The following is a 115,343-nucleotide window of genomic DNA, read 5'->3' as shown; positions in this document are numbered from 1 at the left end:
CCGGTGCGCAAACATTGCGCCAGGGGCTGTTTGAACGTGCTCATCAGGGAACGTTATTGCTCGATGAAATCGGTGAAATGCCGCTCGTTCTCCAGGCCAAGCTGCTGCGTATTTTGCAGGAACGAGAGTTTGAGCGCATTGGCGGGCATCAGACCATTCAGGTCGATATCCGCATTATTGCCTCCACCAATCGCGATCTCCACGCGATGGTCAAAGAAGGCGCTTTCCGCGAAGATCTGTTTTATCGGTTGAATGTTATCCATCTGATGCTGCCTCCCTTAAAAGAACGCCGGGAAGATATCCCCTTACTCGCCAACCACTTTTTACAAAAATTTAGCTCAGAAAATCAACGCGATATTATAGAGATCGACCCTACAGCAATGTCGATACTCACCGCATGGCCGTGGCCTGGCAATATCCGTGAGTTATCGAATGTGATTGAACGTGCGGTTGTCATGAATACTGGCGCGGTTATTTTTGCTGAGGATTTACCCGCTCAGTTTCGTCTGCCGGTAAGCCCTGCCAGCGAAGTCAAAACGCCCCAACCGGGAGAGCGCAATCTGAAAGAAGAGATCAAGCGCGAAGAAAAACGCATTATCGTTGAGGTGCTTGAACAGCAACAGGGAAACCGTACGCGCACCGCCCTTATGCTGGGGATCAGCAGACGCGCCCTGATGTACAAACTGCAAGAGTATGGTATTGACCCGGCTGATAATTGATACCGGAATCTGCTATGCAGAATTTTGCACAGTGCGCAAAATTCTGCCTATTTCCCTTCGCCTCAAAGACCCACCATCGCAAAAATAAACCTGCATAATTAATACGTTAAATAATATTCCTGGTATTTCACGCTTCTGGCATTCCGCTTGCTATTCCCTATGCGTACCCAACATGGAGTATGCAAAAGGGAAACATAATGAAAACAAAACTGATTACCTTACAGGACACACCCGGGTTTTTTCGTGACGGCATGACCATCATGGTTGGCGGTTTTATCGGCGTTGGCACCCCGCCCCGTCTGATCGAAGCCCTCCTTGATTCCGGCGTCAGGGATCTCACGCTAATCGCCAACGATACCGCCTTTATCGATACCGGTATTGGCCCGCTTATCGTCAATGGCCGGGTGAGCAAAGTTATCGCCTCGCATATTGGCACCAACCCCGAAACCGGTCGGCGAATGATTGCCGAAGAGATGGAGGTACAACTGGTTCCCCAGGGAACCCTGATAGAACAAATCCGCTGTGGCGGCGCAGGTCTTGGCGGTTTTCTGACTCAGACCGGCGTCGGCACGGTGGTGGAAGACGGTAAACAGACCATGACGCTCGACGGAAAAAAGTGGCTGCTTGAGCGCCCGCTGCGTGCCGATCTGGCGCTAATTCGCGCCCACCGCGCCGATCACCTCGGCAACCTGACCTATCAACTCAGCGCCCGCAATTTTAACCCCCTGATTGCCCTCGCCGCCGATATCACGCTGGTGGAACCTGACGAACTGGTCGAAACAGGCTGTCTGTTGCCAGACCAGATTGTCACCCCGGGCGCGGTTATCGACCACATTGTTATTCCACAGGAGCGTTAATCATGGATGCTAAACAACGTATTGCGCGCCGTGTGGCGCAAGAACTTCGTGATGGAGACGTCGTTAACTTAGGGATTGGTCTGCCGACGCTGGTCGCCAATTATCTTCCCGCCGATATCCATATCACGCTGCAATCAGAGAACGGTTTTCTCGGGCTGGGCCCCGTCACCACTGCCCATCCTGATTTAGTGAATGCCGGCGGGCAACCGTGCGGCATTTTGCCCGGCGCCGCGATGTTTGATAGCGCAATGTCGTTTGCACTGATTCGCGGTGGGCATGTTGATGCCTGCGTTCTCGGCGGATTGCAGGTGGATGAACAGGCCAACCTCGCCAACTGGGTCGTTCCCGGCAAACTGGTGCCCGGTATGGGCGGCGCGATGGATCTGGTCACCGGCGCACGCAAAGTGATCATTGCCATGGAGCACTGCGCGAAAGACGGTTCAGCCAAAATTCTGCGTTACTGCACCATGCCGCTCACCGCCCAGCACGCGGTACATATGCTGGTCACTGAGCTCGCCGTATTCCGTTTTATCGACGGCAAAATGTGGCTTACCGAAATCGCAGAAGAATGTGATATCGCCACGCTTCGCGCGAAAACTGAAGCGCATTTTGACGTTGCAGCCAACCTGATAATCCAACGAGGTAATGCATGATTGGTCGTATCTCACGTTTTATGACGCGCTTTGTCAGTCGCTGGCTCCCCGATCCGCTGATCTTTGCCATGATGCTGACGCTGCTGACGTTTGGGATTGCGCTCTGGCTAACGCCACAAACCCCTATCAAAATGGTGAAGTTTTGGGGTGACGGTTTCTGGAATCTGCTGGCATTCGGGATGCAGATGGCGTTAATCATTGTCACGGGACATGCGCTGGCCAGTTCTGGGCCGGTTAAAAGCGTGCTGCGTAGCGCCGCGTCGATTGCCAAAACCCCGGCACAAGGGGTGATGCTGGTGACGTTCTTTGGCGCGGTCGCATCCGTCATCAACTGGGGCTTTGGCCTGGTGGTGGGGGCGATGTTTGCCCGCGAAGTCGCCCGCCGGGTACCCGGCTCCGACTATCCTCTGCTCATTGCCTGCGCCTATATCGGCTTTATCACCTGGGGCGGCGGCCTCTCCGGCTCAATGCCGCTGCTCGCCGCAACGCCAGGCAACCCGGTCGAACATATTGCTGGGTTAATTCCGGTCGGGGACACCATTTTCACCGGATTCAACATCTTCATTACGCTGAGTCTTATCGTGGTGATGCCGTTCATTACCCGTTTGATGGTGCCTAAACCGTGTGATGTCGTCTCCGTTGATCCCAAATTATTGCTGGACGACACTGATTTTCAGAAAACATTACCGGCTGATGCCCCGCCGTCTGAGAAACTGGAAGAGAGCCGCATTCTGACGCTAATCATCGGCGCGTTGGGTATTGCTTATCTGGCGTTCGACTTTGCAGAGAAAGGGTTCAATATCACGATTAACACCGTCAATCTGATGTTCCTGATTGCCGGATTGTTGCTCCACAAAACCCCCATGGCCTACATGCGCGCCGTCAGCGCGGCCGCCCGCAGTACCGCCGGTATTCTGGTTCAGTTCCCCTTCTACGCGGGGATTCAGTTGATGATGGAACACTCCGGCCTCGGCGGGCTTATCACCGAGTTCTTCATCAACGTCGCCAACAAAGACACCTTCCCCCTGATGACCTTCTTCAGCTCTGCGCTGATTAACTTTGCCGTCCCCTCCGGCGGTGGACACTGGGTCATCCAGGGCCCCTTCGTGCTTCCGGCCGCTGAGGCGCTGGGCGCCGATCTTGGCAAGTCGGTAATGGCGATTGCCTACGGCGAGCAGTGGATGAACATGGCGCAACCGTTCTGGGCGCTACCTGCGCTGGCCATCGCCGGGCTTGGGGTGCGCGACATCATGGGGTACTGCATCACGGCCCTGCTCTTTTCCGGGATCATATTCGTCATTGGCCTGAGCGTGTTCTGACGACAACCTTTCACAGTAAGGAACAGAAGATGAAAAACAGTGTCATCGTCAGTGCGGCACGTACCGCCATTGGCAACTTCAACGGCGCGCTGGCAGCCATCAGCGCCATCGAACTTGGGGTAACGGCGATCAAAGCTGCGCTGGAACGTGCGCAACTCGATCCTCAGCGGGTTGATGAAGTGATCATGGGCAATGTGCTTCAGGCGGGTCTTGGGCAAAACCCGGCACGCCAGGCGTTGTTAAAAAGCGGTCTTGCCGATACGGTTTGCGGTTTTACCGTCAACAAACTGTGCGGCTCTGGCCTGAAAAGCGTTGCGCTGGCCGCACAGGCCATTGCGACAGGGCAAGCGCAGGCCATTATCGCGGGCGGCATGGAAAACATGAGCCGGGCGCCCTATCTGCTGGATGCAAAAGCCCGTTGGGGTTATCGCCTCGGCGACGGACAATTGTCCGATTCTATTCTGCATGATGGTCTGCTCTGCGCCATCCACGGCTATCATATGGGGATCACCGCGGAAAACATCGCCCGGGAATACGGTATCAGCCGCGAAATGCAGGATGAACTGGCGCTCCACTCCCAGCGTAAAGCCGTAGCGGCGATGGAAAGCGGTGCGTTTCGCAAAGAGATCGTCCCCGTCACCCTCACATCACGCAAGAAAACCCTGGTTTTTGACCGTGATGAATTTCCGAAAGCCGAAACAACGGCAGAAGGTCTTGCCGCACTGCGTCCCGCGTTTGACAAAGAGGGTACAGTGACTGCCGGTAACGCATCGGGGATCAACGATGGCGCAGCAGCTCTGATGGTGATGGAAGAATCCGCGGCACTGGCGGCGGGGCTAAAGCCGCTTGCGCGAATTAAAGCCTGGGCCAGCGGCGGCGTCTCACCCGCATTGATGGGGATGGGGCCGGTTCCCGCTACCCAAAAAGCGCTGTTACAAAGTGGGTTACAGCTTTCTGATATCGATCTCATCGAAGCCAATGAGGCATTTGCCGCGCAGTTCCTGGCCGTGGGAAAAGTCCTTGGTTTCGACCATCAGAAAGTGAATATCAACGGCGGCGCTATCGCGCTTGGACATCCTATCGGCACCAGCGGCGCACGAATTCTGGTCACGCTGCTTCACAGCCTGGAGGCACACGATAAGACACTGGGGCTGGCGACGCTGTGTGTAGGTGGGGGTCAGGGGATCGCGATGATTGTTGAACGAATGAACTAAACCGCCTCTTTATTGATAAACAGAAACACCAGGATCGCCCATTCTGGTGTTTTTTTGTTTTCCCGCCATTACGCTAATAACTGAAGATGTATCGAAACATCAGCATCGTAGACAACACATTCGGTTATGTCATAATAAAGAAAATCGAGGGGCATCAATGAACATTATCGAACAACTTCAATTACTGGTTAAAACAGGCTCACCTGGCGAAAAATCAATTAGCCGTTACATTTTGGCTACACTATCAGGCGCTGAAAAATTAACGTCAACAGCGATTTCGAAAAAGACCAATACCAGCCAACCCTCTATTGTTCGCTTTGCTCAGGCTTTGGGTTATACCGGATTTACCTCGTTTAAATATGACCTCATTAAATGTATTCGCGATCAGCCAGAAACATTACTCCCGGCCAAACCCAATGAAAATAATTTCATTCTCAGCGAATTTATTAACAACAACAATCCCGCTGCGATAAATACTTTTTTTGAAATTATAAAATCAAGCAGAAATATTTATTTTTGCCATCCTCGCGAGCTGAGTCCATTGCTGAGTAATATCATTCAGGACTACAGTGATATAGGCAAGGTTTGCATTGCCGTTGAATACCAAAATGCGCAAGCGTTGCTTTCGAACTGTCTGACAGATTTTGATTCCGTGATCTTACTGCCAGGGCTTAAAGATGGACAAGATCACAAGTTGATTAGCTTGATTCGTGAACACGAAGCGGCATCACTGGCCGTATCCAGCCATCAAAGTGAGATTTCGCTTGCCGATGTCACATTGTACACACCACCGTCCAGCGTGAGTCATCTGAGTTTTGCTGCACTCAAAATATCGTTGCACACACTATTTTTCCATGCTTTGCAGTATTGCTATCTGAATTTAAATAAAGAAAAGACGTCTCATACGCGATGATTAATGGGCTGAATGCGCCAGGGGGGTGTTATCCATCCAGCCTTAATCGTAAAAATTAAATTCAATTGCAGTAAAAAATGCGTATGAGACGTAAAACTCAAGAGCCAGATTTAACTTTATATATTAACAACAGTACCTGTAGATAACGAGCGATGTACCGCCTCACAGATTAGCGTTGCCTGTAATCCGTCATCTGCCGTTGCCAGATAGGGCACATCGAATAAAACATGCTCAACAAAATCATGAATTGGTTGAATACCATAGCCACTGGCTTTGTTATTAACATAATTAATAAAATTATAATTTGGCGTCGCGCTACGTTGTGGTGTAAACATTTCATAACCACGCAACTGCGCATCAGCACGATAATAATTATTTTCAGTAATCACAAAGCTACGACCGTCATTCGCTTTTGGAAATGATGACGGTAAACACCAGCCCACCTCAACGGTCCACTGCGCACCATTGTCGAAGGTCACAAAGGACTGAATGGTATCCCACGAGTCAATGCCTTCAGACAATAACTTCTTCTTCTGCCCTATTGCATAAACGCTGACGGCATTGGCCCCATTCATATAATAGCGAATCAAATCAAAACAGTGGGTACCGAGAAAGTGTACGGGAGAGCTTTCATTCGACCACGATAACCATTTTTTCGGCACATCGATAATGTCATCCATGCTCATGTAACCACGAAGCACCTGACCGGTTTCTGGTTTTAACAGCTCATGATGAATATGCTGCGCCATGCCGTCCCAACGTTTGTGGTAGTCGACACCAATTTTTACGCCCTTCTCAGCCGCACAGCGAATAATTTCCCGACATTCTTCAGACGTCGTCGCCATCGGCTTTTCAATCAGCACATGCTTACCGGCATTGATTGACTCGATAGTCGCATCAAAATGGAAAGGGTCTGGCGTCGCGATTGATACAAGATCAACCTCAGTGGCAGCAAAAAGCTCAGCCAAAGAAGCGTAACCCGGAACCTGAAATTCAGCCTCAACCTGAGCGCGGATCTCAGGGTTTATTTCGCAAAATCCCACCAGATTAACCCACGGATTATAGTGATAAGCGTTGATATGGTGCTTACCGTAAATACCCGCGCCCACGACTGCCGCATTGATTTTTTTCATAAAAAGAGACCTTATTCAAACAAGCCGAAGGAAAAGAGATAGCCAATTGCAACCGCCAGCGGCGCGGTGATCATTCGTGATAACAGGAAAGCCGGAACACCAAGCCGAATAGTCTTCTCTTTCGCCTCCTGCATGGAGAGCCCAACAGGAATAAAGTCGGCACCCACCTGAACATTAATGGCGAACAACGCCGGCAACGCCATCAGTGGAGACACCACCCCAGTACCAATGAGCGTTCCCACCAGCACACCAACAACCTGTGCGATGGCCGCACCGGGTGCCAGAATAGGTGAGATAAAGGGCAGACCACAGATAATCGCAATCACGAATAAGCCCGTTATTGACCCTGCAAGCGGCGACAACGCATTCCCAGTCCACTGACCAATCGCCGTCTCCTGAACCAGCGCGATCAACACTGAAATAAAGGCCATAAACGGGATAACGTTTTTAATGCACAGCTCCACGGACTCACGCGCCGAGGCGTACAGGAGGCTTACAAAGTTGCCGATTCCTGTAGCAAAACTCGTCATCAACGCCAGTGCAGTATTGGTGACTGAACCGCCCTTTTGTTCAGTTGAACTCTCATCAACAACAGCCGAAACGCCAGCCGCGCTGACCGGCAAAGGCTCAACCGGTTCATCCGAACCTATCGGCTGATTGATGGTTTCCGTCAATGAAATCGATTCGCAACTGACATCTGAAATATAGATATCTTCGGTGATGTGCTTCGCCAGCGGCCCCATTGCCCCCGTGGGAAGTACGTTGATCGTTTTAATTCTTTTTTGTGGATAGATGCCGCAACGTAATGAGCCTCCGCAATTAATGACCACACAGAGGATTTTTTTGTCATCCGGCATTGCCTCAAAGCCATTAACGACCTGCATATCCAGCATTTTGCCTAATGTTTTAGCAACGGGATCAATTGTTTTTCCGGTAAGGGAAAGAATGACTTTGCTGGCATCATGATATAAATACATGTCATCGCCAATACCCGAATGACCTTTTTTAATCAGAACAGTTTTCATTGGTTTTCCTCATTATTATCAATGGGCCAATCAATTCATTAATGGATGGAGAACAATGACTATTTACGTGTAATGAACCATATGATATGGGTTTTTCTGCCCCATCAAACACCACAGTAACATGACCGAGTTCACATAAATTTTGCCATGCAGCATCACCCCAACAGGTTATATCCCATTGATTGCCATTAATAACCAGAATGTATTCTTCATGTTCTTGCAAAGGGAGCACATCGCAAACGATGTTATTAATGACCAGCACATAATCGAGGTAATCCTCTGGAGCCAGATCATTAAACGTAATCAACATGCCATTAAGCAGCCCTTCTTCTACATTTCTTCCAGCCTTTACTGCGTCAGCCGAAAATAACACTTTCATTTTATTCCCTTATTTCTGATTAAGTTCTCGCTTCTCCAGTCGGGTGAAGATGTACTCTGTTAAAAATCCACGAATGAAGCCAAGCAGAATACCCGCCGCGATATAACGTAATGCCAGGTCAGCTACCGGCAGATCAAGCCGGGTAACGCCTGCGGCAACGCCTAACCAGATAAAAAGCTCTGAGGGCACGATATGTGGGAATAGTGAAGTTAATGGGTGAACAGTAGTCCCTAAAGCATCCTGATAGGCAGGTTTACAGCGCTCAGGTAAAAATTTCCCCATCGTTAACGCACCAGGACTGCTCAAGAAAAACCAGGCAAAACTGGGTAAAATTCCATAGGTGAGTATTTTCGACTTGCCCATTAACGTGGCGACTTTTTCCATTCGCCGTTGACCAATTAACTTCATGGCGAAGTTAACTGTCAAAATTAACGTTATCAGCATCGGAATTGTGCTGACAAGCATTCCGGAAAATATCTTCCCGGCGCTTTGAAAAACATGGATAAAACCTTCAGCCATTTCAACTATCATAGTTAACTCCCGATATGTAAATATAAGTATTTTCATCCGTCAGAAAAACTGACAGATGAAGGCAGCCAACGCATTTATCTTTAAAGAATTAGTTTGTTTTTATTAAATAGTTTCCTAATCTCCTGTTTATATTCATCCCAAGCGACATGTTTTTTGACACGATCAAAGTTAGCGGTAAAACGATGACAAAACAGTGAACGCTCTCACATATAAATAATTATTCATTGAATAATGTATTACTATACATAGATAAATGAGATATGCCTGCCGCGCGCAGCATGATGGACTATGTAGCGTTATTCAATATTGGGAAGTTACACGCTGTTTTCACCGCGAGTAGCATTGACCAGGAAGGGTGTACCAATAACGTGTAAAGAAAGGGTCTGTCAGTTCTATTCGATTTAAATTCGCAGGTCAAACCTGTCGCAGATAAGGCCCGGAGGGTCTGGTTTTTTGTGCACAAAAAAAGGGGGGCAAAAGCCCCCCTTCAGTGCGTATTTAAGATACGGGATTACTCGTCGGCGTCTTCCGCAGAGTCATCGGCATCGTCAGCGACGTCATCATCGCTTTCCACTTCCGGGGCAATGTCTTCGTCCCCTTCTGCGGCGCTACCGTCGATAGAATCCAGTTCTTCATCATCGACAGGCTCAGCAACACGCTGCAGACCCACCACGTTTTCATCTTCCGCAGTACGGATGAGGATAACGCCCTGGGTGTTACGACCCACAATGCTGATTTCCGACACGCGAGTACGCACCAGCGTACCGGCATCGGTGATCATCATAATCTGATCTGCATCGTCGACCTGCACCGCACCGACAACAGAACCGTTACGTTCGGTGACTTTGATAGAGATAACCCCTTTCGTCGCACGCGACTTGGTTGGGTACTCTTCTACCGCCGTACGTTTACCGTAACCGTTTTGTGTTGCCGTCAGGATTGCGCCTTCACCACGTGGGATGATAAGCGAAACCACTTTGTCGCTCCCGCCTAAGCGGATACCGCGAACACCGGTGGTGTTGCAACCCATCGCACGAACAGAGGCTTCCTTAAAGCGAACCACTTTACCTTCGGCAGAGAACAGCATGACTTCATCATCACCGCTGGTCAGATCCACGCCAATCAGTTCATCGCCTTCGACCAGTTTGATCGCCACTTTACCGGCGGTACGCAGACGATTGAACTCGGTCAGAACGGTTTTCTTCACCGTACCGTTGGCGGTCGCCATGAAGACTTTCACGCCTTCTTCAAACTCAGTCACTGGCAGAATCGCGGTAATACGTTCATCCTGCTCAAGCGGCAGCAGGTTGACGATCGGACGACCACGCGCACCACGACTCGCTTCCGGCAGTTGATAGACTTTCATGGAGTAGACGCGGCCACGGCTGGAGAAGCACAGAATATGATCGTGCGTATTCGCCACCAGCAGTCGGTCAATAAAGTCTTCTTCTTTAATACGTGCGGCAGATTTACCTTTCCCACCACGACGCTGCGCTTCGTACTCAGAAAGCGGCTGATACTTCACATAACCCTGGTGAGACAGCGTCACAACCACATCTTCCTGGTTGATCAGATCTTCAAGGTTGATGTCCGCGCTGTTGGCGGTGATTTCAGTACGACGCTTATCGCCAAACTGCTCGCGAATCAATTCCATCTCTTCGCGAATCACTTCCATCAGACGGTCGGCGCTGCCCAGAATGTGCAACAGTTCCGCGATCTGCTCCAGCAGCTCTTTGTACTCATCGAGCAGTTTTTCGTGCTCAAGGCCGGTCAGTTTCTGCAAACGCAGATCCAGAATCGCCTGTGCCTGCTGTTCGGTCAGATAGTATTGACCGTCACGCACGCCGAACTCCGGCTCCAGCCATTCAGGACGCGCCGCATCGTCACCCGCACGTTCCAGCATGGCCGCAACGTTGCCCAGATCCCATGAGCGCGCGATCAACGCCGCTTTTGCTTCCGCAGGCGTTGGCGCACGACGGATAAGCTCGATTATCGGGTCAATGTTCGCCAGTGCAATCGCCAGTGCTTCGAGGATATGCGCGCGATCGCGGGCTTTACGCAGTTCAAAAATAGTACGGCGAGTCACCACTTCACGACGGTGGCGCACGAACGCAGAAATAATGTCTTTCAGGTTCATGATCTTCGGCTGACCATGGTGCAATGCAACCATGTTAATACCGAAGGAAACCTGCAACTGCGTCTGGGAGTAGAGGTTATTCAGCACCACTTCCCCGACCGCATCGCGTTTGATTTCAATCACGATGCGCATCCCGTCTTTGTCAGACTCGTCACGCAGCGCGCTGATGCCTTCAACGCGTTTTTCTTTCACCAGTTCAGCAATCTTTTCGATCAGGCGCGCTTTGTTCACCTGGTAAGGGATTTCATGAACGATGATGGTTTCGCGACCGGTTTTCGCGTCAGCTTCCACTTCCGCGCGTGCGCGGATGTACACTTTGCCGCGACCGGTACGATAGGCTTCTTCAATGCCGCGACGGCCATTGATGATCGCCGCTGTCGGGAAGTCCGGGCCAGGAATATGTTCCATCAGGCCTTCGACGGTGATGTCTTCGTCGTCGATATACGCCAGGCAACCGTTGATCACTTCCGTCAGGTTATGTGGCGGGATGTTGGTCGCCATACCCACGGCGATACCGGACGAACCGTTCACCAGCAGGTTAGGAATTTTGGTCGGCATAACATCTGGAATTCTTTCGGTGCCGTCGTAGTTATCGACGAAATCCACCGTCTCTTTTTCCAGGTCTGCCATTATCTCGTGGGCGATTTTCGACATACGGATTTCCGTATAACGCATCGCTGCGGCGGAATCGCCATCGACAGAACCGAAGTTACCCTGGCCGTCAACCAGCATGTAACGCAAGGAAAATGGCTGCGCCATACGAACAATAGTGTCGTAAACGGCAGTATCACCATGAGGGTGGTATTTACCGATTACGTCACCAACGACACGGGCAGATTTTTTGTAGGCTTTGTTCCAGTCATTGCCCAATACGTTCATGGCGTAAAGAACGCGACGGTGTACCGGTTTCAGGCCATCTCGGACATCAGGAAGCGCACGGCCAACAATGACCGACATCGCATAATCCAGATAGGAGCTCTTCAGCTCTTCCTCAATGTTGACCGGTGTAATTTCTCTCGCAAGGTCGCTCATCTAACCGCTATCCCTCTACTGTTTCCCGGATTCAAAGGTCGCAAATTATAACACAACCACACAAATACAGGTAAACGGATTGCTCCTCGAGAGGCTTTATTCGTCCCGTCAGGCTGATATACTCATTCGTCTTGCCAAATAAGGAGTAGAAGCACCCATGAATGCCGAAAAACCCCCGGTAATCCACAACGTTGACCATGAAGAAATTGCCAAGTTTGAAGCAGTCGCGTCGCGCTGGTGGGATCTTGAGGGAGAATTTAAGCCTCTGCATCGCATTAATCCTTTGCGACTGGGCTACATTGCCGAGCGCTCGGGCGGCCTGTTTGGTAAAAAGGTGCTCGATGTCGGTTGTGGCGGGGGCATTCTGGCAGAGAGTATGGCGCGTGAAGGCGCAACGGTCACCGGTCTCGATATGGGCTTTGAGCCGCTGCAGGTGGCAAAGTTGCATGCGCTGGAAAGCGGCATCCAGGTGGAATACGTGCAGGAAACCGTTGAGGAACACGCGGCAAAACATGCGCATCAGTACGATGTCGTGACCTGCATGGAAATGCTTGAGCATGTTCCTGATCCGCAATCGGTCGTCAGGGCATGTGCCCAGTTAGTGAAACCCGGTGGCGAAGTCTTTTTCTCTACGCTTAATCGCAACGGGAAATCCTGGTTAATGGCCGTTGTGGGCGCTGAGTATATTTTGCGCATGGTGCCCAAAGGTACGCACGATGTGAAAAAATTTATAAAACCTGCTGAACTGTTAAGCTGGGTGGATCAGACGGAACTCAAAGAACGTCACATGACCGGGCTGCATTTCAATCCGATCACCAATTCGTTCAAGTTAGGCCCGGGCGTTGATGTTAACTACATGTTGCATACAACGGCAAAAAACGACTAACGTCATCAACTATTCTTATAAAGATTGCGCTGTGTCATAAGGCGCAATCTTTTTCTTCGCCGAAGAAATCAGCACTCGATCAAATTTTCATTTTTTTTTGCGAATTCTTGACATGGCCTCCAGGCCTTATAAGACGCGCACTTAGCGTTTCTTACCCTTTTGCAACCTCAATTTAACCTCAAAATCAACTCTTGTACTGAAAAGAATCCCTACTAGAATACTCACCATATAGCGTTTCATTTAACACCCAACCCCTATATATAGTATTTATCCACAGAGTTAGTCACAAGTGGATAAGCCAGGGGATATTTTTTCTTTCACGGACAGGTAAAACATGAATCAGAGTCTGCTGGTGACAAAGCGTGATGGTAGTACAGAGCGCATCAATCTCGACAAAATCCACCGAGTTCTGGATTGGGCGGCAGAAGGACTGAATAACGTATCGATTTCTCAGGTTGAACTGCGCTCCCACATTCAATTTTACGACGGTATTAAGACCTCCGACATTCACGAAACGATCATCAAGGCTGCTGCGGATCTGATCTCGCGCGACGCCCCGGATTATCAGTATCTGGCTGCGCGTCTGGCGATTTTCCATCTGCGTAAGAAAGCGTATGGTGAGTTTGAACCGCCCAAACTGTTCGACCATGTCACGAAAATGGTTGAGATGGGTAAATACGACAATCATCTGCTGGAAGACTACACGGAAGAAGAGTTCAAGCAGATGGATTCGTTTATCGTGCATGACCGTGATATGACCTTCTCCTACGCCGCTGTAAAGCAGTTGGAAGGTAAATACCTGGTACAAAACCGTGTCACCGGTGAAATCTACGAAAGCGCGCAGTTCCTCTATATTCTGGTTGCAGCTTGCCTGTTCTCTAACTATCCGCGTGAAACCCGTCTCGAATACGTCAAACGTTTTTACGACGCGGTGTCTACGTTCAAAATTTCTCTGCCTACGCCGATCATGTCTGGCGTGCGTACCCCAACGCGTCAGTTCAGCTCCTGTGTGCTGATCGAGTGCGGCGACAGCCTGGACTCCATCAATGCCACCTCCAGCGCGATTGTGAAATACGTTTCCCAGCGTGCCGGTATCGGTATCAACGCCGGTCGCATCCGTGCGCTGGGTAGCCCGATTCGCGGCGGTGAAGCATTCCACACTGGCTGCATTCCGTTCTACAAACACTTCCAGACGGCGGTGAAGTCCTGCTCTCAGGGCGGCGTGCGCGGCGGTGCGGCAACGCTGTTCTACCCGATGTGGCATCTGGAAGTCGAAAGCCTGCTGGTGCTGAAAAACAACCGTGGCGTTGAAGGCAACCGCGTGCGTCACATGGACTACGGCGTACAGATCAACAAGCTGATGTATACCCGTCTGCTGAAAGGCGGCGACATCACGCTGTTCAGCCCGTCCGACGTTCCCGGCCTGTACGACGCGTTCTTTGCCGACCAGGACGAGTTCGAGCGTCTGTACGTGCAATACGAAAACGATGACAGCATCCGTAAGCAGCGTGTTAAAGCCGTTGAATTGTTCTCCCTGATGATGCAGGAGCGTGCTTCTACGGGCCGTATCTATATTCAGAACGTCGACCACTGCAACACCCACAGCCCGTTTGATCCTCAGGTTGCGCCGGTACGCCAGTCTAACCTGTGCCTGGAAATCGCACTGCCGACCAAGCCGCTGACTGACGTCAACGATGAGAACGGCGAAATTGCGCTGTGTACCCTTTCCGCATTCAATCTGGGCGCAATCAATAGTCTGGATGAACTGGAAGAGCTTGCCGTGCTGGCCGTTCGTGCGCTGGATGCGCTGCTGGACTATCAGGACTACCCGATCCCGGCGGCAAAACGCGGTGCGATGGGACGTCGTACTCTCGGTATTGGCGTTATCAACTACGCTTACTGGCTGGCGAAAAACGGGAAACGTTACTCTGACGGCAGCGCCAATAACCTGACTCACAAAACGTTTGAAGCCATTCAGTATTACCTGCTGAAAGCCTCTAACGAACTGGCGAAAGAGCAAGGCGCCTGCCCGTGGTTTAACGAAACCACCTACGCGCAAGGGATCCTGCCGATCGACACCTATAAGAAAGATCTCGATGCGGTGGTCAATGAACCGCTGCACCTTGACTGGGAAGCACTGCGCGAATCCGTCAAGACGCACGGTCTGCGTAACTCCACGCTTTCAGCGTTGATGCCGTCCGAGACTTCTTCGCAGATCTCCAATGCCACCAACGGCATTGAGCCGCCGCGCGGTCATGTCAGCATCAAGGCCTCGAAGGATGGCGTTCTGCGCCAGGTTGTACCTGATTATGAATCGCTGAAAGACGCCTATGAGCTGTTGTGGGAAATGCCGAATAACGACGGTTACCTGCAACTGGTTGGCATCATGCAGAAATTTATCGATCAGGCGATTTCTGCCAATACCAACTACGACCCGACGCGTTTCCCGTCAGGCAAAGTGCCGATGCAACAGTTGTTGAAAGACCTGCTTACCGCCTATAAATTTGGCGTGAAAACGCTGTACTATCACAACACGCGTGACGGTGCAGAAGATGCGCAGGACGATCTGGCGCCTTCTATTCAGGACGACGGCTGCGAAAGCGGCGCATGTAAGATTTAATTTTTGTCTTTTGCCGGATAACGCGTTTACGCCCTATCCGGCCTACAAAACATTTCGAGGCGTTGTAGGCCGGGTAAGCGAAGCGCTGCCCGGCATTACACTCCTACAGGACTCACTTCAATGGCATACACCACATTTTCACAGACGAAAAACGACCAGCTCAAAGAGCCGATGTTTTTCGGTCAGCCGGTCAACGTGGCACGCTACGATCAGCAAAAATATGACATCTTCGAAAAGTTGATCGAAAAGCAGCTCTCGTTTTTCTGGCGTCCGGAAGAAGTTGACGTGTCTCGCGATCGCATCGACTACCACTCCCTACCCGATCACGAAAAACATATTTTCATCAGCAACCTGAAGTATCAGACATTGCTGGATTCTATCCAGGGACGCAGCCCAAACGTGGCGCTCCTGCCGCTCATCTCCATTCCTGAGCTGGAAACCTGGGTAGAAACATGGGCTTTCTCCGAGACGATCCACTCTCGTTCGTACACCCATATTATTCGTAATATCGTTAACGAACCGGCCGTTGTTTTTGACGACATCGTCACCAACGAGCAGATTCAGAAACGTGCGGAAGGCATTTCGCATTACTACGATGAATTGATTGAAATGACCAGCTACTGGCATTTGCTGGGCGAAGGCACCCACAACGTCAACGGCAAAACCGTGACCGTCAATCTGCGGGCGCTGAAAAAACAGCTTTACCTGTGTCTGATGAGCGTTAACGCCCTGGAAGCCATTCGTTTCTATGTCAGCTTTGCCTGCTCTTTTGCCTTCGCAGAACGCAAATTGATGGAAGGTAACGCCAAAATCATTCGCCTGATCGCCCGCGATGAAGCGCTGCATCTGACCGGAACACAGCATATGCTTAATCTGCTACGTAGCGGTGTCGACGATCCGGAAATGGCGGAAATTGCCCAGGAGTGTCAGCAAGAGTGCTATGACCTGTTTGTGCTAGCCGCGCAGCAGGAGAAAGAGTGGGCTGATTATCTGTTCCGCGACGGCTCAATGATCGGTCTGAATAAAGATATTCTGTGCCAGTACGTCGAGTACATCACCAATATTCGTATGCAGGCGGTCGGGTTGGATCTGCCGTTTAAAACGCGCTCAAATCCGATCCCCTGGATCAACACCTGGCTGGTTTCTGATAACGTGCAGGTGGCGCCGCAGGAAGTCGAAGTCAGCTCTTACCTGGTCGGGCAGATCGATTCCGAAGTCGACACCGACGATCTGAGCAACTTCCAGCTCTGATGGGACGCGTTACTCTTCGCATCACTGGCACACAGTTGCTGTGCCAGGATGAACACCCTTCCCTGCTCACCGCGCTCGAATCGCATAACGTCAACGTTGAGTATCAGTGCCGGGAAGGTTATTGCGGTTCCTGCCGAATTCGCCTGGTCGCAGGACAGGTCGACTGGATTGCAGAGCCTCTGGCCTTTGTTCAACCAGGGGAAATCTTGCCCTGCTGTTGCAAGGCAAGAGGAGATATCGAACTTGAAATGTAGTGCGCGTTACAGCGTGTAGTAATGCGCTTTCACTTTCTCCCAATCCGCTTTCGGGATCGGATCAAGATACTTTTCCAGCTGTGAAAAATCGTGATTAGCCGCTTTATGGCGACGTAAACGACGGCGGCTTTTTTCAAGATCAAGGAAACCGGCTTCAACCGTACCGTCAGTTTTCACGTAGATATGACGAACGTAGCAGCACCCATGCTGGCGATTCACGCTGTGCATCTTTTTAAACGCGACAGCAACGGCTTTCAACATGGCTTCACGCACATCATCAGGAAACGGCGTCTCGGCATGTTGAAAATACCAGTCAGCGATACTGACAAAGCCCGCCATGTCTTCTGTGACCAGCAGCGCACGCCATTCACCCTCTACTTTTGTCGCTTCGCCGAAGATTATCTCAGGCACGATAACGCCCGCGCGCTTCAACTCTTTAATTACCGCGATTTCACGAACAATGGTCGGGCGGCCAAAAGGATAACGGACAGAGTGGAACAGGTGCTGGGTCATGCGTTTAACATAGACTTTTTTGCCATCACGCTCCACGCACTGCACACCGCTCATTCCATTACGACGGTAGTTAGGCTCTTCGACCCAATCGCCTTCCGTTGCCCACCAGCGCTCAAATTCGTTGTGTGTTGCTGACACTGCCATACCCTACCGCCCGTTATTCTGACCCGATAATATTTCAGGCGATAATATAAGTGTTTAAGTTAAGTAAATCTTAAGATATTCGTGCTGAATGGTGGATTTTTGCGTAAAACGCCAGCGCATCGCCACAGTTCATTTCATTCATAACATGAATGCATTTCAAATGATGATAACCTTCCGGTTAACTCAGAAAATTCATTAGCCACCTTTGAGTAAAAAAAACTGCACCTTACTCAGTGGATTTTCCACCTTTGGGGTGCAGTTTCGATGCGCTATCCGCGCGAGTCGTTATTTTTTATTCAAAAACATGACCGCTTTATCCGGGAAGTCGGTGAACAACCCGTCAACACCGGCCTGGTTATACAGAATGTCGTAAAGCTGGTTTACGTCAGTCGCATAGTCCGGTAGCAGGTCAGCACGAACGGTAAAAGGATGCACTACCATCTTATTCTGATGAGCGTCCTGTACCATGCCTGTCAGCCGGATATTCCCTTTCTTAGACTTTTCATCAACCAGCATATGGTAGTCCGGGCCGATGCCATCAGCATATTCCGCGATTTGCTTCATCGCACCAGGCTTAAACATCCAGTCGTAGTTGTAATTAACCCAACTGCCGTCCGCCTGTTTCTGCTGTGTTTCGTTCCAGTCAGTGTACGCAATCAGCTGAACCAGGTTGAGATCCATCCCCATTTTCGGTTCCAGCTCATGTTTGATGCGCTTCAATTCTGCCACATCAAAACACTGCAAATACACATTATCTTTTTTACCGGTGTAACCGTACTTTTTCAGCACTTCCAGCGTCTTCGCCGCGATGTCCTTCCCTTCCTGGTGATGGAACCACGGTGCTTTCATTTCCGGATAAATACCGATGTTCTTACCGGTTGAGTGATTCAGGCCCTGAACGAACTCGATCTCTTCTTCAAAGGTATGAACACGGAAATCAGATTTACCCATCGGGAAACGCCCTGGATACGTCTGCACTTTCTTACCGTTTTCAATGTCGAAGCCTTCGGTAAATTTCAGCGACTTAATTTCATCCAGCGTGAAGTCGATGGCGTAGTAACGACCGTCTTTACGCGCACGGTCTGGAAAACGTTCGGCAACATCGGTGACCCGGTCAAGATAATGGTCATGGAGGACGACTAAACGGTCGTCTTTGGTCATCACCAGATCTTGTTCCAGATAATCTGCGCCTTGCGCATACGCCATCGCTTTAGCTGGCAGCGTATGCTCAGGCAGATAGCCACTGGCGCCGCGATGCGCGATCACAATTTTGTCGCTGCTGTCGGCCGCAATAGCACTGCTTCCCATCACCATTCCGGCCATCATCAGCGCCATGCTCAGGTTCTTTAGCGTCGTTTTCATTTGATTAACTCCCGCTGCGTTTCAGCGTCAGCTCTTCGTGATGACGTTTTTCGCCAATCATCACCACCACGAGAAGAATAACCGCCAGCACGCTGCCGCCGATCATCACCATGAAGCCACCGTCCCAGCCGAAGAAGTCAACGGTGTAACCCACAATGGCGCTCGCCGCCACGGAGCCACCCAGATAACCGAACAGGCCGGTAAAGCCCGCCGCTGTACCTGCCGCTTTTTTCGGTGCCAGTTCCAGGGCGTGCAAACCAATCAGCATGACCGGGCCATAGATAAGGAAGCCGATTACGATCATACATGCCATATCCACACCTGGATTACCCGCCGGGTTCATCCAGTAGACGATAGTGGCGATAGTCACCAGCGTCATAAAGAATACGCCGGTTGCCCCACGGTTACCCCGGAAGACTTTATCCGACATCCAGCCACACAGCAGCGTGCCCGGAATACCGGCATATTCATAAAGGAAATAAGCCCAGGAAGATTTATCCAGCGCGAAATGTTTCACTTCTTTCAGATAGGTCGGCGACCAGTCGAGGATGCCGTAGCGCAGCAGATATACAAACACGTTAGCAATCGCGATGTACCACAACAGTTTGTTCGGCAACACGTACTGCATAAAGATTTGCTTCGCCGTCAGCTCTTCTTCTGCATTTTCGTTGTAATCGTCCGGGTAGTCGTTTTTGTACTCTTCGATAGGCGGTAAGCCACAGGATTGCGGGGTATCGCGCATCATGGCAAAGGCAAAGATGGCGATAACAATCGCACCGAACGCCGGCATGTAAAGCGCCGCTTTCCAGTCGTTAAACCAGGCCATCCCCAGCAGGAACAGCAGCGGTGGAATACCGCCGCCCACGTTATGCGCGCAGTTCCAGACGGAAACAATACCGCCACGCTCTTTCTGTGACCACCAGTGCACCATCGTGCGGCCACACGGCGGCCATCCCATCCCCTGGAACCAACCACAGAGGAATAACAGAACGAACATAATGGCGATACTGGACGTTGCCCACGGTACAAAGCCCATGAACAACATCACTGCCGCCGCCAGAATCAGGCCCGCAGGCAGGAACACGCGCGGATTCGAACGGTCAGAAACTGACCCCATGATGAACTTTGAAAAACCATAAGCGATAGAGATCCCGGACAACGCAAAACCAAGATCGCCACGGGAAAAGCCCTGCTCGACCAGATACGGCATCGCCAGAGCAAAGTTTTTACGTACCAGATAGTACGCAGCGTAGCCAAAGAAAATCCCCAAAAATATTTGCCAGCGCAATCGACGATACGTCGGGTCGATCTCCGCCGCTGGCAAACGCGCACTGTGCGACGCGGGTTTAAAAATACTTAACATATATAGCCTCCGTGGCCGTGTTTAGTTTGAGATAGACACCGCAGTTCGTTCAAACAGCCCCTCTGCTCCCAGTGTGGCCGCGATGTTAAGGAAAGATACATGGCGTTAATGTGAATTACAGCACATATTGTTACGGAATTATGACAAATGTTCAAAAAGGCGCACGGAATCACGTTTCATTTTCGAATAATGCGCGATTATGCGCGAAATCAAACAAACCATGATTTTTATGTGGCTAAATGATAAAAAAACGAACAATGAGGAAAAACAATGAAAACGCGCGACTCGCAATCAAGTGACGTGATTATCATTGGCGGAGGAGCCACAGGTGCAGGGATCGCCCGCGACTGTGCGCTGCGCGGATTGCGCGTTATTCTGGTAGAGCGCCATGACATCGCCACCGGTGCAACAGGCCGTAACCACGGATTGCTGCACAGCGGCGCGCGTTACGCGGTGACGGACGCCGAATCCGCACGCGAGTGTATTAGCGAAAATCAGATCCTGAAAAGGATTGCTCGCCATTGCGTAGAGCCAACTGACGGCCTTTTTATTACCCTGCCCGAAGATGAATTATCCTTTCAGGCCACCTTTATTCGCGCCTGTGAAGAGGCCGGTATCCGCGCTGAGGCGATCGATCCCCAACAGGCGCGAATCATTGAACCGGCGGTAAACCCTGCGCTGATCGGTGCCGTCAAAGTGCCGGATGGCACGGTTGATCCTTTCCGTTTAACCGCCGCCAACATGCTGGATGCGAAAGAGCATGGCGCAACCATTTTGACGGCACACGAAGTGACCGGGTTAATTCGCGAAGGGGCAACGGTATGTGGCGTCAACGTGCGCAACCATCTGACAGGCGAAACCCAGTCTCTGCACGCGCCGGTTGTGGTAAACGCCGCCGGCATTTGGGGTCAGCGCATCGCCGAGTATGCCGACCTCAGTATCCGCATGTTCCCGGCGAAAGGCTCACTGCTGATCATGGATCACCGTATTAACCAGCATGTGATCAACCGCTGCCGTAAACCGTCCGATGCCGATATTCTGGTTCCTGGCGATACCATTTCGCTTATTGGTACGACCTCGACGCATATCGATTACAACGAGATAGACAGCAACCGCGTGACCGCCGAAGAAGTTGATATCCTATTGCGCGAAGGTGAGAAGCTGGCGCCGATAATGGCGAAAACGCGCATTTTACGCGCATACTCCGGTGTGCGTCCGCTGGTCGCCAGTGATGATGATCCGAGCGGGCGTAACGTCAGCCGTGGCATCGTGCTGTTTGACCACGCCGAACGTGATGGACTGGATGGCTTTATCACCATTACCGGCGGGAAGCTGATGACCTACCGCCTGATGGCGGAGTGGGCAACCGACGCCGTTTGCCGCAAACTGGGCAACAGCCAGCCCTGCGTCACGGCGCAAACAGCGCTGCCTGGCTCGCAGGAACCCACTGAAAATACGCTACGCCGCATTATTTCCCTGCCCGCACCGTTGCGCGGTTCTGCCGTCTATCGCCACGGTGATCGTACGCCAGCATGGCTCAGCGAAGGCCGTCAGCATCGTAGTCTGGTCTGTGAATGCGAAGCGGTCACTGCCGGTGAGGTTCAGTACGCGGTTGAAAATTTAACCGTCAACAGTCTGCTGGATTTACGTCGCCGTACCCGCGTCGGGATGGGAACCTGTCAGGGGGAACTGTGCGCCTGTCGTGCCGCCGGTTTGCTACAACGTTTTAATGTCACCACCGCCGCGCAATCCATCACCCAGCTTTCTGAATTCCTCAATGAACGCTGGAAAGGGGTACAACCTATTGCCTGGGGTGATGCGCTGCGCGAAAGTGAATTTACCCGCTGGGTTTATCAGGGATTATGCGGCCTGGAGAAGGAGCAGCAGAATGAAATTTGATACGGTTATTATGGGCGGTGGTCTCGCCGGATTACTGTGCGGCCTGCAACTGCAAAAAAGCGGACTCCGCTGCGCTATCGTCACCCGTGGTCAAAGCGCGCTGCATTTTTCCTCCGGTTCGTTGGATCTCCTGAGCACGTTGCCGGACGGCCAGCCCGTCACCGATATCAAGACGGGTCTGGAATTATTGCAGGCGCAAGCGCCAGCTCACCCCTACTCCACCATCGGCTCGCAACATGTGCTGACTCTGGCACAACAAGCGCAGGATTTGCTGGAGGCGTGCGGCGCCCGTTTACACGGCGATGTTTCGCAAGCGCATCAGCGTGTCACACCGCTGGGCACCTTGCGCACAACCTGGCTCAGTTCACCAGAAGTGCCTGTATGGCCTCTTGCCGCCCAACGCATTCGTGTGGTGGGGGTAAGCGGCTTGCTGGATTTTCAGGCGCACCTTGCGGCAGCCTCTTTGCGCCAACTCGGTCTGGAGGTAGAAACCGCAGAAATTGAACTCCCCGAACTGGATGTCCTGCGCGATAACCCGACCGAATTTCGCGCGGTGAATATCGCCCGTTTGCTGGATAACAAAGAAAAGTGGCCGCTGTTGTATGAAGCGCTGCTGCCAGTCGCCAAATCCGGTGAGATGATCATTATGCCAGCCTGCTTCGGGCTGGTGGACGATTCGCTCTGGCGCTGGCTCAATGAACAGTTGCCTTGTTCGCTGATGCTCCTTCCCACCCTGCCGCCTTCCGTTCTGGGAATGCGTCTGCACAACCAACTGCAGCGTCAGTTCGTGCGCCAGGGCGGGATCTGGATGCCGGGTGATGAAGTGAAAAAAGTGACCTGTAAAAATGGCGTCGTGAGCGAAATCTGGACCCGCAACCATGCCGATATTCCACTGCGCCCTCGCTTTGCGGTACTCGCCAGCGGCAGTTTCTTTAGCAGTGGTCTGGTCGCCGGTCGCGATGGCATACGCGAACCTATTCTCGGGCTGGATGTTCAACAAACGGCAACCCGCGCCGAATGGTATCAACGCGATTTCTTTGACCCGCAGCCATGGCAACAATTTGGCGTGACCACCGATAGCGCGCTTCGGCCATCGCTTGCCGGTAAAACAGTAGAGAACCTGTTTGCCGTCGGCTCAGTGCTCAGTGGTTTCGATCCTATCGCCCAGGGTTGTGGCGGCGGCGTATGCGCGGTCAGTGCATTACATGCCGCTCATCAAATAGCAGAACGTGCAGGAGGCCAGCAATGAGCGACACGCGTTTTGAAAGTTGTATCAAATGCACAGTGTGCACTACCGCGTGCCCGGTGAGTCGGGTCAATCCCAGCTATCCTGGCCCCAAACAGGCCGGGCCGGACGGTGAGCGTCTGCGCCTGAAAGACGGTGCGCTGTATGACGACGCGCTGAAATACTGCATCAATTGCAAGCGTTGTGAAGTGGCCTGCCCGTCGGACGTCAAAATTGGCGATATCATCCAGCGCGCACGCGCGAAATATGACACCACACGTCCGTCGCTGCGTAACTTCATTCTGAGCCATACCGACCTGATGGGCAGCGTCTCCACGCCGTTCGCGCCAGTGGTGAATACCGCCACATCGCTGAAACCCGTGCGTCAGTTGCTCGATTATGCGCTGAAAATCGATCATCGCCGCACATTGCCGAAATACTCTTTTGGCACTTTCCGTCGCTGGTATCGCAGCGTGGCGGCGCAACAATCGCAATACAAAGATCAGGTCGCTTTCTTCCACGGCTGTTTTGTTAACTACAACCATCCACAGTTGGGTAAGGATTTGATTAAAGTGCTCAATGCGATGGGCACCGGCGTGCAGTTACTGAGTAAAGAGAAATGCTGTGGCGTACCGCTGATCGCCAATGGTTTTACCGACAAAGCACGCAAACAAGCAGTCACCAATGTCGAGTCGCTGCGCGAAGCCATCGGTGTGAAAGGCATTCCGGTAATTGCCACCTCTTCAACCTGTACTTTTGCCCTGCGCGATGAGTATCCCGAAGTGCTGGACGTGGATAACACAGGCTTGCGTGAGCATATTGAGCTGGCAACCCGCTGGCTGTGGCGCAAACTGGATGAAGGGAAAACCCTGCCGCTGAAAACGCTACCGCTGAAAGTGGTCTACCACACGCCATGCCATATGGAAAAAATGGGCTGGACGCTCTACACGCTGGAGTTGCTGCGCAAAATTCCGGGTCTGGAGTTAACCGTGCTGGACTCCCAATGTTGTGGGATTGCCGGGACATACGGTTTTAAAAAGGAAAACTACCCGACATCGCAGTCTATCGGCGCCCCGCTGTTTCAGCAGATTGAAGAGAGTGGCGCAGATATCGTGGTCACCGACTGCGAAACCTGTAAATGGCAAATCGAGATGTCCACCAGCAAACGCTGCGAACATCCGATCACGCTGTTAGCGCAAGCGCTGGGTTAATCGTGTTTTACCCGATGGCGCTACGCCATCGGGTATTGCAGCGCTATACCGTCAGCGACTCAACCACCTCAATCCAGCCATGTTCACTGGCGATGTCCATCCCGTTTAACCAGCGACGTAACATGTTCAACGCCATCATGGCGCAGACCTCCTGACGCACCTGCAAACTGTGCCGGTTCGCGTTGAAATGTACACGCAAGGCAAACGTGCCTTCCGGCGTCGCCAGTGCAAAATTGAGATGTTCGTTTTCGAGCCCGGAAACGGCTAATGCCAGTCCGGCGTAATGCTTGCTGCGTCGCTCCGTTGTCCAGTGTGCGGTCTGAGCCAACGTTTCTTCCTGAGAGGGCACCACTTCGCTGGCAAGCAACGGCGCGCCCGCTCGTGATAGCTGAAGCGCTAACAGGCCGCCGGTATATTGCTCACTCAGGGTCAGACTCAGTTGACGCTCTTGTAAGCAATGGGCAATTTGCGCAGGTAATCCTTCGGTGCCTTCAAAAATCATGCTTTGCCCGGCGACACGTTTGACCTGCGGCCATATCGCCTGCATCGCTTCTCGCTGCGTGTCAGGTCCGGTGAGTTTCAGCTCAATGATCGGCATCGACGATCGATATCCCATCGTGACCCCAGGCGGAAGCGTCAGCGCATCAAGACTCTGTGCGAGGTCGCTTTCCGAGCGCCCGAACGTGGTCAAGCGCAGACAAAGCGGAGGTTCCGACAGTGAAAAACGCTCACGCAAACGCGGCAGAATCTCATGTTCGACCATTACCTTAAATTCAGACGGGACGCCCGGCGTAAAAAACATCAGACAACGATTGAGCTTCAGGGCGAATCCGCACGCCGTCCCCACCGGGTTATTGATAAACTCGGCGCTGGCAGGCAGTTCAGCTTGCTTGCGGTTGGCGGGAGCCATGACTCGCCCGCGCTCGCGGAAGAAACGCTCCATTTCAACCAACCATGCCTCATGAAGCACCAGCCCTTCACCTTTTGCCGTCGCCGCTGCCAGCGCACTCAGGTCATCGCTGGTGGGCCCCAGACCGCCATTGACGATCAGCACATCGGCATGTTCGCTACGTTCACGTAATATCGCCACCAGATCGTCAAGATTGTCACCCACCGTATTTCGGCGTGATAACGGCACTCCCTGGTTAAAGAAAAAATCAGCCAGCCAGGCGGCGTTGGTGTCCACGATTTGTCCGTGCAACACTTCATCCCCGGTGGATAACATCTCCACGTTTAACATCGTGTTCTCCTGCAACTTGAAGTATGAGGAGTATATAACGCAAAGCGTACAGAGAGGGGGTAAGAAACAAAGAGGAGGGAAAGGGAGAACAGGATAAAGCAGGCGCGACGAAGGTCGCGCCATCAGGATCAGAAGCTGGCACTCACACCGACATACGGGCCATCAGCAATCGTGTTATCAGGCGCACCGTCTTTGCCTGTGAGGGTCAAATAACGGTATCCAGCCTCGATGCTCAGCGGACGCAGAATGTTTAAACGCGCCCCTGCATTTGCCTCTTCATAGCTCTCAATTCCGCTGGAGAGCGAGTCCGGAGAGTAGTAGTATTCGCCAAACAGGTTAAAGTTTTGGCCGATCTTCCACTGTAAACCACCGCCTACTGCAGCAGCATAACCTTCATCGTTATCTTGCGGGTTGGTCCAGAGACCTTTCCCGCCAACGGTTGCCATAAACGGTCCCAACGGGATGTTCACACCAAGGCCAAGGCCTGCCGTATCGCCGTCGTCGTCGCTGTGCATCCAGTTACCACTCAACGCCAGTCCGGAAGATTCAGTACCGATACCCACGGCGAGGTTAGTGTACTCTTCGCCAGCCTGGCCGCTAATACTGATTGCATTCGCCGACGCAGAAACAAACAGTATCCCAGCAAGACCGAATAAAACGCTTTTTTTCATTTTTTCCCTTTCCAGCAAGCAAATAAATTTAAGATCCCAAAACCGCAGGATTGTACTGCCAGTGCTTCAGGAATCAATGATCTAAAAAAGCGATCCGATGGCATATTGTAACCAAATACTACTTATAACGTTTCTAAATGGTTACAAATTTTAAATTAGCAGAAACAATAATCGTGTTGTGACTCGCTTGATGACCAAATAACCGCTTCCACCGATGCGCCGGGTCCCGTATTCTTTATCTGCCCTTCTCCCTCCTCTGCAAGGAATATATCGATGCGTCAAAGGACTATTGTTTGCCCGTTAATTCAGAATGATGGCTGTTACCTATTATGCAAAATGGCCGATGACCGTGGCGTATTTCCCGGTCAATGGGCGCTATCCGGCGGCGGCGTTGAGCCTGGTGAACGGATCGAAGAAGCGCTGCGCCGGGAAGTCAGGGAAGAACTGGGCGAGACGTTAATCCTGACCGATATTACCCCGTGGACGTTCAGCGATGATATTCGCACCAAAACGTATGCGGATGGTCGTCAGGAAGAAATCTATATGATTTATCTTATTTTTGACTGCATTTCAGCGAATCGTGATGTACAGATTAATGAAGAGTTCCAGGACTGGGCGTGGGTAAAACCGGAAGACCTTGCAGGCTACGACCTCAATGTCGCCACCCGTAAGACGTTATCGTTGAAAGGTCTGTTGTAATTAGACCTGACATATTCAAAGGTTATTATGACGATGTTTTCCACACTTCATAATAACCTTATTCGTTCCCCTTATCGGGAGACGAGTTCACCATCCAGGATCAACTTTCCATTCTCAGAATGCATCACCAGCGCATCCAGATAGTCAGGTTCAAATTTGACGCCACGTTTATCCTTCGCAATATAAGATAAACAATGATTGTGCGTAAATATCACCACATTTTTATTTTTTGACTTTTTCTGCAATGCTTCAATCGAACTATAAATACTGTACCCACATTGTTGCATATTTTTATCGACAGTGACCTTCTTGTTGGCGGAAAACCAGGTCGCTGACTGAATTGTACGTACGGCATCGCTGGAATAGAGATCGTAATCATTAATCTTCGCGCTAAACGTTTTGCCGACCTCTCTGGCATTATGCGCGCCGTTGACGGTGATACCGGTTTGATCCGACAGGCATTTATTGTCAGAGCGATCGCAGCGTTCAGCGTGGCGAAATAGCACGACGACAGGGTGCTGGCGGGCGATCGCCGCGAGCGTCTCGCTATCGATCCGTGGCAATCCATTACTACTCCAGGCTAACCGGGTGCTGAATCCTGCCGCAATAGCAAGCACCATCATCATGATAGTGATGATTTTTTTAGATTTTACTGAACGTACGGTTAATGCTAACACGATAATTTCCACTCATTAAAACTGATAAACCACGCTACCCAGCGTGGCTCAAAAATAAATCCAGGACTGTGTGCAAAATGCCTTAAAAAAATAACAAAGGCAAAAGATAAATAGATAAAAACAAAAATATTTTATTATTTCCCACTTATCTTAAGTTCTTAAGGTTAAATTAATATTCAATCTTTACTCTGCATGACCAAATGAAATAACTACCCTTTCGTTCTGCTATTTATCCTCTTTAAATATAAGGGGTGACAGCGATTTATGGCTAAAGGAAATATGATGTCTGACTTTTTGCCTTTTTCTCGCCCAGCGATGGGTGAGGAAGAACTTGCCGCTGTCCGGGAAGTTCTTGACTCTGGATGGATAACGACCGGCCCCAAAAACCAGGCGTTAGAAGACGCCTTCTGTACGCTAACCGGAAACCAGCATGCCATTGCTGTGAGTTCTGCCACCGCCGGAATGCACATCACGCTAATGGCGCTTGGTATCGGCGCAGGCGACGAGGTGATCACACCGTCAATGACCTGGGTTTCCACACTCAACATGATTGTGTTGCTGGGCGCGACGCCGGTGATGATCGATATTGACAGCGACACGTTGATGGTCACGCCGGAGCAAATCGAATCCGCGATCACGCCGCGCACTAAAGCGATTATCCCGGTACATTACGCAGGCGCACCGGCCGATATGGACGCTATTTACGCCATTGGCGAGCGTTATGGCATTCCGGTTATTGAAGACGCCGCCCATGCTGCGGGCACCCGGTATAAGGGGCATCATGTCGGCTGGCGCGGCACCGCTATTTTCTCCTTCCACGCCATCAAAAACGTCACCTGCGCGGAAGGCGGGTTAATTGTCACGGATAACGCCGCACTCGCTCAACAACTTCGTAGCCTTAAGTTTCACGGTCTTGGCGTTGATGCCTATGACCGACAAACCTTTGGCCGGGCGCCACAGGCTGAAGTCATCGCTCCCGGGTTTAAATACAATCTGACCGATATTAATGCGGCTATCGCCCTGGTGCAGTTGCGTAAGCTGGAGCAACTTAATGCCCGTCGAACGGAAATTGCCCTGCGCTATCAACAGGCGCTGGCGAATACCCCCTTTCAACCGCTGGCTCAACCGTCCTGGGCGCACGTTCATGCCTGGCATCTGTTTATTATCCGCGTAGATGAAACGCGTTGTGGCATAGGTCGGGATGTGTTAATGGAAGCGCTTAAGTCCCGCGGAATTGGTACAGGTTTACATTTCCGGGCCGCACACACGCAAAAATATTACCGTGAACATTTCAAAGACTTGCAACTTGTGAATACCGAATGGAACAGCGCCCGCATCTGCTCGCTGCCGTTATTCCCTGATATGACTTCCGATGATACTGACCGCGTCATTACGGCGCTTCAACAACTGGTGGGACAATAATCATGTTTGACGCTGCCCCCATTACGAAAGTGTCTGTTGTGATTCCTGTCTATAACGAACAGGAAAGCCTGCCTGAACTTATCAGACGAACCGACGCCGCATGCCGACTGCTCGGCAAAGAGTACGAAATTTTGCTGGTGGATGACGGCAGTAGCGACAACTCTGCTGAGCTACTGATCAACGCTTCTCAGGGTAAAGACAGCCACATCGTGGCGGTCTTATTGAATCGCAACTATGGCCAGCATTCCGCCATTATGGCCGGTTTCAGCCACGTCACAGGGGATTTGGTGATCACGCTGGACGCCGATTTACAAAATCCGCCGGAAGAGATCCCGCGTCTGGTGGCCACCGCAGAGGAAGGATTTGATGTCGTCGGAACGGTGCGTCAAAACCGACAGGACAGCCTGTTTCGCAAAACAGCCTCCCGGATGATTAATAATTTGATTCAACGTACTACGGGCAAAGCCATGGGAGACTATGGCTGCATGCTGCGTGCTTATCGTCGTCACATTGTCGACGCCATGCTGCATTGCCAGGAACGCAGTACGTTCATCCCGATTCTGGCCAATATTTTCGCTCGCCGGGCCACGGAAATTCCGGTGCATCACGCAGAGCGCGAATTTGGCGATTCCAAATACAGCTTCATGCGCCTGATCAATTTGATGTACGACCTGGTGACCTGCCTGACGACCACGCCGTTACGTATGTTAAGCCTGTTGGGCAGCGTGATCGCCGCTTCCGGCTTTACTCTGGCGGTACTTCTCGTCGTGCTTCGACTGACGCTCGGGCCTCAGTGGGCCGCTGAAGGGGTCTTTATGCTGTTTGCCGTCCTGTTTACGTTTATCGGCGCACAGTTCATCGGTATGGGGTTACTCGGTGAATATATTGGCCGCATCTATAACGATGTACGCGCCCGTCCCCGCTATTTTGTTCAGCACGTTATCCGTCCACAAAACCCGCAGTCAACTGAGGAAAGTCACGCATGAAAGCCGTCGTCTTCGCGTATCACGATATGGGATGTCAGGGAATTGGGGCATTACTGGACGCAGGTTATGAAATAACCGCCATTTTTACCCACGCTGATAATCCTGCGGAAAAAGCGTTTTTTGGCTCGGTTTCCCGCCTGGGCGCGGATGCTGGTATCCCGGTGTTTGCCCCGGATGACGTCAACCATCCTATCTGGACTGAGCGTATTCGCCAGCTCGCCCCTGACGTTATTTTCTCATTCTACTACCGCCATTTGCTCAGCGATGACATTTTGTCCCTCGCGCCGGCAGGTGCATTTAATCTTCACGGTTCACTGCTGCCCAAATACCGGGGGCGCGCGCCGCTGAACTGGGTGTTGGTCAATGGCGAAACCGAAACCGGCGTGACGCTTCACCGAATGGTGAAACGCGCTGATGCGGGGGCGATTGTCGCTCAGCAACGCGTGGCCATCGCACCGGAAGACATCGCGATAACCTTGCACCGAAAATTATGTCAGGCGGCCCGTCAGGTACTGGCAAACACGCTTCCCGCCATTAAAAACGGGCGTATTGAAGAGATGCCCCAGCGGGAATCCGACGCCAGTTGTTATGGCCGTCGCACGCCAGAAGACAGCCGCCTTGACTGGAATAAACCGGCAGCAGAATTACACAATATGGTGCGTGCGGTGTCCGATCCCTGGCCTGGCGCGTTTAGCCACGTCGGCACCCAAAAGTTCACGATATGGTCATCACGCGTACATCCTGAAGTGACAGATAAACATCCGGCGGGCACGGTGATTTCCATCGCGCCGTTGCTTATCGCCTGCGCGGATGGCGCACTGGAGATTGTCACCGGGCAAGCTGGCGACGGCATCTATATGCAGGGTTCGCAACTGGCGTTGTCGCTGGGTCTGGTGGCGGGTTCTCGCCTGAATACGCCGTCTGTTTCAACCGCTACACGGCCTACCCGCGTGCTGATCCTTGGTGTGAATGGTTTTATTGGTAACCATTTGACCGAACGATTGCTGCGTGAAGAGAACTACGAGGTGTATGGTCTGGACATTGGTAGCGATGCGATTGGCCGTTTTCTCGATCATCCCCGTTTTCATTTCGTGGAAGGCGACATCAGCATTCATTCCGAATGGATTGAATACCATGTCAAAAAATGCGATGTCGTGCTGCCACTGGTGGCGATCGCGACCCCGATTGAGTACACCCGTAACCCACTGCGCGTCTTTGAGCTGGATTTTGAAGAGAACCTGAGGATCATCCGGTACTGCGTGAAATACCGTAAACGGATTATTTTCCCGTCGACATCTGAAGTCTACGGCATGTGCACGGATAAAATGTTTGATGAGGATAGCTCGAATCTCATTGTTGGCCCGGTGAATAAACCGCGCTGGATTTACTCGGTTTCCAAACAATTGTTGGACCGCGTGATTTGGGCATACGGCGAGAAAGAAGGCTTACGGTTTACCCTCTTCCGGCCTTTCAACTGGATGGGGCCGCGTCTGGACAGCCTTGATGCCGCCCGTATCGGCAGTTCGCGCGCCATTACCCAGTTGATCCTGAACCTGGTCGAAGGCTCTCCTATTAAGCTCATTGAAGGCGGAAAACAAAAACGTTGCTTTACCGACATTCGCGACGGCATTGAGGCGTTATTCCGCATCATTGAAAATGATGGAGGCCGCTGCGAAGGTGAAATCATTAACATCGGTAACCCGGATAATGAGGCGAGCATTCAGGAACTGGCGGAAATGCTGCTCAGCAGCTTCGAGAAACACCCGCTGCGCCAGCATTTCCCGCCGTTTGCCGGTTTCCGGGTCGTCGAAAGCAGCACTTACTACGGTAAGGGTTACCAGGACGTCGAGCACCGCAAACCCAATATCCGCAATGCGAAACGTTGCCTGGATTGGGAACCGTCCATTGCCATGGATGAAACCATCGAAGAAACTCTGGACTTCTTCTTGCGCAGCGTGGATATAACGGAACACGCATCATGACAAAAGTGGGCTTGCGTATTGATGTCGATACCTTCAGGGGGACGCGTGAAGGCGTACCCCGCCTGCTGGCGACATTGAACCGATATCATATTCGGGCAAGTTTTTTCTTCAGCGTCGGGCCTGACAACATGGGGCGCCATCTCTGGCGTCTCGTGAAGCCCCAATTTTTGTGGAAAATGCTGCGCTCGAACGCAGCATCGCTTTACGGCTGGGATATTCTGCTGGCTGGCACCGCCTGGCCGGGTAAAGAGATTGGGCGTGCGAATGCGCAGATTATCCGCGATACCGCAGAGCGACACGAAACGGGGTTACACGCCTGGGATCATCATGCCTGGCAGACCCACAGCGGAAACTGGGATGATTTCACGCTCATTAATGATATCGCACGCGGCATCACCGCGCTTGAGGCGTTAACCGGGCAACCAGTCACCTGCTCCGCCGTCGCGGGATGGCGCGCCGACCAGCGCGTGGTTCATGCAAAAGAAACCTTCCCTTTGCGCTATAACAGCGACTGTCGGGGTTCATCACTATTTCGCCCCATTCTGGATTCAGGTCAAACCGGCACACCGCAGATCCCCGTCACGCTCCCCACCTGGGATGAAGTTGTAGGGCGAGAAGTGAAGGCAGAGGATTTCAATACCTGGCTCCTCTCCCGCATATCGATGAGCGAAGGAACACCGGTCTATACCATTCACGCCGAGGTTGAAGGTATTGCCCATCATCAGGAATTTGAAGACCTGCTCATTCGTGCGGCGGCGGCAGGTATTACTTTTTGCCCTCTTGGCGATTTACTTCCGGCCACGCCGGAAGCATTACCTGCGGGGAAAATTGTTCGTGGCAACATCGCTGGCCGGGAAGGCTGGCTGGGCTGTCAGCAACAGGTGAGTGACACTTGATGAAATCTCTACGTTATTATCTGGCATTCGCCGCGCTCTTTGCGCTTTACTATATTCTGCCCATCAACAGTCGCCTGCTCTGGCAGCCTGATGAATCACGCTACGCCGAAATCAGCCGTGAGATGTTAGTGTCCGGTGACTGGATAGTTCCGCATTTTATGGGACTACGCTATTTTGAAAAACCGATTGCGGGTTATTGGATTAATAGTCTCGGGCAGTGGTTATTTGGCGCCAACAACTTTGGCGTTCGTGCCGGCGTTATTTTTGCAACATTACTCACCGCAGTACTTGTGGGTTGGCTGGCGTTTCGACTCTGGCAAGATAAACGCACTGCCGCCTTCGCCAGCATTATCTATCTGACGATGTTAGCGGTGTACAGTATTGGCACCTATGCCGTACTCGACCCCATGATCGCCCTGTGGTTAATGGCCGGCATGTGCTGTATTTGGGAAGGGATGCAGGCTACGTCAACCAGGACAAAAATCATCGCGTTTCTCTTGTTGGGCGTGACGTGCGGCATGGGGGTGATGACCAAGGGCTTTCTTGCCCTGGCCGTTCCGGTCGTGAGCGTTTTACCGTGGGTCATGGTTCAAAAACGCTGGCGCGATCTGTTCATTTACGGCTGGCTGGCCGTCCTGAGCTGTATTGCTATTGTACTCCCGTGGGGGATTGCCATCGCCCAGCGCGAGCCGGATTTCTGGCACTATTTCTTCTGGGTCGAGCACATTCAACGTTTTGCGATGGACGACGCCCAGCATAAAGCCCCTTTCTGGTACTACCTGCCCGTGTTAATTGCAGGAAGCCTTCCGTGGCTGGGGCTGCTCCCCGGTTCACTGTGGGCGGGCTGGAAAAACCGCGATCCCGCACGTACCACCGGCTACTTGTTATGCTGGATTGTCATGCCGCTGCTCTTTTTCAGCATCGCTAAGGGTAAATTGCCAACCTATGTTCTTTCCTGTTTCGCGCCGTTAGCGATATTAATGGCGCATTACGGCCAACTGGCGGCACGCAAAGAGAGTCCTGCACTGCGTGCCAATGCCTGGATTAACATCGCCTTTGGCATAGTAGGGATCGTTGCGACCTTTATCGTTTCCCCCTGGGGGCCATTGAAGTCTCCCATCTGGATACATATCGAGCTGTACAAGGTCTTTTGCTCATGGGGGATCTTCATCATCTGGACGGTTTTTGGCTGGTATACCCTGAGTACTCCCCGCGACACGTGGATGCTCTCTGCGTTGAGCCCTCTGGGACTGGCGATTTTCTTTGGTTTTTCGATCCCCGACCGGGTTATGGAATCGAAGCAACCGCAATTTTTCGTCGAGATGACGCGGGAATCGTTGATGTCGAGCCGCTATATCCTGACGGACGGCGTCGGCGTGGCGGCCGGTCTGGCCTGGAGTTTGCGGCGAGATGACATCATCATGTACGGGCAGAAAGGAGAGCTAAAATATGGCCTCAATTATCCCGATGCGAAAGGCCGCTATGTCAGCAGTGATGACTTTAATGAGTGGCTTAGTCAACATCGTCAGGAAGGAAAGATTTCACTCGTGCTTTCTATTGCAAAGGATGAAAACATCCATGACCTTGCCATACCACCTGCAGATAATATTGATAATCAGGGGCGTCTGGTGCTAATTCAGTACTATCCAAAATGATCTGGCCAGTCTTAATTCTGGCCAGCTTGCTCAGCGTTGGCGGACAGTTATGCCAGAAGCAAGCGACCCGACCGGTTCAGTCGCACGACCGAAAACGCCACATTGCCCTGTGGCTGGGTCTTGCGCTGGCCTGCCTCGGCGCGGCGATGGTGCTGTGGTTACTGGTTTTGCAAACAATTCCGGTCGGCATTGCCTATCCGATGCTCAGTCTTAACTTTGTCTGGGTCACGCTGGCAGCCTGGAAAATTTGGCATGAGCCCGTCACTGTTCGCCATTGGCTGGGTGTCGGGCTGATTATCACCGGCATTTTTGTGCTTGGGAGCGCGGTATAATGGGATTATTGTGGGGACTTCTCAGCGTGTTGATCACGTCGGCAGCCCAACTGAGTCTTGGCTTTGCCATGGCGTCATTGCCGCCCATGCTGCACCCAGGTGCCTTTATTGCGGCGCTGTTTGACACTCACGCCAGTGCCATCGCGTTATTGTCCGGGCTGCTGGGCTATCTGGCTTCCGTCTTTTGCTGGCATAACGCACTGCATCATCTCGAACTCAGTAAGGCATATGCCTTGCTGAGTCTCAGTTACATTCTCGTCTGGATTGCATCGATGGTGCTGCCTGGGATGCAGGGCGCGTTCTCTCTGAAAGCGCTGTTGGGCGTTGCGTGCATTATGGCCGGGCTAATGATCATTTTCTTACCTGCGCAAAAAAAACCTCGCCGAACCTGAGCGGTCACTTTTCACCCATCAGACGCTCCCACTGTCCGAACCCACTCCAGCAACGCGCGGCGAGAAATTTTGATACCGCCGGTTTTCAACTCTGGCGGGAGCGTCAGCCAGCGAACGGGTTGCTGAAAGCGCGCCAGTTTACCCTGAACCCACACAGCGAGGTCGACACCTTCAGCCTGAGCGTCATATTCAACAACTGCCACCGGGCGATGACCAAACTCGCGGTCTTCAACCGGAACCACAAAGGCCTGTAGCACGTGGGGGTGCGCAGTGATAACACGTTCCACCTCTTCGGGCTGAATCCCCTCGCCGCCGCTGAAAAACAGATTATCCAGACGGCCAGCAATCGTCAGTCTACCGTTTTGCAGCACGCCGCGATCGCGCGTGGCAAACCAGCCTTCGTCATTCGCTAACGGTATCAGCTTACCATTGCGCCAGTATCCTTCCGCCATGCTGGCGGCACGCAACCAGACCTCGCCATTGACGATTTTAACTTCCCGGCCAGGCAACGCGGAGCCAACATCCCCCAGGCCATCCGCCTCTTTCGCACACACCGTGGACGCAAACTCCGTCAGACCGTAACCGCACCAGCAGCGAATCCCCTGCTCGCGCGCCTTTTCCGTCAGCGCGACCGGAATCGCCGCGCCGCCTAAAAGCACCGCGTTTAAAGTGACCGATGAACGGTTGGTAAGCAAACGCCAGAGTTGCGTCGGCACCAGAGAGGCGTGAGTACAACCAGCCAGCATCTGCTCCAGCGGTTGTTTGTCGCGTACGGTCATTCGCGCGCCAGCACATAGCCAACGCCACAAAATGCCCTGGCCCGAGACATGAAACAACGGCAGCGACAGTAACCAGTCATCGCCTTCAGCAAAGGACATCAGCGATAAAACCCCCGCAGCGCTGGCCAGATGCGCTTTCGCGCTGTGTACCGCCGCTTTGGGTAATCCCGTCGAGCCGGAAGTCAGCGTCATGGAACTCAAACGCTGTGGCTGCCACGTGCAGGCATAGTCGCTTTCAATGTCCTGCATCTGCAACGGCGTCAACTCAGGAAAGGTATTTTCCCCGTCCAGCACCAGTGCAAAGTGCAACGTGAGCTCAGGTAACAGAGCATCCAGAAGGGGCTGAGGCAGTTGCGGATTGACGGGCAAGATTCTCGCGCCACATTGCAGCAGAGCGAGCCAGGCCAACAAAGACTGCGGATGATTCCAGGCACGCAGCATCACACCACGGCCTTCCTCCACGCCCTGGGCGGCAAACCCCGCCGCCAGGCGATCAATACGTGTACAGAGCGTGCGCCAGCTTAACACCTCATCATTCAGGCGTAAGGCTGGCGCATCCCCCCGAACCTGCCGCCAGTACCGCCACGGCCAGTCAGGGAAGATCATCGCAGTCGTTCCAGAGCGTCAACGTCTACGCACGGCAGAGCACTCCCCGGCCAGGTACGCACCTGTTGAATTTGCATCAGGCTTAACGTATCCAGACCCGGAATAGTTTGTGGCGTCAACCAGGCAGCAATGCGCGCCAGTTGCGTCAACCCCAGGCTTGATTCGATGGAAGAACTGATGACGGCGGTCAGTCCAAGCGCATGCGCCGCCTGAACCTGCTCGCGTACTTTTGCCAGGCTGCCGGTCAGAGTCGGTTTGATAACCACCGCACTCACGCCCTCTTCAGCCATAAAGGCAAAATCGGCTTCGCGCAGACTTTCGTCCCAGGCGATGGCAATCCCGGTTTCACGGGCAAACGCGCGAGAATCATCGCGGGTTTTGCACGGTTCTTCGAGAAAGGCAATCCGGGAACGGAAATCCGGGTTCACATATTTTGCAAACTGCTGCGCTTTTAGCGGCGTCCAGGCACGGTTAGCATCCAGACGTAAATGCAGGTCTGGAATCGCCTCCAGTAACAGGTTGACGACCATGCCATCGCGTACGGCTTCGTACAGGCCGATTTTCACCTTCGCCACTTTTTCGCCTGGCATGTCGGCAAGCTGAAGCACCAGATCATCAGGATCACCCGTACACAGCGGCGCAGCCCGGTAATCTGCCGTTTCTGGTAAAGTGCCTTCCAGCTCGGCCAATGCACAACTGACGCCAAAGGCCACAGACGGCATCTCCGGCAGCGATGCAGCGCCCGCCAGCCAGTCGTTTACCCACGCCAACAAGGCTGTCTGCGCTTCTTCCCAGGTTTCCTGACTGAAGCCCGGCAGTGGGGAGATCTCTCCCCACCCTTCGCGCTCGCCGTCACAAAGACAGACATACAGACCGTCGCGAGTTTTTAACCGCCGATCGCGCAGAACCACCCCCGCGTCCATGGGGATCTGCCAGCGGTATACCTGCGCGCTACGCATTACGGATTCCGTTTGAATTTGCTGAAATCAGGCTGACGTTTCTGGTTAAAGGCGTTGCGGCCTTCCTGACCTTCTTCCGTCATATAGAACAACATGGTGGCATTGCCGGCCAGTTCCTGCAGCCCCGCCTGACCATCGCAGTCAGCGTTCAGCGCCGCTTTCAGGCAACGCAGCGCCATCGGGCTGTTTTGCAGCATTTCGCGGCACCAGCGTACCGTTTCTTTTTCCAGATCCGCCAACGGAACCACGGTGTTGACCAGGCCCATGTCCAGCGCCTGCTTCGCGTCGTACTGACGGCACAGGAACCAAATTTCACGCGCTTTTTTCTGGCCGACGATACGCGCCATGTAAGATGCGCCCCAGCCGCCGTCAAAAGAGCCGACTTTCGGGCCGGTCTGCCCAAAGACCGCGTTTTCCGCAGCAATGGTCAGGTCGCACATCATATGCAGTACGTGACCGCCGCCGATGGAGTACCCGGCAACCATCGCCACTACCGGCTTCGGACAGGTACGGATCTGGCGCTGGAAGTCCAGCACGTTGAGGTGATGAACGCCGGAGTCATCCTGATATCCGCCGTAGTCGCCACGGACTTTCTGGTCGCCGCCGGCGCAAAACGCTTTGTCGCCTGCACCGGTGAGAATAATCACGCCAATATTGTCGTCATAACGCGCATCCGCCATCGCCTGGATCATTTCTTTGACGGTCACAGGACGAAATGCATTGCGTACCTGCGGACGGTTAATGGTGATTTTTGCAATACCATCGGTGGATTTCTCATAACGAATGTCAGTGTAGCCCTCAGAGCAATCGTTCCATTCAACCGGTGCGTAAAGCATTGTTTCATCAGGGTAGATCATAGTGTGTCCTTTAGTCAGAGACGCAGAATCTGAGCCAGACTCTCCACCACGCCTGCGGGATTTTCCCGATGCGCGTTGTGTCCGGCATTACGAATCACATGGACAGGCGCAGACAGTTCGCTCGCCAGTGCGCGAAATTTACTGTCTCGCTCGCCACATAAATAATAAAACGCAACTGTGCGCGCATTCAGCGCATCACGTAAATCAGGTTGTACACCAAGCGACGTTGCTTCGAGCATCGCCGCCAGCGTTTCGCCGTTGTTCTGGCTACGCAGGGCAACCAGTGCTTCTCGTTGCTGCGCGTTCAGCGAGGCAAAAACCGGCTGCAGATACCAGTCGTTAAAGACGTCACACAGCGGTTCATGACGAAAACGCGCCGCCCACTGCCCATCAGAGCGTCGGCGCGCATCACGCTCAGCCTCGCTTTGCAGTCCAGGATGACCGCCTTCAACGACGAGTCCGCACAGTCCGGGAATTCCCTCGCTCGCCGCCATCATCGCCACCCGGCCGCCAAGTGAGTATCCCACCAGCCAGTGGTTGAGTATGTTGTAACTAAGCAAGGTTTTGCGCAGCAACGCAATCACCTCGCTAAACCCCTCCACACGAATCGTTGCAGAACCGCCGTGCCCTGGCAAGTCAACATACAACCGTGAGCAGGTCTGAAACTGCTCACCAATGGTTTGCCATTCCCGATTATCGCCGGAAAACCCATGCAAAAAGACCAGCCAGGGCGAACCCGGCTGCCCCTTTACTGCGTGGGCATGCAGGGTCACAGGTGACTGACCTGCGCTAATAACTGTTGCAGCGTTTGCGTGCCGTCGGTGTCATTGACCACCATTTCAATCACCGTCGCCGTCGGGGTGCGCCATGCGCCAGCCAGCGCATCTTCCAGCTCATCCCAGTTTTCCGGACGATGGTATTTCAGATTGAACATCGCCGCCGCATGGTCAAAATGGACATTTTGCGGCATCAGATAAAAACGTTCACGCTCGCTCTGCGGTGTGGGTAACAGCGAGAAAATTTGCCCGCCATTATTGTTCACGACGATCAGCACAAACGGCGCAGAGACCTGGCGCAATAACGCCAGCGCATTGAGATCGTAAAGCGCCGACAAATCGCCCACAATCGCCAGCGTCGATTTCGCACTCGCGCGCTGAACGCCAGCAGCCGTTGAGAGCAAGCCATCAATCCCGCTCGCCCCCCGGTTACTGTATACCGGGTATCCGGCGGGCAGTTGCGACAAGGCATCAATCAGTCGCACCACCAGACTATTCCCCACAAACAGTTGCCCCTGTTGTGGCAAATACTCGCGAATTCGGTGAGCCAGTTGGGCTTCGCCAAAGTTTTCGCGACGGGCAACCACAGCCTGCCATGCCAGCTCAGCCAGACGCGGGATCTCCACGCACCACGGATTGCGTTTTTCAGCCGGGTGCAGATCCAGCCAGTCGGCAATTTTTGACACCAGTCGGCGTCCCCGATGGTGAGCGGGATCCAGACGACCTTCGATATTGTCGATAATCCAGTATTCTTGCGGAGAGCAACTGGCCTGCCATTGCAGCAGGCGTTTACCGGTCAGGCTGCTGCCCAGTTGCACGACAATTTGCGCCTGTTGCAATTCGTTGATCGCTTTTGGGTTACCCAGCCAGAGATCGGCACAAGGCAGCGGTTGTCCGGTTTGCGACAGTACATCGCCAATTAACGGCCAGCCCAGCGTTTGCGCCCATAGCGCGGCTTTTTTGCCCTCTTCCGCGCTCATCCGCCCGGCAACGACTACGCCGCGCTTTTGCCGCCAGAAGAACCAGTCACGCTGTTTTTCACTCTCCAGTCGACGCGCCTCGCGCAGCCAGGGCTTATCGTCCTGCCACCAATCGCCAAGGTGCTGCTGCCACTCAATACCCGTGTCGTCCATCTCGCCATACAGCGGCTCAGCAAAAGGACAGTTGATATGAACGGCGCCGGCATGCAACGAAGCAAGCGCATTATCAAGGGTAGAAACCAGCCAGCTTGCCGGAATATCCTGAGTCGGTCGCGGTAAAGAGAGTGTCTGCGAGGGATGTGAAGCAAACATGCCTGACTGACGAATCGCCTGATTAGCGCCGCAGTCGATCAATTCTGGCGGGCGATCCGCCGTCAGCAAAATGAGTTTTTCGCCCGTCAGCCCGGCTTCAATCAGCGCCGGATAGAGGTTCGCCACCGCCGTCCCGGAAGTGACGATCACCGCAACCGGTTGTTTACTGACCTTCGCCAGCCCCAGCGCCAGGTGGCCCAACCCACGCTCATCAAAGTGCGTGTGGTGGATAAAAGCAGAATTTTCCGCCGCCGCCAACGTTAATGGCGTTGAACGAGAGCCAGGGGCAATGCAAACATGCCTCACGCCGTGGCGGGTTAAAGCTTCCAGAATGACCGCCGCCCAGCGTCGGTTAAATGCGCTTACTGACATGAGATTGTCCGGTATCAATATTGCGACTAAGTATAAAGAATCGAAATAATGGATTTTTGATATGAGTCGGGAATGTGTAACTCATTACACTTCCATCTGTAATAAAGTGCGCAACCCTGCCGCTTTATTGTCTATTTCCTGCCATTCTTGCTCAGGATCCGAGCCGCGCACAATCCCCGCGCCTGCGTACAACCTCACAATATTGGTGGTAATTTTCGCCGAGCGGAGCGACACGCAAAATTCACTTTGCTGTAGCGACAAATAGCCCGCCGAACCGGCGTACCATTCACGTTCGAAGGGTTCATTTTGCTGAATAAATTGACGCGCCAGTTCGCGGGGAATTCCCGCTACCGCCGCCGTCGGCTGTAACTGGTGTAAACAGAGCGCGTCGTCCGGCTGATTGAGCGCCGTCCAGATGCAACGCCGCAAATGCTGAACTTTACGCAGCCTGAGAACCTGCGGAGGGAGAACATCAAGCGTGTGAGTGCAGTTTTGCAGTCGCTGGCAGATATCTTCCACCACCAGCATATTTTCACGCTGATTTTTATCGTCCTTCATCAACCACTCGCCCAGTTGCCAGGCACGGTGATCGTCGGGATGATTAGCCACTGTCCCGGCCAACGCTTCAGTACGCAGCGCCGTATCGCGCCGACGCCAGAGGCGTTCAGGTGAAGAGCCCAGGAACGCGCTGTCGGCAGAAAATGCCATGAAAAAGTGGTAACAGTTCAGGTTCAGACGGCGACTTGATGCCATCACCGCCGCGGCATTCACCGGACGGGAAAACTGCAAATCCGTCGCCCGCGCCAGCACCACTTTATCAAGCTGTTCCTGCGCGATGGTGCGGGTGGCGAGCTGGATTAAATTCATCCACCCGGTTTTATCCGGTGAATGCTTTTCATCCGTGAGGGTCAAATGCAGCGCGGGCAGCGATTTAATGCTCACCAGTGATGAGAGAAAGCGAACCGCGTCTGCGGCATCTTCACGCAGGGAATGCGCGCTGTAAAGATGCAGGCGCAGTGTCGCCTTTCCGCCACAGCGTCGCCATTCCAGGCGCGGTAGCACCAGGTTCCCGCGCTGCGGCTCAAACGCGTTTAATCCCCAGATACGCAGATCGGCATGATGCGCATGCAGGCGCAAAAACTGTTGCGCCAGATCCAGAGAGCGGAATGTAGACACCGCGCCCAGCACGGCGGCTTCTTCATCGCCATTGCGCTGCTGCCAGTAAAATTGCGGCCAGATGGACTGGCTCGCCTGCCAGCTCAGGGCGTCAAACGCATCGTTTAGAGGAAAAGGAACGTCGAAAACACGAATTCCGGGTGCTGCTGGAATCTCTTGCGACAACTGACGCATCAGATTCTCCAGCGCTGTAGTAATTGAATGCACGCGGACCTCTCCCTGTTAAAAACCTCACATTATACGGGGTACTGCAAAGAAATTGCAGTACCTCAGTTTAAGGAGGAAATGCTGTCCAGGCTACAAGACGAAATTTAACGTCGCGCCAGCAGTAATCCGAGCACCAGTCCAACCGCCGCACCCACGCCAATTCCCTGCCAGGGTCTTTCATGAACATAGTCATCGGCCAGGTAGGCAGCCTGTTTCGCCCGGTAATAATAGCTGTCTGATGCGTGACTCACCCGATTTTTGACCTCTTCCACCGCCGCTTCCGCCCGCGCTTTGAGCTCGACATATTTCTGATCGGCAGGATCACCCGAGGATCGCAGAACTTCTTCCAGCGTTTCGCTCAAAAATTCGATGTCGTCATCGATACGTGAATGATAAGAATGAAATGACATTGTCTTCTCCCTTGCGATTAACGTATCCGCTAACTATAGACAACTGAGCCCGGTTACGCCTGTCCGGGCTCCCGCGCCATGCCGATATGGGGAATACCGTCTTCGTCATAGACGCCGGTCACCGGGGCAAATCCAAAACGACCATAGAACGATTGTAAATGCGCCTGCGCCCCCAGATAAAATGCCTTTTCCGGCCAGTGGTTAGCGCAAGAGGATAACGTCCGGGTCATCAGTTGTTCACCCAGTTTTACGCCACGCAGCGCCTCACTGACAATCACCCGGCCAATCACCACAGGCTCCAGGTCGTCGTCACTTTTCAGAATCCTCGCATACGCGACCAGCTCATCATTGCGCCACCCCAGAATATGGCGATTGTCCCCCACCAGATCGTCGCCGTCGACATCCTGATAAGGGCACTGCTGTTCAACCACAAACACCGCGCAGCGCAATTTAAGCAGCGCGTAGAGCGCGGTGACGGATAATTCAGAATGGTGAAGATCTTGCCAGTGGATCATTATGCGCTCCTTTGTCGTATTCGCTTTATACTAGCCAGAATGTTGTTCAAAAGTGTAATGGAATGATGGAATTCATTTTCTTAGGTACTTCTGCAGGCGTTCCTACACGCTCACGCAATGTGACGGCGACCTTACTGAATCTACAGCACCCTACGCAGCCCGGGTTGTGGCTGTTTGACTGTGGCGAAGGCACGCAGCACCAGATGCTCAGCACCGCGTTTAATCCGGGTAAGCTCGAGCGCATTTTCATTAGCCATCTGCATGGCGATCATCTGTTCGGTTTGCCGGGTTTACTGTGCAGTCGGTCGATGGCGGGCAATCCCCATCCGCTGACGATTTACGGACCAAAGGGACTGCGCGAATTTACCGAAACCGCTCTGCGCCTCAGCGGTTCCTGGACCGACTATCCGCTGGAGATTATTGAAATCACCGCCGGTGAGATTCTGGACGATGGTTTACGTAAAGTGACGGCGTTTGCGCTGGAACATCCGCTGGAGTGCTACGGCTACCGTATTGAAGAACACGACAAACCTGGCGCGCTGGATGCGAAAGCGTTAAAGGCGGCAGGCGTGAAACCCGGCCCCCACTTTCAGGATCTGAAGGCCGGAAAAAGCGTCGTGCTGGAAGATGGTCGACGGATCCACGGCGCGGACTATCTCGCCGCGCCCGTCGCGGGAAAATCCGTGGCGATCTTCGGCGATACCGCGCCCTGTGCCGGCGCGTACGAACTGGCAAAAGGCGTGGATGTGATGGTGCATGAAACCACGCTGGAGACGTCGATGGAAGAAAAAGCCAATAGCCGTGGACACAGTTCAACCCGTCAGGCTGCGCTGCTGGCGAAGGAGGCGCGCGTCGGTCGCCTGGTCATTACCCATATCAGTTCACGCTATGACGCAGAAGGATGCCGCAGGATGCTGGCGGAGTGTCAGGCGATTTTCCCTGCAACCGAACTGGCCTACGATTTCGCCGTTTTCACGGTTTAACGCTCCATTTTTTGCCCTCCGTGCCGATAACAGTGACAAGGCTGGATTTCACATTGAGGACAGAATGGACAATTTCCAGAAAGATATTGATGACAGGGCGAACCTGACCCTGTCCAACCGCTTTGAATTGCTGCTGTTTCGTCTCGGGACATCGGTGCACGAGCAGAAATCAGAGCTGTTTGGCATCAACGTATTTAAGCTACGCGAAATTGTTCCCATGCCGACGTTTACGCGCCCGGCCGGGATGAAAGCGCCCCTCTTAGGTATGGTCAACATTCGCGATCAGGTGATCCCGGTTATCGACCTTCCGGCCGTCGCCGGGTGTAAACCCGAGACTGGCTTGAATATTCTGCTGATCACCGAATATGCCCGCAGTGTTCAGGCATTCGCCGTGGAGTCTGTCGAGAATATCCTGCGTCTGGACTGGCAGCAGGTTCATACTGCCGAGAAAGCCGTCAACGGTCGCTATATCACCAGCATCGCCTGTCTGGATGAAGACAAAGAAACCAACAACCTGGCGCTGGTGCTCGACGTCGAGCAGATCCTCTATGACATCGTACCGTCAAATCACGATTTGCGTGCCGCCCATCTGAAGACCAATAAGTTCAATATCACGCCAGGGGCGGTGGCGATCGTCGCAGAAGATTCGAGAGTGGCCCGCGCGATGCTGGAGAAAGGGTTAAATGCCATGGAAATCCCGCATCAGATGCATATCACCGGTAAAGATGCCTGGGAGAAGATCCAGCAACTGGCCAAAGAGGCCGAAGCGGAAGGCAAACCGATCAGCGAGAAAATAGCTCTGGTGTTGACCGATCTCGAAATGCCAGAGATGGACGGTTTTACCCTCACCCGCAAAATCAAAACCGACGAACGACTGAAGAAAATCCCGGTGGTTATCCACTCGTCGCTTTCCGGTAGCGCCAACGAAGATCATGTGCGCAAAGTGAAAGCCGATGGCTATGTGGCGAAGTTTGAAGTCAATGAGCTGTCATCGGTGATTCAGGAGGTGATGGAACGCGCGGCGCAAAACGTCAGTGGCCCACTGGTGAGCCGTCAGTTGATTGGCTAATTTTACTGTAAGTATAAAAAAACCCGCCGAGGCGGGTTTTTCGTTTCTGCGTTTCGCTTACATCAGCGGTGCGGCTAACTGCACGATGCTGATCAACGGCTGCGGGTAGACACCGAGAATCAGCACCAGCAGCGCGGAGATCAGTACCACGATACCGCCCGCACTGTACTGCCAGTTTGACGGCGCATCACGGTTAAGCTGCTGCGGCGCACTCAGGTAGAGGCTCACGGCAACGCGCAGGTAGTAGTACAAACCAATCGCGGAACCGATGACTACGCCACCGACCAGCCACCACAGGTTAGCCTGGACACCGACGGCAAGAACGTAGAATTTACCGATAAAGCCCAGCGTCATCGGGATACCCGCCAGAGACAGCATCATCACCGTCAGCACGGCCGCGAGGATCGGACGATGCCAGAACAGACCACGGTAGGAGAACAGTGAATCTGCATCCGGGCCACGGTACGGGCTGGACATCAGGCTCACCACGCCGAACGCGCCGAGGCTGCTGAACAGGTAACCGGCCAGGTAAACACCAACCGCTTCCATCGACATCTCACCGCTCTGCAGGGCAATCAACGCCACCAGCAGATAACCCAGGTGAGAGATAGAAGAGTAACCAAGCAGACGTTTGATGTTGGTCTGGCTCAGCGCCATCAGGTTACCGAAGATGATAGAGGCAAAGGCAATCACGCCCAGCACCACACGTACCGCTTCGCTGTCGCCAACCGGCGCGTACAGGAACAGACGCATCACCACACCGAAGATAGCGATCTTGCTCGCCGTCGCCAGGAACGTGGAAACCGGCGCCGGAGCACCCTGGTAAACGTCTGGCGTCCACAGATGGAACGGCACCAGAGAGAGTTTAAAGCCAAGGCCGACAATCATCATGCCAAAGCCCGCCAGCAGCAGCGGCTCGTTCAGCATCCCGTCGCCCAGGCTCTTACCGAGCGCGACAAACGACAGGTTGCCGGACTGCGCGTACACCAGCGCCATACCAAACAGCAGGAATGAAGACGCTGCGGCAGACAGAATGGTGTATTTGATACTGGCTTCCAGCGAACGTTTTTGACGGAACGCGTAACCCACCAGGCCAAACAGCGGCAGAGAGATAAGCTCGATACCGAGGAACAGCGCCGCCAGATGGTTAGCGTTGGCCAGCAGAATCCCACCCAGCGCGGCAATCAGCACCAGCAGGTAGAACTCTTCCCGGTTGTCGTCATAGCCTTCCAGCCACGGATAAGCAAAGGTACAGGTGGCGAGGCTCGCCAACAGAACCATCCCGGTGTAGAGCATCGCGAAACCGTCAACCCGCATCAGCGGGGTGACATCCATTGCGCCCGCCTGGCCAACAAACCAGAGCGAAACCAGCGCAGCGTTAAGCCCAATGACCGACAGCGTGGCATTGAGGAAGTGATTGCGTCGCCACGCAATGGAGAGCATCACAACCACCACCGTCAAGCCGACGATCAGCAGCGGTAGCAGCGCAATCAGGTGTTGTGGAGTTATTGTCATGGCGATTTACGGCCTTGTAGTAGTAACGGAATTAACAAACCACTGCTGGATGTTGCCCATCGCTGAATGCGAGGTATCCAGAATCGGCTGCGGATAGATGCCGAGCAGTACCAGAAGCACGACCAGCAACAGGATGATAAACAGCTCACGCAGCGACATCCCTGGCAGTTCAACGCTGGCAATTTGGCTTTTCGCCTTACCGAAGTAAGCGCGATGCAGCATCGCCAGCGAGTAAACGGAGGCAAACACCAGACCAAAGGTCGAGATCACGGTAATGACCGGAACCACCTGGAAGCTGCCGAACAGAATCATGAATTCGCCGACGAAGTTACCGGTGCCCGGCATACCCAGCGTACAGACCGCGAAGAACATCGACAGCGCAGGCAACCATTTCATTTTGCCCCACAGACCGCCCATCATACGCATATCACGGGTGTGCAGACGTTCGTAAAGCTGACCACACAGAATAAAGAGACCCGCAGCAGACAGACCGTGCGCGATCATCTGGATAACCGCACCCTGGTACGCCAGTTGGTTGCCGGTGTAGATAGCAATCAGCACGAAGCCCATGTGTGAAACAGAGGTGTAAGCAATCAGACGTTTGATGTCGTACTGAGCGAACGCCATCCACGCGCCGTAGAAAATACCGATAACACCCAGCCACATGGCGATTGGCGCGAACTCCGCAGACGCGTTCGGGAACAGCGGCAGGGCGAAACGCAGCAGACCATAGGCCGCGGTTTTCAGCAAAATCCCCGCCAGGTCAACGGAACCTGCCGTCGGTGCCTGGGAGTGCGCGTCCGGCAACCAGCCGTGCAGCGGAACCACCGGCATTTTGACCGCGAAGGCGATGAAGAAGCCCAGCATCAGCAGATATTCCACACCGTGAGACATCGGGGTATTCAGCAGCTCTTCATAGTTGAAAGTCCAGACGCCGGACGCTTTGTAGTGCACAAACACCAGCGCCAGGATGGCAATCAACATCACCAGACCGCTCGCCTGGGTATAGATGAAGAACTTGGTGGCCGCCGTGATACGCGTTTTACCGTCAGACGCTTTATGCCCCCACAGCGCGATCAGGAAGTACATCGGCACCAGCATCATTTCCCAGAAGAAGAAGAACAGGAACATGTCGATGGCAAGGAACACGCCGATAACGCCGCCGAGGATCCACATCAGGTTCAGGTGGAAGAAGCCCTGGTATTTTTCGATTTCATTCCAGGAGCACAGTACCGCCAGAACACCCAGCAGACCGGTCAGCACCACCATCAGCAGTGACAGACCGTCAATGGCCAGATGGATTGAGATGCCAAAGCGTGGGATCCACGGCAGCACGAACTCAGACTGCCACTGCGGAATGCCAGCGGATTGCGTCAGTGAATAGCCGCCCTGCAACCACAGTTGCAGACCAAGCGCCAGCGTCAGTCCCATGGTTACCAGCGCTATCCAGCGAGGCACCTTCACGCCAAAGCGTTCGGTCTGCCAGCACAGGAAGCCACCGATAAAGGGAATTAGTATTAGCCAGGGTAGTAACATGGCGATATTTGTTCCTTGTTTAAGTCCGGTTCAGGCTATCTTACTCGTCATCGTGAACCCCGGCTGTGCTCGCAATCCTCACGTACTTCAGTACGCTCCGGTTGCTGCGCGCAGGCGGTGTCCACTCTGACTTCGCCGATAACGCCTGTCCTTTAGGACCTGATTTTCAACGAATTCTTATAAATTCACGTATCAACGCAATACCATCAGGTTTTGTAGGCCCGGTAAGCGCAGCGCCACCGGGCAAAACCATTTCAAACTCAACGCAATACCATCAACAGTGCCAGCACCACGACCGCACCAATGCTCATGGACGCCACATACCAGCGCAGATAACCGTTCTCGCTGAACAGCAGGCCTTTACCTGCAAAGCGGGAAAGGATCGCCGGAATGTTCATCATTGAGTTCAGCGGGTCGCTTTTCAGCAACCAGGCGATACCCATGAACGGCTTCACGAACACTTTGTCGTACAACCAGTCGAAGCCCCAGGCGTTAAACCACCAGGTACCCAGCAGACGACCCGGGGCGCTGTTGGCAATCGAGGTCACCAGAGTGCGTTTACCCAGCCACAGCCAGGCCGCCATCAGAATGCCCACAATCGCCACGACGCCAGAGGTAATTTCCAGGGTCATCACGCGACCGTGCTCAAGCTCGGTGGTTGCCGGCAGTACACCGTGCAGCGGCGGAACAATCAGCGCGCCAACGAAGGTGGACAGGATCATCAGCACAATCAGCGGCAAGTGATGGGTAATCCCCTTCCCTGCATGAGCGTGAATTTGTTCTTTACCGTGGAACACGATGAAAATCATACGGAAGGTATACAAGGAGGTCATGAACGCACCGACCAGACCTGCAACCATCAGATTGAGATGACCATTTGCCATCGCGCCCGCCAGAATCTCATCCTTACTGAAGAAGCCCGCGGTGATCAGCGGCAGAGCCGACAACGCCGCGCCACCCACCAGGAAGCAGAGATAAACCAGCGGAATAGATTTACGCAGGCCACCCATCTTGAAGATGTTCTGTTCGTGATGGCAGGCCAGGATAACCGAACCGGACGCCAGGAACAGCAGCGCTTTAAAGAAGGCGTGCGTCATCAGGTGGAAAATCGCCGCATCCCACGCCTGAACGCCCAACGCCAGGAACATGTAGCCAATCTGGCTCATGGTGGAGTAAGCGAGTACACGTTTGATGTCGGTCTGCACCAGCGCGGCGAAACCCGCCAGCACCAGCGTTACCGCACCGACGATACCCACCAGATGCAGAATATCCGGAGTCATCAGGAACAGACCGTGAGTACGGGCAATCAGGTAAACACCGGCGGTTACCATCGTCGCGGCGTGGATCAACGCAGAAACAGGCGTCGGGCCTGCCATCGCGTCTGCCAGCCATGTCTGCAACGGCAACTGCGCAGATTTACCGACCGCACCACCCAGCAGCATCAGCGTCGCCCAGGTCAGCATGTTGTTGCCTGCGGCGAAGTGCGCCGGTGCCAGTTCCACCATTTCGCGGAAGTTCAGGGTGCCCAGTTCGTTATAAAGAATGAACAGCGCGAAGGCGAGGAAGACGTCACCCACACGAGTCACGACAAACGCTTTCATCGCAGCCGCGCCATTCTTCGGATCGGTGTAGTAGAAACCGATCAGCAGATAGGAGCACAGGCCCACGCCTTCCCAGCCGAGGTACATCAACAGCAGGTTATCGGCCAGCACCAGGATAACCATGCTGGCGATAAACAGGTTGGTGTACGCGAAGAAGCGAGAGTAGCCCTCTTCACCGCGCATATACCAGGACGCAAACATGTGGATCAGGAAGCCCACACCGGTGACCACCGACAGCATGGTCAGGGAGAGACCATCCAGTACCAGGTTAACACCAATGTTGAAGTTACCGACCGACATCCAGGTCCACAGCGGGACGCTAAACGCTTGCTGACCGTTTGCGAAGAAGTCCATGCCGACCAACGCTGTCACCAGCGCAGCCAGACCAATGGAACCCACGCCCACGGTAGCAGAGAGGTTTTCCGACCAGCGACCGCGAGAGAACGCCAGTAGTACAAAGCCAATCAATGGCAGAATAATGGTTAAGGCAAGCATGTTCATCCACGCATCTCACTTACTGAATCGATGTTCAGGTTCTGGCGACGGCGATGCAGTTGCAGTAACAGCGCAAGTCCGATACTCGCTTCAGCAGCCGCAAGGCTGATGGCGAGAATGTACATCACCTGACCATCGGTCTGGCCCCAGTAGCTACCGGCGACCACAAAGGCCAGCGCGGAAGCGTTAATCATGATTTCCAGACCGATCAGCATAAACAGCAGATTGCGGCGGATAACCAGACCGGTTAAGCCCAGAACGAATAAAATCGCAGCGAGGATCAGTCCATGTTGTAAGGGGATCATGCGTGCTCCTCCGTTTTTCTTTTCGCACGGTCTTCAGTGCGGTTGCTCAGCACTTCGCCTGCACGCTCTTCGCGACCGACGTGGAAGGCCACAACCAGACCCGCCAGCAGCAGCATGGAAGCCAGTTCAACCGCCAGTACGTAAGGCCCGAACAGAGAGATACCGACCGCTTTCGCGCTGATCGGCGTACCGTCGATACCCTGGTCATTAACACCCAGAATGGCATACACAATGACCACCAGCATGATGGCCGACAGAATCGCCGGGCCAATCCATACCTGCGGTTTCAGCCATTGACGTTCCTGTTCGATTTCCGAACCGCCCAGGTTGAGCATCATCACCACGAACACGAACAACACCATGATGGCGCCTGCGTAGACGATAATTTCCAGCGCACCCGCGAAGTAAGCCCCCAGCGAGAAGAACACCCCGGAAATCGCCAGCAGCGAAATGATCAGATACAGCAACGCATGCACCGGATTGGTGTGGGTGATCACTCGCAAGGTCGCGAGAATGGCTACCAGCCCACAAATATAAAAAGCGAACTCCATTGCCCCTCTCCTTACGGTAACAGGCTCTTGACGTCGATAGGCTTGGCTTCGTTCTCTGCTTCGCCCTTATCTTTGCCGTCGATTGCCATACCTGCCATCCGGTAGAAGTTATATTCCGGGTATTTGCCCGGACCGGAGATCAGCAGATCCTCTTTCTCATAAACCAGATCCTGGCGCTTGTACTCACCCAGTTCGAAATCTGGCGTGAGCTGAATTGCCGTTGTCGGACAGGCTTCTTCACACAGTCCACAAAAAATGCAGCGTGAGAAGTTGATGCGGAAAAACTCCGGATACCAACGACCATCTTTAGTCTCTGCTTTTTGCAGAGAGATACAGCCTACCGGGCACGCTACCGCACACAGGTTACAGGCAACACAGCGTTCTTCGCCGTCCGGGTCGCGCGTCAGGACGATACGGCCACGGAAACGGGGTGGTAGATAGACCGGTTCTTCCGGGTACATCTGCGTTTCGCGCTTAGCGAACGCATGCAGGCCGATCATCCAGATACTGCGTACCTGGGTGCCGAAGCCTACGAACAATTCTTTTAAGGTCATGGTCTTTTCGCCCCTTATTGCGCCTGCCAGAGAATGACAGCCGCCGTTACCAGCAAGTTGACAAGCGTCAGCGGCAGGCAGATCTTCCAGCCGAACGACATCACCTGGTCATAACGAGGACGAGGTAATGATGCGCGAATCAAAATGAACATCATCATGAAGAATGCGGTTTTCAGCGCAAACCAGACGAATGGCGGTAAGAACGGGCCATGCCAGCCACCGAAGAACAGGGTAACCATCAGCGCAGAAATGGTGACGATACCGATGTACTCCCCCACGAAGAACAGACCGAACTTCATACCGGAATATTCAATGTGGTAACCATCAGCCAGTTCCTGCTCGGCTTCCGGTTGGTCAAATGGGTGACGGTGACACACCGCCACGCCCGCGATGGCAAAGGTGATAAAACCAAAGAACTGCGGGACAACGTTCCAGATATCAGCCTGGTTATTGACGATGTCGGTCATGTTAAATGAACCGGCTTGCGCCACCACGCCCATCAGGGAAAGTCCCAGGAACACTTCATAACTCAGGGTCTGCGCAGAGGCACGCATCGCCCCCAGCAGCGAGTATTTGTTGTTGCTCGACCAACCGGCAAACAGCACCGCGTAGACCGCCAGACCCGCCATCATCAGGAAGAACAGAATCCCGATGTTCAGATCCGCAACCACCCAACCTGGGCTGACTGGCACAATAGCAAAGGCCAGCAGCAGCGAGGTAAAGGCGATCATTGGCGCCAGCGTAAAGATGACGCGATCCGAGAATTTCGGGATCCAGTCTTCTTTAAAGAACATTTTGATCATGTCCGCGACCAACTGGAGCGAACCGCCCCAGCCAACACGGTTTGGTCCATAACGGTTCTGGAACAGACCCAGCAGGCGACGTTCACCAAAGCTCATGAATGCCCCGCAGGTGACCACCACCAGCAGGATCACCACCGCTTTGAGAATGCTCAGCAGGATCTCAATCAGATCCGGTGTAATCCAACTCATTGTTGTGCCTCCTGCAGATCCTCAAGACGCGCACCCGCCAGCACTGGCGCAATGCCTGGCATACCCATCGGCAAACCAACCTGCCCTGCCGTCAAACCTTCAGCGATTTCAACCGGCAGCGTGACCGTGTTGCCATCATAACTAAAGGAGACGCGCGTACCGGCATTCACCCCCAACTTCGCGGCATCAGCCGGGTTGAGTTTGATGTACGGCTGCGGCATACGGCTCTGGAAGACCGGAGAACGCTGTGACATCTCGTCGCTACCAAACAGATGGTAGTACGGCGCGATACGCCATTTACCTTCTTGTGCCTGGAAACCTGCCGGAACGGTCGTGAAGTACTCCAGACCGCCCTCAGAGGCCTCAATCAGGCGAACGCCCGGATCGCCATGACGCAGTTTCCCGCCCACTTCAGCCTGGAATTTGTTCCATGCCTGCGGGGAGTTCCAGCCTGGTGCCCAGGCAAATGGAATCTGCGAACGCGGTGCGTCCGGCTGGTTGTTCCCTTCCATCGAGAAGGCAAACATGGTGTCTTTGTCCTGCGGCTGACGCGGTTCGTGAACGCTAATGTTGGCACGCATCGCGGTACGACCGCTGTAACGGTGCGGCTCACGCGCCAGTTTCTGACCATTCACGCGGAAAGTCGCTTCCGGCGCAGCATCTTTGATTCCCGCCAGTTGCGGCAGCGCAGCAATCGCGGCATCGATGACGTGGTCAAGCTGCGTCCAGTCGACTTCACGGTTACGTACAGTACTGTGCAGCGAGTGCAGCCAGCGCCAGCTTTCCAGCATGACGGTGTTGGCTTCGTAGTACGCCGGGTCATACACCTGGAAGAAACGCTGTGCACGACCTTCGTTGTTGATAACCGTACCGTCGCTTTCCGCAAAGCTTGCTGCGGAGAGTACCAGGTGGGCACTGTCCATAATCGCTGTACGCTGATGATCAATCACCATCACCAGCGGCGCTTTTGCCAGCGCAGCGTTGACGCGAATGGCCGACGCATGGCGATGCAGGTCGTTTTCCAGTACCACGACGGCATCAGCACGACCGGTTTCCAGTTCGGTTAACGCGTCATCAAGCGTTCCACCGCCAATCATGCCAAGACCCATGCTGTTCACGGAACGGGCAATCATGGTGATACCAACGTCAGCGCCACGGCCTTTCAGTGCTTTTGCCACGTTGGCAGCCGCCTGAATGACTTCCGCACTACCGGCGTTGGTGCCGGAGATAATCAACGGTTTTTTCGCTCCGGCTAACGCCTGAACGATCACATCAATTTTGTTTTGCAGGTCGCGGTCGATTCCGTCCACCGCCGGCGCGCTGTTATCCAGCGCATGTGCAATAGCAAAACCTAAGCGAGCCTGATCTTCGACCGGCGCACGGTAAGTCCATGCCGCAATATCATCCAGACGGGTGTTATCGACGTTGGTCACGAACAGCGGATGCTTCGCACGTTGACCGATGTTCAGGATTGCCGCAATCTGCCAGTCAGCCACTTTTTGTGCTGCGGCCATTTCGCGTGCTTTACCCTTCACGGCCTGACGCACGGCCAGCGCAACGCGTGCCCCGGTCTGCGTGATGTCTTCACCCAGCACGAGCACAGCGTCGTAAGATTCGATATCACGCAATGCAGGAGTATGAATGCCGCCTTCTTGCAGCACTTTCAGCGCCAGTTGCAGACGTTCCTGCTCGCCCTGAGCGATACCGGTGTAGAAGTTTTCAGCACCCACCAGTTCACGCAACGCGAAGTTGCTCTCTACGCTTGCGCGTGGCGAACCGATACCGATCACTTTCTTCGACTGACGCAGAATATCTGCCGCACCCTGCATTGCCTGTTCGGCGTTCAGCGTGATCAGATCATCGCCACGACGCTGAACCGGCTGACGCGGACGGTCTTTCAGGTTGACGTAACCATAGCCAAAACGACCACGGTCGCAGAGGAAGTAGTGGTTAACGGTGCCGTTGTAACGGTTTTCGATACGACGCAGTTCGCCGTAGCGCTCACCCGGGCTGGTGTTACAGCCGATGGAACACTGCTGGCAGATGCTTGGCGCAAACTGCATGTCCCATTTACGGTTATAACGCTCGGAGTGCGTTTTATCGGTGAAGACGCCGGTCGGGCAAATTTCGACCAGGTTGCCGGAGAATTCGCTTTCAAGCGTACCGTCTTCCGGGCGACCGAAGTAGACGTTGTCGTGTGCGCCATAAACGCCCAGATCGCCGCCATCAGCGTAATCTTTGTAGTAACGCACACAGCGATAGCAGGCGATGCAGCGGTTCATTTCGTGAGAGATGAACGGCCCCAAATCCTGATTGCGGTGAGTACGTTTGGTGAAACGATAGCGACGGAAGCTATGGCCGGTCATCACGGTCATATCCTGAAGATGGCAGTTACCGCCTTCTTCACACACCGGGCAGTCGTGCGGGTGGTTGGTCATCAACCACTCGACCACGCTTTCACGGAACTGTTTCGCTTCTTCGTCGTCAATAGAGATAAAGGTGCCTTCGGTGGCCGGTGTCATACAAGACATCACCAGGCGACCACGCGTGTCTTCCGCGTTTTGATATTGCTTCACCGCACACTGGCGGCAAGCACCGACGCTTCCCAGCGCCGGATGCCAGCAAAAATATGGAATATCAAGGCCGAGGGACAGACATGCCTGTAACAGGTTGTCTGAGCCATTGACCTCATATTCTTTGCCGTCTACATGAATCGTAGCCATAGTCAGCATGCTTCCAGTTGGCTCAGTCTGAGACTGAGCGTTAATCGAATTTCATATCGCGATTCAGGATTATCCCTGAAATTACCAGCGCTCTTTCAGCAGGTTCGGCTGAATACCACCAATTGCATGGGTATTGCTAAACGACTGCTTGATGCCGGCTTCGAATTCTTCGCGGAAATATTTAATGGCGCTCTGCAAAGGTTCAACCGCACCTGGCGCATGCGCACAGAAGGTTTTCCCCGGGCCGAGGAAACGACACAGTTGCTCAAGTGTCTCGATATCCCCCGGCTGGCCTTCGCCACGCTCCAGCGCCCGCAGAATTTTTACGCTCCACGGCAGGCCGTCGCGGCACGGCGTACACCAGCCACACGATTCACGGGCAAAGAACTCTTCCAGGTTACGCACCAGGCCAACCATGCCAATTTCATGGTCAACGGCCATCGCCAGCGCGGTACCCAGACGGCTACCCGCTTTGCCGATGCTTTCGAATTCCATCGGCAGGTCAAGGTGTGCTTCGGTCAGGAAGTCAGTCCCTGCGCCACCCGGCTGCCAGGCTTTGAACTTCAGGCCATCGCGCATACCGCCAGCGTAATCTTCGAGGATCTCACGCGCAGTGGTGCCAAACGGTAACTCCCACAGTCCCGGATTCTTCACGCGACCGGAGAAGCCCATCAGCTTGGTGCCCGCATCTTTGCTCTTCGAAATGTTCTGATACCACTCCACGCCGTCAGCGAGGATCGCCGGGACGTTACACAACGTTTCAACGTTGTTGACGCAGGTCGGTTTACCCCATGCACCGGAGCTTGCCGGGAACGGCGGCTTGGAGCGCGGGTTAGCACGACGACCTTCGAGGGAGTTAATCAGCGCGGTTTCTTCACCGCAGATATAACGCCCTGCCCCGGTATGGACAAACAGCTCGAAGTCGAAGCCGGTGCCCATGATGTTTTTGCCAAGCAGACCGGCTTCGGTCGCTTCGGCAATGGCGCGGCGCAGATTCACCGCCGCTTCAATGTATTCACCGCGCAGGAAGATGTAACCCCGGTACGCTTTCAGCGCAAACGCGGAGATCAGCATACCTTCCACCAGCAGGTGCGGCAGTTGTTCCATCAGCAGACGGTCTTTATAGGTACCCGGCTCCATTTCATCGGCGTTACACAGCAGGTAACGGATGTTCATGGATTCGTCTTTTGGCATCAGGCTCCACTTCAGACCCGTGGAAAAGCCTGCGCCGCCGCGCCCTTTCAGGCCAGCGTCTTTCACCTGGTTGACGATCTCGTCCGGAGAAAGACCGGTCAGCGCTTTACGCGCACCTTCATAGCCGTTCTTGCTGCGGTATTCATCCAGCCATACCGGCTGGTTGTCATCACGCAGACGCCAGGTCAGCGGATGCGTTTCGGGAGTACGGATAATGGTTTTCATTTATACCGCTCCAGTAATTCAGGAATGCCTTCCGGAGTCAGGTGAGCATGAGTATCGTCATCGATCATCATGTTCGGCCCTTTGTCGCAGTTCCCCAGACAGCAGGTCGGCAGCAGCGTAAAGCGACCGTCAAAGGTCGTCTGCCCCGGCTTGATGTCGAGTTTTTTCTCAAGCGCCGCCTGGATCCCCTGATAACCGTTGATATGGCACACCACGCTGTCGCAATAGCGGATCACATGGCGACCGACCGGCTGGCGGAAGATCTGGCTGTAGAATGTCGCAACGCCTTCGACGTCGCTCGCCGGAATACCCAGTACGTCAGCGATCGCATGGATCGCGCCATCCGGCACCCAGCCACGCTGTTTCTGAACGATTTTCAGCGCTTCAATGGACGCCGCACGCGGGTCTTCGTAGTGGTGCTTCTCGTGCTCAATGGCTTCACGCTCTGCCGCACTCAGCTCAAAAGCCTCGGTTTGTGGTTGTTGATTCTCGTGCATAATTAGCGGTCCACATCTGACATAACAAAATCGATACTACCCAGATGGACGATCAGGTCGGACACCAGGCTGCCGCGAACCGCCACCGGGATCTGCTGCAGGTGCGCAAAACTCGGGGTACGGATACGCGTACGGTAGCTCATGGTGCTGCCATCGCTGGTCAGGTAGTAACTGTTGATACCCTTGGTCGCTTCCACCATCTGGAAGGACTCGTTCGCCGGCATCACCGGGCCCCACGACACTTGCAGGAAGTGGGTGATCAGGGTTTCGATATGTTGTAGCGTGCGCTCTTTCGGCGGCGGCGTGGTCAGCGGGTGATCCGCTTTGAACGGGCCTTCCGGCATGTTATTGAGGCACTGCTCAAGGATGCGCAGACTCTGACGCAACTCTTCTACTTTCAGCATTACGCGGGTATAGCAGTCGGAAACACCGCCGCCAACCGGCACTTCAAAGTCGAAGTTTTCGTAGCCAGAGTACGGACGTGATTTACGCACGTCGAAGTCAACCCCGGTCGCGCGCAGCGCAGCACCGGTACAGCCCCAGTCCAGCGCTTCTTTCTTGCCATATGCGGCAACGCCCTGCGAACGGCCTTTCAGGATGGTGTTACGCAGCGCGGCTTTCTCATAGGAATCCAGACGCTTCGGCATCCAGTCGAGGAAGTCACGCAGCAGTTTGTCCCATCCACGCGGCAGATCGTGAGCAACACCGCCGATACGGAACCAGGCCGGGTGCATACGGTAACCGGTGATCGCTTCCACCACGTCATAGATTTTCTGACGGTCGGTAAAGGCGAAGAACACGGGGGTCATGGCGCCGACGTCCTGAATAAACGTCGAGATATACAGCAGGTGGCTGTTGATGCGGAACAGTTCGGAAAGCATCACGCGGATCACGTTGACGCGATCTGGCACGGTAATGCCCGCCAGTTTTTCAACGGCCAGCACGTAAGGCATTTCGTTGACGCAACCGCCGAGGTACTCGATACGGTCAGTGTACGGAATGTAGCTGTGCCAGGACTGACGTTCGCCCATCTTTTCGGCGCCACGGTGGTGGTAGCCGATGTCAGGTACGCAGTCGACGATCTCTTCGCCGTCAAGCTGAAGCACAATACGGAATGCACCGTGGGAAGACGGGTGGTTCGGACCAAGGTTGAGGAACATGAAGTCCTCGTTGTTGGTACCGCGACTCATTCCCCAATCTTCTGGCTTAAAGGTCAGCGCTTCCATTTCCAGATCCTGCTTGGCTTTGGTCAGCTCAAACGGATCGAATTCGGTCGCACGCGCCGGGTAATCTTTACGCAGCGGATGGCCCTGCCAGGTATGCGGCATCAGCAGTCGAGTCAGGTGCGGGTGACCTTCGATATCGATACCAAACATTTCCCACGTTTCACGCTCATACCAGTTGGCATTGGGGAACAGTTTGGTGACGGTCGGCACACGCAGGTCGTTTTCAGACAACGCCACCTTGAGCATGATGTCGCGATTGCGTTCAATGGAAATCAGGTGATAGAAAACGGAAAAATCCGCGGCGGGTAACCCGTCACGGTGTGTGCGCAGACGCTCGTCCATGCCGTGTAAGTCAAACAGCATGACGTAAGGTTTTGGCAGTTTCTTTAAGAAATCGCCAACTTCCAGCAATTGTTCGCGTTTGACCCAAACAACGGGTACTCCGGTGCGGGTCGCCTGAACGGTAAAGGCATCCGGCCCAAAACGGTTGCGCAGTTCGCCAATGACCGGGTCATCCAGATGATCCCGGGTTTGCCATGCGGCGTCTTGCGCGGTTAAGTCGGTCATATTGTTCACCATTGCAAATGGTCCGTGGTGGTCGGCAGTGCTTCGCGCTAGTTATGTAGTGATGAGCGAAGTTCAGCTGCCGACAGGCGCAAATTAAATCTCGTCTGGTGTACGAAGATTCGTTACTGCAATGCGTTCGCCGCGTTTACGCTCGCGCTCTGACTGCATATTGGCGCGATAAACGCCCTGATCGCCAACCACCCAGGAGAGCGGACGACGTTCTTTGCCAATGGAGTCCTGCAGCAGCATCAGCGCCTGCATATACGCTTCCGGGCGCGGCGGGCATCCCGGGATGTACACATCCACCGGGATAAACTTATCAACGCCCTGAACCACTGAGTAAATATCGTACATACCACCAGAGTTGGCACATGCGCCCATGGAGATAACCCACTTCGGCTCCAGCATCTGGTCATAAAGACGCTGAATGACGGGCGCCATTTTGGTGAAGCAGGTTCCCGCAACCACCATCAGGTCAGCCTGACGCGGCGAAGCACGCAGTACTTCCGCACCAAAGCGCGCCACGTCATGCACGGCGGTGAACGAGGTCACCATCTCTACGTAGCAGCAGGAAAGGCCGAAGTTGTACGGCCAAATTGAGTTCTTACGACCCCAGTTAACCATGTCATGCAGTTTGCCCATGAACACGTTTTTGTTAACTTCTTGCTCCAGGGGGTCGGTTACGATCTCCTGTTTTTGCAGGGGGTAACGGTCATTCTCACCGTTAGGATCTATGCGGGTGAGCGTATAATCCATCTTAATGCCTCGCGGTTAGCGTTGACGATTAGCGATACTGTTCGTTTCCGGGTTCATACGCTCGCGGCGTGAACGCGCGGGCGTCCAGTCCAGCGCGCCAATACGCACCAGATAAACCAGACCTGCCAGTAACACAAAAATAAAAATTGCAGCTTCCACAAAGCCAATCCAGCCGCTCTCGCGGATAGAAGTTGACCATGCGAACAGATACAGCGCTTCAACGTCGAAGATAACGAAGAACATGGCTACCAGATAAAACTTGGCAGACAGGCGCAAGCGGGCGGAGCCAACTGAGTCAATACCTGATTCGAACGGAACGTTTTTCGACCTCGCGCGCGCGCGACCGCCTAAAAACCAACCGCCGACGAGCATCAGGCAGCACAGTCCAATGGCAACAATAAGAAAGATAGCGAATGCCCAGTGATGAGCGATGATTTCAGTGGATGTTGACATACTCATTGCTTACTCATCAAAAGTAGCGCCAAATTCTCTGCTCTTTTCGGCAGATGAACGCCACATCGATTCATGGGGAGGAATAAAAAAAACCCTACAATAACTGTAGAAAATGATTAAACAGCTAATTGATGTGGTTTTTTACTCCTTTCTATAACCTTTTGTCAACTTTAACAAAAGTTACCTCACATTAATTTACATCAAAACAACTTGGTTAACATTTAATGCCCTTATGACTGATTTCGATCGCATCGCCAGTCGGCTTTAACTTTGTTGAATCGTGTCCGTTGTGAGATTAAAGAGATAATGCGTCTCTATTTTGACAGGATTTCGTGCAGATGCCTCCCCCTAAATAGGAGTATTTTCTTGATCTGTGACACGCTTTTGTTAATCCACCCTAAAAAACAGCAACAATTTCTCTAGTTTTTTAACATTGGCAGAAACTCAAGCCCCAGGCGCGCATTTTATGCGCAATACTGAAAAATAATCTTTAACTACTGATTTAATAAGATTTTTTATCAGCCGCGAATGCTATTTTCCACATTTTGTACAAAAAAAGAACCACTGAGTGATTTTTCATCATCAGCGGTTCTTTTTTACACTTACATTTAATAACGTTTTGGGGTGGCGCGTTACTCGAAGTCACCTTCAACTATCAGAGAGTCGTCTCCCCCTTCCGGGGTAAACTGCGCGTACTGCCAGGGATTCTGATAGCTGTCCATCGCCTGGTAGATAATCTGTGCGAGTTCATTTTGGCTGGCCGGGTCGCGACACAGTAAGTATTCCGTGTCAGGCAACGGCGGTAGTCCATCCACACCGCTCAGCACGCGCAGATCGGGACTCATCATCTCGACTGGACGCGCAGTTATCCCTAATCCCGCCTTCACCGCCGCACGAACTGCGGGTAGTGTCGACGCAACATACGCCAGACGCCACGGGATGTTCGCCGCATTTAATGTTGCCAGCACAATGTCACGAAACGGGCTGGGATCATCGAGCAACACTAACGGAATCGGCTCGCCTTTTTGCAGCACATACTCTGCGGCACAGTACCAGTGAGTAGGTGATGTGCGCAGATTAAGGCAGTCGAAAGCGCCGGGTCGATTAGTGGTCACAATCAGATCGACTTCCTGCGACTTCAGCATATCGACCATAAAGGCGTTACGCTTCACCCTGACGTCCAGCGCAAGTTTCGGATAAACCGAACTGATGCGATTGAGTAAAAAAGGCAGTATCGTATCGGCAGATTCATCGGAAGCGCCGATTGTTAATACCCCCTGAAGATTACTGAACATTAATGATGAACAAGCTTCATCATTAAAACGCAGAATTTTTCGCGCATATCCCAGAAGTTGGATACCGTGTTCAGTCAAAAGCTTGTTACGACCATGTCGGGCGAACAATTCTTTTCCAACGAGCTGCTCAAGGCGTTGCATTTGCTGACTGACCGCAGACTGCGTACGGCATACAGCCGCAGCCGCAGCCGCGAAGGTGTTCAGATCCGCAACAGCAACAAACGTTCTCAGCAGATCGAGGTCGAGATTAATGATCGGACGATTTGCATTTATCATAATTTTTCACTTACTGGCGGCTCATACTGAGCTGAGCGGGCTAATGCTGTGTATTCGGAAACAAACAACTCCATTTGTAATGTCCCTCCCTGGCAGTATCACTCGGGTGTCACTGAGCGAAGTTAGAGTGAATATCACGTTGCTGACAACATGACTCCTCTCTCCGGTATATACTAAAATATATATCGTTAAAAAGCGTCTTATCTATTAGATGCTGGTAGTTTCTTGCTAATGTTAAACGTGTAAGCATGGTAAATGTAAGAATAGTTAACGTACTCTCGCAAACACAAAAAAAGCAAGTTGCGCAATGAGTTAGTTATAAACGCATCTCTTGGCGAATAGCAGACATCATAACCTTAGCGCCATTTTCCATGCTTATCTTAACCTAAAACCGCATTATTTATAAGCCTTAATGCGATTAATCTGATGCAAAGTTATGTTATGGTGATCAAAGTATTCTTTATTATTAATGTCTTCGGTAAATGCTTTTTAAATATTAAATAATAATTAATTAATAAACATAGTATTCATTAATCCTACTTAACAATAAATTTACACCCTCAAGCCCACCGAACATGTTTATAACAGTCACGTGCTGTAAGCTTTCAGTATTTACGAATTATTTACCTGCTGGCGGCCTGCAGAGAACGTGAACCGACGCAAAAATAGATTATTTTTTAGCAAAATAAAACACCAAATCATGGGTAATTGTAACGAATAATATTCCACAAAATTGATATCACAACAAATATAAAACTAACAAATCGGCGAGAATAAAGTCATTCACAGCACATTCATGCACCGCCCGCGGGCAAAATCTTCTACTGCAGACCCTTCAAAACTCACCGTCGTGGGAGTACATTGTTCCGTGCTGACTTCCACGGCAGGGAGTGGCAATAACAGCTAAAAGGTCAAGATTCATGTCCCCTATTGAAAAATCCAGCAAATTAGATAACGTCTGTTATGACATCCGCGGCCCTGTTCTGAAAGAAGCAAAACGTCTGGAAGAAGAAGGCAATAAAGTTCTGAAACTGAACATTGGCAATCCCGCGCCTTTTGGGTTTGAAGCGCCTGATGAGATTCTGGTTGATGTCATCCGTAATTTGCCCACAGCGCAAGGATATTGCGACTCAAAAGGTCTCTATTCTGCCCGTAAAGCAATCATGCAGCATTACCAGGCTCGCGGAATACGCGATGTCACCGTAGAAGATATCTATATTGGTAACGGCGTATCTGAGCTTATCGTTCAGGCGATGCAAGCGTTGCTGAACAGCGGGGATGAAATGCTGGTGCCAGCGCCAGACTACCCGTTGTGGACGGCAGCCGTTTCGCTTTCAAGTGGCAAAGCGGTACATTACCTTTGTGATGAATCTTCTGACTGGTTCCCTGATCTTGATGATATCCGCGCCAAAATTACTCCGCGCACCCGTGGTATTGTCATCATCAACCCCAACAACCCCACCGGCGCCGTTTATTCCAAAGAGCTGCTGATGGAAATTGTTGAGATTGCTCGCCAGCATAATCTCATCATTTTTGCCGACGAAATTTACGACAAAATTCTCTACGATGACGCTGAGCACCATTCCATCGCCGCGCTGGCGCCGGATCTGCTGACGATCACCTTTAACGGCTTGTCCAAGACCTATCGTGTAGCGGGGTTCCGTCAGGGCTGGATGGTTCTGAACGGGCCGAAGAAACATGCAAAAGGCTATATCGAAGGCCTGGAGATGCTGGCATCAATGCGTCTGTGTGCAAACGTGCCGGCGCAACACGCTATTCAAACCGCATTAGGCGGATACCAGAGCATTAGTGAATTTATCATGCCGGGCGGACGCCTTTATGAACAGCGTAACCGCGCATGGGAATTGATTAATGATATTCCCGGTGTTTCCTGCGTGAAACCACGTGGCGCGCTGTATATGTTCCCGAAAATTGATGCAAAACGCTTTAATATTCATGACGACCAGAAAATGGTGCTCGATTTCCTGTTACAGGAAAAAGTGCTGCTGGTTCAGGGAAGCGCATTCAACTGGCCATGGCCGGATCACTTCCGCATCGTGACGCTGCCACGTATTGACGACATTGAGTTGTCGCTCAGTAAATTTGAGCGTTTCCTGTCGGGTTATCACCAGGCTTAAGGCCACTGTCTGAAATTGGCTGCCGGTGTACTCTAAATAATTCGAGTTGCAGGAAGATGAAGTGACTGGGGTGAATGACAAATCTGTCTGGAACAGATTTGAACGTCGCGGAGCGACGGCCCGGAAGGGCGAGTCTCATGGATGAGACGAGTAACTCGAAAGCCAACGCACATGCAACTTGAAGTATGACGAGTATATTTGCATCCGGCCGCCATCTCTGCGCAAAATGACCTAAAGCTTGTCATGATGAAAAGGTCACTATGAAGCAGAGCCATTTTTTTGCCCATCTCTCCCGCCTCAAACTCATTAACCGCTGGCCGCTGATGCGTAATGTACGCACGGAAAACGTCTCCGAACACAGCTTACAGGTTGCCATGGTCGCTCATGCGCTGGCCGCCATTAAAAACCGTAAATTTGCAGGTCAGGTCAATGCAGAACGTATTGCTCTGTTGGCAATGTATCACGATGCCTCTGAGGTTCTGACGGGCGATCTGCCTACCCCGGTCAAATACTTTAACTCGCAAATCGCGCAGGAATACAAAGCCATTGAGAAAATCGCGCAGCAGAAACTGGTCGATATGGTGCCTGAGGAACTGCGTGATATTTTCGCGCCGCTGATTGATGAGCAAACCTACAGCGAAGAAGAAAAATCGATTGTTAAACAGGCCGATGCGCTGTGCGCTTATCTGAAGTGTCTGGAAGAGTTGTCTGCGGGCAACCATGAATTTTTGCTGGCAAAAGCGCGTCTGGAAAAAACGCTGGAATCGCGCCGTAGCGAAGAGATGGACTATTTTATGGAGGTGTTCGTGCCAAGCTTCCACTTATCTCTGGATGAGATTAGCCAGGATTCTCCGCTATAACCGTTGCCGGATGACGCCAGCGCCATCCGGCAACGCGACACAACATCAGAACGGAAACAGCATCGGTATCATTATCACACAGACCACCATCACGATGACGGTGAACGGCACACCCAGCTTCACAAAGTCGCTAAAGCTGTAGTTCCCCGGCCCCAGAACCAGCGTATTGACCGGTGACGATACGGGCGTCATGAAGGCCGCCGATGCCGCCATCGCAATTACCATAGCAAAAGGATACGGCGAAACGCCCATAGACTTCGCCGCCGCCAGCGCAATGGGTGCCATCAGCACTGCCGTCGCGGTATTAGAAATAAATAATCCGATACTGGCACACATAACAAACAAGCAGGCCAGCATCATATACGGGCCGTACCCGCCCCCAACGTCCATCAATCCTTTTACCACCAGATCGACACCGCCGGTTTTTTGCAGCGCCAGCGCAAAAGGCATCATGCCGACAATCAGGATGATGCTCGGCCAGTGAATGGATTTATAGGCGCTTTCTGCGTCAATGCAGCGGAACTTACCCATCAACAGACAGGCGACAATGGCGGCGACAGGGTTAGGGATTTCATCTGTCAGCATCAACGCCACCATCAGCACCAGACAAAAAATCGCATGTGGCGCCTGGCTGTGCGCCGGCGAAGCCTCGCTGACCTCCTCTGGCATATTGAGCACCACAAAGTCACGGCCCTGTTGCGCCAGCAGGCTTATCTGTTTCCAGTTTCCCACCACCAGAATAATATCGCCCATCAGCAACGGTTCATCGACCACGGCGCCTTCCATCGCAACACCATCACGTTTCAGACCCACAATGTTCAGCCCGTGGCGTGTACGAAAGGCGATTTCCCGAACCGACTTGCCAATTAACTCTGATTCAGGGATCAGCGAAATCTCTGCCATCCCGACATCCAGCGCCTGATCGGAAAAATATTCCCCACGCAGCACCATCGGCTCCAGTAATTGCTCGCTGCAAAACTGACGAAGATCTACTTCGGCTGCCGACATATCGATCAGTAACACGTCGCGGGCGCGAAATTCCGACACACCATTAACATTGACGATCACTCGCCGAAAACGCCGCCAGCGCTCCACGCCAATGACGTTTGCGCCGTAGCGCTCGCGCAATTTCAGGTCATCCAGACGCTGGCCCACCAGCGGAGAACCCGGACGAATAGCAAGACGACGAGCGCGTCCTGTCAGGCGATACTCTTTGATTAAATCGCGGAAGGTACGCCGTTTCCACCCTTCACGATGCTGCCCCGGCGTCTCACTTTTGAGCATGAAGCGCATCAGCAGCATATAGATTATCCCAAGTACCAGAACCACCAGTCCTATCGGCGTAACGCTAAAGAAGCTAAAACCGTGTAACCCTTCGCGCAGCAATTCGCTGTTGACGACCAGGTTAGGGGGGGTGGCGACCAGGGTCATCATCCCACTGATAAGTCCGGCAAAACTGAGCGGCATCATCAGACGCGAAGGCGACGTCTGCATACGCATTGACACGCTTAATACCACGGGAATGAAGATAGCAACGACGCCTGTTGAGCTCATAAACGCGCCCAGACCGGCAACGGTAATCATCAGCAGCACCAGCATTTTAATTTCACTGCTACCGGCCATTTTTACCAGCCAGGTTCCCATGATGCTCGCCACGCCAGTGCGCACCAGACCATCACCGATAATAAATAAGGCGGCAATCAGGATAACGTTAGGATCGCTAAACCCCGAAAACGCCTCCGTAATGCTCAGCGTTCCACTCAGAATAAACGCCACGATGACCAGCAAAGCAACCGCGTCCATACGCACTTTGCCCGTCGCAAACAGGATAACGGCGAACGCCAGTAAGGAGAGAACCCATATCAATTCACCGTTCACAACATATCCTTGTGTAATGAGGGGTATAGATTGATTCTGCCATAAAAAAGCCCCGATTGAGCGGGGCTAAATCATGATCAGGTATGTCTGAGAACCACGACATTTCCGTTGGGTTGTTTGGTCACGGAAATCTGTTCAAGACTCTGCAGGGAAAAATCAACTTCATCGAGGCGAGTGGCCGTTTCTGGCGCATTCACCGCAATAACATGACATCCCGCGGCCAGGCCGGAAAGGATCCCGGCAGGCGCATCTTCAACCACGGTACATTCGTGCGGCGAAAGTCCGATCAACTGAGCGCCCAGCAGGTAGGCATCCGGTTCCGGCTTGCCTCTTTTTACCCGTTCGGCCGTGACAAAGACTTCCGGGACAGGAAGTCCCGCCGCCTTATGCCGGGCACGGGCGACCGGCATGGAGCCGGATGTGACAATCGCCCAGGGGATCCCGGCTTTATTGAGGTGATTCAGCAATGCAATCGCACCAGGCAGAGCGACGATTCCGGCGGTATCAGTGGCCTCTATTTGTTCCAGACGCGAGAATTCGGCCGCAATCTCCGATTCAGACTTGCCCGCCATAAAGTGTCTTAGCGAGGTGATCGCCTGTTTGCCGTGTATAAAGCCCAGCACGTCATCGTGATTGAGCCCAAAACGATCGGCCCAGTTGCACCACGCTCGCTCTACGGCGGGCAATGAGTCGACCAGCGTTCCATCCAGATCAAACAGAAAACCTTTGCACTGCACACTGACCCCCTCAGGCATTAATGATTTGATTAATTTCATTCGCGCTCAGGTGATACTGACGTGGGCAAGAATGCCAGACATTCAGCATACGTTGATACTTCTCCCACATCGGCGTCTGAGCATTAAAACCATGCGTGCCCGCATCAAAATGAGTATAGCGCCCTTCCACATTCACCATAAAGCGAACATAGCCGAGGTAACGCGCTTCCGTTGCCGCGTCAAAACCCAGGAACGTGACACGACGTTCATCAATAGATTGCGCGTCTTTCAGGTTAGTCCAGGAAACGTGGAGTGCGTGATACATTTCCATAATATCGATCACCGTGCGGCAGGTTTCTTCGGTCAACTCACCAAACTCACGATCCAGCTCACGCATTTGCAAACCATAACCACGTTCAATGATCGTCTGTATACGGCGATAGCGTTCGGCGTTGCTCGGGTCGAGCATGGTCATCATTTTGTACTGGTTAGACAAAATAAGACGTTGAGCGTTAGTCATTTCCATTTTGGGACTCCTGTATCACTTCTACTACGGTGAAAAAAAAAGAAGGCATCATATGCCTTCTTTTATATGCGTAATCAGGGGTCAATTACAAATCATCAAGGAAAGTTTTATCCAGTTGTTTGAAGGCGCGCTTAAGCGTGTCAGCTAATGCCTGGTAATCAGGCTTACCTTCTACCGGCGCCAGCGCCTGTCCGGCCTCCTGCAATTTACTGCGAACCTCATAAAACCAACTCAAAATTGTGGGGGGCAGTGGTGTTACGGAGCGTTTACCCAACCACCATAACCCCTGCATCGGCAAACTGAGTGCGAAAAGAGCGGTCGCTACAGCAGGGCCGAGCTGCCCTCCCAGCGCAATTTGCCAGCACAGCGTAAACACAGCAATGGGCGGCATAAAGCGAATGGCATAACGCGTCATCCGGATCACGCGATTCTCGACAAAAACGGGTGCGAGTCGCTTTTCCATTGGCCACGTCTTTGCGTAGAGCTGCCCCCGGCGAAACAAACTAAAAAAATTTACGGAGCGATTATCCGGTGTCGACATGGCTTTACCTCAACTTCACATACAAAAATTAAAATATTTGTGCAAAACAACAACTGCATGGGACAACGTTCAAAACATTTTGTCTTCGATACCCACTATCGGGTATCCTGTGTCGGCCTGTATGGTCAGTAGTACAAAATTATTGAGTCGTCAAATTGACATACAGTATGCCATTGGCTGAAAAATACGCAAAATGGCATAGACTCAAAGGTATTTCTTCCATCATGCAAAAAAGATAATTGAGCATGATGTTAATCATAAATGTCAGCGTCATCATGCGCTACGCTCTATGGCTCACTGACGTTTTTTTAGCCACGTATCATAAATAGGTACTTCCATGTCGAGTAAGTTAGTACTGGTTCTGAACTGCGGTAGCTCCTCACTGAAATTTGCAATCATCGATGCAGTTAATGGTGAAGAGTACCTTTCTGGTTTAGCCGAATGTTTCCATCTCCCAGAAGCACGTATCAAATGGAAAATGGACGGCGGTAAACAAGAAGCGGCTTTAGGTGCAGGCGCCGCTCACAGTGAAGCGCTGAACTTTATCGTTAATACTATTCTGGCACAAAAACCAGAACTGTCTGCGCAGCTGACTGCTATTGGTCATCGTATCGTACACGGCGGTGAGAAGTATACCAGCTCCGTGGTTATTGATGACTCCGTTATTCAGGGCATCAAAGACTCTGCCTCTTTCGCACCGCTGCATAACCCGGCTCATTTGATCGGTATCGCAGAAGCGCTGAAATCCTTCCCGAATCTGAAAGACAAGAACGTTGCTGTGTTTGACACCGCGTTCCATCAGACTATGCCGGAAGAATCTTACCTCTATGCCCTGCCGTACAGCCTGTACAAAGAGCACGGCGTTCGTCGTTACGGCGCACACGGCACCAGCCACTTCTTCGTTACTCAGGAAGCGGCAAAAATGCTGAACAAACCGGTTGAAGAACTGAACATCATCACTTGCCACCTGGGCAACGGTGGTTCTGTTTCTGCTATCCGTAATGGTCAATGTGTCGATACTTCTATGGGTCTGACCCCGCTGGAAGGTCTGGTAATGGGTACCCGTTCCGGTGATATCGACCCGGCGATTATCTTCCACCTGCACGACACCCTGGGCATGAGCGTTGACGCCATCAACAAAATGCTGACCAAAGAGTCTGGCCTGCTGGGTCTGACCGAAGTCACCAGCGACTGCCGCTACGTTGAAGACAACTACACCACCAAAGAAGACGCTAAACGTGCAATGGACGTTTACTGCCACCGTCTGGCGAAATACATCGGCTCTTACACTGCGCTGATGGATGGTCGTCTGGACGCAGTTGTCTTCACCGGTGGTATCGGTGAAAACGCCGCGATGGTTCGCGAACTGTCCCTGGGCAAACTGGGCGTGCTGGGCTTTGAAGTTGATCACGAACGCAACCTGGCTGCCCGTTTCGGCAAATCTGGTTTCATCAATAAAGAAGGTACCCGTCCTGCGGTGGTTATCCCAACCAACGAAGAACTGGTTATCGCGCAAGACGCGAGCCGTCTGACTGCCTGATTTCACACCGCCAGCCCTGCTGGCGGTGCTGTTTTGTAACCCGCTTAAACTGGCGGTAACGAAAGAGGATAAACCGTGTCCCGTATTATTATGCTGATCCCTACCGGAACCAGCGTCGGCCTGACCAGCGTCAGCCTTGGCGTGATCCGTGCTATGGAACGTAAAGGCGTTCGTCTGAGCGTCTTTAAGCCAATCGCTCAACCGCGCGCCGGTGGCGATGCGCCAGACCAGACCACGACCATCTTACGTGCAAACTCTTCTGTGACTGCGGCAGAACCGCTGAACATGAGCCACGTAGAATCTCTGCTCTCCAGCAATCAGAAAGATGTGCTGATGGAAGAGATCATCGCGAACTATCACGCGAACACCAAAGATGCTGAAGTCGTTCTGGTTGAAGGTCTGGTACCGACCCGTAAACATCAGTTTGCTCAGGCTCTGAACTTTGAAATCGCGAAAACGCTGAACGCAGAAATCGTGTTTGTCATGTCTCAGGGTACCGACACGCCAGAACAGCTGAACGAGCGTATTGAACTGACTCGCAGCAGCTTTGGCGGCGCCAAAAACACCAACATTACTGGCGTTATCGTTAACAAGCTGAATGCACCTGTTGACGAACAAGGCCGTACTCGCCCGGATCTGTCTGAGATTTTTGACGACTCTTCCAAAGCGAAAGTGGTTAAAGTTGATCCGGCTAAACTGCAAGAATCCAGCCCGCTGCCGGTTCTTGGCGCAGTGCCATGGAGCTTCGACCTGATCGCAACGCGTGCAATCGACATGGCGCGTCATCTGAACGCTACCGTGGTTAACGAAGGCGATATCAACACGCGTCGCGTGAAGTCTGTCACTTTCTGTGCGCGCAGCATTCCGCACATGCTGGAACACTTCCGCGCAGGTTCTCTGCTGGTGACTTCCGCTGACCGTCCGGACGTGCTGGTTGCAGCATGCCTGGCCGCAATGAACGGCGTAGAAATCGGCGCCCTGCTGCTGACTGGCGGCTACGAAATGGACGCGCGCATCACCAAACTGTGCGAACGTGCTTTCGAAACTGGCCTGCCGGTATTCATGGTGAACACCAACACCTGGCAGACCTCCCTGAGCCTGCAGAGCTTCAACCTGGAAGTACCGGTTGACGATCACGAGCGCATCGAGAAAGTTCAGGAATACGTGGCTAACTACATCAACGCTGACTGGATCGAGTCTCTGACTGCGACCTCTGAGCGTAGCCGTCGTCTGTCTCCGCCTGCATTCCGCTACCAGTTGACCGAACTGGCGCGTAAAGCCGGTAAACGTGTTGTTCTGCCGGAAGGCGATGAACCGCGTACCGTAAAAGCTGCCGCCATCTGTGCTGAACGTGGTATCGCTACCTGCGTACTGCTGGGTAACCCGGATGAAATCACCCGCGTTGCCGCCTCTCAGGGCGTTGAACTGGGCGCTGGCGTAGAAATCGTTGACCCGGATGTGGTTCGCGAAAGCTATGTAGCTCGCCTGGTCGAACTGCGTAAAAACAAAGGTATGACCGAAACTGTTGCCCGCGAACAGCTGGAAGACAACGTGGTTCTCGGTACCCTGATGCTGGAACAGGATGATGTTGACGGTCTGGTTTCCGGTGCCGTTCACACCACCGCGAACACCATTCGTCCGCCGCTGCAGCTGATCAAAACTGCGCCGGGTAGCTCCCTGGTGTCTTCTGTGTTCTTCATGCTGCTGCCAGAACAGGTTTACGTTTACGGCGACTGCGCGATCAACCCGGATCCGACCGCAGAACAACTGGCAGAGATCGCGATTCAGTCTGCTGACTCCGCGACCGCGTTCGGTATCGAACCGCGCGTGGCAATGCTCTCCTACTCCACCGGCACCTCTGGCGCGGGTAGCGATGTAGAGAAAGTACGCGAAGCGACTCGTCTGGCGCAGGAAAAACGTCCTGACCTGATGATCGATGGTCCGCTGCAGTATGACGCCGCAGTTATGGCTGATGTTGCGAAGTCCAAAGCACCGAACTCTCCGGTTGCGGGTCGCGCTACCGTGTTCATCTTCCCGGATCTGAACACCGGTAACACCACCTACAAAGCGGTACAGCGTTCTGCCGACCTGATCTCCATCGGGCCGATGCTGCAGGGTATGCGCAAGCCGGTGAACGACCTGTCCCGTGGCGCGCTGGTTGACGATATCGTCTACACCATCGCTCTGACCGCGATCCAGTCTTCACAGCAACAGCAGTAAGGTTTTGCCGGATGGCGCTTCGCTTATCCGGCCTGCAAAACCGTAGGCCCGGTAAGCGTTAGCGCCGCCGGGCAACAAAAAGGGGCGACCATCTGGTCGCCCCTTTTATTTACAGCAGTTCCTTCGCCGCCTTCACTATTTCATCAGCCGTCAGGCCATACTCTTTTTGCAGGAAATCCTGCGTCCCGACCTGGCCATAACGCTCCTTCACCCCCACACGACGCATCGGCACCGGACAGGTTTCCACCAATACTTCCGCGACAGCAGACCCCAGCCCGTTGTGAATACTGTGGTTTTCACAGGTCACAATGCGCCCGGTTTTCTCGGCGTAGTTTTTCACCAGCATCCGGTCGATTGGCTTCAGGGTAAACATATCGATGACTGCCGCGCTGACCCCCTCTTGCTCCAGTTGATACGCCGCCTCCAGCGCTTCCGCCACCATGATGCCGTTGGCAATCAGGGTGATATCACTCCCCTCACGCAGCACGTTGCCCTTGCCAATCGTAAAGGTCGAACCCGGTGCATAGACGCTCGAGGCCTGTTTGCGGATCGTACGTACCCAGTAAAAGCCTTCAAGGTCGATGAGCTGGCGCAGTACATCCTCAAACATCACTGCGTCGGTGACTTCCAGCACCACGGAATTCGCCAGCCCACGCACAATGCCCATATCCTCAAATGACATGTGCGTGCCACCGTTGTGACAGGCCGTCACGCCGGCATCCGAGGCAATCACCTTGACGTTGTTGCGTTGATAATCGAGCGACATAAACAGTTGGTCGAAGCAGCGACGGCTGGCAAAGGCGGTGAAGGTGTGCACGAACGGTTTGCGCCCGGTGAGCGACAGCCCTGCCGCCGTTCCAATCACGTTAGCCTCCATAATGCCGCAGTTAATCACGTGCTGCGGATAATCGCGCGCCACTCCGTCCATCGCCATCGAACTCATCAGATCCGCCTCGAGCGCAATGATGGCACTTCCGGCCTCTATCTGTTTCGCCACAAAACCGGCGTAGACTTTACGCATCTCAACAGAATCTTTCTGTCCTGCAGGAGCAACCTTAATCATGTGAAGCCTCCAGTTGGCGAATCGTCTCGGTAAGCGCCGCTTTGCTCTCCCTGGTCAAACGCAGGTGGTGCGAGTTGCTAAGCTGTTCCAGGTACGGTACGCCCTGTCCTTTGATGCTGTCGAGGATCACCACCCGCGGACGCGCATCGGCAGCCGGAACCCGCGACGTAACCTCCAGCAGCGTCGGAATGTCGTCCCCTTTTACCGTCACCACGTCATACCCAAAGGCGCGGAATTTCCCTTCAAGGTCGAACGCACTGATGATGTCGTCCAGCTTGCCGTCGAGCTGCTGTTTGTTCCAGTCCACAAATACCGTCAGGTTATTGAGGCAATGGTGGGCAATAAACTGAAACGCTTCCCAGCACTGGCCTTCGTTCAGCTCGCCGTCACCGACAATACAAAACACCCGATTTGGCCTTCCTGCCAGCTTGTGCGATAACGCCATGCCGCACGCAATCGAGATCCCCTGCCCCAGGGAACCCGTGGTGGCATCCACACCGCGCGTTTTCAGGCGATCCGGGTGGCTTGGCAGACGCGTCCCGTTCTGGTTCAGCGTGCTCAGTTCTTCAACCGGGAAATAGCCCTTAATTGCCAGGGTGCTATAGAGCGCCGGGCCCGCATGTCCTTTCGACAGCACAAAATAGTCGCGCTCGGGCCAGTCTGGATTGGCCGGGTCAATTTTCATGACTGCGCCGTACAATACGGCCAGGGTTTCGACGACCGACATACTGCCGCCATAGTGACCAAACCCCAGCTGCGTCAATGACTTCAGCGTCTCAAGACGAATTTGATGCGCCAGATGGGTTATCTCATTCATGATTTGGCTCCGGTGTTTTCCTGCGCATTACCGCTCGCAGATTTATTTTTAGCGAAGACGTTGTACGCCACCAGCAGTGCGAACACCGCGACAACGAGTCCGGTAATGGCAGGTGGTGACAGGAAGCGGGCCAGGTTGCCCAGCACAATCCCGACGGCGCCGAAGTCGGCGTCTGAGAAGGTGGTATTAGCAAAGCCAATCGCACCGAGTACGGGCAGCAGCAGTACCGGCAGGAAGGTAATCAGCAGACCGTTAGCAAAAGCACCGATCATCGCCCCGCGACGTCCCCCCGTGGCGTTACCGAACACACCCGCCGTTGCGCCGGTGAAGAAGTGTGGGACGACACCCGGCAGGATCAGCACCCAACTGAACTGACCGCAGATAAACAGTCCAACCAGCCCGCCGAGGAAGCTGAACAGGAAGCCAATCAGCACCGCATTCGGCGCATACGGATAGACCACCGGGCAGTCCAGCGCGGGACGCGCGTTTGGCACCAGTTTTTCCGAGAAGCCCGTGAAGGCCGGGACGATTTCTGCCAGAATCAGGCGCACGCCCTGCAGGATGATGAATACTCCCGCCGCAAAGGTGATCCCCATGATGATGGCGTACACCAGGTAGTTCTGGCCGCCGCTGAAGGTCGCTTCAACGTATTCACGCCCTGCGCTCACCGCCATGATCAGGTAGATAATCATCATGGTCAGGGAAATGGAGATGGAGCTGTCGCGCAGGAAACTCAGGTTCTTCGGCAGGTTCATCTCTTCCGTCGAGCGTGAACCTTTGCCAAACTTGCTGCCAATCCAGCCCGACAGCACGTAGCCCAGCGTACCAAAGTGGCCAAAGGCGATATCATCGTTGCCGGTAATGCGCTTCATATAACGCTGCGCAATCGCCGGGAAGAAGGCCATCACCAGACCGAGGATCAACGAGCCGGTAAAGACCAGACCGACTCCCTCAAAGCCCGCTACTGTCAGGATCACCCCAATCATGCACGCCATATAAAACGTGTGGTGTCCGGTCAGGAAGATGTACTTCAGGCGGGTAAAACGAGCGACGATAATATTCGCCACCATACCGAAGGCCATAATCAGCGCGGTTGAGGCACCGTATTTTTCCAGCGCAATCGACACAATGGCTTCATTGTTTGGAATTATGCCCTGGATATTAAAGGCATGTTCAAACATACCGCCTAACGGATTTAATGACCCCACCAGAACCGTGGCGCCACCGCCCAGCACAATAAACCCGAGAATGGTTTTAATGGTGCCTTTCACCACGTCAGAAAACCCTTTTTTCTGCGCGACAAGACCAATTAACGCAATTAACCCGACCAGTACTGAAGGGACTTTTAAAATATCAACAGCGAAATTCAGCGTTTCAAGGATAATCATATCCACCTCGCCTAATCAGAGTTAACGTCTTTCGAACCAGCCGCGCAATTGCGCTTCGAGTTCGTTGATGTCGATGATGTTATTGATAACCACCAGTTGGCTTTCCGGCACGCTGGCGCTGGCGGCAATGTCTTTTGCCATCACAAAAAGGTCAGCCGCACCAGGCGTTGCAGAGGAGAGATCTGAGTGTTCAACCTCGGCCTCTATTTCCAGCTTTTTGAGTACTTTTTTAATATTCATTTCGACCATAAAACTACTGCCCAGACCAGAACCGCAAATAGCCATGATTTTCATTGTTGTCCCCTTTTTTGCGTAGAGTAAGCCCCATCACGCTGGCGCGTAATGTTGTGATTCATCGGATTAAATAATTAAATCAGAAGCGGTCGATAATTGTTTTTATCTCCTCCAGCGTATTCGCCTGATGTAATTTTTCCATATCCTCATCGCTGGAAAATAGCGCTGCGAGTGTGGAAATCATTTCGATATGGCTATGTTTGTCCGGTGCCGCCAGCATCACAATCACATCGACGGGATCAAACTCACCGGCATCAAAAGAGACGCCCTGTTTCAGTTTTAATAATGAGAGGCCGAGTCCTTTCGCCCCTTCTTCTGGCCGCGCATGCGGCATCGCCAGCCCTGGAGCCAGCACATAATACGGCCCTAATTTGTGATGCTGCCCGATAATCGCCGTCACATACTCCGGGGAGATAACGTTCATCTCAAGCAGCGGCCTGGCGCACAGCGCCAGCGCCTGGGGCCAGTTTTCAACGCTATCCTGTAGCGTAATGGTGGTATCGTGTATCCATTTTCTGAGCACTCTGCCCTCCGGCCACAACGCAAAAGATGAGCAAACTTTATTCAACCGCATCGCGGATAGCTGCGATCAAGATCACAAAGATAGCGCTACCAATTTCTAACATCCAAAATTGTGATAGCGCTATCAAATTACAATTCGCACGGGAAATCACAGTAAAAAACGGGATTTAAGGCGTATACTCAAACCTACGTAAAGCGATGGATGACAAGAAAAACGCGTCTGGTCACCAGGAATTTGTATGTCTCTAACCCGAAAACGACGTAGTACCGGCAAAGTGACCATCTCTGATGTTGCCCAGCTTGCCGGAGTGGGGACTATGACGGTGTCCCGCGCATTGCGCACGCCTGAGCAGGTTTCCGATAAACTGCGAGAAAAAATTGAAGCAGCAGTGCAGGAACTGGGGTACATGCCGAATCTGGCCGCCAGCGCCCTGGCATCAGCATCGTCCTGGACGATTGCGATGGTCGTCCCCAATCTCTCCGAATCCGGTTGCTCTGAGATGTTCGCCGGGCTACAGCAGGTACTACAACCTGCCGGATATCAGATCATGCTGGCGGAGTCCCAACACCGTCTTGAACAGGAAGAGAAGCTGCTTGAAACGCTGCTGGCATCGAATATTGCCGCCGCCATTTTGCTCAGCGTCGAACACTCTGACACCGTCCGCCACTGGCTGAAACATGCCTCGATTCCGGTGATGGAAATGGGTGCCGTGCGCGCCGATCCTATCGACATGAATATCGGGATTGATAACGTCGCGGCCATGTATGAACTCACCGAAATGGTGATTCAGCGTGGCTATCAGAATATTGGCCTGCTGTGCGCCAACCAGGAGCAGTGGATTTTCCAGCAGCATTTGCAGGGCTGGTACAAAGCGATGCTTCGCCACCACATGTCGCCAAATCGGGTGATTAACGCCGCCATGCCGCCCAATTTTTCCACCGGGGCTGCACAATTGCCTGAATTCTTGCTGGCGTGGCCGGAGCTGGATGCGCTGGTTTGCGTATCGGATGAACTGGCGTGCGGTGTGCTGTATGAATGCCAGCGTCGGCGTATCAAAGTGCCGGACGATTTGGCCGTCGTGGGTTTTGGCGATAGTGACGTGAGCCGGGTCTGTCAGCCGCCGCTGACGACGATGGCAGTGCCTCATCGTAAAATTGGGATTGAAGCCGGGAAAGCGCTACTGGAACGTCTGAATGACGGAGACTGGCGCGACAATAAACCTATCGCGTCCAGCCTGTGCCTGCGGGAGAGTTGCTGAGGCTTATTCAGCCTCTTCCTCTTTTTCCGGTTTATTCTCCGGTTTCGCAGATTCGTTTTTGGCATTGCGGGTCATCCACAGTGCCAACGCTTTCAGCGAATCTGGCGTAAATTCATCGCAACGTGCGGTGATCTCCTCCGGCGTCAGCCAGCAGACCTCGCTGATTTCGGCTTCCTGAAGCGCAAACGGGCCGTGGGAAACGCAGCTAAACAGAGCGCCCCACACGCGGCAGTGTTTGTCTTCGAAATAGAACTGGCCGTGTTCTGCAAACGGAACGCCTGCAATCCCCAGTTCCTCTTCCGCTTCACGACGGGCAGACTCAAGCAGTTGCTCATCGGCCTGTACCACACCACCCGCAGTGGCATCTAACATACCCGGCAAAAAGTCTTTTGTTTCGGTACGACGCTGAACCAGGATTTTGCCCATGCCATCATGCACAACGATGTATGTTGCACGATGACGTAAACATTGCGCTCGCATTTGTTCGCGGCTGGATTGTGCGATGACTTCGTTGTCTTCATTCACAATATCCACCCATTCAGTACTTGCCAAACGACGCTGTTCCACCATCAGGAAACCTTCTTTATCTAGCGCTCTTACGGCGCGTTTACAATTGTGGGGTAAAGTACGGATTAATTGTCATCTGCGCAATGGTACTTTGATCATTGAGTGCGATAACACGTATAACATTATCATCCAGAATCCCGTAGCTTGCCTTAAAGCCACCTTTCGGGATGCTCACTGAACCTGGATTAAAGTGATATACCTCTCCCCGCTTTTCTGCAACAGGCAGATGGGTATGCCCATACACCAGCACATCTCCGGCATTTAATGCAGGAAGGTTCTCCGGGCCAAAAAGGTGGCCATGCGTCAGAAACAGGCGCTGGTTTTCCATCAGTATCTGCTGCCAGGGCGCTGTCATCGGGAAATGAAGCAGCATTTGATCGACTTCGCTGTCGCAGTTCCCCCGCACGGCAATGATCCGGCTGGCCTGCGTGTTAAGAAGGTCTGCAACCTGAGCAGGCGCATAGCCTTCCGGCAACGCATTGCGCGGGCCGTGGTTCAGCACATCCCCCAGTATCACCAGCCATTGTGCACCGCTTTGAGTAAACAGTTCGAGTACACGTTCTGTGGCGGGTAACGACCCATGAATGTCTGATGCAAACATCAGTTTCATCACTCACTCCTCGTCGTAAATAACCCCTCTATGATACTGGAATACGCAGGGATTTTCAGCCAGAACGCTTAGCAGAAAGCGCGATAAAACGCTGGACAGAAGCGCGCTGCCACTGGAATGCTGCATAATCAGCCAGCGGTTCAGGCACCTCATCACCCTGTAACACCAGACGGTTAATCATTAACGCCAGATCGCTGTCGGCAATACACCATTCACCAAACAAATTCGGTTTACCGTGAGCAAGCAAATTGCCTGCCGTCGCAAACAGTTTCGCCGCGCTGGCGTTTCCCGCCTCGCTGAGAGGGCCTTTTTTCGCGCCAGCAAACACCACATCCGTGGGACGCTCTTCGCGAATCGGCATTAAGTCACTTCGCAGCCACGCCTGGATCTGGCGAGCGCGAGCACGTTTTTGCAGGTCGAGAGGGTAAATGCGCTCCCATTGCGGCGGCGCAAAGCAGTCTTCCAGGTACTCCGCAATGGCCGAAGATTCGCTGAGCTCAAAACCTTCGATCTCCAGCACCGGGACGCGACGGGTGAGCGTATAGCCCTGCCAGGTCGGTTGTAAATGTTCACCGCTGTTCAGATCAACAGTTTTGAGGGTAAAGGGAAGGCCTTTCTCCTGCAGGGCAACGTAGACAGACATCACATAGGGAGAAAAAAAGTTAGCGTCTGACCAGAGCGTTATCGCGGGTTTGCTCATAATATCCTCATTGCTGTTTTGCCGTTATCCCAAAATATAGAGTCTTTTGCGTACTGTCACTTGATGAAAACTCACGTACCGCAAGAGGCTTTCTATACTTGTGTTGGTCAGCCATTTTTTCGAGATGCACGGGAGCTGAAATGATCGACCTCTACTACGCCCCAACCCCCAACGGACACAAAATTACGCTGTTTCTGGAAGAGACCCGCCTTGACTATCGTCTGATCAACGTGGATATCAGTAAAGGTAGTCAGTTCCGCCCCGAATTTTTAGCTATCTCGCCCAATAATAAAATTCCGGCGATTGTTGACCATACGCCTGCAGACGGCGGTGCGCCGTTCAGTGTGTTTGAATCGGGTGAGATCTTGCTGTATCTGGCGGAAAAAACCGGACAATTGCTGAGTGAAAAATTACGCGAGCGCCACACAACGCTGACGTGGCTTTTTTGGCAGGTCGGCGGGCTTGGCCCGATGCTCGGTCAGAATCATCATTTCAACCACTTCGCGCCACAGACGATCCCCTACGCCATTGAACGATATCAGGTTGAGACGCAGCGCCTGTATAACGTGCTGAACAAACGTCTGGAATCGTCCCCGTGGCTGGGGGGCGATCAGTACAGCATTGCCGATATCGCGTGCTGGCCATGGGTAAATGCGCATCTACGGCAACGGATCGATCTCGATATGTTCCCGGCGGTCAATAACTGGTTCGAGCGGATCCGTACGCGCCCCGCGACAGTGCGGGCAATGCAGCACGCGCAATAGACGCGCCCTCGTTCGGGGGAGATAACGCATTCCTATTCTCGTGTATCATGCAGAGGTTCATACATGGAGGAGACCTGCAATGTCACAGTCTGACGCTATTATTCGTATAAAAAATCTTCGCCTGCGCACGTTTATTGGTATCAAAGAAGAAGAGATCAACAACCGCCAGGACATTGTCATCAATGTTGTTATTCATTACCCGGCGGAAAACGCGCGCACCAGCGAAAACATCAGCGATGCGCTGAATTATCGCACCATCACCAAAAGCATCATTGGGCATGTTGAGAGCAACCGCTTCTCATTGTTGGAAAAATTAACTCAGGATGTGCTCGATATCGCACGTGAACATCACTGGGTCACTTATGCTGAAGTAGAGATCGATAAACTACATGCACTGCGTTACGCCGATTCCGTCTCAATGACACTGAGCTGGCGACGCTAAGCGCAGACTTCGGGAGGCGGTATGGAAATAGTGGTAACCGGTGGTACTGGTCTGATTGGACGTCATTTGATCCCCCGTTTGCTGGAATCAGGACATCAGGTGACGGTTGTGACGCGAAACCCTGAAAAGGCACGCCAGATTCTGGACTCCCGGGTCATACTCTGGAAAGGGCTGGAGGATAAGAAAAACCTCAACCATGTTGACGCCGTGATTAACCTCGCCGGGGAACCTATTGCCGACAAACGCTGGACCGAACAGCAAAAGGAACGCTTGTGCCAGAGCCGCTGGAGCATCACGCAAAAGCTGGCTGACTTAATTAACGCCAGCGACACGCCGCCTGCGGTGCTGATCTCCGGTTCCGCCGCGGGTTATTACGGCGATCTGGGTGAAGTGGTGGTAACAGAAGAAGAGCCGCCTCACAACGAGTTTACCCATAAACTTTGTGCGCGCTGGGAGCAGGTAGCCAGTAGCGCGCAAAGTGAAAAAACACGGGTTTGTTTACTGCGAACCGGCGTGGTACTGGCGCCGAAAGGTGGAATTCTGGCGAAAATGGTTCCCTCTTTTCGTATCGGGATGGGGGGGCCTATCGGTACCGGGCGTCAATACCTGGCCTGGATACACATCGATGATATGGTCAACGGTATTCTCTGGTTGCTCAATCACGACTTGCAGGGGCCTTTCAATATGGTTTCGCCGTATCCCGTGCGTAATGAACAATTTGCCCATGCGCTGGGTCATGCGCTGAACCGTCCCGCAATTGTTCGCGTACCGGCTACCGCCATTCGGCTGCTGATGGGGGAATCTTCCGTGCTGGTTCTTGGTGGACAACGCGCGCTTCCCAAACGGCTGGAGGCTTCCGGATTTGCTTTTCGCTGGTACGACTTAGAAGAAGCGCTGGCGGATGTTATCCACTGATCCTCTCCTCTGTTCATCACAATCGTTCCGGTGGTAAGGTGATAAGCCTGACTACCGGAATAACGACTTTATGGCGATCATTACGACATCACGACTTACGCTGTCCCCTTTTCAAGCTTCAGACTGGCTGTTTTTCCTGGCGCTGCGTGAAAACCCGGACATTATGCGTTTTATGGCCAATATCAGCCCGGAAAGAGAAACCCGGCTCCTGTTCGCCCGTCGCCTTGCCGCACAGCATACTTTTGTTATTCGCTGCCAAAAAAACGGCACACCGCTGGGCGATATTGGGTTACAGATAAGCCATCTGCATCCGCAGGAAGCCGACGTCGGCTATACCGTGATCCCACCGGCGCAAGGCAAAGGGATTGCCAGCGAAGCACTCGAGGCCATCTGCCGGTACGCCTTTACCCAAACGGGTGTAAACGCGATTAACGGTTACGTGCTGGCGGATAATACGCCTTCCGTGCGTGTGCTGGAGAAACAGGGATTTATACGTACTCAGGTGCTGGAGAAAGCGTATGAGGTCAATGGCATACGCTACGATGACTGGGTATATCGACTGGAACGTAACCCGGCGTAAACATCGGATGCGCACGCCATAACGCAGGCCCGGTTGGCACAGCGCCACCGGGCACAACGTTACTTCAACGATCCCTTAAGGAACTGCTGCAAGCGGGGACTTTGCGGATTACCAAACAACTGCTCTGGCTCACCTTCTTCTTCTATTTTCCCCTGATGCAGGAAAATCACGTGGGTAGAAACATGGCGAGCAAAGCCCATTTCGTGAGTCACCACGACCATGGTTTTCCCCTCTTCCGCCAGTTGTTGCATAATGCGCAACACTTCGCCTACCAGCTCCGGATCAAGCGCCGAAGTTGGCTCATCAAATAACAGCACTTCTGGCTCCATAGCCAACGCGCGCGCAATAGAGACACGCTGTTGCTGACCACCGGAAAGATGCACCGGGTATTTCCCCTGAGCACGCTCATCAATGCCGACCTTCGCAAGGTACTTCACCGCGCGCTCGCGGGCTTCCTGCTTGCTCAGACCTAACACCTGAATAGGTGCTTCCATGACGTTTTCCAGCACGGTCATGTGACTCCAGAGGTTGAAATGCTGGAACACCATCGTCAGACGCGTACGCAGCAAACGCAGTTGGTTTTTATCCGCCACCTTGAGCTGACCATCGGTGTCCCGAACCAGATTGATGTTCTGTCCGTTGACCACGATTAAACCTTCACTCGGCTTTTCGAGGAAGTTAATACAGCGCAGAAAGGTACTTTTCCCGGAACCGGATGAGCCGATAATGCTGATCACATCCCCGGCATTAGCCTGCAGCGATACCCCTTTCAGCACTTCATGCTCGCCGTAGTGTTTGTGTAAATCGATTACGTTTAATTTATTCTCAGACATCATGTTCTCAGTGCGTCGAAGGTTTTACATGCTGCAACCAGCGTTTTTCCGCTTTGCGGAACAGACTGATCAGGACATACGAAATCATCAAATACAGTACGGCGGCAATACCGAATGCGGTAAATGGCTGGTAAGTTGCCGAGTTGATATCGCGGGCGATTTTCAACAAATCCGGCACCGTCGCCGTAAATGCCAGCGCCGTTGAGTGCAACATTAAAATGACTTCATTGCTGTATGCTGGCAACGCAATTCGCAATGCGGAAGGCAAAATAATACAGCGATACATTTTGAATGATGAGAAGCCATAAGCGCGTGCCGCTTCAATCTCGCCGTGCGGTACCGAGCGAATAGCGCCAGCAAAAATTTCGGTGGTATACGCACAGGTATTCAGCGTAAGCGCCAGTACCGTACAGTTAAGTCCGCTGCGGAAAAACGCATTGAGGAAATCAGTACCTTTAACGATCTCCAGCGTATACATCCCGGAATAGAACACCAGCAGTTGCACATAAAGCGGCGTACCACGAAAAATATAGGTAAACAGCCAGATAGGAAACTGGATGAATTTGTTGCTTGAGACGCGACCGATGGCCATAAACACGGCCAGAATCCCGCCCATCACCACGGAGGAAATCAGCAACCACAAGGTGATCGCCACGCCGGTATAGCGATAACCATCGCTCCAGAGCAGAGATTTCCAGTACTCCTGAATAATGTCGATCACAGGTCAGCCCTCTTCACACCCACAGAGTAGCGACGCTCAAGAAAGAGCAGCACGCCATTCGAGACGGTGGTAAATACCAGATAGATGACCCCACACACCACCGCGAAATAGAACGGTTCCCAGGTGCTTTTACCTGCCAACTGGGTGGCTTTAACCACATCTTCCAGTCCGAGGAGTGAAACCAGCGCCGTGGCCTTGAGGATCACCTGCCAGTTATTGCCAATCCCCGGCAAGGCATAACGCATCATCGCCGGGAACATAATTCTGCGGAAGGTTTGCGAGCTGGTAAAACCGAACGCCGTAGCCGCCTCAATATGCCCTTTGGGCACGGCCATAAACGCCCCACGGAACGTTTCCGTGAAATAGGCGCCGTAAATGAAACCCAGGGTGATAATACCGGCAACCATCGGATCGATATCAATCTGGCCGATCCCTATCGCGTCGGTCACCGCGTTAAGCGCGATTTGCAACCCGTAGAAGATCAGCAGCATTAAGACCAGATCCGGCACCCCACGGATCAGGGTGGTGTATCCTTCGAAGATAAGCCCCATCGAGCGGCTTTGCGATAGCTTTGCCCCCGCGCCGACGAGACCGATGAGAACGGCCAGCACAACTGAGCTGAGAGCCAGCTCCAGCGTAACAATCGCGCCCTGTAAAATAACGCCTGAAAACCCGTACAACATGCTGCCTGTCCTGTCGTGTGTGGTAATGCTTCGCCTCTTTTTTCACCCTCCTGCATCAGCAGGAGGGAGTGGGCTTTATCAACTGCCGGGGTGATTAGCCACCGTAAACATCAAAATCGAAGTACTTTTTCGCCAGCTTCTCGTAAGTACCATCAGCACGCATTTCTGCGAATGCTTTGTTCAGGGCTTCGCGCAGCTCATTGTCTTCTTTGCGCAGACCCATCCCGGTACCGACGCCGAACAGTTTTTCATCTTTCACTGACGGGCCGCCGAATTTGTAATCTTTGCCTACAGGCTGCTTCAGAAAACCTTCGCTCGCCGCGACTTCATCCTGGAACGCCGCATCAATACGTCCTGCCGTCAGGTCGGAATAGATATTGTCCTGCCCCTGATAAGAAACGATTTCAATGCCTTTTGGCGCCCAGTGTTCATTGCCGAACGTTTCCTGGGTGGTGCCCTGCAATACGCCAACACGCTTCCCTTTCAGGGATTCAATAGTAGGCTGGATGTCAGCCGCTTTCGCGACAACCAGACGAGAATCGGCTGCATAAAGCTTGTCGGTAAACGCGATTTCCTGCTGACGTTTTTCAGTGATGGACAGCGAAGACATGATCGCGTCGATTTTCTTCGCTTTTAACGAAGGGATCAGCGCATCCAGCGGGTTTTCCACGAAGGAACATTGTGTATTAATACGTTTACACAGTTCTTTCGCCAGATCGATATCAAAACCGACTAATTCACCCTGTGCATTCTTTGATTCGAACGGGGCATAAGTCGGATCGGTACCGATCCGAATTTTTTGCGGAATGGCTGCAAATGCTGCGGTAGCACTGGAGAAAGCCAGAACCAGAGAAAGAGACAACACCAGTTTTTTCATAACTATCCTCAACAGACTGTCTTTTATAGGGGATCTTTACAGGACCAGCAGCAGTTATCGTGCCATCAATCGGGCTGACAAGGCAAAACATTCTACCCTGCCAGCAATATTAATTTGCATGAAAAACGCTTAAGTATGCATTCATGCTCATTTCGACAGCGACGATTGCACCATAACAGTGCCTGGAACTTATCATGCACCGCTTTGGTTAACCAAAACGGTGCAGTAAATTTCCCGCTGCGGCGAATCAGTCACCGTAGACATTAAAGTCAAAGTACTTTTTCGCCATTTTGTCGTAGGTACCGTCTTTACGCAGATCGCCCAGCGCTTTATCAAACGCCGCTTTCAGCTCGGTATCGTCTTTACGCAGACCAATACCGGTACCGTCGCCAAAGAATTTCTTGTCTTTTACAGAAGAACCGGCAAACGCATAATCTTTACCGGCAGGCTGTTTGAGGAACCCTTCGCTGGCCGCCACTTCATCCTGCAATGCAGCATCAAGACGTCCCGCCGTCAGGTCGGAATAGATGAGATCCTGGTTGGCGTAGGCCACCACATCGACACCTTTACTCCGCCAGGTATCGTTGGCATAGGCTTCCTGCGTTGAGCCTTGCAGGACACCAACGTGTTTCCCTTTCAGTGAATCCAGGGTTGGCTGAATCGGCGAGCCTTTCGCGGCAATCAGTCGCGAGTCAGCGGCATACAGTTTGTCGGAGAAGGCAATCTCTTGCTGACGCTTCTCGGTGATAGAGAGAGAAGAGATAATCGCATCAATTTTTTTCGCTTTCAGCGACGGAATGAGCGCATCAAAGTCACTGGCGACCCACGTACACTTAATCTGCATACGCTTACACATTTCGTTACCCAGATCGATATCAAACCCCACGAAATCCCCTTTGGCATCTTTCGATGAGAAAGGCGCATAGGTGGTATCTGTTCCAATGCGAATCGTCTGTGGCAATGCTGCGTAGCTGGCCGCTGTTGCGGAAAGTCCTACCAGCAAAGACAAAGCGAGAACCGTCTTCTTCATACATAACCCTCAAGTGGCGTAATTTTATTATGTTTTACGTTGTGTTGTGTGTTTGCAGGCTTTTTCATGCAGGTCTTATGCCATTTTCACGTCAATGAGGATATTTGACGTTAAATTTGTTAATAAAACGTTGCAATATTGTCCTGATGTTGAAGATAGCAGGTATAGCGGTTGAACCGCAGCGTTTCGGTGAGTTTTGGCGAATTAAATGTTGAGGATATGATCGCGGTTACAAAATTGCCCTGAAACAGGGCAACGGAAGAAATTATGCGCGGAGGAAGTGCAAATTATGCCCCTTGCCAGCGGGTAAAAAGTTCCTGCGGCAGAGCAATGTTAAACTGGTCGAGAACGCGATTAACCGTTTGATTAATCACATCATCCAGGGTCTGAGGGCGATGATAAAACGCCGGAACCGGCGGCATAATCACGGCACCGATTTCAGCCGCCTGCGTCATCAGGCGCAGATGTCCAAGATGCAGCGGTGTTTCGCGTACGCACAACACTAACGGGCGGCGCTCTTTCAGCACCACATCTGCCGCACGGGTCAGCAACCCATCGGTATAACTGTGCACAATGCCTGAAAGGGTTTTGATGGAGCATGGCAAAATCACCATTCCCGCCGTCTTAAAAGAGCCTGAGGAGATACTGGCCGCAATATCACGCGCATCGTGGGTGACATCTGCGAAAGCCTGTACTTCACGTAAAGAAAAATCCGTTTCCAGCGAAAGCGTCTGCCGTGCCGCCTGACTCATGACCAGATGGGTTTCCACGTCAGCAACGTCACGCAATACCTGTAATAAGCGCACGCCATAAATCGCGCCGCTGGCGCCGCTGATCCCTACGATGAGTCGTTTCATGTGTATTTGCCCTTTCTTGCTTCAGGGCTGACTTTGCAGGATTTTACGGGGAGTTGCAAGCAAGGGCGCTGCCTACGCCCTTGCCCGGAGAAGGAAATTACCCTTCGTTGTGCATTTCGAGGTTTTCCACTTCGTTCTGACGTTGTACCGCTTTGGCATCGTCATTACGCAGGGTATCCAGGAAATCGAGGTACTGCTGGTCAACGTCTTTCGTCACATACACGCCATTAAACACTGAACATTCAAACTGTTGAATATCCGGGTTCTCGGCACGTACAGCGTCGATAAGATCGTTCAGATCCTGGAAGATAAGCCCATCGGCGCCGATTATCTGGCGGATTTCATCGACTTCACGGCCATGCGCGATAAGCTCCGTCGCCGTCGGCATATCAATACCGTAGACATTCGGGAAGCGAATTTCCGGCGCCGCGGAAGCGAGATACACCTTCTTCGCACCCGCTTCACGAGCCATCTCAATAATCTGCTCGGACGTTGTGCCGCGCACGATTGAGTCATCCACCAGTAGGACGTTTTTATCGCGGAATTCCGCGCGATTGGCGTTCAGCTTACGGCGCACTGATTTACGGCGCAGTTGCTGACCCGGCATGATAAAAGTACGGCCTACATAGCGGTTTTTCACAAACCCCTGGCGGTACGGTTTACCCAGAATGCGCGCGATTTCCAGCGCGATATCACACGAGGTTTCCGGAATCGGGATCACCACGTCGATATCCAGATCTTCCCATTCACGGGCAATTTTCTCGCCCAGTTTGGTACCCATGTTTACGCGGGCGCTGTAGACGGAGATCTTATCGATAAAGGAGTCAGGGCGCGCAAAGTACACGTACTCGAACAGGCAAGGATTGCTGACCGGATTATCGGCACACTGGCGGGTAAACAACTGGCCTTTTTCGGTGATATACACCGCTTCGCCAGGCGCTACATCGCGCAGGAACTCATAACCCAGGGTATCAAGCGCAACACTTTCGGAAGCGACCATATACTCGGTGCGGCCATCGCCAATATCGCGTTTGCCCAGCACTAACGGGCGAATGCCATTCGGATCGCGGAACGCAACCATGCCATGACCGATAATCATCGCTACGCACGCATACGCGCCGCGGATCTGACGGTTAGTCGCCGCAATAGCCGCAAAAATATTGTCGGCTTCCAGCGGGTAATGGCGGAAGTTATCCAGTTCGCTGGCGAAGACATTGAGCAGGATTTCAGAATCTGAAGTGGTGTTGATGTGGCGACGTTTTTCTTCAAACAGCTTTTTACGCAACTCATGCGCATTGGTCAGATTGCCATTATGGGCAAGCGTAATACCGTACGGCGAGTTGACGTAAAAAGGTTGAGCTTCGGAGGCGCTGGAGCTGCCAGCCGTAGGGTAACGCACATGACCGATGCCCATATTGCCTTGTAAACGCAACATGTGGCGAGCTTCGAAAATATCGCTCACTAAGCCATTCGCCTTGCGCAGGCGGAAGCAGTTGTTCGCATCGATGGTGATGATGCCCGCGGCATCCTGACCACGATGCTGGAGCACCGTTAACGCGTCATAAATCGACTGGTTGACCGGCATAACACCGGCGATACCGACAATACCGCACATACGTCTTTTCCTCGTTAAGCCACATCTCAGAACTCAGTTATGTTCTGGGCAAGAAACTTGACGAGCTTTGCAGATAGTCAAAGAACCATCTGATGATGAAACTGAACTGCGGGATAAGCTGCGACTTACTCCAGTCTTCACTTTTCGACAGGCCTGTAAAGGTATCGAGAAAGAACAGAATGGCAGCGACTATCAACGCTCCTCGCAGAGCCCCGAAACAGATCCCCAATACCCTGTCAGTCCCTGACAGACCGGTTTTCTCGACCAGCTGACCTATCACAAAATTGACGATAGCGCCGACGATAAGCGTCGCGATAAACAGTATCGCGATAGCAATCCCATTTCGAACCAGTTCGTCATCAAAGCCCGTAAACCAGACAGACAGGTAAGTGTAGTAATGGCTGGCGACAAAGAAAGCACAACCCCATGTCACCAACGATAAAGCTTCACGAACAAAGCCACGGATCAGGCTAACCAGACAGGAAAAACCAATCACCGCAATAATGGCGTAATCAATCCAGACCATACATGTCCCACGATTTTACGCCCTGTCGTCCTGTTCGGGGCGCATTCTAACAGAAAAAGAAAACGTTTGCGTAGGGATTTCCTTTCCACGCGTAAATAAAAATGGCGCTGAAAAAATCTTCAACGCCATCGTACTTTTTGCCTTTTTGGGCATTGCCGGATGGCGGTGTAAACACCTTATCCGGCCAATATAAGTATCGAATCACAGGCCTGATAAGCGCAGCGCCATCAGGCAACAACGTCACTTAATTCGGGCTATACCCCATCACCACCCCACTTAAACCTGAGATCTGCTGAAGCTCACCCAGTGAACTTTTCAGCTTGTCTTTTGATGCGTCAGGCCCAACGAGAATGCGGGTTATTTTACCCTGTACTGGCGTTGAGGGGGAAGTATATACCCGGAACCCCGCGCCACGAAGTTTACCAACGATCTCATTGACCTTGTCGGCATTTTTCAAGGCGCCCAGTTGTACAACCCAGGCTTTGCCGGTCGGCGCTGGTTTTTCCTCGGCGACCGGTTTCGGCGCAGGAGGCGGCGTCGGCGTCACAGCAACCGGTGGTTGCGGCTTCGGCTTTTCAACCGGTTTTGGTTTGGGTTGTTCAATAGGCTCAGGAACCGGATCGAGATCGGCGGTATTGTTCAACGACAGACGAGACGGATCGAGGGATGGCGCTGCCGCGTCCCCTGCCCTGACCTCTTCCGCCGCGCCTTCAGGTGGCTGAGTCGGCAGCGCCTGCGTCGCAGCAGGCATCATATCCGGCTCATCACGGTCACCGGGTTTCGGTACCAACGGGATCGCGGCAAACTCATCCTGATAATGTTTTTTCTGCCCGTCAAGCAGCCCAGGAAGCACGATCACCCCAAGCGCGACCAGCACAATGGTGCCGACTAAACGATTTTGAAATTTACTTGCCACCGTTTCTCCCCGCGTCAATCACTTCCATGACATGTGCGACAGTGTGAAAAGAACCACACACCAGCACGGTATCCTCTGGTTTTGCGTCCGCCATTGCCGCATGCCATGCCAGAGCAACGCTGTCATAAGCGTTACCGCTGCCCAGATGCTCCAGTAATTGCTCCGCCGTCGCACCTCGCGGCCCTTCCAACGGCGCGCAATACCAGTCATCGACCACGCTTTTCAGCCAGGCCAACGTTCCTGCAATATCTTTATCATGTAGCATACCGATAACAGCAAGCACTCGCCCACTTTTCGGCAACATTTTCATGCGTCCGGTAAGATATTCCGCCGCATGAGGATTATGTGCGACATCAAGAATAACACGTGGCGACTCGCTCAAAATCTGAAAACGCCCCGGTAAAATGGCCTGAGCAATCCCCTCGCGAATCGCTTTTTCACTGACGTTCAGCGCACTGGCGCGTAGCGCGGCCAGCGCGGTGGCGGCATTAGGCTGCGGCACCAGCGGCAATGGCAAATCCGTCAGCGTACCGTTGCTGTCGGTAAACGACCAGCCATCGCCTGACACCTCAAAATGCCAGTCCACACCCCGACGACGCAACAGCGCTCCGGTTTCCTGCGCAACATCGGCAATGGTGTAAGGCATTTCAGGTTCGCCCACAATGGCCGGTTTTTCCGCCCGAAAGATCCCCGCTTTCTCACGGCCAATGCTTTCGCGATCCGGCCCCAGCCAGTCCGTATGATCCAGCGCGATACTGGTCACGACAGAGACATCCGCATCCACAATATTGGTGGCATCCAGACGACCGCCTAACCCCACCTCCAGGATCACCACATCAAGTTGTGCCTGTTTAAACAACCACAGCGCGGAAAGCGTGCCGTACTCAAAATAGGTCAGCGAAATCCCACCGCGAGACTCTTCGATTTCTGCAAACGACGCGGTGTGCGCAGACTCGGGTAATTCTTGCCCCTGCACCCGCACACGTTCAGTGTAGCGCACCAGATGTGGGGAACTGTAGACACCCACTTTATAGCCCGCCGCCATCAGCACGGATTCCAGCGTACGGCAGGTCGTGCCTTTACCGTTCGTTCCTGCCACCGTAAAGACAAACGGCGCCGGTTTAAGAACACCAAGACGTGCCGCGACCTGACTGACACGCTCAAGGCCCAGATCGATGGTTTTACTGTGCAGGTTTTCCAGATAAGAAAGCCACGAGGCCAGGGGCGACGCGGCTTTAGGGATACGTTTATTGTCCATGATTTTTGTAAATTCGCTACGGTGAGAAAAGAAAAAGGGCAGCGCCGATGGCCCTGCCCTTTTCAGTTATCAGGCCTCTGCTTCCTGATCCGGTACCGGCGGTACCACCACACCTTCGCGCGGTTCATCCGGATTTGGCGCAGGGAGATTCATCAACTTCGCCAGAACGCTTGCCAGTTTGAGGCGCATTTCCGGGCGGCGGACGATCATATCGATAGCGCCTTTTTCAATCAGGAACTCACTGCGCTGGAATCCCGGCGGCAGTTTCTCACGTACGGTTTGCTCGATGACGCGTGGGCCAGCGAAGCCGATCAGCGCTTTCGGTTCAGCAATATTGAGATCGCCCAACATGGCGAAACTTGCTGATACGCCACCCATCGTTGGGTCGGTCAGTACGGAGATATACGGTAATCCACGTTCCTGCATTTTCGCCAACGCTGCGGAGGTTTTCGCCATCTGCATCAGCGACATCAGCGCTTCTTGCATACGTGCGCCACCGGAAGCGGAGAAGCAGATCAGCGGGCAATTATCTTCCAGCGCCTGCTCAACGGCACGAACGAAACGTGCGCCGACGACAGAGCCCATAGAACCGCCCATGAAAGAGAATTCAAACGCAGCAGCGACAACGGGCATGCCATGAAGCGTGCCTTTCATCACGACCAGAGCGTCTTTCTCTCCGGTTTCTTTTTGCGCGGACGCCAGTCTGTCTTTGTACTTCTTGGAGTCACGGAACTTCAGCACGTCTTTCGACTCAAGTTCGCTACCCAGTTCCGCAAGAGTTCCTTCATCTAACAGGCTATGCAGGCGATTGCGCGCCGACATGCGCATATGATGATCACACTTCGGACAGACCTCAAGATTACGTTCCAGCTCAGCACGGTATAAAACCTGACCGCAGCTATCACACTTGGTCCACACCCCTTCAGGAATGCTTGCCTTGCGGGTGGGAGTAATGTTGCTTTTAATTCGTTCAATCCAGCTCATTAGTGACCTTTCTGCCTGAACCTGGTTCGATGCCAGTTTTATCTTTGGGGGCGCATAATGCCATTTTTGCCCCCAACAGACCATGAATGTTGCACATTAAAACATAACAGCCCGAAACTTTGGATAAAAAAGTGGTCGAACCGCTGAGTTACTTTCTATTTTGCGGCACGTGACGCCGCTCGCTTATGGCGAATAATTTCGATAACCCCCGGTAATACCGAGAGCACGATAATCGCCACAATCAGCAATTTCAGGTTTTCCTGAACTACCGGCAGATCGCCAAACAGGTAGCCCGCATAGGTAAACAGAAGAACCCAAAGCAGTGCGCCCGTCACGTTGTACAACGCAAAATGGCGATAGGACATATGTCCCATTCCCGCCACAAATGGCGCAAATGTACGCACGATAGGGACAAAACGCGCCAGGATAATCGTTTTGCCACCATGACGCTCATAGAACGCATGGGTCTTATCCAGATAACTGCGACGAAAGATCTTCGAGTTAGGATTACTGAAGAGTTTCTCGCCAAACAGTCGGCCAATCGTGTAGTTCACCGCATCGCCAATAATCGCCGCCACCACCATCAACCCCACCATCAGGTGAACATTGAGATCGTTGGAGGGCAACGCAGAAAGCGCCCCCGCCACAAACAGCAGCGAGTCACCTGGCAGAAACGGCGTGACCACCAGACCGGTTTCGCAGAACAGGATGAGGAACAGAATGGCATAAACCCACACGCCATATTCCGCCACCAGTTCCGCCAGGTGCACATCAATGTGCAAAATAAAATCGATAAGGAAGTAAATCAGATCCATATTTGCTTTTGCCTTTTGTCCCCGTCATATTCGGGGTATGCCATTCTGATTAGTCCGCCAAAAACAGCGGGCCCATCGGCGGTTTGGGAAGTTCAAACCGGTCAGGGTAATCTACCGCGACCAGATACAATCCTTCCGCTTTCGCCGTTGCTGCAGAAAGCCGTCTGTCCTTAGCCGCCAGCAACTCTGCGATCCAGCTCTCCGGCTGGTTGTGGGCGCCCACTTCCATCAGGCTACCGACAATATTCCTTACCATATGATGTACAAAGGCATTTGCTTTGATATCGACCACCACATACGCACCATGACGCGTCACAGTAATGTGCATCACATTACGCCACGGCGTGCGCGACTGGCACTGCACGGCGCGAAACGAGGTAAAATCGTTTTCGCCAATCAGGCACTGCGCCGCCCGGTGCATACGTTCTGCGTCCAGCGGTTCATAATAGTGCGTCACGCCCTTACCTAAAACCGCCGGACGCAGCCGGTGATTGTAGATGATGTAGCGATAACGGCGTGCCGTAGCGCTAAACCGGGCGTGAAAATCATCAGGTACAGCTTTCACCCAACGCACAGCGATGTCACCAGGCAAATTCGCATTTACGCCCAGTGTCCACGCTGCATCCTTACGCTGAGCGGTGGTTTCAAAATGCACCACCTGCCCAGTACCGTGCACGCCAGCGTCCGTACGACCCGCACAAAATACGTTGATACGCTCGTTGGCCACCTGCGAAAGCGCGGTTTCCAGCTTTTCCTGGACGCTGCGCACTTCGTTCTGACGCTGCCAGCCATAATATTTACTGCCGTCGTACTCAATGCCCAGCGCAATTTTATAAACTGACGGTTGTTGCTGGTCAGACATTAGTACAGATACTCCTGCACCAGTTTTTCAGCAATTTTCACCGCCATCAGCGCGCCGCCAAAACGGACGTTATCTGCGACTGACCAAAACTGGACTTGTTCCGGCATACCGTAATCATTACGAACACAGCCGACCGAAAGCTGCGGATTACCCGTGGCATCGCCGACCTGGGTCGGGAAATCCGTCTCTTCAGACAAGACAATATCTTCGCCGCGAGAGAACGCATCACGCGCCTCTTCAGCAGCCAGCGGGCGCAGCGCTTCAAAATTCACCATCTGCGCGTGGCCGTAAAATACCGGCGACTGTACGCAACTGGCAGAGATCATTAATCCCTCATCCTGCATAATTTTGCGGACTTCATCGACAATACGGCGCTCTTCGCGCACGCTGCCTTCACGATCCGGTAACAGCGGCAGCATGTTAAATGCCAACTGGCGACCAAAATAATCCTCGTCATCAATCGGAATGCCGTTAAGCAATTTCACGCTTTGACCTGCCAGCGCATCGACCGCTTTTTTACCGCGCGCGGATGCCGACAAAATGTTTGTCACCGTGATTCGGGAAAGTCCACCTTCGTCGATCAGCGGCTTCAATGCAGACAGCAACTGGCTGGTCAGGCTGTCAGGCACTGCAATCACGTTGCGGTTACGATAATCTGCCAGGACAAACGGGTTAACGTCCGGCACGACCAGCGGGACGTCCGGCTCGAGAGCAAACAACCCGCTGCTGTCAATCACCAGACAACCAGCATTGGTGGCTTCTTCCACCCAGGCAGCAGAGGCTTCAGCCCCGGCGACGAAAAACGCCAGTTGCGACTGCGTCCAGTCAAAATCAGCGACATCCTGCACAATGATGGATTTACCGTTAAAGCGCAGATGCTCGCCAGCGCTTTCATTACGCGCCAGCGCATAGATTTCACCGACCGGGAACTGGCGTTCGGCCAGCGTTTCAAGCAGGGCTTCGCCTACGGCACCCGTGGCGCCCAGGATGGCAATATTCCAGCCTTCAGACATGGTGATTTACTCCAGAAAAACATAAGCGTCCCTGCCGAATTATTCGTCAGGGAGCATTAAGAAGACATTAATGTGTTGGGTGGTAAACGGCGTTAAAACCCAGTTTTTTCAACAGCGCCGCCGTTTCGGCATCATCACACATCACGTACAAAGATGACCACTCACGGCGCTCAAGGTAATTCTTACGCAGTTTATCAAACTCACCCGGAACCCCGGCAACTTTTCGCAACGGGGCATCATCGCGCCGCACATCATACACCAAATGCACCAGTCTTTTCAGCGTCGGCTGATCTAAGGTGCCGTGAAGTGTGATGCGGCCAAACTCCGGTGCGGGCAACAGCGTATCCAGCGCGACTTGCTGCGCATTATCAATAAATGCGCTATACGCTTCAAAGACCTGAGTGGTGCCACGCGCTTTCCCTTCCAGGGTATAGCCCGCGATATGCGGCGTACCAATGTCGATCTTTTCCAACAATTCGACATTGAGCTCTGGCTCACCTTCCCAGACATCCAGCACCACGCTTAACGACTGCCCGGCATTCAGTCGCGCCAACAAGGCCGCATTATCCACCACCGGGCCACGGCTGGCATTGACCAAAATGGTTCCAGGTTTCAAGCGGCGAATCATCGCGTCGTCAGCCAGATGCAGCGTCTTGTACTGCCCTTGTTTAAATAGCGGCGTGTGGAAGGTCAGAATATCCGCTTCCTGCACCAGCTCTTCAAGGGCGCGGAAATCGCCCTCGTCGCCACGATCGGCACGCGGTGGATCGCACAGCAACGTGCGAATGCCCAGCGCTTCCAGTCGCGCCTGCAAACGACCGCCGACATTCCCTACGCCAATAATGCCCACGGTACGATCGCGCAACGCAAAACCATCGCGTTCGGCAAGCATCAACAACGAGGAAAAAACATATTCAACAACCGCAATGGCGTTGCAGCCAGGCGCAGAAGAAAAGCCGATCCCAGCCTGTTTAAGCCAGGTCTCATCCACATGGTCAGTGCCTGCGGTCGCCGTTCCAACAAACTTAACGGACTTTCCGCCCAGCAACGATTCGTTCACTTTAGTGACCGAGCGCACCATTAGCGCATCTGCGTCTTCGAGCTCAGCAACGGGAATGGGGCGACCTGGAACCGCTTTTACCTCCCCCAAACGACTGAACAATTCGCGGGCATAAGGCATATTTTCATCAACGAGGATTTTCACGTCTGTGGTACCTGTTTGAGAGCGAGAGTTAACCGGGCAAGTGTGCCATAATCTCGCCGCCAGGCATACTGCGAGACCTGGTTTGCAAAGATTTAAGGATTAGTGATGATGCAACCCATTTCCGGCACTCCCGCACAACCTCCCGGTGAGGGACAAAACCGTCCTTCCATCGCGGGCGAACAGCCGTTATCCACCCAGCAACGCACTGTGCTGGAACGACTGATCACTCGCTTGATTTCGCTGACGCAACAGCAAAGTGCGGAAGTCTGGGCCGGAATAAAACACGATTTGGGGGTAAAAAGCGACACGCCGTTGCTTTCGCGTCATTTCCCTGCCGCTGAACACAATCTCAGCCAACGACTGGGCGTCGCCCAGCAAAACCACGCTAATCGTCAGGTGCTGGCACAATTAACAGAACTGTTGAGCCTGGGGAACAATCGCCAGGCCGTCAGTGATTTTATTCGCCAGCAGTATAACCAGACTGCGTTAAGCCAGCTTACGCCAGAACAGTTGAAGAACGTGTTGACGTTACTGCAACAAGGGCTGCTCTCTATCCCACAACCGCAGCAGCGCCCGGCGACCGACAGACCGTTATTACCCGCCGAGCACAATACGCTTAACCAGCTTGTGACCAAACTGGCTGCCGCCACGGGGGAATCTGGCAAGCTGATTTGGCAATCAATGCTGGAACTCTCCGGCGTGAAAAGCGGCGAGTTGATCCCGGCGAAACAGTTCACCCATCTGGTGACCTGGTTACAGGCGCGCCAGACACTCAGCCTACAGAACGCGCCCACCTTGCAAACGCTGCAGGCAGCGTTAAAGCAGCCGCTAGAGCCGAATGAATTTACGGCGATCAAAGAGTATGCGCAGCAAAACTATCTGATCCAGCCGCAAACGGTTCTGACCACGGTTCAGGTGCAGGATCTGCTTAACCAGATCTTCCTGCGCCGTGTCGAACGAGACCGGGAATTAAACGATCCTCGCCATATTCAACCGATCTACAGTCCGTTCGCGCCGATCATTGAAACCATTAAATCGCTGTCGGCACGGCCCGGTCTGCTGTTTATCGCGCTCATGATTGTCCTGGCTCTTTTTTTGTTGGTTTCCTAAAAGAGAGTAATGTCACCAAAATACCTACCACTGCGGAGATCGCCCCGGCCAGAAATACCGAGGGATAACCGCATGAGGTGGCTAATAACCCTGCAAGAGGTGCGGTCACACCGTAGGAGATGTCCTGAAAGGCGGCATATCCACCCAACGCGGTGCCACGTACCTGTGAAGGTACGCGTTTCACCACCTCTACGCCCAGCGCCGGGAAGATTAATGAACACCCGGCTCCGGTTAATGCCGCCCCCAACAAAGCAAACCCTGCACCTGGCGCCAGCCAGAGCAACACCAGCCCGGCGGTTTCAACGCACAATGATGCGATTGCTACCCTCACGCCGCCAAAGCGATCCGGCATCCAGCCAAACAGCACGCGCATGAGCACAAATGCGCCGCCAAAGGCGGTCAAGGTGAAACCCGCCATCGCCCAGCCGTTGCTGGCAAAGTAGAGAGAAATGAAGGTACCAATAACGGCAAACCCGACGCCCTGTAACGCCAGGCCAACACCCGGTTTCCAGATAAGCCCAACCACGCTCCACAGCGATGGACGATCGCCTGGATGTGCGGGTACTTTACGCACCGTGCCGTTAAACGCCCACGCCAGCAGTGGAAGCGCTATCGTAGTGCCCGCCAGCGCGGCAAAACCATAATGGCTGTGGATCAACAGACCCAGCGGCGCACCGGCCGCCAGCGCGCCGTAAATCGCCATCCCGTTCCACGACATCACTTTACCCGAACGCCCCGGCCCGACCAGCCCCATTCCCCAGGTTAATGTGCCGGTCAGTAACTGGCTTTCACCAAAGCCCAGAATCAAGCGCCCAACAATCAGCAGGGCAAATTTCACCGGAATGGAGACTGGCAGCAGCGCCGCCAGCAGCCACGCGACGCCCGCCAGAGCACAGGCAAACATACCCTGTAGCACAGAACGTTTCGCGCCATATTGATCGGCGAGTCGCCCGGCATAGCCTCGCGTGAGTACCGTAGCCAGAAACTGAATGCCCACGGCGATACCGACCATGGTGTTGCCGTAGCCCAGTTCCTGATGCACAAAAAGCGGGATGACGGGCAAGGGTAAACCGACCGTCATATAGGTCAGGAAAACCGCAAAGGCGATGCGAAAAAGCGAAAAATTCGCAGAAGATGTTTTTTCTGTTTGGGATACTGCTGTCATGCGTTACTCCGAAATGCAGAGTAAGGCGAGGAATTGCCACGCCCCCTCTACCTGACCGCCAGGATTAAGGTGCGTTGGATAACGTTAAACGCCCACTATTATCAGGAAGATAATGTCGAGCGTGGAGTTTGCCTTTGGGTCGCTAACGTTGTCAACCGTTAACCGCGGAAGGTTCTCAATACCGGGGGTTATTGCCAAAGAGCGAGAGAAGCGCAACCCCGATCTCTTTCGATTCTGCCTCCCAGGCAGAGGCATCGTTCAGCGCCAGCGTCGTCTCGCTTTCTGCGACATACGGACGCACATACTCGGGTAGAATCGAAATGTGATACTCCCATGCCTTCGATCTCTGACAATATCCATGTGATAAAAGAAAATTACGTTATTTTATCGCAATACGATAAAAACCTAAAAACATCGACACCGATACCATATCTTCGTAGGATTACAGAATGAAAGAAAAAGTCCAGGACTGGCATCGTGCAGATATTAAAAGTGCAATCGCTCTCAAGTATTCGAATAATGAATGTCATTAATATATAAAATACACCTTAATTATTTATAATTTTTTCTTATAGCAAATATTACCTGTCCTCCCCATAGTTGCAGTGATAATTAACAGATCACGTAGCAACACCAAGAGAATATAATATGACCTGGGATATAAGAGCAGCAACAAACTATGCAAAGCATCACGCCCATTCACACTCAATCAAGCAATGTGCGGAATATACGCGAAAGGCAATCAGTGCAGGAGGCATAGATATAGGGCACACGGGGCATGCCAAAGATTATGGTTCTCTTTTAATGAGCGCGGGTTTCAGACCCATCTCTCCTTATGAATCTCCGCGAGCAGGTGATGTTGTCATTTTACAACCGTATGGGGGAGGAAATGCCAGCGGTCATATGGCCATTTTTGATGGGCAAGAATGGTATTCCGATTTCAGGCAACATGATATGTGGGCAGGGCCGGGTTACAGAACAGCAAAACCACAATATACGATATACAGGAGGAACTGATGCGGTTTATTCTCCCATTCATTCTTTTACTGTTATCCGGATGTAATGTCCACAATGATACAAGTAGTCGTAGCATGGTGAATCAATTCTACCTTCAGTACATGGCGATATACACCAGCGATAACGATGAGAGTCTCATCAATTACACCAATCCTGTTTATGGAAAATATGTTTCAACTGAGATTATTCATAGGTTAAAGCAAATTGACGATTATTATGAGCAGGAGATCGTGGAGTCGGACTACTTTATGTACGTGCAGGACTACACACCAGAATGGATCTCTTCATTCCGCACTGGGACGGCCAAAGTTTTTCTGGGAGGCGAACAAGTGGATGTATGGCTTGGTGATTCCAGTACCCATCTCATTCATTTAATGGTCTACACTCGTCGGGAAGATGGCCGATGGAAAATTTATCGAGTACGCGACCTTACGCACCAGTTTGAACACCCGATCTACGATGCCGGTGCCATTGCCCGTGCAAGGGCATGGTCTGCGAAAATCGCACCAGAATACGAGCCGCTTAAAAAGTAAAAAGGGAGCCATTTGGCTCCCCTCTTCTTGCATCACGGATGCTTACGCTTTCAGTTTACGCATAACCAGCGTGGCGTTAGTCCCGCCGAAACCGAAGCTGTTGGACATCACGGTGGTCAGTTCGCGCTCGGTCGCTTCCGTCACGATGTTCAGACCTGCAGCCTGCTCGTCCAGCTCTTCAATGTTGATGCTTGGCGCGATAAAACCGTGTTCCAGCATCAGCAGAGAGTAGATGGCTTCCTGTACGCCAGCAGCGCCCAGAGAGTGACCGGTCATCGCTTTGGTTGCGGACATAGCCGGAGAGTTATCGCCGAACACTTCGCGGATAGCGCCCAGTTCTTTCACATCGCCAACCGGCGTGGAAGTTCCGTGGGTGTTCAGGTAGTCGATTGGCGTGTCAACACCGTGCATCGCCATCTGCATGCAGCGCACTGCGCCTTCGCCAGACGGAGCAACCATGTCAGCGCCATCGGACGTTGCGCCGTAGCCAACGATTTCCGCATAGATGTGCGCGCCACGCGCCAGAGCATGTTCGAGTTCTTCAACAACAACCATACCGCCGCCGCCTGCGATAATGAAACCGTCACGGTTTGCATCATAAGTACGGGAAGCTTTGTCTGGAGAGTCGTTATATTTGGTAGACAGCGCGCCCATTGCGTCGAATTCACACGCCATTTCCCAGCACAGCTCTTCGCCGCCGCCCGCAAAGACGATGTCTTGCTTGCCCAGTTGAATCTGCTCTACCGCGTTACCGATACAGTGTGCAGACGTCGCACAAGCGGAGCTGATGGAGTAGTTCACACCGTGGATTTTAAACGGTGTTGCGAGGCACGCGGATACCGCAGAGGCCATCGCTTTAGTGACCACATACGGCCCCACCGCTTTCAGACCACGCGGGCTACGCATCGCATCGGCACCAAAAACCTGAGATTTAGACGAACCGCCAGAACCGGCAATCAGGCCCACACGCGGATTGTTCTGATAAACCTCATCTTTCAGACCGGCGTCTTCAATCGCCTGCTGCATGGAGAGATAGGAATAGATAGAGGCATCGTTCATGAAACGGACCACTTTACGGTCAATCAGACCGGTGGTGTCCAGTTTGACGTTACCCCACACGTGGCTGCGCATTCCTGAATCTTTGAACTCCTGAGAGAAAGTGATCCCTGAACGTCCTTCACGCAGAGATGCCAGGACTTCCTGCTGGTTATTACCGATGCTGGAAACGATGCCCAAGCCAGTAATCACTGCACGTTTCATTCAATACCTCTGTAAGTCGCACTATATTAAGTTTCGAATGGCACAATAGCGTACACTTGTACGCCGAACAAGTCCGATCAGCCAATTTATGCGGAAATTTGCGCCGCCAGGCACACATCGCTAAGATCGTGACACTGCCTGTGAGACGAGTAACTTACGTGAAACAATACGCTATACAACCTGCCAACCTTGAATTTAATGCTGAGGGTACACCTGTTTCCCGAGATTTTAATGATGTCTATTTTTCTAATGATAATGGACTGGAGGAGACACGTTACGTTTTTCTCGGTGGAAATCATCTTGCGGAACGCTTCCCCACTCATTCACGGCAATTATTTGTGGTGGCAGAAAGCGGCTTTGGTACCGGTCTCAATTTCCTGACACTCTGGCAGGCATTCGCCGCCTTTCGCGCTTCGCACCCGCAGGCCACGTTAGAACGACTTCATTTCATCAGCTACGAAAAATATCCCCTGAGTCACCCCGATTTGGTTCAGGCGCATCAGCATTGGCCTGAACTGGCGCCCTGGGCTGAGCAGTTGCAAGCTCAGTGGCCTCTGCCGCTGGTCGGATGCCATCGCCTGTTTCTGGACGAGGGGCGTGTGACCCTGGATTTATGGTTTGGCGATATCAATGAACTGACCGGACAACTGGATGAGACGCTGAACCAGAAAGTGGACGCCTGGTTCCTCGACGGTTTCGCACCGGCAAAAAATCCGGATATGTGGACGCAGAATCTGTTTAACGCCATGGCGCGACTGGCGCGTCCAGGCGGTACGCTGGCGACCTTTACCTCCGCAGGTTTTGTACGTCGGGGTTTACAGGATGCCGGTTTTACCATGCAAAAATGCAAAGGGTTTGGGCGTAAGCGCGAAATGCTTTGCGGTGTGATGGAGCACACTCTGGCACAACCGTCTGCTGCGCCCTGGTTTCTGCGCCGTGGAACCGCAAAACGTGAAGCGGCAATTATCGGCGGCGGCATCGCCAGCGCATTATTGTCACTGGCGCTGTTACGCCGCGGCTGGCAAGTCACACTGTATTGCGCCGATAAGCAACCCGCGCAGGGGGCTTCAGGTAATCGTCAGGGCGCGCTTTATCCATTGCTCAGCAAACACGACGCGGCCATAAACCACTTCTTTCCTGCTGCGTTCACCTTTGCCCGCCGCTTGTATGACGCCCTGCCCGTTGAGTTTGCACACGACTGGTGCGGCGTCACACAGTTAGGCTGGGATGAAAAGAGTGAGCAGAAAATCGAACAAATGCTGTCGCAGCTATTGCCCAATGCGTTCGCAAAGGCCGTTGACGCGACGCAGATCGAGCAAACCATCGGCCTGTCGGTAAACTGCGGGGGGATCACCTGGCCGCAAGGCGGCTGGCTGTGTCCGGCTGAGTTAACCGCCGCGGTACTGGCCCTGGCCGAAAAACAGGGATTACGTACCCGTTATCAGCATTCACTGACGACCCTTTCAGCGCAGGAAGACGGCTGGCAGTTGACGTTCGCAGACGCAACGCAAGCTGAACATCAGGTTGTCGTCCTGGCAAACGGTCATCAGATTCATCGTTTTGAGCAGACTCAGCCGTTGCCAGTTTACTCTGTGGGTGGTCAAGTGAGCCATATTCCCACCACCTCTGCGCTGTCTGCCCTACGACAGGTGTTGTGCTATGACGGCTATCTCACCCCGCAAAACCCGGCCAATCAGCATCACTGTATCGGCGCCAGCTATCATCGTGGCAGTGAAGAAACAGACTATCGCGAGGACGACCAGCAACAGAATCGGCAGCGCCTGATTGACTGTTTTCCGAATGCCGGGTGGGCAAAAGAGGTCGATGTGAGTGGAAAAGAGGCGCGTTGCGGCGTGCGTTGCGCCACCCGCGACCACCTGCCCATGGTGGGCAATGTGCCGGACTATGACGCGACGCTCACCCAATATGCAAACCTGGCTGAACACAAAGCTGACGCGGAAAGTGCGCCGGTCTACAGGGATCTGTTTATGCTGGGCGCGCTGGGATCGCGTGGGCTGTGCTCTGCCCCACTGTGTGCGGAGATCCTTGCCGCGCAAATGAGTGAGGAACCTATCCCGATGGATGCGAACACGCTGGCGGCATTAAACCCGAATCGTTTATGGGTACGGAAGTTATTGAAGGGGAAAGCGGTACAGTAACCGGGCAAGGCCGGATAGTGGTGCAGACACCTTATCCGGCCTACGGGATGTGGGCTCATTGGCCGGATAAAACGCCAGGCGTCGCTATCCGGCACATTCCGCCACTATTTTGCTGCGACCTTCTGGAACAGAGTGTCCCACATCTCCTTCACTAAGGCCTGGTCGCGCGGTGAGAGTTCACCTGCGCCAATCGCCTTTTCCAGACTCAGGGTGACATTGGCGTATACCGCTTCGGCGGAATGGTCATCACCCCCTTCCAGGTCAGCCACGGCTAGCGTCAGGTGGCCACGCAAATACCCACTGGCAAAAAGCTCATCATCACTTGCATGCTCTACCATGTCGTCGATTAATGCCAGAATGCGTGATTCAAACTCCGCGATCATCTTCTTTCCTCATTGTAAACGTGGCGCTGGCTTCAGTTGAGTGCTTCTGGCCACGGGAACTGTTCCACCTTAAGATCAGGCGTGTGATAATAATTCTGTAGCGCTTTAATGAATTGCGCTGGACGCTCAGGAAGACCTTTTTCCAGATATTCCATCACCTGAGCATGTACCCGACGCTGAAATACCACGCGATCGGGTTCAAAGTCGCCTTCCAGATTGTCGCAACTGACGTTGAACGGATAACCCGCCGCCACGCAAAATAACCAGTCAAATGCCTGTGGTTTCACTTCCACATCTTCAAACTGGCTCTGAGTCTGCGCATCCCGACCGTCCGGGCAGTACCAGTAACCAAAATCGACCAGTTCCCGACGCGCTTTACCCGCAATGCACCAGTGTGAAATTTCATGCAGGGCGCTGGCGTAAAAGCCGTGGGCAAAGACGATACGGTGATAGGGGATCTCAGCATCTGCAGGAAGATAGATCGGTTCGTCATCGCCTTTAATCAGACGGGTATTAAACCCATCGGCAAAACAGCCATTAAAAATATCAATTAACTGTTCGTAGTGATGTGTACTGTTCATTAGCTCATCCCCAACCAGTGGAGGATCTCCTGTCCATGGCTATCATAAAGTAGTTTGGTGCTCATCACCGCCGAAACGATAACGATCATGGGGCGAATTAAGGTTTGTCCTTTGCTCAATACCAGTCGGGAGCCCATACGCGCACCAAGGAACTGGCCAATCAGCATCACAAAGCCGGTCGCCCAAATCACTTTTCCGCCAATGATAAACAATAACAGACCGCCCACGTTTGAGGTGGCGTTAAGTAATTTGGCGTGAGCCGTTGATTTGGCGAGGTTATATCCGCACAGGGTAACAAAAGCCAGTGCGTAAAACGATCCTGCCGCGGGTCCAAAAAAACCATCGTAGAAACCGACGCATCCTCCGGCGATCAGCGCAAAAGGCAGACCGTAAAGACGACGCTGTCTGTCTTCTTCTCCCAGTTTCGGCATCAACAAAAAATAAAGACCGATACAGATAACCAAAACGGGCAAGATCTGACGCAGCACATCCGATTGCACATGCTGCACCAGCAGCGCGCCGCTCATTGAACCAATGAAAGTCATCGCAATGTTGAGTTTTTGCTCCGCCAGATTGATAACTTTGCGGCGAACAAAATAGACAGTGGCCGAGATGGACCCGCCGCAGGCTTGCAGTTTGTTAGTTGCCAGCGCGTTCGCCGGCGACATTCCCGCCGCCATCAGCGCGGGGATCGTCAGCAGCCCCCCGCCTCCGGCGATTGAATCAATAAAGCCTGCCAGCACCGCGATAAAAAACAGCACCACCAACACCAGCGGAGACACCATAAACAGGTCTAAAAAATTGTCCATTAGAGTACATGCTCATCCAGTAGCGCCTGGCAGGAAGGCGGCAACGGTGGCGGTGTCTTCTTCTCAGGCTTGGTTGTTCCAGGTTTCGGCGGCTCAAACCAGCTCTGAAGCTCCGCGCCACATCCATCACCCGGTGGCGGCAATGGTTGATCTTCGCACTCAAGGCTGTCGGCTGGACAGCGTAGTCTGACATGCATATGCGCACGATGCTGGAACCAGGGGCGAACCTTACGCAACCAGTCGCGATCGGTTCCGGCATCCAGGCAAAGTTGTTGTTTAATCGCAGGATTGACAAAAATTCGCGTGACGTCGTTATCTTCCGCCGCCAGTTTAATCAGATGGGAAATTTCGGGTTTCCACAATGACGGCACAACGTGTTTACCATCAGCAGCCACCAGATCCAGCGCCTGAGGTCGTAACAGTTGAGACTGCGTCCAGCGCGTTTTCGGCAACTGGAGGAAAATATCAACGTCCAGACCGGTCTGATGGCTGGCATGACCACCATTGAAACGACCGCCAGCAGGCATCCCCATATCGCCAATCAGCACCGTCCCCAACCCCAGTTGGTTCACCTGCGTACTCAGACGCTGGATAAACATCACCAGATCAGGATGGCCGAAATAGCGGCGCTGATCGGTGCGCATCACCTGGTAGGATTCAGACTGTACGGGAAGCGTGTCGGCGCCCACGATACAACCATTCGAAAATCCGCCAATAGATTGCGCGCTTCCCGAGACGGGATGGGTTATTTTTTGCCAGGGCGTCGCCGCCAGGCTGGCACTACTGACCAACAGGGCCAGCAGTGCAAGTACCGTTTTTTTCATCTGTTACCAGCGTGGTATATCAGTCTTTACATCCGCATTTTGCGCCCGCTGACGCAGCAGGTGATCCATCAAAACGATCGCCAGCATCGCTTCAGCGATCGGGACGGCGCGGATCCCAACACAAGGATCGTGACGCCCTTTGGTTATCATTTCAACTTCATCGCCAAAACGGTTGATCGTGCGCCCTGGCACGGTAATGCTGGAGGTCGGTTTCAGCGCCATGTGTGCCACTATTTGTTGCCCACTGCTGATCCCTCCCAGAATGCCGCCCGCATGGTTGCTCTGGAAACCCGCTTTGGTGATTTCGTCCCGGTTCTGGCTGCCACGCAGCGCGACCACGTCGAAACCGTCACCGATTTCCACCCCTTTTACCGCATTGATGCTCATCAGCGCGTGGGCGATGTCGGCATCCAGGCGGTCAAACACCGGCTCACCGAGACCCGGCGGTACGCCGTTCGCCACCACCGTCACTTTTGCGCCAATGGAATCGCCCTCTTTTTTCAGTGCGCGCATCAGTTCGTCCAACGCGTCGATTTTGTCCGGATCGGGACAAAAGAACGGGTTAAGCTCGACCTGCGACCAGTCTTTGATCGCCAGCGGAATATCGCCCATCTGGGTCAGACAGCCCTGAATAACGATTCCGAATTTCTCGGCCAGATATTTTTTGGCAATCGCTCCGGCCGCGACGCGCATGGCCGTTTCACGGGCAGACGAACGCCCGCCGCCACGGTAGTCACGCAAACCGTATTTCTGCTCATAGGTATAGTCGGCATGACCCGGACGAAAAACGTCTTTAATGGCGCTATAGTCCTGCGAACGTTGATCGGTGTTTTCAATCAGTAAACCGATGCTGGTGCCGGTGGTGACGCCTTCAAACACACCCGACAGAATTTTCACCTGATCCGGCTCACGACGCTGAGTAGTGTAACGTGAGGTGCCCGGACGACGTCTGTCGAGATCGTGCTGTAAATCAGCCTCTGTCAGCGGGATGCCAGGCGGAACGCCATCGACGATACACCCGAGCGCCAGCCCGTGCGATTCGCCGAAAGTGGTTACGCGAAAGAGTTGTCCAAGTGTATTTCCTGCCATCACGGCTCCGTTATCGTTGTTGTGTGTTTGCGCGTTTGATTAATCTTTGTAGATGCTGAAATGTTCACGAGCCGCAATCAGCTGCGCTTTCGTCAGCATGAAGACGCCGTCGCCGCCATTGTCGAATTCCAGCCAGGTAAACGGCACATCCGGGTATTGTTCTATCAGATGTACCATGCTGTTTCCGACTTCACAAATCAGAATACCGTCGTCAGACAAGTAATCCGGCGCATTGCCCAGGATACGGCGGGTAAGCTTTAACCCATCGGATCCCGATGCCAGACCCAGTTCAGGTTCGTGACGATATTCACTCGGCAGATCGGACATATCTTCAGCATCGACATACGGCGGATTCGTGACGATCAGATCGTACTGAACCTTCGGCAAGTCACGGAACACATCAGAACGGATAGGCGTCACGTGATTGAGCAAGCCATGTTCTTCAATGTTGTGTTCGGTCACCGCTAACGCATCGGTAGAAATATCAACGGCATCGACTTCCGCTTCCGGGAAGGCATAGGCGCAGGCAATCGCAATGCAGCCGCTGCCGGTACACATATCCAGAATATGCTTCGGCTGACCATGGATTAGCCCGTCAAAATGATTGTTGATCAGTTCGCCAATCGGCGAGCGTGGTACCAGCACGCGTTCATCCACATAGAATTCGTGGCCGCAGAACCAGGCTTTGTTCGTCAGGTAGGCCACCGGAATGCGCTCATTAACGCGACGGATCACGCGTTCAACAATGCGGTGACGTTCACTCGGCGTCAGACGCGCGCTACGCATGTCTTCAGGAATATCCAGCGGCAAATACAGTGTCGGCAATACCAGTTGAACCGCTTCATCCCAGGGATTATCCGTACCGTGGCCGTACCATACATTTGCCGCGCTAAAACGGCTGACCGCCCAACGCAACATGTCCTGAATGGTATGCAGTTCACTCACTGCTTCATCGACGAAAATTTTATCCACGTATTCCTCCAGGGCATGCTCGCATTAAATTCGGCGGCTAGTTTGCCACGAAGACGGGGATAAATCAGCATTCACGCAGAGCATGAACACGAAAATTGCGTTTTGGCGGATCGGATATCCCCGGAGTCGGGTAAACTAGCGCAAAACAGAAGATGAGACGCGCGAATGAAAAAGAAAAATCCGCTCAGCGAGGAGGACCAGACGTTGTTCCGGCAGTTGATGACCGGCACTCGTCAGATTAAGCAGGACACGATTGTTCACCGCCCGCAGCGTAAAAAAATCACCGAGGTTCCGGTTAAGCGACTCCTTTCGGAGCAGGCAGACGCCAGCCACTATTTCTCTGACGAATTTCAGCCTCTGTTGAATACGGATGGCCCGGTAAAATTCCTTCGTCCCGACGTCAGCCATTTTGAACTGAAGAAGATGCGCCGTGGCGACTATTCCCCGGAGCTATTTCTCGACCTGCATGGTTTGACCCAGCAACAGGCCAAACAAGAGTTAGGCGCATTGATTGCCGCCTGCCGCCGGGAACATGTGTTTTGCGCCTGCGTGATGCACGGACATGGCAAGCACATCCTTAAACAGCAGACTCCTCTATGGCTGGCGCAACACCCGCATGTGATGGCTTTTCATCAGGCGCCGAAAGAGTATGGTGGCGACGCGGCGCTGCTGGTGTTGATAGAAGTAGAAGAGTGGCTACCCCCCGAGCTTCCCTGAAACACCAAAACAGAAAGAGCCGCAGAAGCGGCTCTTTTATCGTGTGTTTTCCAGAGGGCGGTTTCGCCTTATCCGGCATTTTACCGTTAAATGGCTTTCGCCATTTTCAGATTACATGGACTCATCTGCCAGTTGAAACAGCCTGTACCACTCTCATCAAGCGTTACGCTCGCGATTGCAGACGTGGTAAACATCGGCGGTGTTTCACCCGGACAAAGTTCAGACACGAGATATCCCACCAAAGGTAAGTGAGAAATCACCAGCGCAGTGGCGACACCTTCATTGGCCAGAGCCTGTAGATAGGCGCTGACCAGACCCACATCGCCACAGGGAGTCAACTCCGGCAAAATATCGACGCCCTTCGGCAGATTCAGACACTCCCCAACGACATCCAGCGTTTGTTCGGCTCGCAGGAACGGGCTCACCAGAACACGTTCGATATCCACTTTTTGACCTTTCAGCCAGTTCGCCATTAGGCGGGACTCGTCACAACCACAAGAGGTTAAGGGACGAACCGAATCACTGGCGGCATCGAGGGCCGCGTCGCCGTGACGCATGATAAAAACTTGCATATTGCACCGCTTTTGTTAACCAGAATCACCCACATTCGTACTCAATACCTTAATGGTAGTGGTAAAAATGCGGTGGCCGGCATTGTGCCTTATCCGCTCGCCGAATGAAACGCTGTTTTTTACCGTAATGGCGTAAGTATAGTCAATTTCTGTTTACAAATTGAGCATGATACATTCATTCGGTGCGGATTCATCCTACCTTTGACCTTATACTTACAGGTCCGTTCCCCCGTTCTTCCAGAAGTGATCACCACGCTGCGCCATTTGCAATAGCGGCTCACACGGCGTAAACCGGTCACCATATTGCGCGCTCAGCCGTTGCAGCGTTGCAACCACTTCTCCCGCCCCCAGGGAGTCCATATAACGGAACGGGCCGCCAAGAAATGGCGGAAAACCAATACCGAAAACAGCGCCGATATCACCATCCCGGGCGCTCCGGATAACCTGCTCATCGAAACAACGTGCGGCTTCATTGAGCATTAACATCACGCAACGTTCAGCAATCTGCTGCGCGGAAAACCTGTTCTGCCCTTGCACGCCAATAAGCGTATAAATTGCAGGGTCGACGCGTTTTTTGCTTTTACGCCCTTTTGCACCATAAAGATAGAAACCCCTGCCATTTTTTCTACCTTTGCGATCATCATTCAAAATTGAAGCAACAACATTTGCAGGCGCGCTAAAACGTTCTCCGTAAGCCGCCTCCAGTACAGGTATAATTTTAGTGCCTGTATCGATTCCAACCTCATCCAAAAGTTGGATTGGCCCTACCGGAAAACCAAACTTTACGAGCGCGGCGTCGATATGTTCGACGCGTTCCCCTTCCGTCAGCAACCGGATGGCCTCGTTGATATAGGGAGCAAGAATGCGGTTAACGTAGAACCCCGCTTTATCGCTCACGACAATGGGCGTTTTACCCTGTTTTTTCGCCAGCTTAACGGTTGTGGCAATTGTCTTCTCAGACGTGGCTGAATGCGGGATTATCTCAACCAGCGGCATTTTTTCTACCGGACTGAAGAAGTGCATGCCGATGACCTGTTCCGGTCTGAGGGCTTTTGCTGCAATATCCCCAATCGGTAAAGATGAGGTGTTAGAGGCAAAAATCGTGTGAGGTGCGCAATTCTGCTCAACTTCCTCCACCATCCGTTGTTTTAACGACAGATCTTCAAACACAGCCTCAATAACCAGATCCCGGTGAGAGAAACCGCGATAATCGGTAGAGCCCGAAATTAACGCCAACTGTTTGTCACGTTCGCTTGCCTTGATATGGCGGCGGCGCACTTTCGTTTCAAGTTGATCCCAGGTGTACTTCAGCGCGTGATTGATTCCTTTCGTATTAATGTCTTTGATGCGAACTGGCACGCCGCCTTTACAGGCCGTAACATAAGCAATACCGCCGCCCATTAATCCACCGCCAAGAATCCCTACGCTTTCGAGCGCGCCGGGTTGCGCGTCACTGCCGGGGTCTTTTTTCACCTCTGTGCTGGCAAAGAAGATATTACGCAGAGCTTTTGACTCCGACGTCATCGCCAGCTCGCCAAACGCACGGGCTTCCGCGTCATAACCGCTGCTGCTCCCCTGCGCCAGCCCGGTTTCTAACACGTCAAGAATACGGTCGGTGGCCGGATAGTTACCCTGCGTTTTCTGCTCCGTCTGTTTCCTGACCATACGAAATAACAGCGCGCGTCCCAGTGGGCCTGCCAGAATGCGTTCACGAACCGGCAATTCACGATGAGCAGACCTGTCCTGTTTGGCTAACTCAACAGCGGCTTCCAGCAAAATGGAATGGGGAACAACCTCATCCACCAGCCCCGCCTTCAGCGCCTGTTTGGCACGCAGTTGTTTACCGGTGAGGATCATATCCAGCGCCATACTTACCCCGACCAGGCGCGGCAACCGCTGTGTGCCGCCTGAGCCTGGCAACAACCCAAGCTGTACTTCCGGCAGGCCCAGTACTGTTTTTGCATCATCGGTACAAATGCGATGGTGGCAGGCCAGCGCCATCTCAAGGCCTCCGCCCAGACACGCCCCATGAATGGCGGCAATAACCGGGATTGGCAACGCGTTAATCTCGGACATTATCTGCTGGCCCTGACGTGCGAGGGTTTCAGCCTCCTGAGCGCTGCGGCAATGACCAATCATATTGATATCGGCGCCAGCAATAAAATTATCTGGCTTTGCGGAGATAAACACCACACCGCGCAATGCTTTGTTTTCACGGATTTGTTTCAGAATGGCGCGAACCTGCGTCGCAAATTCTGCTTTTAAGGTGTTCATCTTTTCGCCGGGAACGTCCATAGAAACGACGGCGACATTATCCAGACGCACGTTAAGCGTAAAAGCCGATGTCATTTCCATTATTCCGCCTCCAGAACCATTGCCGCACCCAGACCACCCGCCGCGCAGGCGGTAACTAAACCGAAGCCCCCACCCCGGCGCCGTAATTCGTGTAATGTCTGGGTGATCATGCGTGCGCCTGTGGCGGCAAACGGGTGACCATATGCAATCGACCCGCCCAGCACGTTGAATTTGCTGTCATCCACCTCACCGGTGGCATGCGCCCTACCCAAAACGTCACGGGCAAAGCGTTCGCTGCCAAGCAGTTGAATATTGGCCAGCGTCTGGGCGGCAAACGCTTCATGCATATCAATGAGCGTTAAATCGGCCATCGTTAATCCAGCACGCTCCAGCGCCAGCGGTGTAGACCATGCGGGCCCCAATAACATGTCCTGCCACACATCGATGGCGGTAAAGGCGTAGCTGCGCAGATACCCCAGCGGCACCAGCCCCAGTTCCCGGGCGCGAGATTCCGTCATTAGAATAACGGCAGCCGCTCCGTCCGTCAGCGGCGTACTGTTAGCCGCCGTCACAGTGCCGTGCTTTTTGTCGAACGCAGGACGCAGTTTGGCGTAATCAGCCAGCGTAGAGTTACCGCGAATATTATTGTCTTCGGAGAAAGGATCGTTAAAGGGCGGCGCCCAGGTCGTCATGACTTCATCCGCTAACTTACCTTCGGCCCACGCCTGAGCGGCACGCTGGTGCGAACGATGCGCCAGCGCATCCTGCTGTTCGCGGGTAATACCATACGTTTTCGCCATTTGTTCGGCGGTATCCCCCATCCGCAACCCCGTCGAATATTCGGCCACGGCAGGAGGAACCGGCATCAGGTCGCGTAGACGCAGGCGGGAAAAGAGTTTGAGTCGCTGACCGGTCGTTCTGGCTTTATTGACGTCCACCAGCACGCGCGCCAGCTTTTTGCTCACACCAATGGGCAACACGGAGGAAGAATCGGCCCCACCGGCGATACCCGCACGGATAGTGCCCGTTATCAGGCTTTCGGCCACATTCGCCACTGCCTGAAAACTGGTCGCACAGGCACGGCTCACGCTGTAGGCGTCCGTATGAACGTTCATCCCGGTACCCAGCACAATTTCGCGCGCGATGTTTGGTGCTTCAGGCATTTGTACCACCTGGCCGAAAACCAGTTGTTCAATCACCTCAGGGGGTATTTCACTGCGCGCCAGCAGTTCTCCTACCACCATTTTCCCCAAATCAACGGCGGGAATGCCATGAAATGCAGTGGCCTGCCGGGCAAACGGTGTACGTAAACCGCTGACAATGGCAATACGATCGCCCTGACGGGTGACCAGTGGTAAAGCCTGACTCATAACACTCCCCTGTAAAAAATATTTTAAGTGGTCTGACCTGATCACAGTCTTAACCAATTTTTTACATTTAGCCAAGGGGAGACATAAGAAAGTGCGAGCTATGGCACAGTGAATAGTTACATAGCGTTACGAAAACACCCCTGCCAGTATTTGACAAGGGTGTTTGAGGAAGGGGATTAACGCAAGCCGAGCTGGAAGATCAGCGTTTCAGCTTCACAGGCGAAGACAAAATCGATATCCAGACGCACACCTTCGGACTCTTCAGTAAAAGTGGAGGTGATTTGGCAAGGTTCGGATTCCACGCTACGCGCTTTCTCCGTCAACGCAGCCAGCGTTTCTTCAGCCTGCGCGCGGTTCGCGAACACACGGCTGTACGACGCGGTGCAGTCGGAGTTGTCCATAATGGTCCCAACGTCCATACAGCAGCAAACCGGGGTTTCATCAGCACTGCATTTACTCATTGTAGATTTCCTCTGTATTCGCACCCTAGGTGCCAGATAAACGCTGGGGATATTTTACGCTCCCGCCATTCACCTCTCCAGTCGTTAATGATGTGAAATAGGATAAGTGAGCGAAATCACACTTAAAAATGATCTAAAACAAAAATCACCTAAACGGGTGAGTGCGCTTACCCCCAATTTTGCCAGCTGGATCGCGTTTCTAAGATCACAATTGAAAAATTTTATAAACATACTTGCAACATTCCATCTGGTCAGACCTATACTCACGCCACTGGTCTGATTTCTCTGTCGTACCTCAGACCCTACACTTCGCGCTCCTGTTACGGCATGTAACATTGTTTGAATAAAAATAAATCAATGAGGTTATGGTCATGAGCCAGAAAACCCTGTTTACAAAGTCTGCTCTCGCAGTCGCAGTGGCAATCATCTCCACACAGGCCTGGTCTGCAGGCTTTCAGTTAAACGAATTTTCTTCCTCTGGCCTTGGCCGGGCCTATTCGGGCGAAGGTGCTATCGCAGACGACGCAGGTAACGTCAGTCGTAACCCGGCGTTAATCACCATGTTCGATCGTCCGACGTTCTCAGCCGGTGCGGTGTACATCGATCCTGATGTTAATATTAGCGGACGTTCACCGTCAGGTCGTAGTCTGGACGCAGATAACATCGCGCCAACCGCCTGGGTACCGAACGTACACTTCGTTGCGCCAATCAACGATCAGTTTGGTGTCGGGGCTTCTATTACCTCTAACTACGGTCTGGCTACCGAGTTTAACGATAATTACACCGCGGGTTCTGTGGGGGGGACGACCGACCTCGAAACCATGAACATGAACGTCAGCGGCGCGTATCGCTTAAATGAAAGCTGGAGCTTTGGTCTTGGTCTGAATGCCGTCTATGCCCGCGCGAAAATTGATCGCTACGCCGGTGACTTAGGTCAACTGGTTGCCGGTCAGATTATGCAGTCTCCTGCCGGGCAGACTCCGCAGGGACAACAATTGGCGGCGACAGCAAACAGTATCCCAGCCGACACCAATATTGCTCACCTGAACGGTAATCAGTGGGGCTTTGGCTGGAACGCCGGTATTCTTTATGAAGTCGACAAAAACAACCGCTACGCATTAACTTACCGCTCTGAAGT

General features: G+C 53.1%; 111 protein-coding genes and 1 pseudogene (2 of these 112 only partly in view). 38 read left to right on the top strand and 74 right to left on the bottom strand.

Annotated features, from left to right (window positions below; translation table 11 throughout):
- From atoC to ACO7SM_RS07190, 6 genes are all read left to right on the top strand, one after another.
- On the top strand, positions 1 to 719 hold the 3' portion of the coding sequence (atoC, locus tag ACO7SM_RS07215) for an acetoacetate metabolism transcriptional regulator AtoC (protein ID WP_490470268.1). It extends 667 nt beyond the left edge of the window; 719 of the gene's 1,386 nt are visible here — the last part of the coding sequence; its start codon lies beyond the left edge, outside the window; the stop codon is at positions 717 to 719.
- A gap of 197 nt (positions 720 to 916) precedes the next feature.
- Positions 917 to 1,576 (top strand): acetate CoA-transferase subunit alpha, encoded by a 660-nt coding sequence (gene atoD / locus ACO7SM_RS07210; protein WP_490470267.1) that lies wholly within the window; start codon positions 917 to 919, stop codon positions 1,574 to 1,576.
- Positions 1,577 to 1,578: 2 nt separating this feature from the next.
- On the top strand, positions 1,579 to 2,229 hold the full coding sequence (locus ACO7SM_RS07205; RefSeq protein ID WP_490470266.1) for a 3-oxoacid CoA-transferase subunit B: 651 nt from the start codon (positions 1,579 to 1,581) through the stop codon (positions 2,227 to 2,229).
- Positions 2,226 to 3,548 (top strand): TIGR00366 family protein, encoded by a 1,323-nt coding sequence (locus ACO7SM_RS07200; RefSeq protein ID WP_490470265.1) that lies wholly within the window; start codon positions 2,226 to 2,228, stop codon positions 3,546 to 3,548. Before ACO7SM_RS07205 ends, ACO7SM_RS07200 begins: the two co-directional genes overlap by 4 nt.
- A 29-nt stretch (positions 3,549 to 3,577) precedes the next feature.
- Positions 3,578 to 4,762 carry an acetyl-CoA C-acetyltransferase gene (locus ACO7SM_RS07195; protein WP_490470264.1) on the top strand — a complete coding sequence of 395 codons (1,185 nt, stop codon included), beginning with the start codon at positions 3,578 to 3,580 and terminating at the stop codon, positions 4,760 to 4,762.
- Between the two features lie 157 nt (positions 4,763 to 4,919).
- On the top strand, positions 4,920 to 5,675 hold the full coding sequence (locus ACO7SM_RS07190; protein WP_490470263.1) for a MurR/RpiR family transcriptional regulator: 756 nt from the start codon (positions 4,920 to 4,922) through the stop codon (positions 5,673 to 5,675).
- Positions 5,676 to 5,791: 116 nt separating this feature from the next.
- Here the strand turns inward: ACO7SM_RS07190 and ACO7SM_RS07185 are convergent, their stop codons facing one another.
- The 5 genes from ACO7SM_RS07185 to gyrA all read right to left on the bottom strand — a co-directional run bounded on the left by ACO7SM_RS07185 (position 5,792) and on the right by gyrA (position 11,912).
- The gene (locus ACO7SM_RS07185) at positions 5,792 to 6,808 is read right to left on the bottom strand and encodes a Gfo/Idh/MocA family protein (RefSeq protein WP_490470262.1); all 1,017 of its coding nucleotides are present in this window, start codon (positions 6,806 to 6,808) and stop codon (positions 5,792 to 5,794) included.
- An 11-nt stretch (positions 6,809 to 6,819) separates the two neighbouring features.
- Entirely contained in the window at positions 6,820 to 7,833 is a 1,014-nt protein-coding gene (gene srlE / locus ACO7SM_RS07180; protein ID WP_490470261.1) for a PTS glucitol/sorbitol transporter subunit IIB, read from the bottom strand.
- Positions 7,814 to 8,212, bottom strand: a complete 399-nt coding sequence (locus ACO7SM_RS07175) for a PTS glucitol/sorbitol transporter subunit IIA (RefSeq protein ID WP_490470260.1) — start codon at positions 8,210 to 8,212, stop codon at positions 7,814 to 7,816. The genes srlE and ACO7SM_RS07175 overlap by 20 nt, the downstream gene beginning before the upstream one ends.
- A gap of 9 nt (positions 8,213 to 8,221) precedes the next feature.
- Positions 8,222 to 8,743: a PTS glucitol/sorbitol transporter subunit IIC gene (srlA, locus tag ACO7SM_RS07170; RefSeq protein ID WP_490470259.1), complete on the bottom strand. Its 522-nt coding sequence runs from the start codon at positions 8,741 to 8,743 to the stop codon at positions 8,222 to 8,224.
- Between the two features lie 511 nt (positions 8,744 to 9,254).
- On the bottom strand, positions 9,255 to 11,912 hold the full coding sequence (gene gyrA / locus ACO7SM_RS07165) for a DNA topoisomerase (ATP-hydrolyzing) subunit A (RefSeq protein ID WP_490470258.1): 2,658 nt from the start codon (positions 11,910 to 11,912) through the stop codon (positions 9,255 to 9,257).
- A 157-nt stretch (positions 11,913 to 12,069) separates the two neighbouring features.
- Here gyrA and ubiG point away from each other — a divergent pair, with 157 nt between their 5' ends.
- The 4 genes from ubiG (at position 12,070) to yfaE (ending at position 16,923) form a co-directional block, all read left to right on the top strand.
- A complete protein-coding gene (ubiG, locus tag ACO7SM_RS07160) occupies positions 12,070 to 12,798 on the top strand; it encodes a bifunctional 2-polyprenyl-6-hydroxyphenol methylase/3-demethylubiquinol 3-O-methyltransferase UbiG (protein WP_490470257.1) in 729 nt (242 codons plus the stop codon).
- Between the two features lie 334 nt (positions 12,799 to 13,132).
- Positions 13,133 to 15,418, top strand: coding sequence for a class 1a ribonucleoside-diphosphate reductase subunit alpha (gene nrdA, locus ACO7SM_RS07155; RefSeq protein ID WP_490470256.1), 2,286 nt, complete (start codon positions 13,133 to 13,135; stop codon positions 15,416 to 15,418).
- Positions 15,419 to 15,538: 120 nt separating this feature from the next.
- The gene (nrdB, locus tag ACO7SM_RS07150; protein WP_203360599.1) at positions 15,539 to 16,669 is read left to right on the top strand and encodes a class Ia ribonucleoside-diphosphate reductase subunit beta; all 1,131 of its coding nucleotides are present in this window, start codon (positions 15,539 to 15,541) and stop codon (positions 16,667 to 16,669) included.
- Entirely contained in the window at positions 16,669 to 16,923 is a 255-nt protein-coding gene (gene yfaE / locus ACO7SM_RS07145; RefSeq protein WP_162379175.1) for a class I ribonucleotide reductase maintenance protein YfaE, read from the top strand. The genes nrdB and yfaE overlap by 1 nt, the downstream gene beginning before the upstream one ends.
- 6 nt (positions 16,924 to 16,929) lie before the next feature.
- On the opposite strand, the gene inaA is transcribed toward yfaE, so the two are convergent.
- From inaA to glpT, 3 genes are all read right to left on the bottom strand, one after another.
- Positions 16,930 to 17,580, bottom strand: a complete 651-nt coding sequence (inaA, locus tag ACO7SM_RS07140) for a lipopolysaccharide kinase InaA (RefSeq protein WP_490470255.1) — start codon at positions 17,578 to 17,580, stop codon at positions 16,930 to 16,932.
- 285 nt (positions 17,581 to 17,865) lie between these two features.
- The gene (glpQ, locus tag ACO7SM_RS07135) at positions 17,866 to 18,942 is read right to left on the bottom strand and encodes a glycerophosphodiester phosphodiesterase (protein ID WP_490470254.1); all 1,077 of its coding nucleotides are present in this window, start codon (positions 18,940 to 18,942) and stop codon (positions 17,866 to 17,868) included.
- A gap of 4 nt (positions 18,943 to 18,946) precedes the next feature.
- The gene (gene glpT / locus ACO7SM_RS07130) at positions 18,947 to 20,305 is read right to left on the bottom strand and encodes a glycerol-3-phosphate transporter (RefSeq protein WP_490470253.1); all 1,359 of its coding nucleotides are present in this window, start codon (positions 20,303 to 20,305) and stop codon (positions 18,947 to 18,949) included.
- Between the two features lie 270 nt (positions 20,306 to 20,575).
- Between glpT and glpA the strand changes: the two genes are divergently transcribed.
- The 3 genes from glpA to glpC are packed head-to-tail and all read left to right on the top strand — an operon-like array spanning position 20,576 to position 24,640.
- On the top strand, positions 20,576 to 22,204 hold the full coding sequence (gene glpA, locus ACO7SM_RS07125) for an anaerobic glycerol-3-phosphate dehydrogenase subunit A (RefSeq protein WP_490470252.1): 1,629 nt from the start codon (positions 20,576 to 20,578) through the stop codon (positions 22,202 to 22,204).
- A complete protein-coding gene (glpB, locus tag ACO7SM_RS07120; protein ID WP_490470251.1) occupies positions 22,194 to 23,453 on the top strand; it encodes a glycerol-3-phosphate dehydrogenase subunit GlpB in 1,260 nt (419 codons plus the stop codon). Before glpA ends, glpB begins: the two co-directional genes overlap by 11 nt.
- Complete coding sequence (glpC, locus tag ACO7SM_RS07115) at positions 23,450 to 24,640, top strand: anaerobic glycerol-3-phosphate dehydrogenase subunit GlpC (protein ID WP_490470250.1); 1,191 nt, start codon at positions 23,450 to 23,452, stop codon at positions 24,638 to 24,640. The genes glpB and glpC overlap by 4 nt, the downstream gene beginning before the upstream one ends.
- Positions 24,641 to 24,683: 43 nt before the next feature.
- Here glpC and ACO7SM_RS07110 read toward each other — a convergent pair whose 3' ends face one another.
- The gene (locus ACO7SM_RS07110) at positions 24,684 to 25,880 is read right to left on the bottom strand and encodes a nicotinamide mononucleotide deamidase-related protein YfaY (RefSeq protein WP_490470249.1); all 1,197 of its coding nucleotides are present in this window, start codon (positions 25,878 to 25,880) and stop codon (positions 24,684 to 24,686) included.
- A 128-nt stretch (positions 25,881 to 26,008) separates the two neighbouring features.
- Positions 26,009 to 26,551, bottom strand: a complete 543-nt coding sequence (locus tag ACO7SM_RS07105) for a YfaZ family outer membrane protein (protein WP_192612876.1) — start codon at positions 26,549 to 26,551, stop codon at positions 26,009 to 26,011.
- Between the two features lie 273 nt (positions 26,552 to 26,824).
- On the opposite strand from ACO7SM_RS07105, the gene nudI reads away from it, so the two are divergent.
- Complete coding sequence (gene nudI / locus ACO7SM_RS07100) at positions 26,825 to 27,250, top strand: nucleoside triphosphatase NudI (protein WP_490470248.1); 426 nt, start codon at positions 26,825 to 26,827, stop codon at positions 27,248 to 27,250.
- Positions 27,251 to 27,321: 71 nt separating this feature from the next.
- Here nudI and ACO7SM_RS07095 read toward each other — a convergent pair whose 3' ends face one another.
- On the bottom strand, positions 27,322 to 27,927 hold the full coding sequence (locus ACO7SM_RS07095; RefSeq protein ID WP_490470247.1) for a histidine phosphatase family protein: 606 nt from the start codon (positions 27,925 to 27,927) through the stop codon (positions 27,322 to 27,324).
- 282 nt (positions 27,928 to 28,209) lie between these two features.
- Between ACO7SM_RS07095 and arnB the strand changes: the two genes are divergently transcribed.
- Genes arnB through arnF form a run of 7 tightly spaced genes read left to right on the top strand, consistent with a single transcriptional unit; the run spans position 28,210 to position 35,592 of the window.
- A complete protein-coding gene (gene arnB / locus ACO7SM_RS07090; RefSeq protein ID WP_490470883.1) occupies positions 28,210 to 29,349 on the top strand; it encodes a UDP-4-amino-4-deoxy-L-arabinose aminotransferase in 1,140 nt (379 codons plus the stop codon).
- A 2-nt stretch (positions 29,350 to 29,351) separates the two neighbouring features.
- Positions 29,352 to 30,335 carry an undecaprenyl-phosphate 4-deoxy-4-formamido-L-arabinose transferase gene (arnC, locus tag ACO7SM_RS07085; RefSeq protein ID WP_490470246.1) on the top strand — a complete coding sequence of 328 codons (984 nt, stop codon included), beginning with the start codon at positions 29,352 to 29,354 and terminating at the stop codon, positions 30,333 to 30,335.
- The gene (arnA, locus tag ACO7SM_RS07080) at positions 30,332 to 32,317 is read left to right on the top strand and encodes a bifunctional UDP-4-amino-4-deoxy-L-arabinose formyltransferase/UDP-glucuronic acid oxidase ArnA (protein WP_490470245.1); all 1,986 of its coding nucleotides are present in this window, start codon (positions 30,332 to 30,334) and stop codon (positions 32,315 to 32,317) included. The genes arnC and arnA overlap by 4 nt, the downstream gene beginning before the upstream one ends.
- On the top strand, positions 32,314 to 33,213 hold the full coding sequence (arnD, locus tag ACO7SM_RS07075) for a 4-deoxy-4-formamido-L-arabinose-phosphoundecaprenol deformylase (RefSeq protein WP_490470244.1): 900 nt from the start codon (positions 32,314 to 32,316) through the stop codon (positions 33,211 to 33,213). The genes arnA and arnD overlap by 4 nt, the downstream gene beginning before the upstream one ends.
- Positions 33,213 to 34,868 (top strand): lipid IV(A) 4-amino-4-deoxy-L-arabinosyltransferase, encoded by a 1,656-nt coding sequence (gene arnT, locus ACO7SM_RS07070; RefSeq protein WP_490470243.1) that lies wholly within the window; start codon positions 33,213 to 33,215, stop codon positions 34,866 to 34,868. The genes arnD and arnT overlap by 1 nt, the downstream gene beginning before the upstream one ends.
- Positions 34,865 to 35,200 (top strand): 4-amino-4-deoxy-L-arabinose-phosphoundecaprenol flippase subunit ArnE, encoded by a 336-nt coding sequence (gene arnE, locus ACO7SM_RS07065; protein WP_490470242.1) that lies wholly within the window; start codon positions 34,865 to 34,867, stop codon positions 35,198 to 35,200. The genes arnT and arnE overlap by 4 nt, the downstream gene beginning before the upstream one ends.
- Positions 35,200 to 35,592: a 4-amino-4-deoxy-L-arabinose-phosphoundecaprenol flippase subunit ArnF gene (arnF, locus tag ACO7SM_RS07060; RefSeq protein WP_490470241.1), complete on the top strand. Its 393-nt coding sequence runs from the start codon at positions 35,200 to 35,202 to the stop codon at positions 35,590 to 35,592. The genes arnE and arnF overlap by 1 nt, the downstream gene beginning before the upstream one ends.
- An 11-nt stretch (positions 35,593 to 35,603) precedes the next feature.
- Here arnF and menE read toward each other — a convergent pair whose 3' ends face one another.
- The 8 genes from menE to ACO7SM_RS07020 form a co-directional block, all read right to left on the bottom strand.
- Positions 35,604 to 36,977: an o-succinylbenzoate--CoA ligase gene (gene menE, locus ACO7SM_RS07055; RefSeq protein ID WP_490470240.1), complete on the bottom strand. Its 1,374-nt coding sequence runs from the start codon at positions 36,975 to 36,977 to the stop codon at positions 35,604 to 35,606.
- The gene (menC, locus tag ACO7SM_RS07050) at positions 36,974 to 37,936 is read right to left on the bottom strand and encodes an o-succinylbenzoate synthase (RefSeq protein ID WP_490470239.1); all 963 of its coding nucleotides are present in this window, start codon (positions 37,934 to 37,936) and stop codon (positions 36,974 to 36,976) included. Before menC ends, menE begins: the two co-directional genes overlap by 4 nt.
- On the bottom strand, positions 37,936 to 38,793 hold the full coding sequence (gene menB / locus ACO7SM_RS07045) for a 1,4-dihydroxy-2-naphthoyl-CoA synthase (RefSeq protein ID WP_490470238.1): 858 nt from the start codon (positions 38,791 to 38,793) through the stop codon (positions 37,936 to 37,938). The genes menC and menB overlap by 1 nt, the downstream gene beginning before the upstream one ends.
- A 14-nt stretch (positions 38,794 to 38,807) precedes the next feature.
- Positions 38,808 to 39,566 (bottom strand): 2-succinyl-6-hydroxy-2,4-cyclohexadiene-1-carboxylate synthase, encoded by a 759-nt coding sequence (gene menH / locus ACO7SM_RS07040; RefSeq protein ID WP_490470237.1) that lies wholly within the window; start codon positions 39,564 to 39,566, stop codon positions 38,808 to 38,810.
- A complete protein-coding gene (gene menD, locus ACO7SM_RS07035; protein WP_490470236.1) occupies positions 39,563 to 41,233 on the bottom strand; it encodes a 2-succinyl-5-enolpyruvyl-6-hydroxy-3-cyclohexene-1-carboxylic-acid synthase in 1,671 nt (556 codons plus the stop codon). The genes menH and menD overlap by 4 nt, the downstream gene beginning before the upstream one ends.
- 84 nt (positions 41,234 to 41,317) lie before the next feature.
- On the bottom strand, positions 41,318 to 42,616 hold the full coding sequence (gene menF, locus ACO7SM_RS07030) for an isochorismate synthase MenF (protein WP_490470235.1): 1,299 nt from the start codon (positions 42,614 to 42,616) through the stop codon (positions 41,318 to 41,320).
- Positions 42,617 to 42,720: 104 nt separating this feature from the next.
- On the bottom strand, positions 42,721 to 43,026 hold the full coding sequence (gene elaB / locus ACO7SM_RS07025; RefSeq protein WP_490470234.1) for a stress response protein ElaB: 306 nt from the start codon (positions 43,024 to 43,026) through the stop codon (positions 42,721 to 42,723).
- Positions 43,027 to 43,079: 53 nt separating this feature from the next.
- Entirely contained in the window at positions 43,080 to 43,541 is a 462-nt protein-coding gene (locus ACO7SM_RS07020) for a GNAT family N-acetyltransferase (RefSeq protein ID WP_490470233.1), read from the bottom strand.
- Between the two features lie 65 nt (positions 43,542 to 43,606).
- Here ACO7SM_RS07020 and rbn point away from each other — a divergent pair, with 65 nt between their 5' ends.
- A complete protein-coding gene (rbn, locus tag ACO7SM_RS07015) occupies positions 43,607 to 44,524 on the top strand; it encodes a ribonuclease BN (protein WP_490470882.1) in 918 nt (305 codons plus the stop codon).
- Between the two features lie 64 nt (positions 44,525 to 44,588).
- The gene (locus ACO7SM_RS07010) at positions 44,589 to 45,593 is read left to right on the top strand and encodes a chemotaxis protein (protein ID WP_490470232.1); all 1,005 of its coding nucleotides are present in this window, start codon (positions 44,589 to 44,591) and stop codon (positions 45,591 to 45,593) included.
- 57 nt (positions 45,594 to 45,650) lie between these two features.
- On the opposite strand, the gene nuoN is transcribed toward ACO7SM_RS07010, so the two are convergent.
- The 14 genes from nuoN to lrhA all read right to left on the bottom strand — a co-directional run bounded on the left by nuoN (position 45,651) and on the right by lrhA (position 62,354).
- A complete protein-coding gene (gene nuoN / locus ACO7SM_RS07005) occupies positions 45,651 to 47,108 on the bottom strand; it encodes an NADH-quinone oxidoreductase subunit NuoN (protein ID WP_276294515.1) in 1,458 nt (485 codons plus the stop codon).
- Between the two features lie 6 nt (positions 47,109 to 47,114).
- The gene (gene nuoM / locus ACO7SM_RS07000) at positions 47,115 to 48,644 is read right to left on the bottom strand and encodes an NADH-quinone oxidoreductase subunit M (protein ID WP_203360574.1); all 1,530 of its coding nucleotides are present in this window, start codon (positions 48,642 to 48,644) and stop codon (positions 47,115 to 47,117) included.
- 260 nt (positions 48,645 to 48,904) lie between these two features.
- Positions 48,905 to 50,746, bottom strand: a complete 1,842-nt coding sequence (gene nuoL / locus ACO7SM_RS06995; RefSeq protein WP_490470231.1) for an NADH-quinone oxidoreductase subunit L — start codon at positions 50,744 to 50,746, stop codon at positions 48,905 to 48,907.
- Positions 50,743 to 51,045 carry an NADH-quinone oxidoreductase subunit NuoK gene (gene nuoK, locus ACO7SM_RS06990; RefSeq protein ID WP_000612644.1) on the bottom strand — a complete coding sequence of 101 codons (303 nt, stop codon included), beginning with the start codon at positions 51,043 to 51,045 and terminating at the stop codon, positions 50,743 to 50,745. The genes nuoL and nuoK overlap by 4 nt, the downstream gene beginning before the upstream one ends.
- The gene (nuoJ, locus tag ACO7SM_RS06985) at positions 51,042 to 51,596 is read right to left on the bottom strand and encodes an NADH-quinone oxidoreductase subunit J (RefSeq protein WP_490470230.1); all 555 of its coding nucleotides are present in this window, start codon (positions 51,594 to 51,596) and stop codon (positions 51,042 to 51,044) included. The genes nuoK and nuoJ overlap by 4 nt, the downstream gene beginning before the upstream one ends.
- A gap of 11 nt (positions 51,597 to 51,607) precedes the next feature.
- Positions 51,608 to 52,150 (bottom strand): NADH-quinone oxidoreductase subunit NuoI, encoded by a 543-nt coding sequence (gene nuoI / locus ACO7SM_RS06980; protein WP_003028062.1) that lies wholly within the window; start codon positions 52,148 to 52,150, stop codon positions 51,608 to 51,610.
- 14 nt (positions 52,151 to 52,164) lie between these two features.
- A complete protein-coding gene (gene nuoH / locus ACO7SM_RS06975) occupies positions 52,165 to 53,142 on the bottom strand; it encodes an NADH-quinone oxidoreductase subunit NuoH (RefSeq protein ID WP_192612895.1) in 978 nt (325 codons plus the stop codon).
- Positions 53,139 to 55,865: an NADH-quinone oxidoreductase subunit NuoG gene (nuoG, locus tag ACO7SM_RS06970; RefSeq protein WP_490470229.1), complete on the bottom strand. Its 2,727-nt coding sequence runs from the start codon at positions 55,863 to 55,865 to the stop codon at positions 53,139 to 53,141. Before nuoG ends, nuoH begins: the two co-directional genes overlap by 4 nt.
- An 81-nt stretch (positions 55,866 to 55,946) precedes the next feature.
- Positions 55,947 to 57,284 carry an NADH-quinone oxidoreductase subunit NuoF gene (nuoF, locus tag ACO7SM_RS06965; RefSeq protein WP_490470228.1) on the bottom strand — a complete coding sequence of 446 codons (1,338 nt, stop codon included), beginning with the start codon at positions 57,282 to 57,284 and terminating at the stop codon, positions 55,947 to 55,949.
- Complete coding sequence (nuoE, locus tag ACO7SM_RS06960) at positions 57,281 to 57,781, bottom strand: NADH-quinone oxidoreductase subunit NuoE (protein ID WP_192612898.1); 501 nt, start codon at positions 57,779 to 57,781, stop codon at positions 57,281 to 57,283. The genes nuoF and nuoE overlap by 4 nt, the downstream gene beginning before the upstream one ends.
- A gap of 2 nt (positions 57,782 to 57,783) precedes the next feature.
- Positions 57,784 to 59,586 (bottom strand): NADH-quinone oxidoreductase subunit C/D, encoded by a 1,803-nt coding sequence (gene nuoC, locus ACO7SM_RS06955; protein ID WP_490470227.1) that lies wholly within the window; start codon positions 59,584 to 59,586, stop codon positions 57,784 to 57,786.
- An 81-nt stretch (positions 59,587 to 59,667) separates the two neighbouring features.
- Complete coding sequence (gene nuoB / locus ACO7SM_RS06950; protein ID WP_003028075.1) at positions 59,668 to 60,330, bottom strand: NADH-quinone oxidoreductase subunit NuoB; 663 nt, start codon at positions 60,328 to 60,330, stop codon at positions 59,668 to 59,670.
- A 15-nt stretch (positions 60,331 to 60,345) separates the two neighbouring features.
- Positions 60,346 to 60,789 (bottom strand): NADH-quinone oxidoreductase subunit NuoA, encoded by a 444-nt coding sequence (gene nuoA / locus ACO7SM_RS06945; protein WP_162383083.1) that lies wholly within the window; start codon positions 60,787 to 60,789, stop codon positions 60,346 to 60,348.
- 626 nt (positions 60,790 to 61,415) lie between these two features.
- Entirely contained in the window at positions 61,416 to 62,354 is a 939-nt protein-coding gene (gene lrhA, locus ACO7SM_RS06940; protein ID WP_490470226.1) for a transcriptional regulator LrhA, read from the bottom strand.
- A 920-nt stretch (positions 62,355 to 63,274) separates the two neighbouring features.
- Here lrhA and alaA point away from each other — a divergent pair.
- Both alaA and yfbR read left to right on the top strand, forming a co-directional pair.
- Entirely contained in the window at positions 63,275 to 64,492 is a 1,218-nt protein-coding gene (alaA, locus tag ACO7SM_RS06935; RefSeq protein WP_490470225.1) for an alanine transaminase AlaA, read from the top strand.
- Positions 64,493 to 64,752: 260 nt separating this feature from the next.
- Positions 64,753 to 65,352, top strand: a complete 600-nt coding sequence (gene yfbR, locus ACO7SM_RS06930; RefSeq protein ID WP_490470224.1) for a 5'-deoxynucleotidase — start codon at positions 64,753 to 64,755, stop codon at positions 65,350 to 65,352.
- A gap of 45 nt (positions 65,353 to 65,397) precedes the next feature.
- Here the strand turns inward: yfbR and ACO7SM_RS06925 are convergent, their stop codons facing one another.
- The 4 genes from ACO7SM_RS06925 to yfbV all read right to left on the bottom strand — a co-directional run bounded on the left by ACO7SM_RS06925 (position 65,398) and on the right by yfbV (position 69,013).
- Entirely contained in the window at positions 65,398 to 67,230 is a 1,833-nt protein-coding gene (locus ACO7SM_RS06925; protein WP_490470223.1) for an SLC13 family permease, read from the bottom strand.
- A 77-nt stretch (positions 67,231 to 67,307) separates the two neighbouring features.
- Positions 67,308 to 67,985 carry a sugar phosphatase gene (locus ACO7SM_RS06920; protein WP_490470881.1) on the bottom strand — a complete coding sequence of 226 codons (678 nt, stop codon included), beginning with the start codon at positions 67,983 to 67,985 and terminating at the stop codon, positions 67,308 to 67,310.
- Entirely contained in the window at positions 67,978 to 68,472 is a 495-nt protein-coding gene (locus tag ACO7SM_RS06915) for a YfbU family protein (protein WP_162383089.1), read from the bottom strand. Before ACO7SM_RS06915 ends, ACO7SM_RS06920 begins: the two co-directional genes overlap by 8 nt.
- An 85-nt stretch (positions 68,473 to 68,557) precedes the next feature.
- Positions 68,558 to 69,013 carry a terminus macrodomain insulation protein YfbV gene (gene yfbV, locus ACO7SM_RS06910; protein WP_490470222.1) on the bottom strand — a complete coding sequence of 152 codons (456 nt, stop codon included), beginning with the start codon at positions 69,011 to 69,013 and terminating at the stop codon, positions 68,558 to 68,560.
- A gap of 337 nt (positions 69,014 to 69,350) precedes the next feature.
- Between yfbV and ackA the strand changes: the two genes are divergently transcribed.
- Positions 69,351 to 70,553, top strand: coding sequence for an acetate kinase (gene ackA, locus ACO7SM_RS06905; protein ID WP_192612905.1), 1,203 nt, complete (start codon positions 69,351 to 69,353; stop codon positions 70,551 to 70,553).
- A 75-nt stretch (positions 70,554 to 70,628) separates the two neighbouring features.
- Entirely contained in the window at positions 70,629 to 72,773 is a 2,145-nt protein-coding gene (gene pta, locus ACO7SM_RS06900) for a phosphate acetyltransferase (protein WP_490470221.1), read from the top strand.
- A gap of 109 nt (positions 72,774 to 72,882) precedes the next feature.
- Here the strand turns inward: pta and ACO7SM_RS06895 are convergent, their stop codons facing one another.
- The 5 genes from ACO7SM_RS06895 to ACO7SM_RS06875 all read right to left on the bottom strand — a co-directional run bounded on the left by ACO7SM_RS06895 (position 72,883) and on the right by ACO7SM_RS06875 (position 76,858).
- On the bottom strand, positions 72,883 to 73,836 hold the full coding sequence (locus tag ACO7SM_RS06895) for a transketolase family protein (protein WP_490470220.1): 954 nt from the start codon (positions 73,834 to 73,836) through the stop codon (positions 72,883 to 72,885).
- Positions 73,829 to 74,653 (bottom strand): transketolase, encoded by an 825-nt coding sequence (locus ACO7SM_RS06890; RefSeq protein ID WP_490470219.1) that lies wholly within the window; start codon positions 74,651 to 74,653, stop codon positions 73,829 to 73,831. The genes ACO7SM_RS06895 and ACO7SM_RS06890 overlap by 8 nt, the downstream gene beginning before the upstream one ends.
- A complete protein-coding gene (locus ACO7SM_RS06885; RefSeq protein ID WP_490470218.1) occupies positions 74,650 to 76,041 on the bottom strand; it encodes a PTS ascorbate transporter subunit IIC in 1,392 nt (463 codons plus the stop codon). Before ACO7SM_RS06885 ends, ACO7SM_RS06890 begins: the two co-directional genes overlap by 4 nt.
- 21 nt (positions 76,042 to 76,062) lie before the next feature.
- A complete protein-coding gene (locus tag ACO7SM_RS06880) occupies positions 76,063 to 76,335 on the bottom strand; it encodes a PTS sugar transporter subunit IIB (RefSeq protein WP_490470217.1) in 273 nt (90 codons plus the stop codon).
- Positions 76,336 to 76,414: 79 nt separating this feature from the next.
- Entirely contained in the window at positions 76,415 to 76,858 is a 444-nt protein-coding gene (locus tag ACO7SM_RS06875; protein ID WP_490470216.1) for a PTS sugar transporter subunit IIA, read from the bottom strand.
- Between the two features lie 238 nt (positions 76,859 to 77,096).
- Between ACO7SM_RS06875 and ACO7SM_RS06870 the strand changes: the two genes are divergently transcribed.
- Positions 77,097 to 78,116, top strand: coding sequence for a LacI family DNA-binding transcriptional regulator (locus tag ACO7SM_RS06870; RefSeq protein WP_490470215.1), 1,020 nt, complete (start codon positions 77,097 to 77,099; stop codon positions 78,114 to 78,116).
- Between the two features lie 3 nt (positions 78,117 to 78,119).
- On the opposite strand, the gene yfcD is transcribed toward ACO7SM_RS06870, so the two are convergent.
- The 3 genes from yfcD to yfcF are packed head-to-tail and all read right to left on the bottom strand — an operon-like array spanning position 78,120 to position 79,993.
- Complete coding sequence (gene yfcD, locus ACO7SM_RS06865; protein ID WP_490470214.1) at positions 78,120 to 78,686, bottom strand: NUDIX hydrolase YfcD; 567 nt, start codon at positions 78,684 to 78,686, stop codon at positions 78,120 to 78,122.
- Positions 78,687 to 78,723: 37 nt separating this feature from the next.
- A complete protein-coding gene (gene yfcE / locus ACO7SM_RS06860; protein ID WP_490470213.1) occupies positions 78,724 to 79,293 on the bottom strand; it encodes a phosphodiesterase in 570 nt (189 codons plus the stop codon).
- Between the two features lie 55 nt (positions 79,294 to 79,348).
- A complete protein-coding gene (yfcF, locus tag ACO7SM_RS06855; protein WP_490470212.1) occupies positions 79,349 to 79,993 on the bottom strand; it encodes a glutathione transferase in 645 nt (214 codons plus the stop codon).
- A 140-nt stretch (positions 79,994 to 80,133) separates the two neighbouring features.
- Between yfcF and yfcG the strand changes: the two genes are divergently transcribed.
- From yfcG to ACO7SM_RS06835, 4 genes are all read left to right on the top strand, one after another.
- Entirely contained in the window at positions 80,134 to 80,757 is a 624-nt protein-coding gene (gene yfcG, locus ACO7SM_RS06850; protein WP_490470211.1) for a GSH-dependent disulfide bond oxidoreductase, read from the top strand.
- A gap of 79 nt (positions 80,758 to 80,836) precedes the next feature.
- A complete protein-coding gene (gene folX, locus ACO7SM_RS06845) occupies positions 80,837 to 81,199 on the top strand; it encodes a dihydroneopterin triphosphate 2'-epimerase (RefSeq protein ID WP_490470210.1) in 363 nt (120 codons plus the stop codon).
- Between the two features lie 21 nt (positions 81,200 to 81,220).
- Positions 81,221 to 82,114: a TIGR01777 family oxidoreductase gene (locus ACO7SM_RS06840; RefSeq protein WP_490470209.1), complete on the top strand. Its 894-nt coding sequence runs from the start codon at positions 81,221 to 81,223 to the stop codon at positions 82,112 to 82,114.
- Positions 82,115 to 82,184: 70 nt separating this feature from the next.
- Positions 82,185 to 82,694 carry a GNAT family N-acetyltransferase gene (locus tag ACO7SM_RS06835; protein ID WP_490470208.1) on the top strand — a complete coding sequence of 170 codons (510 nt, stop codon included), beginning with the start codon at positions 82,185 to 82,187 and terminating at the stop codon, positions 82,692 to 82,694.
- Positions 82,695 to 82,753: 59 nt separating this feature from the next.
- On the opposite strand, the gene hisP is transcribed toward ACO7SM_RS06835, so the two are convergent.
- From hisP to pdxB, 16 genes and pseudogenes are all read right to left on the bottom strand, one after another.
- Entirely contained in the window at positions 82,754 to 83,527 is a 774-nt protein-coding gene (hisP, locus tag ACO7SM_RS06830; protein WP_192612914.1) for a histidine ABC transporter ATP-binding protein HisP, read from the bottom strand.
- A gap of 7 nt (positions 83,528 to 83,534) precedes the next feature.
- Positions 83,535 to 84,248: a histidine ABC transporter permease HisM gene (gene hisM, locus ACO7SM_RS06825; RefSeq protein ID WP_490470207.1), complete on the bottom strand. Its 714-nt coding sequence runs from the start codon at positions 84,246 to 84,248 to the stop codon at positions 83,535 to 83,537.
- Positions 84,245 to 84,931 (bottom strand): histidine ABC transporter permease HisQ, encoded by a 687-nt coding sequence (locus tag ACO7SM_RS06820; RefSeq protein WP_162383101.1) that lies wholly within the window; start codon positions 84,929 to 84,931, stop codon positions 84,245 to 84,247. The genes hisM and ACO7SM_RS06820 overlap by 4 nt, the downstream gene beginning before the upstream one ends.
- A 94-nt stretch (positions 84,932 to 85,025) precedes the next feature.
- Positions 85,026 to 85,808, bottom strand: a complete 783-nt coding sequence (gene hisJ, locus ACO7SM_RS06815) for a histidine ABC transporter substrate-binding protein HisJ (RefSeq protein ID WP_203360556.1) — start codon at positions 85,806 to 85,808, stop codon at positions 85,026 to 85,028.
- Between the two features lie 247 nt (positions 85,809 to 86,055).
- Complete coding sequence (argT, locus tag ACO7SM_RS06810) at positions 86,056 to 86,838, bottom strand: lysine/arginine/ornithine ABC transporter substrate-binding protein ArgT (protein ID WP_490470206.1); 783 nt, start codon at positions 86,836 to 86,838, stop codon at positions 86,056 to 86,058.
- A gap of 287 nt (positions 86,839 to 87,125) precedes the next feature.
- Entirely contained in the window at positions 87,126 to 87,695 is a 570-nt protein-coding gene (gene ubiX, locus ACO7SM_RS06805; RefSeq protein ID WP_490470205.1) for a flavin prenyltransferase UbiX, read from the bottom strand.
- A 97-nt stretch (positions 87,696 to 87,792) separates the two neighbouring features.
- On the bottom strand, positions 87,793 to 89,310 hold the full coding sequence (purF, locus tag ACO7SM_RS06800) for an amidophosphoribosyltransferase (protein WP_490470204.1): 1,518 nt from the start codon (positions 89,308 to 89,310) through the stop codon (positions 87,793 to 87,795).
- Positions 89,311 to 89,347: 37 nt separating this feature from the next.
- Positions 89,348 to 89,836, bottom strand: a complete 489-nt coding sequence (cvpA, locus tag ACO7SM_RS06795) for a colicin V production protein (RefSeq protein ID WP_162383106.1) — start codon at positions 89,834 to 89,836, stop codon at positions 89,348 to 89,350.
- Positions 89,837 to 89,882: 46 nt separating this feature from the next.
- Positions 89,883 to 90,074 (bottom strand): annotated as a pseudogene (locus ACO7SM_RS06790) (hypothetical protein); the annotation flags it as partial.
- A gap of 6 nt (positions 90,075 to 90,080) precedes the next feature.
- Entirely contained in the window at positions 90,081 to 90,752 is a 672-nt protein-coding gene (dedD, locus tag ACO7SM_RS06785) for a cell division protein DedD (protein WP_490470203.1), read from the bottom strand.
- Entirely contained in the window at positions 90,742 to 92,010 is a 1,269-nt protein-coding gene (gene folC, locus ACO7SM_RS06780; RefSeq protein WP_490470202.1) for a bifunctional tetrahydrofolate synthase/dihydrofolate synthase, read from the bottom strand. Before folC ends, dedD begins: the two co-directional genes overlap by 11 nt.
- Positions 92,011 to 92,079: 69 nt before the next feature.
- Positions 92,080 to 92,994, bottom strand: a complete 915-nt coding sequence (gene accD / locus ACO7SM_RS06775) for an acetyl-CoA carboxylase, carboxyltransferase subunit beta (protein WP_203360551.1) — start codon at positions 92,992 to 92,994, stop codon at positions 92,080 to 92,082.
- A 155-nt stretch (positions 92,995 to 93,149) separates the two neighbouring features.
- A complete protein-coding gene (locus ACO7SM_RS06770; protein WP_162383110.1) occupies positions 93,150 to 93,809 on the bottom strand; it encodes a DedA family protein in 660 nt (219 codons plus the stop codon).
- A 49-nt stretch (positions 93,810 to 93,858) separates the two neighbouring features.
- The gene (truA, locus tag ACO7SM_RS06765; RefSeq protein WP_192612924.1) at positions 93,859 to 94,671 is read right to left on the bottom strand and encodes a tRNA pseudouridine(38-40) synthase TruA; all 813 of its coding nucleotides are present in this window, start codon (positions 94,669 to 94,671) and stop codon (positions 93,859 to 93,861) included.
- Positions 94,671 to 95,684 carry an aspartate-semialdehyde dehydrogenase gene (locus tag ACO7SM_RS06760; RefSeq protein WP_490470201.1) on the bottom strand — a complete coding sequence of 338 codons (1,014 nt, stop codon included), beginning with the start codon at positions 95,682 to 95,684 and terminating at the stop codon, positions 94,671 to 94,673. Before ACO7SM_RS06760 ends, truA begins: the two co-directional genes overlap by 1 nt.
- A 67-nt stretch (positions 95,685 to 95,751) precedes the next feature.
- Entirely contained in the window at positions 95,752 to 96,888 is a 1,137-nt protein-coding gene (gene pdxB, locus ACO7SM_RS06755) for a 4-phosphoerythronate dehydrogenase PdxB (protein WP_490470200.1), read from the bottom strand.
- 108 nt (positions 96,889 to 96,996) lie between these two features.
- Here pdxB and flk point away from each other — a divergent pair, with 108 nt between their 5' ends.
- A complete protein-coding gene (gene flk / locus ACO7SM_RS06750; protein ID WP_490470880.1) occupies positions 96,997 to 97,998 on the top strand; it encodes a flagella biosynthesis regulator Flk in 1,002 nt (333 codons plus the stop codon).
- On the opposite strand, the gene ACO7SM_RS06745 is transcribed toward flk, so the two are convergent.
- Entirely contained in the window at positions 97,961 to 99,163 is a 1,203-nt protein-coding gene (locus ACO7SM_RS06745) for an MFS transporter (protein WP_490470199.1), read from the bottom strand. The two genes, flk and ACO7SM_RS06745, sit on opposite strands and share 38 nt — an antisense overlap.
- Positions 99,164 to 99,338: 175 nt before the next feature.
- Complete coding sequence (locus ACO7SM_RS06740; protein ID WP_490470198.1) at positions 99,339 to 99,464, bottom strand: hypothetical protein; 126 nt, start codon at positions 99,462 to 99,464, stop codon at positions 99,339 to 99,341.
- Between the two features lie 347 nt (positions 99,465 to 99,811).
- Between ACO7SM_RS06740 and ACO7SM_RS06735 the strand changes: the two genes are divergently transcribed.
- Both ACO7SM_RS06735 and ACO7SM_RS06730 read left to right on the top strand, forming a co-directional pair.
- Positions 99,812 to 100,180 (top strand): hypothetical protein, encoded by a 369-nt coding sequence (locus ACO7SM_RS06735; RefSeq protein ID WP_490470197.1) that lies wholly within the window; start codon positions 99,812 to 99,814, stop codon positions 100,178 to 100,180.
- On the top strand, positions 100,180 to 100,713 hold the full coding sequence (locus ACO7SM_RS06730) for a YqhG/Tai3 family protein (protein ID WP_490470196.1): 534 nt from the start codon (positions 100,180 to 100,182) through the stop codon (positions 100,711 to 100,713). The genes ACO7SM_RS06735 and ACO7SM_RS06730 overlap by 1 nt, the downstream gene beginning before the upstream one ends.
- 42 nt (positions 100,714 to 100,755) lie before the next feature.
- On the opposite strand, the gene fabB is transcribed toward ACO7SM_RS06730, so the two are convergent.
- Positions 100,756 to 101,973, bottom strand: coding sequence for a beta-ketoacyl-ACP synthase I (gene fabB / locus ACO7SM_RS06725; protein ID WP_490470195.1), 1,218 nt, complete (start codon positions 101,971 to 101,973; stop codon positions 100,756 to 100,758).
- 158 nt (positions 101,974 to 102,131) lie between these two features.
- Here fabB and mnmC point away from each other — a divergent pair, with 158 nt between their 5' ends.
- Positions 102,132 to 104,132 carry a bifunctional tRNA (5-methylaminomethyl-2-thiouridine)(34)-methyltransferase MnmC2/FAD-dependent 5-carboxymethylaminomethyl-2-thiouridine(34) oxidoreductase MnmC1 gene (mnmC, locus tag ACO7SM_RS06720; RefSeq protein WP_490470194.1) on the top strand — a complete coding sequence of 667 codons (2,001 nt, stop codon included), beginning with the start codon at positions 102,132 to 102,134 and terminating at the stop codon, positions 104,130 to 104,132.
- Positions 104,133 to 104,236: 104 nt separating this feature from the next.
- Here mnmC and ACO7SM_RS06715 read toward each other — a convergent pair whose 3' ends face one another.
- The 6 genes from ACO7SM_RS06715 to prmB are packed head-to-tail and all read right to left on the bottom strand — an operon-like array spanning position 104,237 to position 108,790.
- Positions 104,237 to 104,515 (bottom strand): YfcL family protein, encoded by a 279-nt coding sequence (locus ACO7SM_RS06715; protein WP_490470193.1) that lies wholly within the window; start codon positions 104,513 to 104,515, stop codon positions 104,237 to 104,239.
- A 32-nt stretch (positions 104,516 to 104,547) separates the two neighbouring features.
- A complete protein-coding gene (locus ACO7SM_RS06710) occupies positions 104,548 to 105,096 on the bottom strand; it encodes an elongation factor P hydroxylase (RefSeq protein WP_490470192.1) in 549 nt (182 codons plus the stop codon).
- Complete coding sequence (locus ACO7SM_RS06705) at positions 105,096 to 105,905, bottom strand: sulfite exporter TauE/SafE family protein (RefSeq protein ID WP_490470191.1); 810 nt, start codon at positions 105,903 to 105,905, stop codon at positions 105,096 to 105,098. Before ACO7SM_RS06705 ends, ACO7SM_RS06710 begins: the two co-directional genes overlap by 1 nt.
- The gene (mepA, locus tag ACO7SM_RS06700; protein ID WP_490470190.1) at positions 105,905 to 106,729 is read right to left on the bottom strand and encodes a penicillin-insensitive murein endopeptidase; all 825 of its coding nucleotides are present in this window, start codon (positions 106,727 to 106,729) and stop codon (positions 105,905 to 105,907) included. The genes ACO7SM_RS06705 and mepA overlap by 1 nt, the downstream gene beginning before the upstream one ends.
- A 3-nt stretch (positions 106,730 to 106,732) precedes the next feature.
- A complete protein-coding gene (gene aroC / locus ACO7SM_RS06695) occupies positions 106,733 to 107,818 on the bottom strand; it encodes a chorismate synthase (protein ID WP_490470189.1) in 1,086 nt (361 codons plus the stop codon).
- A gap of 39 nt (positions 107,819 to 107,857) precedes the next feature.
- Positions 107,858 to 108,790: a 50S ribosomal protein L3 N(5)-glutamine methyltransferase gene (prmB, locus tag ACO7SM_RS06690; RefSeq protein WP_192612935.1), complete on the bottom strand. Its 933-nt coding sequence runs from the start codon at positions 108,788 to 108,790 to the stop codon at positions 107,858 to 107,860.
- Positions 108,791 to 108,955: 165 nt separating this feature from the next.
- On the opposite strand from prmB, the gene smrB reads away from it, so the two are divergent.
- On the top strand, positions 108,956 to 109,507 hold the full coding sequence (gene smrB / locus ACO7SM_RS06685; RefSeq protein ID WP_490470188.1) for an endonuclease SmrB: 552 nt from the start codon (positions 108,956 to 108,958) through the stop codon (positions 109,505 to 109,507).
- Positions 109,508 to 109,593: 86 nt separating this feature from the next.
- Here the strand turns inward: smrB and sixA are convergent, their stop codons facing one another.
- The 4 genes from sixA to ACO7SM_RS06665 all read right to left on the bottom strand — a co-directional run bounded on the left by sixA (position 109,594) and on the right by ACO7SM_RS06665 (position 114,205).
- Complete coding sequence (gene sixA / locus ACO7SM_RS06680) at positions 109,594 to 110,079, bottom strand: phosphohistidine phosphatase SixA (RefSeq protein WP_192612937.1); 486 nt, start codon at positions 110,077 to 110,079, stop codon at positions 109,594 to 109,596.
- Between the two features lie 213 nt (positions 110,080 to 110,292).
- Positions 110,293 to 112,434 carry a fatty acid oxidation complex subunit alpha FadJ gene (gene fadJ, locus ACO7SM_RS06675; protein WP_490470187.1) on the bottom strand — a complete coding sequence of 714 codons (2,142 nt, stop codon included), beginning with the start codon at positions 112,432 to 112,434 and terminating at the stop codon, positions 110,293 to 110,295.
- Entirely contained in the window at positions 112,434 to 113,744 is a 1,311-nt protein-coding gene (gene fadI / locus ACO7SM_RS06670) for an acetyl-CoA C-acyltransferase FadI (RefSeq protein ID WP_490470186.1), read from the bottom strand. Before fadI ends, fadJ begins: the two co-directional genes overlap by 1 nt.
- Positions 113,745 to 113,920: 176 nt before the next feature.
- On the bottom strand, positions 113,921 to 114,205 hold the full coding sequence (locus ACO7SM_RS06665) for a YfcZ/YiiS family protein (RefSeq protein WP_162383127.1): 285 nt from the start codon (positions 114,203 to 114,205) through the stop codon (positions 113,921 to 113,923).
- Positions 114,206 to 114,576: 371 nt separating this feature from the next.
- Here ACO7SM_RS06665 and fadL point away from each other — a divergent pair, with 371 nt between their 5' ends.
- On the top strand, positions 114,577 to 115,343 hold the 5' portion of the coding sequence (gene fadL, locus ACO7SM_RS06660) for a long-chain fatty acid transporter FadL (RefSeq protein ID WP_490470185.1). Its footprint extends 574 nt past the window's final position; 767 of the gene's 1,341 nt are visible here — the first part of the coding sequence; the start codon lies at positions 114,577 to 114,579; its stop codon lies off the right edge, out of view.

This window comes from Citrobacter sp. LJND-P06 (assembly GCF_058188415.1).
Note: the sequence above shows the minus strand (reverse complement) of the source record. Positions and strands in the feature narration are given on the sequence as shown.

Excerpts from the sequence above, each read along its gene's own strand:
- menC (WP_490470239.1), bottom strand. The coding sequence starts at position 37,936 with ATGCGTAGCGCGCAGGTATACCGCTGGCAGATCCCCATGGACGCGGGG.
- ACO7SM_RS07105 (WP_192612876.1), bottom strand. The coding sequence starts at position 26,551 with ATGAAAAAAAGCGTTTTATTCGGTCTTGCTGGGATACTGTTTGTTTCT.
- arnE (WP_490470242.1), top strand. The coding sequence starts at position 34,865 with ATGATCTGGCCAGTCTTAATTCTGGCCAGCTTGCTCAGCGTTGGCGGA.
- menD (WP_490470236.1), bottom strand. The coding sequence starts at position 41,233 with ATGTCAGTAAGCGCATTTAACCGACGCTGGGCGGCGGTCATTCTGGAA.
- ACO7SM_RS06890 (WP_490470219.1), bottom strand. The coding sequence starts at position 74,653 with ATGAATGAGATAACCCATCTGGCGCATCAAATTCGTCTTGAGACGCTG.
- nuoL (WP_490470231.1), bottom strand. The coding sequence starts at position 50,746 with ATGAACATGCTTGCCTTAACCATTATTCTGCCATTGATTGGCTTTGTA.
- nuoF (WP_490470228.1), bottom strand. The coding sequence starts at position 57,284 with ATGAAAACCATTATCCGTACTCCCGAAACGCATCCGCTGACCTGGCGT.
- mepA (WP_490470190.1), bottom strand. The coding sequence starts at position 106,729 with ATGAAAAAAACGGTACTTGCACTGCTGGCCCTGTTGGTCAGTAGTGCC.
- yfcD (WP_490470214.1), bottom strand. The coding sequence starts at position 78,686 with ATGGTGGAACAGCGTCGTTTGGCAAGTACTGAATGGGTGGATATTGTG.
- accD (WP_203360551.1), bottom strand. The coding sequence starts at position 92,994 with ATGAGCTGGATTGAACGAATTAAAAGCAACATTACTCCCACCCGCAAG.
- nuoH (WP_192612895.1), bottom strand. The coding sequence starts at position 53,142 with ATGAGTTGGATTACACCGGATCTGATTGAGATCCTGCTGAGCATTCTC.
- arnF (WP_490470241.1), top strand. The coding sequence starts at position 35,200 with ATGGGATTATTGTGGGGACTTCTCAGCGTGTTGATCACGTCGGCAGCC.
- argT (WP_490470206.1), bottom strand. The coding sequence starts at position 86,838 with ATGAAGAAGACGGTTCTCGCTTTGTCTTTGCTGGTAGGACTTTCCGCA.
- nuoE (WP_192612898.1), bottom strand. The coding sequence starts at position 57,781 with ATGCACGAGAATCAACAACCACAAACCGAGGCTTTTGAGCTGAGTGCG.
- rbn (WP_490470882.1), top strand. The coding sequence starts at position 43,607 with ATGGAATTCATTTTCTTAGGTACTTCTGCAGGCGTTCCTACACGCTCA.
- smrB (WP_490470188.1), top strand. The coding sequence starts at position 108,956 with ATGAAAAAGAAAAATCCGCTCAGCGAGGAGGACCAGACGTTGTTCCGG.
- arnD (WP_490470244.1), top strand. The coding sequence starts at position 32,314 with ATGACAAAAGTGGGCTTGCGTATTGATGTCGATACCTTCAGGGGGACG.
- flk (WP_490470880.1), top strand. The coding sequence starts at position 96,997 with ATGCAACCCATTTCCGGCACTCCCGCACAACCTCCCGGTGAGGGACAA.
- ACO7SM_RS07200 (WP_490470265.1), top strand. The coding sequence starts at position 2,226 with ATGATTGGTCGTATCTCACGTTTTATGACGCGCTTTGTCAGTCGCTGG.
- ACO7SM_RS07020 (WP_490470233.1), bottom strand. The coding sequence starts at position 43,541 with ATGATCCACTGGCAAGATCTTCACCATTCTGAATTATCCGTCACCGCG.
- yfbR (WP_490470224.1), top strand. The coding sequence starts at position 64,753 with ATGAAGCAGAGCCATTTTTTTGCCCATCTCTCCCGCCTCAAACTCATT.
- ACO7SM_RS07175 (WP_490470260.1), bottom strand. The coding sequence starts at position 8,212 with ATGAAAGTGTTATTTTCGGCTGACGCAGTAAAGGCTGGAAGAAATGTA.
- glpT (WP_490470253.1), bottom strand. The coding sequence starts at position 20,305 with ATGTTAAGTATTTTTAAACCCGCGTCGCACAGTGCGCGTTTGCCAGCG.
- ACO7SM_RS06880 (WP_490470217.1), bottom strand. The coding sequence starts at position 76,335 with ATGAAAATCATGGCTATTTGCGGTTCTGGTCTGGGCAGTAGTTTTATG.
- atoD (WP_490470267.1), top strand. The coding sequence starts at position 917 with ATGAAAACAAAACTGATTACCTTACAGGACACACCCGGGTTTTTTCGT.
- ACO7SM_RS06915 (WP_162383089.1), bottom strand. The coding sequence starts at position 68,472 with ATGGAAATGACTAACGCTCAACGTCTTATTTTGTCTAACCAGTACAAA.
- nrdB (WP_203360599.1), top strand. The coding sequence starts at position 15,539 with ATGGCATACACCACATTTTCACAGACGAAAAACGACCAGCTCAAAGAG.
- nrdA (WP_490470256.1), top strand. The coding sequence starts at position 13,133 with ATGAATCAGAGTCTGCTGGTGACAAAGCGTGATGGTAGTACAGAGCGC.
- alaA (WP_490470225.1), top strand. The coding sequence starts at position 63,275 with ATGTCCCCTATTGAAAAATCCAGCAAATTAGATAACGTCTGTTATGAC.
- cvpA (WP_162383106.1), bottom strand. The coding sequence starts at position 89,836 with ATGGTCTGGATTGATTACGCCATTATTGCGGTGATTGGTTTTTCCTGT.
- glpC (WP_490470250.1), top strand. The coding sequence starts at position 23,450 with ATGAGCGACACGCGTTTTGAAAGTTGTATCAAATGCACAGTGTGCACT.
- purF (WP_490470204.1), bottom strand. The coding sequence starts at position 89,310 with ATGTGCGGTATTGTCGGTATCGCCGGTGTTATGCCGGTCAACCAGTCG.
- ACO7SM_RS07185 (WP_490470262.1), bottom strand. The coding sequence starts at position 6,808 with ATGAAAAAAATCAATGCGGCAGTCGTGGGCGCGGGTATTTACGGTAAG.
- inaA (WP_490470255.1), bottom strand. The coding sequence starts at position 17,580 with ATGGCAGTGTCAGCAACACACAACGAATTTGAGCGCTGGTGGGCAACG.
- ACO7SM_RS06895 (WP_490470220.1), bottom strand. The coding sequence starts at position 73,836 with ATGATTAAGGTTGCTCCTGCAGGACAGAAAGATTCTGTTGAGATGCGT.
- ACO7SM_RS07190 (WP_490470263.1), top strand. The coding sequence starts at position 4,920 with ATGAACATTATCGAACAACTTCAATTACTGGTTAAAACAGGCTCACCT.
- ACO7SM_RS06870 (WP_490470215.1), top strand. The coding sequence starts at position 77,097 with ATGTCTCTAACCCGAAAACGACGTAGTACCGGCAAAGTGACCATCTCT.
- srlA (WP_490470259.1), bottom strand. The coding sequence starts at position 8,743 with ATGATAGTTGAAATGGCTGAAGGTTTTATCCATGTTTTTCAAAGCGCC.
- arnC (WP_490470246.1), top strand. The coding sequence starts at position 29,352 with ATGTTTGACGCTGCCCCCATTACGAAAGTGTCTGTTGTGATTCCTGTC.
- yfcF (WP_490470212.1), bottom strand. The coding sequence starts at position 79,993 with ATGAGCAAACCCGCGATAACGCTCTGGTCAGACGCTAACTTTTTTTCT.
- truA (WP_192612924.1), bottom strand. The coding sequence starts at position 94,671 with ATGTCTGACCAGCAACAACCGTCAGTTTATAAAATTGCGCTGGGCATT.
- srlE (WP_490470261.1), bottom strand. The coding sequence starts at position 7,833 with ATGAAAACTGTTCTGATTAAAAAAGGTCATTCGGGTATTGGCGATGAC.
- nuoA (WP_162383083.1), bottom strand. The coding sequence starts at position 60,789 with ATGAGTATGTCAACATCCACTGAAATCATCGCTCATCACTGGGCATTC.
- ACO7SM_RS07195 (WP_490470264.1), top strand. The coding sequence starts at position 3,578 with ATGAAAAACAGTGTCATCGTCAGTGCGGCACGTACCGCCATTGGCAAC.
- ACO7SM_RS06735 (WP_490470197.1), top strand. The coding sequence starts at position 99,812 with ATGACCTGGGATATAAGAGCAGCAACAAACTATGCAAAGCATCACGCC.
- aroC (WP_490470189.1), bottom strand. The coding sequence starts at position 107,818 with ATGGCAGGAAATACACTTGGACAACTCTTTCGCGTAACCACTTTCGGC.
- hisP (WP_192612914.1), bottom strand. The coding sequence starts at position 83,527 with ATGTCTGAGAATAAATTAAACGTAATCGATTTACACAAACACTACGGC.
- glpA (WP_490470252.1), top strand. The coding sequence starts at position 20,576 with ATGAAAACGCGCGACTCGCAATCAAGTGACGTGATTATCATTGGCGGA.
- nuoM (WP_203360574.1), bottom strand. The coding sequence starts at position 48,644 with ATGTTACTACCCTGGCTAATACTAATTCCCTTTATCGGTGGCTTCCTG.
- folC (WP_490470202.1), bottom strand. The coding sequence starts at position 92,010 with ATGGACAATAAACGTATCCCTAAAGCCGCGTCGCCCCTGGCCTCGTGG.
- fabB (WP_490470195.1), bottom strand. The coding sequence starts at position 101,973 with ATGAAACGTGCAGTGATTACTGGCTTGGGCATCGTTTCCAGCATCGGT.
- ACO7SM_RS06840 (WP_490470209.1), top strand. The coding sequence starts at position 81,221 with ATGGAAATAGTGGTAACCGGTGGTACTGGTCTGATTGGACGTCATTTG.
- ACO7SM_RS06665 (WP_162383127.1), bottom strand. The coding sequence starts at position 114,205 with ATGAGTAAATGCAGTGCTGATGAAACCCCGGTTTGCTGCTGTATGGAC.
- gyrA (WP_490470258.1), bottom strand. The coding sequence starts at position 11,912 with ATGAGCGACCTTGCGAGAGAAATTACACCGGTCAACATTGAGGAAGAG.
- glpQ (WP_490470254.1), bottom strand. The coding sequence starts at position 18,942 with ATGAAAACGACGCTAAAGAACCTGAGCATGGCGCTGATGATGGCCGGA.
- ACO7SM_RS06705 (WP_490470191.1), bottom strand. The coding sequence starts at position 105,905 with ATGGACAATTTTTTAGACCTGTTTATGGTGTCTCCGCTGGTGTTGGTG.
- nudI (WP_490470248.1), top strand. The coding sequence starts at position 26,825 with ATGCGTCAAAGGACTATTGTTTGCCCGTTAATTCAGAATGATGGCTGT.
- nuoC (WP_490470227.1), bottom strand. The coding sequence starts at position 59,586 with ATGGTGAACAATATGACCGACTTAACCGCGCAAGACGCCGCATGGCAA.
- folX (WP_490470210.1), top strand. The coding sequence starts at position 80,837 with ATGTCACAGTCTGACGCTATTATTCGTATAAAAAATCTTCGCCTGCGC.
- ACO7SM_RS07205 (WP_490470266.1), top strand. The coding sequence starts at position 1,579 with ATGGATGCTAAACAACGTATTGCGCGCCGTGTGGCGCAAGAACTTCGT.
- ACO7SM_RS06820 (WP_162383101.1), bottom strand. The coding sequence starts at position 84,931 with ATGTTGTACGGGTTTTCAGGCGTTATTTTACAGGGCGCGATTGTTACG.
- fadJ (WP_490470187.1), bottom strand. The coding sequence starts at position 112,434 with ATGGAAATGACATCGGCTTTTACGCTTAACGTGCGTCTGGATAATGTC.
- ACO7SM_RS06770 (WP_162383110.1), bottom strand. The coding sequence starts at position 93,809 with ATGGATCTGATTTACTTCCTTATCGATTTTATTTTGCACATTGATGTG.
- ACO7SM_RS06710 (WP_490470192.1), bottom strand. The coding sequence starts at position 105,096 with ATGAACAGTACACATCACTACGAACAGTTAATTGATATTTTTAATGGC.
- arnB (WP_490470883.1), top strand. The coding sequence starts at position 28,210 with ATGTCTGACTTTTTGCCTTTTTCTCGCCCAGCGATGGGTGAGGAAGAA.
- glpB (WP_490470251.1), top strand. The coding sequence starts at position 22,194 with ATGAAATTTGATACGGTTATTATGGGCGGTGGTCTCGCCGGATTACTG.
- nuoB (WP_003028075.1), bottom strand. The coding sequence starts at position 60,330 with ATGGATTATACGCTCACCCGCATAGATCCTAACGGTGAGAATGACCGT.
- ackA (WP_192612905.1), top strand. The coding sequence starts at position 69,351 with ATGTCGAGTAAGTTAGTACTGGTTCTGAACTGCGGTAGCTCCTCACTG.
- menE (WP_490470240.1), bottom strand. The coding sequence starts at position 36,977 with ATGATCTTCCCTGACTGGCCGTGGCGGTACTGGCGGCAGGTTCGGGGG.
- ACO7SM_RS06920 (WP_490470881.1), bottom strand. The coding sequence starts at position 67,985 with ATGCCTGAGGGGGTCAGTGTGCAGTGCAAAGGTTTTCTGTTTGATCTG.
- nuoK (WP_000612644.1), bottom strand. The coding sequence starts at position 51,045 with ATGATCCCCTTACAACATGGACTGATCCTCGCTGCGATTTTATTCGTT.
- lrhA (WP_490470226.1), bottom strand. The coding sequence starts at position 62,354 with ATGATAAATGCAAATCGTCCGATCATTAATCTCGACCTCGATCTGCTG.
- ubiG (WP_490470257.1), top strand. The coding sequence starts at position 12,070 with ATGAATGCCGAAAAACCCCCGGTAATCCACAACGTTGACCATGAAGAA.
- fadI (WP_490470186.1), bottom strand. The coding sequence starts at position 113,744 with ATGAGTCAGGCTTTACCACTGGTCACCCGTCAGGGCGATCGTATTGCC.
- hisJ (WP_203360556.1), bottom strand. The coding sequence starts at position 85,808 with ATGAAAAAACTGGTGTTGTCTCTTTCTCTGGTTCTGGCTTTCTCCAGT.
- arnA (WP_490470245.1), top strand. The coding sequence starts at position 30,332 with ATGAAAGCCGTCGTCTTCGCGTATCACGATATGGGATGTCAGGGAATT.
- ACO7SM_RS06745 (WP_490470199.1), bottom strand. The coding sequence starts at position 99,163 with ATGACAGCAGTATCCCAAACAGAAAAAACATCTTCTGCGAATTTTTCG.
- ACO7SM_RS07110 (WP_490470249.1), bottom strand. The coding sequence starts at position 25,880 with ATGTTAAACGTGGAGATGTTATCCACCGGGGATGAAGTGTTGCACGGA.
- nuoJ (WP_490470230.1), bottom strand. The coding sequence starts at position 51,596 with ATGGAGTTCGCTTTTTATATTTGTGGGCTGGTAGCCATTCTCGCGACC.
- nuoI (WP_003028062.1), bottom strand. The coding sequence starts at position 52,150 with ATGACCTTAAAAGAATTGTTCGTAGGCTTCGGCACCCAGGTACGCAGT.
- nuoN (WP_276294515.1), bottom strand. The coding sequence starts at position 47,108 with ATGACAATAACTCCACAACACCTGATTGCGCTGCTACCGCTGCTGATC.
- menB (WP_490470238.1), bottom strand. The coding sequence starts at position 38,793 with ATGATCTACCCTGATGAAACAATGCTTTACGCACCGGTTGAATGGAAC.
- ubiX (WP_490470205.1), bottom strand. The coding sequence starts at position 87,695 with ATGAAACGACTCATCGTAGGGATCAGCGGCGCCAGCGGCGCGATTTAT.
- arnT (WP_490470243.1), top strand. The coding sequence starts at position 33,213 with ATGAAATCTCTACGTTATTATCTGGCATTCGCCGCGCTCTTTGCGCTT.
- nuoG (WP_490470229.1), bottom strand. The coding sequence starts at position 55,865 with ATGGCTACGATTCATGTAGACGGCAAAGAATATGAGGTCAATGGCTCA.
- yfcG (WP_490470211.1), top strand. The coding sequence starts at position 80,134 with ATGATCGACCTCTACTACGCCCCAACCCCCAACGGACACAAAATTACG.
- elaB (WP_490470234.1), bottom strand. The coding sequence starts at position 43,026 with ATGTCATTTCATTCTTATCATTCACGTATCGATGACGACATCGAATTT.
- yfaE (WP_162379175.1), top strand. The coding sequence starts at position 16,669 with ATGGGACGCGTTACTCTTCGCATCACTGGCACACAGTTGCTGTGCCAG.
- ACO7SM_RS06885 (WP_490470218.1), bottom strand. The coding sequence starts at position 76,041 with ATGATTATCCTTGAAACGCTGAATTTCGCTGTTGATATTTTAAAAGTC.
- ACO7SM_RS06730 (WP_490470196.1), top strand. The coding sequence starts at position 100,180 with ATGCGGTTTATTCTCCCATTCATTCTTTTACTGTTATCCGGATGTAAT.
- ACO7SM_RS06760 (WP_490470201.1), bottom strand. The coding sequence starts at position 95,684 with ATGTCTGAAGGCTGGAATATTGCCATCCTGGGCGCCACGGGTGCCGTA.
- yfcE (WP_490470213.1), bottom strand. The coding sequence starts at position 79,293 with ATGAAACTGATGTTTGCATCAGACATTCATGGGTCGTTACCCGCCACA.
- ACO7SM_RS06835 (WP_490470208.1), top strand. The coding sequence starts at position 82,185 with ATGGCGATCATTACGACATCACGACTTACGCTGTCCCCTTTTCAAGCT.
- ACO7SM_RS06715 (WP_490470193.1), bottom strand. The coding sequence starts at position 104,515 with ATGATCGCGGAGTTTGAATCACGCATTCTGGCATTAATCGACGACATG.
- sixA (WP_192612937.1), bottom strand. The coding sequence starts at position 110,079 with ATGCAAGTTTTTATCATGCGTCACGGCGACGCGGCCCTCGATGCCGCC.
- ACO7SM_RS07010 (WP_490470232.1), top strand. The coding sequence starts at position 44,589 with ATGGACAATTTCCAGAAAGATATTGATGACAGGGCGAACCTGACCCTG.
- yfbV (WP_490470222.1), bottom strand. The coding sequence starts at position 69,013 with ATGTCGACACCGGATAATCGCTCCGTAAATTTTTTTAGTTTGTTTCGC.